Genomic DNA, 93995 nt, shown 5'->3' with positions numbered 1-93995 from the left:
CCGGCGGCCACCGCCGCCGCGCCGTGCAGCGCGCCGCCGAGGCCGCCGGCGGCGGCGCCCGCGGCCGCCGCGGCGGCGAGCACGACGGCCGTGGCGGCGAACGCGGCGCGCGCCGGCACCGTGCCCGCCACCAGCGCCCCGAGGCCGCCGGGCCGCGCGGACGGCACGCCGGTGCGGCAGGCCCAGGGCAGCGCCAGGCGGCCGGTGACCGCCGCGACGAGCGCGGCGACGGCCGGGTCCGGCGCCGAGGCCAGCGCGGCCGCCTGGACGAGCAGCGCCAGCAGCAGGGTGACGACGCCGAACGGGCCGATGTCGGACCGCTTCATGACCGCCAGCGCCTCGGCCGCGGGGCGCCCGCTGCCGAGCCCGTCCGCGAGGTCGGCGAGGCCGTCCAGGTGCAGCGCCCGGGTGGCCGCCGCCGTCGCGGCGACCGCGAGCGCCGCCGCGAGCAGGCGGGACAGGCCGAGCGCCTCGCCGGCCAGCAGGACCAGCGCGGCGGCGCCGCCGGGGACCAGCCCGGCGGCGGGGGCGAGCAGCATGGCCGAGCGCGCCGCGTCCCGGTCGACCCGGCCGGTGCGCAGCGGGACGACGGTGAGCAGCGTGACCGCCAGCCGCAGGCCCGCGGTCATCGGGGTCCCCTGCCGGTCATCCGAGTTCCATGACGCGGCCCGCGACGACCAGCGCCGCCTCCTCGGACTCGGCCGCGAGCCGCTGGTTGACCAGGCCGAGGGCGTCGCGGAACGCGCGCCCGGACGGAGTCGTGGGCACCAGCGACAGCCCGACCTCGTCGCTCACCGCGACGACCCGCGCCGCCGTGCCCCGCCAGGCCGCGACGAGGCCGTCCACCAGCGGCCGCACCCGCGACGGCTCCTCCCAGGCGTCCGTCTCGGCCATCGCGGCCGCGAGCCAGGTGCCGATGCCGTCCACCAGCACCGGGCCGGTCGCGGACGCGAGCGCCTCCGCGAGATCGGTCGTCTCCGCCGTGCGCCACCATGCCGGGCGGCGGAGCCGGTGCGCGGCGACGCGCTCGGCCCACCCGGGGTCGTCGTCCCGGACCGGGCCGGTCGCGATGTAGAGGACGTCCGGGCACGCGGCCAGGCGCCGCTCCGCCTCGGCCGACTTGCCCGACCGGCCGCCCCCGAGGAGCAGCGTCCGGAACGGGCCGTGCTCCGAGCGGTTCCAGAAGGCCATGCGCCGCTCCAGCTCGGACGGCGAGGGCAGGCGGTGGTCGACGTGCACGGCCTCGACCCGCGTCGCCGGCGTCACGGCCCCGACGCGGCGCAGGTACCCCAGGTGCTCCGGAGAACCCGCAAGGTCCAGCAGCACGGCCTCGTACTCGGCGCCCGCCGGCGGCTCCGGCCGGGTCCCCGGACCCGCCGCCACCAGCGCCCGCCCTCCGCCGGGCGCGATGACCTCGTACCCGCCGGGCACGTCCGTGCGCGGCAGGTCCTCCAGCGCGACGCCGTCGACCACGGCGGAGAACGGCGCGTGCCGGACGCCGGCCGAGCGCAGCCGGCCGCACGACGCGCACCGGCACCCCGGGGCCGGCCAGCCCTGTGCGGCGGCGACGCCGCGAAGCTCGATGTTCATCCCGTGCGGAACTCTACGGTTACGCTCGGCTCGAAGGATCACGACGTCCCCCCTGGAGGAGTCCGGTGGGCAACCCCCCGAACGCGCCCTGGCCCCCGCAACCGGGCCAGGGCGGGCAGCAGCCGCCCTACGGCCCGCCTCACGTCCCGCCGGGCGGACCCGCGCCGGGACCGCCCCCGGGCCAGGGCTGGCCCGCCGGGCCGTCCTATCCGCCCGGCACGCCCCCGATGCCGCCGCCCGGAACGCCGCCGCCCGGACGCCGGGGCGGCGGCGGCCTGGTGATCGCGCTGGTCGGCGCCGGGCTGGCGCTGGTGCTGGTCGCGGGCGTCGTGTTCGCCCTCCTCGTCCGGGGGGACGACGGCGGGGGAGACGGCGGCGGGGACCGGCAGCTGCGGGTCGGCAAGATCGCCGGCGGCGCGGAGGCCACGCCCCTCGCGGACGGCAGCCTCGTCATGGCGCGTCCGGGCGTCACGTCCCCGGTCGTCGACATCTACGAGGACTTCGCCTGCCCGCCGTGCGGCGCCTTCGACCGCAAGCACGACCCGATGCTCAAGCGGCTGGCCGTCGAGGGCCGCGCCAAGGTCGTCTTCCACCCCATGCTGATCTTCGGCGAGGGGACCCAGCCGGCCCACGACAACTCGCTGCGGGCCGCGGCGGCGCTGCGCTGCGTCACCGACGGCGCGCACTGGCTGTCCTACCAGGACGCCCTCTACGCCCATCAGCCCGCGACCGAGAGCACCCCGGGCTACAAGGCGGAGGAGCTGCTGGCCTACGCGGCGCCGCTCGGGCTGACGAGCAGCGAGTTCACCTCGTGCGTGAAGAGCCAGCGCTACGCGGCCGGCGTGCGGACCGTCAGCCAGGGTTACATCTCGTCCGGGATCCAGGGCACGCCCAGCGTGCGGGTCAACGGGCGGACGCTCGCCCAGTCCGACATCGAAAGCCCGGACGCGCTGCGTCGCGCCGTAGAGGCCGCGTCCTGACCGGCTAGTCTCACCGCGACGAGGGAGGTCGAGGGCGATGGCGTGGAGCTGGCGGCTGGAGAAGGCCGACGGGCACATGATCGGCATGTCGGAGGAGACCTTCTCCACCCAGGCGGACGCGGAGAGCTGGCTGGGGGAGAACTGGCGGGGGCTGCGCGCCGGCGAGGTCGACAAGGTCGCCCTGCTGGACGGCGACACCGTCGTCTACGGGATGAGCCTGCACGACCCCGAGTGACCCGCCCCGGCGACCCGGGGCGGCGGGGCCGCGAACGGCGAGGGCCGCGGAGCGTCGCGCTCCGCGGCCCTCCGGCACCTGCCCGGCTCAGGGGCGCCGGCGCGGGCTGACGGTCTTGGCCGGGTCGCGGATGACGACCCCGCCGAGGATCTCGTCGATCCGCTTCATCACGTCGGCGTCCAGCTTCACCCCGGCCGCCTTCACGTTGTCGGCGACCTGCTCGGGGCGGGACGCGCCGACGATCGCGGCCGAGACGTTCGGGTTCTGCAGCGTCCAGGCGATCGCGAGCTGCGCCATCGACAGGCCGAGGTCGTCCGCGACCGGCCGCAGGTTCTGCACGCGGGTCAGCAGGTCGTCGTCGAGGTAGCGCTTGATCATGTCGGCGCCGCCCTTGTCGTCGGTGGCGCGCGACCCCTCCGGCAGCGGCTGCCCCGGCTTGTACTTGCCGGTCAGGACGCCCTGCGCGATCGGCGACCAGACGATCTGCCCGACGCCCTCGCGCTCGCAGAGCGGGACGACCTCCTCCTCGATGACCCGCCACAGCATCGAGTACTGCGGCTGGCTGGAGACGATCCGGTCGAAGCCCATCTCGTCGGCGATCTTGAGGGCGCGCTCGATCTCCTCGGCCCGCCACTCCGACACGCCGACGTAGAGGACCTTGCCCTGCCGGACGAGGTCGTCGAAGGCCCGCAGGGTCTCCTCGAGCGGGGTCTCGTAGTCGAACCGGTGGGCCTGGTAGAGGTCCACGTAGTCGGTGCCGAGGCGGCGCAGCGACCCGTGGATCGACTCGAAGACGTGCTTGCGCGAAAGCCCCCGGTCGTTCACCCCGGGGCCGGTGGGCCAGTAGACCTTGGTGAAGATCTCCAGCCCCTCGCGCCGCTGCCCCTTCAGCGCGCGCCCGAGGACCTCCTCGGCGCGCGTGCCGGCGTAGACGTCGGCGGTGTCGAACGTGGTGACGCCCTCGTCGAGGGCGGCGCGCACGCAGGCGCGCGCCGCGTCCTCCTCGACCTGCGAGCCGTGGGTGAGCCAGTTGCCGTACGCGATCTCGCTGATCTTCAGACCGCTCCGGCCCAGGTTTCGGAACTCCATGGCCCCGACCCTAGCCCCGGGTTGATCGTGCGATGCGCGGAGAACGCCCCCGCCTGCGCAGCGCAGGACACCGGCCGGGCCCCGTCACCGGAGCCCTCTCCGGGGCCCGTCCTCAGACCTTGTCCTTCTCGCCGATCCGCACCTGGGGGTTCGGGATCCGCAGCCGGCGGATCTGCATCGCGCGCATCGCGGCGTACATGCCGACGCCCTTGGAGTCCTCGCCGGGGTAGCGCTCGGCGGCCAGCCGCTTGATGCCGCGGCTCAGCATCAGGCCCTCCGCGAACACCACGAGGAGCAGCAGCGGCGGCACGAACAGCACCAGCAGCTTGGCCGCCGGGATCGGCAGCATGCTCAGCAGCACCAGCGCGAACATGAGGTACATCAGGTAGGAGCCGAACGTGCGGCGGGCGTCGACGTAGTTGCGCGCCAGCCGGCGGACGGGGCCCCTGTCCCGCTTGAGCATGTGCTTCTCGTCGCCCTTGGCCATGCCCTCGCGCGCCTTGGCGCGCTCGACGGCCTGCCGCTCCCGCACCTTGCGGTAGGCCTCCTTGCGGCTGGCCGGCGCCGTGATCGGCTGGCGGCGGCGCTTCTCGGCCTCGCTCCGCTTGGGCGTGGGGCGGCCCTTGCCGCCGGGCTTTACTACCTGAGGAGGATCCGGCGGGGCCTCCGGGGTACGACGCTTGAACACAGGTATCAGCCTACCGGCTGCGAACATCGTGGCTGCCTCGCGCGTTAACGCGTAGGGTGATAAGAACCCCAGCAGTGGTCATTGAGCCCAGTTCACGACTGAGGCGACAGCACGAAGGGACCGGCGCCGCGCGATGAGCGTGATGAAGCGAATGTCGATGATCTTCAAGTCCAAGGCGAACAAGGCCCTGGACCGGATGGAAGACCCTCGGGAGACCCTCGATTACTCCTACCAGCGCCAGCTGGAGATGCTGCAGAAGGTCCGTCGCGGGGTCGCCGACGTCGCCACCTCGCGCAAGCGTCTCGAGCTGCAGATCAACCAGCTCGAACAGCAGCAGAGCAAGCTGACCGACCAGGGCAAGAAGGCGCTGCAGGTGGGCCGCGAGGACCTCGCCCGCGAGGCGCTGACCCGCCGCGCCGGCCTGGAGGGCCAGCTGAACGACCTGCGCGGGCAGTACCAGCAGCTGCAGGGCGAGGAGGAGAAGCTCACGCTCGCCTCCCAGCGGCTGCAGGCCAAGGTCGACTCCTTCCGCACCCGCAAGGAGACGATCAAGGCGACCTACACGGCCGCCGAGGCGCAGACCAAGATCAACGAGGCGTTCTCCGGCATCTCCGAGGAGATGGGCGACGTCGGCCTGGCGATCCAGCGCGCCGAGGAGAAGACCGACACGATGAAGGCCCGCGCCGGCGCGATCGACGAGCTGCTGGCCTCCGGCGCCCTGGAGGACTTCTCCGGGCCGAAGGACGACATCCAGGCCGAGCTCGACCGGATGGGCTCCGGCCCCGGCGTCGACATGGAGCTGGAGCGCCTCAAGGCCGAACTCGGCCAGGGCCCCGCGCCCAAGGAGCTGAACCAGGGCTCGCCGACCGCGCAGCCGCACCAGCAGCAGCAGGACACCCCCCAGCAGGCCCCGTGGCCGCAGAACCCCGGGGGTGCCCAGTGATCGTCCGCCTGATGGGGGAGGGCCAGCTGGACGTGGCCGAGGACGAGCTGTCCTCCCTCAACACCCTCGACGCCGAGCTCGAGGCGGCGATCGAGTCGGGTGACGAGACCGCGTTCCGCACCGCGCTGCACGCCCTGCTGGAAAACGTCCGCAAGGTGGGCAAGCCGCTGCCGCCGGACAGCCTGGAGCCGTCCGAGCTGATCCTGCCCCCGGCCGACGCGCACATCGACGAGGTGCGCTCCATGCTGGGGGACGAGGGCCTCATCCCGGACTGACCCGGCAGGGGCCCAGGGCCGTCCTCCGGGACGGTCCGCGCGGGGGCAAGCGGGGGTGATGTTATGGACATCCGGGCACAAAACCCGTGCTCCGGGCGTTCGTACAAGTGAATAGGAGCAAGGACTGGGGGTGGCCGAATGGCCAGGACGCGTTACGCCTCCGACCGGGGGCTGACATCGCGCATGCTCGTGACGATGTTCCTGCTGGGGCTGGTGTACGTCGTCTTTGTGGGGGCTTTTTTCGTCTTCGTACCGAATTGGGCCGGCGTCGCGCTGGTCTTCGCGGTGCTGTTCCTCCTCGCCCAGTACTTCTTCTCCGACCGCATGACGCTGTTCGCCATGCACGGCCGGGTCGTCTCCCCTGAGGAGGCGCCCGAGCTGCACGGCGTCATCGACCGCATCTGCGCGATGTCGGACGCCCCCAAGCCGCGGGTCGCGATCGCCGACACCGACGTGCCGAACGCGTTCGCCACCGGCCGCAACCAGAAGAAGGCGGTCGTCTGCGTGACGACCGGCCTCCTGCGCCGGCTCGACCCGGTCGAGCTGGAGGGCGTGCTCGCGCACGAGATGGCGCACGTCGCGCACAAGGACGTCGCGGTCATGACGGTCGCCTCGTTCCTCGGCATCCTCGCCGGCCTGATCACCCGGTTCGGGCTCCAGTGGGGCCTGTGGGGCGGGTTCGGCCGCCGCAGCAACGACCAGAACACCGGGCTGATCCTGCTCGCCGTCGTCGCGGCCAGCGCGCTCGCCTACGCGGTCAGCTTCCTGCTCACCCGCGCCCTGTCGCGCTACCGCGAGCTGTCGGCCGACCGCGCCGCCGCGCTGCTGACCGGCCGCCCCTCCGCCCTCGCCAGCGCGCTGACGAAGGTCAGCGGCGAGATCGCGCGGATCCCGACCAGCGACCTGCGCTCCTCGCAGGCGTTCAACGCGTTCTTCTTCACCCCGGCGCTCGGCAGGGGCGTCAGCGTCTCGGCGCTGTTCTCCACCCACCCGTCGCTGGACCGGCGCCTCGCACAGCTGTCGAAGATCTCCGAGCAGCTCAGCAGGGGAGTGTGATCCGTGGGGTTCCTGGACACCCTGCTCGGCCGGTCCAAGCCGGCCAAGCCCGACCTCGACCAGATCTTCGGGCTGTCGACGGCGGCCGTCACCCTCGAGGCGGCGACGGGGTTCACCCCGACCGGGCTCGGCTCGGTGTGCTTCCGCGCGGCCGAGGGCGGCGCGTTCGCACGGCTCCAGGCCGACGTCCAGGAGCTGCTGGACGCCGACGAGGGCCCCAAGGTCCAGATCAGCACCGACGGCTACGGCTACACCTGGCTGCTCGCCGAGCACCGGCCCGAGGAGCTGCCCGACCTCGTCACCGACCTGCACGCGGTGAACGCGACGCTGGAGGGGGGCGGGTTCGGCCCGCACCTGCTGTGCTCCCTCGTCGGGTTCAAGGGGCCGGAGGGGCAGCGCCTCGCGCTCGTCTACCTCTACAAGCGCGGCACGTTCTACCCGTTCGCGCCGCTCCCCGGAGCTGTGTCTCACCCCCATGGCTACGCCCCGCCGTCCCCCCAGCGCGACAACGCGCTCGAACTCCAGGTGCGCGGCGCGATCGGCGCGGACCTGCGGTTCGAACAGGACCTGGGCCGGTGGTTCCCCGTCTGGGGCGCCCCCGGCCTCTGATCCCTCCGGCCCCTGCTCCCTCCGGCCTCCGGATGCCCGGCGCCCGGTCAGGGCAGGGCGAGCATCTGGTCCAGGGCCACGCGGGCGTAGTGCGCGGTCTCCTCGTCCACCTCGATGACGTTCTCGACCTCGCCGGCGGCCAGCGACTCCAGCGACAGCACCAGGTGCGGCAGGTCGATCCGGTTCATCGTCGAGCAGTAGCAGACGGTCTTGTCGAGGAACATGACGTTCTTGTCCGGGTGGGCGTTCGCCAGCCGCCGGACGAGGTTCAGCTCCGTGCCGATGGCCCAGGACGATCCGGGCTCGGCGGCCTCGATCGTCTTGATGATGTACTCCGTCGAGCCGATCCGGTCGGCGGCCGTGACGACCTCGTGGCGGCACTCGGGGTGCACGAGGACGTTCACGCCGGGCACCCGCGCGCGGACGTCGTCGACCGACTCCTTGCTGAACCGGCCGTGCACCGAGCAGTGGCCGCGCCACAGGATCATCTTGGCGTCCCGCAGTCGCCCGTGCGTGAGGCCGCCCTCGCGGCGGTGCGGGCTGTAGACGACGCAGTCGTCCAGCGAGAAGCCCATCTCCAGGACCGCGGTGTTGCGCCCGAGGTGCTGGTCGGGCAGGAACAGGACCTTCTTGCCCTTGCCGTAGGCCCAGTCGAGGGCGCGCTTGGCGTTGGACGAGGTGCACACCACGCCGCCGTGCCGCCCGACGAAGCCCTTGATGTCGGCCGAGGAGTTCATGTAGGTGACGGGCACGACGTCGTCGGCGACGCCGGCGTCCTCCAGGACCTCCCAGCACTCCTCGACCTGGTCGAAGGTCGCCATGTCGGCCATCGAGCAGCCGGCGCCGAGGTCCGGCAGGATCACCCGCTGGTGGGCGGCGGTCAGGATGTCGGCCGACTCCGCCATGAAGTGGACGCCGCAGAAGACGATGTAGGGCGCCTCGGGGCGGGCCGCGGCCCGCTGGGCCAGCTTGAACGAGTCGCCGGTGACGTCGGCGAACTGGATGACCTCGTCGCGCTGGTAGTGGTGGCCGAGTACGAACACCCGGTCGCCGAGCGCCGCCTTGGCGGCGCGGGCCCGCTCGACGAGGGCGGGGTCGGACGCCTGCGGCAGCTCGCCGGGGCAGTCCACGCCGCGTTCGCTCGCGGGGTCGGCACCGCTGCCGAGCAGCAGCAGCGGAAGGTCGCGCACTGGGGTGGTCACGGCGGTCTCCCTTCGCGACGGGACTTATCGTCGCTTTGACGACTAATGATGGCACACACACCGGGGTGGTGGCGGTGTGACGTAGAACGCACCCGCCCATGGCGTTAAACATCGCCGAGAAGCGGAATGGCCATGTAGCGAGGTACGTTGTCCTACGGGAAGAGGCGTGAGACGTCTTCGAGGACAAGCGACAGTCCGCCGCGACCGCGGCGCAGCGAGACCCGGGAGCTGAACACATGACGGTTTCAGGCGAGACCACGCAGGAGACCACGCAGCAGGGCGTCATCCTCACCGACGCCGCCGCCGAGAAGGCCAGGGGCCTGCTCGAGCAGGAGGGCCGCGACGACCTTGCGCTGCGTGTCGCCGTGCAGCCGGGCGGCTGCTCCGGTCTGATCTACCAGCTCTTCTTCGACGAGCGGGAGATGGACGGGGACCAGATCCAGGACTTCGGCGGCCTGTCGGTGCGCGTCGACCGGATGAGCGCGCCCTACCTGACCGGCGCCACCATCGACTTCGTCGACACGATCGAGAAGCAGGGCTTCACGATCGACAACCCGAACGCGTCGGGTTCCTGCGCCTGCGGCGACTCCTTCAACTGACGCCCGCCGAGCGCGCTGACACGCGCCGAGCGTGACGGCCCCCGAGGGGCCGCGAGGGGCGGCCCGGGCCACTGGGTCCGGGCCGCCCCTTTCATGCTGCCCTCCGGCGGTGGACGCGGCGAAGTGTCGCAGGGCGGCCATCTGTGGTGCGATGGTGAGTAGCCTGACGGGTTCGTACAGCCGGTGAAACAGCCGGACGACCACGACGAGGAGAGCGACGCCGTGCGCATCGCCGTGACCGGGTCCATCGCGACCGACCATCTGATGACCTTCCCCGGGAAGTTCACCGACCAGCTCCTGCCCGACCAGCTCGACCGGGTGTCGCTGTCCTTCCTGGTGGACGAGCTGGAGATCCGCCGCGGCGGCATCGCCGCCAACATCTGCTTCGGCATGGGCAGCCTCGGCAAGGAGTCCATCCTCGTCGGCTCCGTCGGCGACGACTTCGCCGACTACCGCTCCTGGCTCGAACGGCACACGGTCGACACCGCCTCGGTGCACGTGTCCGAGATCCACCACACGGCGCGCTTCCTGTGCACCACCGACCAGGACCAGAACCAGATCGCCACGTTCTACGCCGGCGCGATGAGCGAGGCCCGCTCCATCGAGCTCCAGCCGGTGGCCGACCGCGTCGGCGGCCTCGACCTCGTCGTCGTCAGCCCGAACGACCCCGACGCGATGCTGCGGCACACCGACGAGTGCCGCGGCCGCGGCATCCCGTTCGCCGCCGACCCGTCCCAGCAGCTCGCCCGGATGGGCGGCGCCGACGTCCGCCGCCTCATCGACGGCGCCGCCTACCTGTTCAGCAACGAGTACGAGAAGGCGCTCGCCGAGGAGAAGACGGGCTGGTCGGGGGAGGAGATCCTGTCCCGGGTCGGCGTCCGCGTCACCACCCTCGGCGCCAAGGGCGTCGTCATCGACCGCGAGGGCGAGGAGGGCGTGCACGTCCCGTGCGTCCCGGTCGACTCGGTCGTCGACCCGACCGGCGTCGGCGACGCGTTCCGCGCCGGCTTCCTGTCCGCGACCGCCTGGGGCCTGCCGCTCGAACGCGCCGCCCAGGTCGGCAACGCCATCGCCGCGCACGCCCTCGAGGCCGCCGGCCCGCAGGAGTACACGCTCGGCCGCCGGGCGTTCCTCGACCGCTTCGCGGCCGTCTACGGCGCCGACGCCGCGGCCGACATCGAGCCGCACGTCGCCTGCCCGACCCCGTAGGCCCGCCCGATCCGGGCATGCACGGAGGGCCGCGCCGAACCGGCGCGGCCCTCTGTGTTCTCGGCTTCCGTGTCTCCGGGCGCCAGCGCGCCCGGACCCGCCGCGGCGCCTCGGCCCTCCGCGGCCCTGGGCTTCGCGGACCCCTAGTACGTGCGGCGGATGTGGAAGCCCCAGCCGCCCTGCTGGAGCGTCTCCTCGCGGACGAAGTCCTGGGACTTCATCCGGCACCAGGCGGGGACGTCGGTGCGGGCGGCGGCGTCGTCGGCGAGGACCGCGACGATCTGCCCCACCGGGACCTCCCTGATCCGCTCGGCCAGCATGATGATCGGGATGGGGCACTTGCGGCCCAGCGCGTCGATGACGAGCACGGGCGGCGGGCCCTCCGGCTCCGCGGGGGGCGGCGCCGCGTCGCCGGGCGGGGGACCGGTCCTGGCGCGGCCTCGGAACCTCATGGGCGCGACCGCCTCCCTGTCTCGAGGGTGTTCATCGTCGTCCGGCGGAGGCGGGCGACGGCATCGGGGAGCGCGGTGAGGAACCGGTCCACGTCCTCCGAACCGACGCCACGCGGCAGCGATACCCGCACGTTCCCATGGGTAATCACTCCCATCGCCTCCAGCACATGGCTCGGACGCAGCGTATCCGCCGTGCAGGAGCTGCCGGAGGAAACCGCGAAACCCAGCCGGTCCAGTTCGGTCAGCAGCGCCTCGCCCTCCACATAAAGGCACGAGAACGTGACCAGGTGGGGGAGCCGCCGGACCGGGTCGCCGACCACCTCGACGTCGGGGACGCTCCGCGGTACCTCCGTCCGGATGCGGTCCACCAGAGCGGAGATGCGCGGCGCGTCCGCCGCCATGTCGGCGCGGTAGGCCACCAGCGCGGCCGCGGCCGCCGCGATGGCGGGGACGTTCTCGAACCCGGGGACGCGCCGCCCCTCGCGCTCGTCGTCCGGCAGCGGCGAGCGCCACCGGGCGCCCTTGCGGACGGCCAGCACGCCGACGCCGGCGGGACCGCCCCACTTGTGGGCGCTGCCCGCCAGGTACGACCACCCGCCGGGGACGTCGGCCCGGCCGATGGACTGCGCCGCGTCGACGAACAGCGGCACGCCCGCGGCGCGGCAGGCCTCCGCGACCTCGGCGACGGGCTGGAGGGTGCCGACCTCGTGGTTGGCCGACTGGAGGCAGGCCAGCGCGGTGTCGGGGCGCAGCGCCGCTGCGAACTCGGCGGCGTCGACGCGCCCGGTGCGGTCGACGCCGACGAGGGTCACCTCGCCGCCGTCGCGCTCGTGCAGCTCGGCGGCGTGCAGGACGCTGGAGTGCTCGACGGCGCCCGCGACCAGGTGCCGCCCGGCGCGCCGGCGCGCCTGGAGCCCCCCGAGGACCGCCAGGTGCACCGCCTGGGTGCCCGACGAGGTGAACGACACCTCGTCGGCACGGGCCCCCAGGACGCCGGCGACACGCGCGCGGGCGCGGTCGAGCAGCAGCCGGGCGCCGCGGGCCGTCCCGTACAGCCGGGCGGGATCGGCCCAGGCCGCGTCCAGCGCCTCGAGCAGGGCGGCGCGAGCCGCCGGGTGCGGCGGCTCGGTGGACGCGGCGTCGAAATAGCCGCCCGGAGTGCTCGGTCGTGCCACGTGAGAACACTAACCGGGCACCCGATCGGGGGTTCGCGCGACCCTCGCGCTAGGGTGTCCACCACACGTGTAAACACCGATCTCTCCGCCCGGCCGACCGGGCTTTCATCCGTGGGGAAGGCATTCCGTGAGTCCGACCCGCTCTAGGGAGCGGCGTACGCCTGTGCGCAGTCGCCGCGCATTGAAAAGCGCCGGCGCGCTAGGACTGCTGGCGCTGTCCGCCACCGCGTGCAGCGGTAGCCGCTTGGGCCTGCCCGAGCCGATCAGCGTCCAGGGCGAGCGCATGCTGAAGCTCTGGCAGGGCTCCTGGATCGCGGCGTTCGCGGTCGGGGCCGTGGTCTGGGGCCTGATCATCTGGGCGGTGCTGTTCCACCGCAAGCGCTCCGACGACCTGCCGCCGCAGGTCCGCTACAACATGCCGATCGAGATCCTCTACACGGCGGTCCCGTTCGTCATCATCGCGGTCCTGTTCTACTTCACCGCGAGGGACGAGAACTTCGTCGAGAAGACCACCAAGAATCCTCAGGTGGTCGTCGACGTGACCGGGTTCCAGTGGAGCTGGCAGTTCGACTACAAGGAGAAGGACGCCGCGGGCAAGGAGAAGACGGTCGCCTCCGTCGTCGGCCAGCCCGTCGCCCCGAACGGGCCCGCCGCCGCCAAGCCGGTGATGACGATCCCCTCGGGCCAGACGGTGCGGGTGCGGCTGCACGCCAACGACGTCATCCACTCGTTCTGGGTGCCGGCACTGATCTACAAGAAGGACGTCATGCCGGGCTACACCAACGAGTTCGAGTTCACGGCGAACAAGCTCGGCACCTATGAGGGCCGCTGCGCCGAGCTCTGCGGCGTCGACCACAGCCGGATGCTGTTCCAGCTGCGGGTCGTGACGCCGGAGCAGTACCAGAAGTTCATCGCCGATTCGAAGCAAGCACTGGCCGCGGGAGGTGCCAAGTGACCACGACGAGTCACGCACCGAGCGCGCCGATCGCCGCGCCGCGGACGAGCAAGGGGCGCATCATCGCCTCCTGGCTGTCGTCCACCGACCACAAGGTGATCGGCTACCTCTACCTGATCACCTCGTTCTTCATGTTCCTGTTCGGCGGTGTGCTCGCGCTCATCATCCGCACGGAGCTGTTCAAGCCGGGGCTGCAGGTCGTCAGCAACGAGCAGTTCAACCAGCTGTTCACCATGCACGGCACGATCATGCTGCTGATGTTCGCGACGCCGCTGTTCGCGGGCTTCACCAACGTCATCATGCCGCTGCAGATCGGCGCGCCCGACGTGGCGTTCCCCCGGCTGAACATGCTGGCGTACTGGCTGTTCCTGTTCGGCAGCCTGATCGTCATCGCGGGCTTCCTGACCCCGGGCGGCGCGGCCAGCTTCGGCTGGTTCGCCTACGCCCCGCTGTCGGACGCGGTCCGCTCGCCGGGCGTCGGCGGCGACATGTGGGTGATGGGCCTCGCGATGTCGGGCTTCGGCACCATCATGGGCGCGGTCAACTTCATCACCACGATCCTGTGCATGCGGGCGCCGGGGATGACGATGTTCCGGCTGCCGATCTTCACGTGGAACGTCCTGCTGACCTCGATCCTGGTCCTGATCGCCTTCCCGCCGCTGGCCGCGGCGCTGCTGGCGCTCGAGGCCGACCGCAAGCTCGGCGCGCACATCTTCGACGCCGCGCACGGGGGCGCGCTGCTCTGGCAGCACCTGTTCTGGTTCTTCGGGCACCCGGAGGTCTACATCATCGCGTTGCCCTTCTTCGGCATCGTGACGGAGATCCTCCCGGTCTTCAGCCGCAAGCCGGTGTTCGGCTACATCGGCCTGGTCTTCGCGACCATCAGCATCGCGGGCCTGTCCATCACCGTGTGGGCGCACCACATGTTCGTCACCGGCCAGGTGCTGCTGCCGTTCTTCTCCTTCATGACGTTCCTCATCGCCGTGCCCACGGGGGTGAAGTTCTTCAACTGGGTCGGGACCATCTGGCGAGGACAACTGACGTTCGAATCGCCGATGCTGTGGTCGCTGGGCTTCCTCGTGACCTTCCTGTTCGGCGGTCTCACCGGCGTCATCCTGGCGTCGCCGCCGATGGACTTCCAGCTGTCGGACTCCTACTTCGTGGTGGCGCACTTCCACTACGTCGTGTTCGGCACCGTGGTGTTCGCGATGTTCGCGGGCTTCTACTTCTGGTGGCCGAAGTTCACCGGCAAGATGCTGAACGACACCCTGGGCAAGATCCACTTCTGGCTGCTGTTCATCGGCTTCCACGGCACCTTCCTCATCCAGCACTGGCTGGGCGCCGCGGGCATGCCGCGCCGGTACGCCGACTACGCGAACGAGTTCCACGGGCTGAACGAGATCTCCAGCATCTTCTCGTTCGTGCTCGGCGCGTCGATGCTGCCGTTCTTCTACAACGTCTACATCACGTGGAAGCGCGGCAAGCGCGTCGACGTCGACGACCCGTGGGGCTACGCCAACTCGCTGGAGTGGGCGACGTCCTGCCCGCCGCCGCGGCACAACTTCAACTCGATTCCGAAGATCCGTTCCGAGCGGCCGGCGTTCGACCTGCACCACCCGCACGTGGGTGCCAAGGGCGAACTGGCCGGGGCGAAGGGGGAGTAGCCGATGCGCGTCCAGGCGTTCATGTTCTACGGTTGCGCGGTCTTCTTCCTCGCCACCGACATCGTGTACTGGCTCTGGTCCAAGGACTGGACGGGCACGACGGCGCTCGCGCTCGCGGTCGGCCTCGCCGGGCTCATCGGGTTCTACGTCCACTTCACGATCCGGCGCCTCGAGCGCGCCAACGCCGGGCCGCTGTACGAGGACGACCCGGAGGGCGAGATCGCGGACGCGGCCGGCGAGCTGGGCTTCTTCAGCCCGCACAGCTGGTGGCCGCTGTTCGTGGGGCTGTCGGCCACGGCCGTGGCGCTCGGCGTCGTGTTCGGCTGGTGGCTGGTCATCCTCGGCGCCGCCGCCGCGGTTCTCACATCGATCGGAATGGTGTTCGAGTACTATCGGGGTCATTTCGCCCACTGATCAGTAAAAGATCCCCATCGGGGGCCGGTGTCCGCTTTGTAGCGGGTACCGGCCCTTTCACACATACTGGGCGCCGCTCCAGCGACCGGGCTGGGCAGCGGACCGATCGCCCAGGTGAACGACCGGGGGGTCCACATGCGGGTGAGTGGCTCGAGACCGGGAGGCCGGGGGCGGTACACCGCCGTGCTCGTCGGCGCGGGCGTGGTGGCGGGTGCCGCGGCGTGTTCGGGAGGCGTCGCACCGGACGGTAGGGACGAGGTGAAGCTCGCGGTGTCCCCGGGCGGGGGCGGCGGCAAGCTCAGGCCGGACAGCCCCATCGCCGTCGAGGCGCGGCACGGCACGATCGAGAACGTGACGGTGGCGACGAAGGACGGCGTGGTCGACGGCGACCTGAGCGCCGACCGGACCCGGTGGCGGTCCCGGTGGACGCTGAAGCCGGGCACGGCCTACACGGTCGACGCCACCGCCCTCGGCAGGGACGGGCGGACGCGTACGGTCCGCAGCGGCTTCACGACGGCCGAGGTGAAGAAGACCAACGACGTCTCGATCGAGGCGCCGTTCAACCGGGAGACCGTCGGCGTCGGCATACCGATCATCGTGCACTTCGCCCGCCCGGTGCAGGACCGGGCGGCCGTGGAGCGGGCCCTGGAGGTCACCGCCGACCGGACCGTCGAGGGCGGCTGGAACTGGTTCGGCGCCCAGGAGGTCGTCTTCCGGACGAAGCAGTACTGGCCCGCCCACACCAAGGTGTCGTTCAAGGCGCACCTGAGCGGCGTTCGCACCGGCCAGGGCGTCTACGGCGGGAAGGACTACGGCGTCGACTTCAAGATCGGCGACTCGCACGTGTCCACGGCCGGCGAGGACAGCCACAAGATGGTCGTGAGGATCAACGGGAAGAAGGCCCGTACGATCCCGACGAGCATGGGGCGCGGCGGGGTCCGCAAGTACACCACGACCAACGGCGTCCACCTCGCGATGGGCAAGGAGGACCCGACCGTCATGACGTCGGAGTGGGACGGCTGCGGTCCCGGCTGCGCCGGGTACTACAGCCTGACCGTCTACAAGTCGGTGCGGATCTCCGACAGCGGCGAGTACGTCCACAGCGCGCCGTGGTCGGTCGGCGCCCAGGGCAGCGAGAACGTCAGCCACGGCTGCATCAACGTCAGCCCGTCCAACGCCAAGTGGTTCTACAACCTCTCCCAGCGGGGCGACCCGATCAGGGTGACCGGGAGCAGCCGGGAGCTGGAGCCGGAGAACGGCTGGGGCTACTGGCAGGTCAAGTGGCAGGACTGGACGAAGGGCAGCGCCCTGAAGCGGTCGGTCACGACGGCCCCGCACGTGGACGCGGCGACCCTGTCGGCGCAGCGGGGGGCCAAGGTCCCCGGCACGCAGCGGGCCGAGGGCAACTGAGCGCCGGCTAGCGCTGCGGCGGCGGGACCCGGACGCGGTGCAGGCGCGCCCAGTCGCGGGCCATGGCGATCCGGTCGGGGCCCGAGGGGTGCGTGAGCCACAGCAGGTACTCCGCCGCGTCGGGGGCCAGGTCCGAGACGTTGCGCACGGACAGCGCGTGCTGCATCGACACGAACGTCGACGGGTCGCGGGTGAGGTCCAGCGCGTGGACGTCGGCGCGGGCCTCGATACGGCGGCTCACGAGGTTCTGGACGGGGGCGGCGAGCGTCGTCCCGGCCGTCACGAGCGCGAGGAGGAGCGCGATGGACCTCGGGTCGGCCGCCCCGCCGCCGCGGCGCGCGTCCGGGCCGGCCCCGCCGGGACCGGCCTCGCCGGGACCTGGCGCGCCGGGGTCGAGCCCGGCGCGCCGCAGGAGGCGCGGGGATGTCATCAGCGGGTACAGCAGGCAGAGTGCCCCGGCCACGCCGAGCGCGCCCACGAGCGTGCCCCACAGCACGTCGTCGCGCTTGGCGTGGCCGAGCTCATGCCCGACGATCGACTCGACCTGGGCGGGGGGCGACTTCAGCAGCGTGTCGTAGAGGACGATGCGGCGCGTGGAGCCGAACCCGGACACGTAGGCGTTGAGCGACGTCGTCCGGCGGGAGGCGTCCGCGACGAGGACGTCGTTGACGGGCACGCCGTCCCGGCGGGCCATCGCCAGCAGGTCGCTGCGCAACCGGCCCGCGGGCAGCGAGTGGAACTTGTTGAACACCGGCTCGACGGCGAGCGGGTAGACGAACGAGACGAAGACGACGAGGACGAACCCGCCCGCGGCGGCGCCCGTCCACCAGTAGCGCGGGAAGCGGCGGGTGAGGGCGTAGAGCAGCAGGAGGGCGATCGTGTAGATGACCCACGTGACGGCGAGGGACTTCACCTGGTCGACGAGCCACGCGGGCCAGCTCTGCGTGGAGAGCCCGTAGCGGCGCAGCACCGACTCGCCCCAGACGTCGAACGGCAGCCCGGCGACGCGCAGCAGCGTGGTCAGGGCGAGCGTCGCGGTGATGATGCGCAGCCACCTGCGGCGTGTCTTGGCGGTGACCCAGCCGATGAACCGTGCGCCCAGCGGGGTGAAGCCCAGCACCAGGACCAGGACGAGGCCGACGGCGAGCCCGGAGTAGGCGGGCGGGTTGACGGCCGAGTCGAACGCCCTGGAGCGGGCGATCTCGGCGGGGGTGAAGTCAAGCGCGGGGTCGGGTCTCACGCGCCCGCCGGGGACGTGCCCGGGCAGCGGGCTCCACGGGGTGGTCAGGGCGAGGACGGCCGCGACCCCGGCGAAGAGGACGGCGGCCGTGACGGCGGCGGCGATCCGGGGCCGCCGTGCCGGGCCGCCGGAGGCGCCGCCCGGCGCCCCGCCGGCGGTGCCCTCGGCGCTGCCCTCGTCCGTCTCCGCCTCGCTCATGCGAGCTCCTCTTTCACGTAGTCGCGCCAAAGTGCGGTGAAGCGCTCCCGCGTGAGGCCCAGCACGTCGCGCAGCGCCGCGGCCTCCGGGGCGCGCCCGGCGGCCCGGTAGAGCCGGACGAGCGCCGCCTCACCGTACCGGTCGGCGACCATCCGGCAGGCGAGCCAGGCCTCCTGGTAGGCCTGGGAGAGGCGGGGGGATCCGCCGGCGAACGCGTCGGCCGCGGGGAGCGCGGACGGCGCCCGCCCGGCGGAGACCTCGCGGCGCAGCTCGCCCGCCGCCGACCGGGTACTGATCTTGACGCGCCGGTAGCCGACGTAGTCCGCGAAGCCCTCGATCAGCCACAGCGGGGTGCGCCGGTCGCGGGCGCCGCCGGTGGCGACGTGGGTCAGCTCGTGCGTGAGGACGACGTTGCGGCCGAGCTCGTTGAGGCGGCCGAAGGTGCCGGGGGAGATGATGACGCGGTCCTCGCCGCGGCCGTCCCCGGGGGCGATGGTGGCGAGCGCGGCGATCTGGCCGAGGCTCTGCCCGGGGCCGGCGAGCGCGGAGGCGAGGGAGGCGTCGGCGGGGACGAGCGCGACGACCCGCTGCGCCCACCCCTTGCCGACCACGGAGGTGACGACCGGGACGGCCGCGTCCAGCCGCGCCGCGATGCGGTCGAGGCCGGTGCCGTCGCCGATGACGAGTCCGGCGCGCCCCCTGACCACCGTCAGGGGGCCGCTGTCCCAGATGTCGACGTCGTCGGTGAGGCCGCGGGACGTCCCGTCCCCGACGACCGTCCACGTCCCGCCGCGCGGGGCCAGCGTGAGGTAGCGGGTGCGGGCCACGTCGCTCCTGTCGAAGCCGCGCAGCCTGTAGCGCACCTCGATCCGGACGACGGCGTTGCCGCCGTCCATGGCCTCGGTGTTGACGATGCGCTCCCGCCAGCCCTCCAGGGGGAGTTTCCGGAGGTTGCCGTACATGAGGGCCTGGGCGTCCCGGAAGGCGGCGGGGGCGTCGCCCACGCTGGCGAGGAACGCCATGCGGTCGCCGTCGCGGACGGCGCGCGCGCGGTTGGCGAGGACCGCGGCGGCCGTCTCCGGGCTGAACGTCTCGGCGACCCGCGAGGTGGCGGCGCCGGCCCCGCCGGCGCCGGGCGCCCCGCCGCCGGAGCGCGAGCCGACCAGGCCGGCGCCTCCGGCGAGCAGGGCGGCGGCCCCGCCCGCGCCCAGGGCGAGGACCCTGCGCCGCGTGACGGTGGCGTCCTGCCCGGGGCCTTCCTCCATGGGCGCGATCCTATGCAGGACGCGGGGCCAGGGGCGGCATCACGACCGGTAGTCCGGGTAGCCGTAGCCGACGACGTCGTCTGTGGAACGTTCCTTTACGCGGACGGCGTTGTCGGTGTTGCCCTCGACGGCCTCGATCGTGCCGTCGTCGATCTCCTTGACGACCAGGCCGACGTGCCGGATGTCGTCGAAGGACTTGCCGCCGTCCCACGCGTAGAAGACGATCGCGCCGGGCCTCGGCTCGGTGCCCCAGCGCCCGTGCTCCTGGAACCAGCGGGCGTGCGCGACCGTCCAGGCGTCGCTGCCGACCTGGTCGCCGAAGCCGATCTGCTCGCCGACCCAGGAGACGAACATGTCGCACCAGTTCGCGTCGCTGTAGCCGTCGAGGGAGCCGCCGTCGCGCGCGAGCGTCTCGCGCGCGCGGGACGTGGACATGTACCACTCCTGGAACTTGGTCTCGCCGCCGCCGTCCTCCTCGACGCCCACCTGCGAGCGGGCGAGCCTGATGGCCTGCGCGGCGGTGGGCCGCGACTTGCCGGCCGCCCTGGCGGAGGGCCTGCCGGACGACTCGGCCGACGGCCGCTCGGGCCGGGTCTTCTTCGGGGTCTTCGAGGCGCGGGTCCTGGGCTCGCCCTCGGACTTGCGCCTGGACGGGTCGCCGTGCGCCGCCAGGCCGGGGGCCAGGTCGGCCGCGGCGGCGGACCTCACCGGGGCGGAGCCGAACGGCAGGACCGACGCCTGCGCCGTGGCGGCGGCGGTGCCGAGCACGGCGGCGCCGACGACGACGCCGCCGGTCGTCCGCCACGTGATGGAAAGGGGGTGCGGCTTCCGGTGCTTGCCCGGGGCCTTCTTGCGGTGCGCGCGTGGCACGGGGGGTCTCCTCGGCTTCCATGGCGCCTACCGGGTTAGCTGACGGGTTCGGGCGTGGAAGCCGCCCTACGGCCGCGAAGGCAGGCCGATTCACCCCGAAAAGGACACAGTGGGTCCCCGGTTCCGCGTCGGACGCGCGTGCGGGGCACGGCGGTCCGCGGATTCGGCGGTGGCGTGCCCGGGGGCGGGCACACCGGTTCGGATTGGGGGGAGCTCCGGCGGCGGGGGGCGCCTGCGGAGCGAAAGGGGGGTCCGGGGCGTGGTCGCGTGGCGGCCACGCCCCAGGTACCGCTGCGGGATTCTCTCCTTCTCTTCCAGACGCCTACCGGGTTAGCTGACGGGTTCGGGCGTGGAAGTGGCCCTACGGCGGCTCTCGCCGGTGCCCCGGGAGAGACGCGCCGATTCACCCCGGGTGCCGGAATGCCCGTCCGGAAAGACTCTCCGGACTCCGGCGGATATGGGTCCCCGGTTCCGCTCTTCGGCGGATTCGGCGCTGCCGCTGCGATCCTGGGGGCGATATGGGGCCCTGCGCGGAACCTGTCTCCCGCGTGCGAAAGAGCGGCGCCTGATGTTGTGTGCGGACGGCGCCCCGTCTCCGGGGCCGTCCGGGGCCCGCCCCGTGTAGGCCACTGCGGCAGCACGCTCGGCGCCATGCACGCGGCAAGCGTGCGCACGGTGGGGCGGGGGTAGGCCTGGTCTGCGTCGAGACCGTGCGGCGCCTACGGGCGCCGCGGGACGGCACGTGGGGCGTGCCGCCCGGGAGGTGCGGCGCGTGGCTCGCGCCGCCGTCACGCGGGTGCTGGATGCTCCGCGTGGGACCGGGGCGCCTGGGGGGCGCCGCGGGTCCACGGCGTCTGGAGGGCGCCGTGAGTGGTGACAAGGTACCAAAGCCCCAAGAGAAGGCAAACCCCCCCAAAATCAACAACGGACCAGGTCAAGCCCGGTCCGTTGTCGATGAGGGCCCCGTCACACCCGCGCCGCGGGGGTGTCAGGGCGGTGCGTCAGGGGCGCCCGGCGCCGTAGTAGTTGTTCAGGTAGTAGCCGGAGCTGATGTCGCTGATCTTGACGACGTCTCCGGTGTGCGGGGCGTGGATCATCTTGCCGCCGCCCACGTACATGCCCATGTGGCCGAGGTTGCTGAAGAAGACCAGGTCGCCCGGCTGCAGGTCGCTCCTGGCCACCCGCTTCGTCGCGGCGTACTGGGTGTTGGTGGTGCGGGTGACGTTGACCCCCGCGGCGCCCCAGGCCCTCATGGTCAGGCCGGAGCAGTCGTAGGAGTTCGGGCCTGTGGCGCCATAGGAGTAGGGCTTGCCGAGCTGGGCGTAGGCGAAGTCGAGCGCCTTGCGGGCCGAGCCGCTGGCCGGGCCGTTGTAGGTGCCGCCGGTGCCGCCGCCCGGGCGCGACGACGTGCCGCCGCCGAGCCGGCGCAAGAGCGCCTTCTGCTTCTCGACCTGCTTGTCGAGCTCCTGCTTCTGCTTCTTCAGCTCGTCCTGCTTGGACTTCACCTCGTCGTAGGCGGACTTCGCCTGGGCCTGCTCGCGGCGGAGCCGCTGGGCCGTCGCGAGGAACTGGGTGAGCTGGGAGCTGCGCTCGTGCGACAGGTGCGAGAAGACGGCCGCCTGGTCGAGGATCGACTGCGGGTCCTTGCTGCCGACGAAGCCGGTGACGTCGGCCGAGTCACCGTTCTTGTAGGCGGTGGCCGCCATCTGAGCGATCTTGGACCGCTGCTCCTCGAAGCTGGCCTGCTCCTGCTTGCTCGCCTTGGTCGCGGAGTCGAACTTCTTCTTGGCGACCTTGAGCTTCTCGCGGTTCTGGTTGAACTGCTCGACCTTCTGGTCCATCTGCTCGTTGAGCTTGTCGAGCTTCTTCTGGGCCTGCGCCCGGGTCGGCTTGGGCTCGGCGTGCGCCACCACCGGGGAGCAGGTCAGGGAGACCGCCACGGTCAGGCCGGCGACGGCCGCCAGGCGACGGGAGACGCCTCTGCCCGCGGAACCCGCCCTGCGGGCAGGCCGCTGCGCCGGTGCCCCGATGTGATCATTGGCCACGGTCGGTTTCGCCCCTCTCGTCCAACGACGTCAGCGGACGACATTAGCGAGGGGCAACAGCCGTCACAACCGATTCATCACTCTTTGATTGACATCTGCGGACATCATCCACTTTTCGTGACGTGATGATCACGCACCGCGAGGCTTGCCTTATGAGAGCCTTATGACCGCCTTATGGGCGGGCCCGCCTTACGAGCGGCCCAGCCTGCGCAGCAGCAGGGAGGAGGGGCAGGGGCGCGCGCTGGCGCGCCGCGCGGCGTCGGCGACCTCCCGGTCGGACGACACCACGACCACCGACCGGCCCGGCGGCTCCGCCCGCACGAGCTCGCCGATCAGCTCGTCCGCCGTCTGCCCCGGGCGGCTGAACAGCACCCGCACCCCGCGCCGCGCCGCGATGGCGACCGGCGCCTCCAGCTCCGCGCCGTCGAACACGCACGTCACCTCGGCGCGCGTCTGCGCGGCCAGCCCGCCGAGCCCCGACAGCAGCCGGCTGCGCTGGTCGGCCAGCGGCAGCTCCCCGTACCCGGTCTTGGTGACGTTGTAGCCGTCCACCACCAGGTGCACCTGCGGGAGCGTGAGCAGCCGGTCCAGCAGCTGCGGGTCGCTGTCGGACAGGGCCCGGCCGGGCAGCGCGCGGTGCGCCAGCCGGTCCGGCTCCAGCCCGCCGACCGCGTCGGCGGGACGGCCGATGGTGGAGGGCAGGGCCAGCTCCCGGCGGACGCCCTGCGCGGCGTCCACGAGCGCGTCGAGCAGCATCCGCAGCCGGACGTCGTCGACGTTGCGCCCCTCCCGCGCGGCCCGCTTGGCGGCCTCCGCCGCCTCCTCCGCCCGCGCGGCGCGGGCGCGCAGCCTGCGCAGCTCCTTGTCCGCGGCGGCGGTGGACTCGCGCGCGGCGGCGAGCTCGCGGTCGGCGTCGGCGGCGACCGCGAGGGCGCGCTCCTCCGCCGCCCGGTACCGGGTGCGCGCGTCGTGCAGCTTGCGGCGCAGCTCCGCGACCTCGGCCTTGGTCTCGCGCAGCTCGGCGCGCAGCTTGGCCAGCTCGGCGCCGCGGGCGTCGCGGGTCGCGGCCAGCTCGGCCTTCAGCGCGGCGATGCGGCGCTCGGCCTCCTCCTCCTCGGACGCGGTCGCCGAGCGCGCCAGCTCCTCGCGCGCCGATTCGACGAGCGCGGTCCAGCCCGCCGGGCGCAGCAGGTAGGCCAGCACCGCGACGCGCACCGGATCGGCCGCGGGCGGCACGTCTCCGCCCTCGACCACCTCCGCCAGGTCGGCCTGCGCCTCCCGGAGCGGCACGGCGACCCGCCGCCGGAACTCCTCGTCCTTCTCCAGCGCCGCCGCGATGTGCTGGCCCGCGAGCTTGGCGCGCTTGCGGCGCTCGAACCGCGCGAACCGGCGCAGCGGCGGCGGGACCTCGTCGGCGGGCAGCGTCCCGATCAGGTCGGCGGCGACCTCCACCACGCCCTGCCGCACCGCCTCGGGCAGCGGGCGGGCCAGCTTCTCCGCGGGATCCCCGCGGCCGGGGGTCGCTTCGGGGCCGCTGTCGATGATCCCGCTCCTTCCGGGCTGCGCCGCCGGTGGGCTGTGTGTTCCCGAGCGCACCCGCCCTAACCAGGGCGAACGCGTGATCGGACGGATCGCGCCGAACCCTCGGCGGGATGCCTCCCGCCCGTCCCCGCGGCCCCCGACCGGCGGGACGTCCCGGCACCCCCCAACCCTAGCGGCACGAAGTTCTGTCGGTGGGGTCCTCTACGGTCGCGCACATGACGGCTGCGCACGGTGTCCAGGGCCGCGGGGCCCAGGCGCACGGCGTCCAGGGCACCCTGGACGACCTCGGCACCCCGCTCCGCGACGTCACCTTCGTGGTGGTCGACCTCGAGACCACCGGCGGCTCGGCGGCCGACTCGGCCATCACCGAGATCGGCGCGGTGAAGGTGCGCGGGGGAGAGGAGCTCGGCGAGCTCGGCACGCTGGTCGACCCGGGCGGGCCCGTCCCGCCGTTCATCACCGCGCTGACCGGCATCACCACGGCGATGGTGACGGCCGCGCCGCGCATCGAGTCGGTGCTGCCGGCGTTCCTGGAGTTCGCGCGGGGCTGCGTCCTCGTCGCGCACAACGCCTCGTTCGACATCGGGTTCCTCAAGGCCGCGTGCGCCGCGAGCGGCTACGCGTGGCCCGCCTTCCCGGTCGTCGACACCGTCGACCTCGCGCGGCGCGTCCTGTCCCGCGACGAGGTGCCCAACTGCAAGCTCGGCACGCTGGCCCGCTACTTCCGGACGTCCAACGAGCCGACGCACCGGGCCCTCGCCGACGCCCGCGCCACCGTCGAGGTCCTGCACGGCCTGATCGAGCGGCTCGGCTCGTTCGGCGTCACCTCGCTGGAGGAGATGCGCGGCTTCGCCAAGGCGCCCACCCCCGAGCAGCGCCGCAAGCGCCACCTCGCCGACGACGTCCCGTCCACCCCGGGCGTCTACCTGTTCGAGGACCACGCCGGCGAGGTGCTCTACGTGGGCAAGAGCGGCGACCTGCGCTCGCGCGTGCGCAGCTACTTCACCGGCTCGGAGACGCGGTGGCGCGTCCGCGAGATGGTCGGCCTCGCCGAGAACGTCCGCACGATCGTGTGCGCCACCGGGCTGGAGGCCGAGGTCCGCGAGCTGCGGCTGATCGCCGAGCACAAGCCGCGCTACAACCGCCGGTCCAAGTTCCCCGAGCGGGCGATCTGGCTGAAGCTGACCGTGGAGCCGTTCCCGCGGCTGTCCATCGTGCGGGAGTGCCGCGCCGACGGCGCCCGCTACCTCGGGCCGATCTCGTCGCGGCGGCAGGCGGAGGAGGCGCGCGCCGCGCTGCACGAGGCCGTGCCGCTGCGCCAGTGCACCCAGCGGCTGACGCTCCGGCTCATCGAGCGCGGCAAGGCGCGCTCGTGCGCGCTCGCCGAGCTCGGCCGCTGCGGCGCCCCCTGCGACGGCCGCGAGTCCGCCGACGCCTACGCCGTGCACACCGGGACGGCCCGCGCCGTCATGGAGGGCGACGTGCGGCCCGTCGTGGCCGCCGCCCAGGTGCGCATCGACCGGCTCGCCGCCGAGCTGCGCTACGAGGAGGCCGCCGCCCAGCGCGACCGGCTCGCCGCGTTCGTGCGGGCCGCCGCGCGCGGGCAGCGGCTCGCCGCGCTGGCCCGGCTGCCCCAGCTCGTGGCGGCGCGCCCCGCCTTCGACGGCGGCTGGGAGCTGTCGGTCGTGCGGTACGGCCGGCTCGCCGCGGCCGGCACCGTCCCGCCGAACGCCCGGCCCCGCCCCTACGTCGACGCGCTCATCGCGACGGCCGAGACGGTGTTCCCGCCCTCCGGTGAGGCGCCCGGCGGCGTCGCCCTCGGCGCGCCCCCCTCGCAGGGCGCGACCGCCGAGGAGATGGAGTGCGTCCTGCGCTGGCTCGACCTGCCCGGCGTCCGCCTGGTCGAGGTCGACGGCCCGTGGACGTGTCCGGTGCACGGCGCCGAGGGGCTGCGCGAGTGGATCGACAAGGCCTACGACCGGTCGTACGCCCGGCCTGAGGCGGCCCCTCGCGGGCCGCGCCGCCACTAAGGTGACGATGTACACCCGGCAACCGGAGGACGACCCCGCATGGCACTGCCTCTCTACGACAGTCAGCCTGCGCGGCGCATCCCCTGGGTGACGTACCTGCTGATCGCGGTCAACGTGGTCGTCTTCCTGCTCACCCCGATGTCGAACTTCGCCGCCTGGTACGGCAAGGGCGCGGTCCGCGAGTGCAAGGCGACGCACTTCACGTTCGAGTACGGCGCCGTGCCCAAGGAGCTGACCACCGGAGACCAGCAGCCGCTCCCGTCGCAGGTCGTGCACGACTGCGGTCCCTCGAACTTCCGCAAGGCGCCCTGGACGACGGCGTTCACCTCGATGTTCCTGCACTCCAGCGCCCTGCACCTGCTGGGCAACCTGGTCTTCCTGTTCGTCGTCGGCATGGGCGTGGAGGACCGGCTCGGCCGGTGGCGCTACCTGCTCGCCTACCTGGCGTTCGGGCTCGTCGCCGTCTACGGGTTCGCCTGGACGTCGCCCGACGCCACCGTCCCGCTCATCGGCGCGTCCGGCGCGATCGCCGGGGTGATGGGCGCCTACGTGATCCTCAACCCCCGGGGCCGCGTCGTCAGCTGGGTGCCGCCGGTCATCGTGATCCGGCTGCCGGTGTGGGTGGTCCTCGGCTACTGGTTCGTCCTGCAATGGCTGTCCCTCGGGGACGCCAAGAGCAACGTTGCCTACACCGCGCACATCTACGGCTTCGTGGCGGGCGTGGTGTTCGCGCTGCTGGCCCGCCGCGCCGGTCCGGCCCGCCGCCTGGCCGCGCTCAGCCGCGGCTGACCACGGACCCGTCCCGTACGCGCCGGCCCGGCGCGGGCGTCCCCTCGCGGTCGCGCGCCCGGCTTCCCCGGTAGGGTCGGAGCGTCCGATTCTGCGGGGAGGGTGCAGTGGTCACTGCGATCGTGTTCGTCAAGGCCGACGTCGCGCGCATCCACGAGGTGGCCGAGACGATCGCCGCGCTGGACGGCGTCAGCGAGGTGTACTCCATCACCGGCGACCACGACCTCATGGTGATGGTCCGGGTCCGCCGCCACGAGGAGCTCAACGACGTGATCCCGGGCCGCCTCAACAAGGTCCCCGGCATAGTCGGCACCGAGACCCACATCGCGTTCCGCACCTACTCCCAGCACGACCTGGAGCAGGCCTTCGCCCTCGGCCTCCCCGACGCCGACTGACACCGACTGACGGGGCCGGGCGCGGCTAGGGGCCGACCACGAGGGCGATGCGGTCGACGCCGGTTCCGCAGCGGCGGGCGGCGTGGCCGGGCTCCTCGCGGTAGACGGCGCCCGGGGGCCAGCTCGCGGTGTTGGACGCCATGACGCGGCCGGGGGCGTTGACGACGAACGCGGGCGCGGGGATCTCCCGCAGCGCCGGGACGACCTCGTTCTCGAACGTCCGGGCGAACACGTCGGCGGCCGCGACGCCGGCGAACTCCCCGGCGACGCGCACCGGCGCCGACAGGGTGAGGACGTACTCGTCGCTGCACAGGTAGTCGACGTAGGGGCCGCAGACGGTCCTCTCGGCGCCGCCCTCGGGCCCCGTGAACCACTCCCAGGCGGTGTAGTCGTACAGGGCGCTGCTCTCGGGGTTCAGGTCGCGCAGCAGCTGGGACGGCCGCCCGGCCGGGCCGGTCTGCCACCACTCCATGTACCAGGCGGCGTCGGCGAGCAGGCGGGGCGCGGCGATGAAGCCGAGGCCGCAGACCAGCGGGCCGAGCCGCGCGAGCAGCAGCGGGCGCAGCCCGGCGAGGTCGGCGCGGGCGGGGGTGCGGCCGGCGCGGTGGACGTCCTCCAGGCACCGCTCCGTCGCGTCGCGCACCTGCGCCACGGTCGTGAAGACGCCGTCCAGGGTCGCGCGGACGTGTGCCGCCGCCGCGCCGACGGCCGGTGGCTCGGCGGGCATGGGTCCCCCTCGGGGTCTCAGAGTGCGAGCCGTCGTTCAATCAGACGTTCTACCGCATTCGAGACGTGACTTTCAGCGACATCGCGGGCCCGGGCGCCGTCGGCGGCCTCGATCGCGCCGACGAGCGCGGCGTGCTCGGCGCCGACGCCCTCGCGCCGGTCGGGCAGGTCGTGGACGGCCCAGACGAGCGGTCCGATCTCGGCCTGGAGCCGGATCTCCTCCCGGGTGAGCCGGCCGGACTGGGACGCGGCGGCGATCTCCAGGTGGAGCCGGCCGTCCAGCCGGCACATCCCGGCGCCGGAGCCCGCCTCGCCCATCTCCTCCAGCGTCCGGCGCAGCCGCCGGACGTCGCCGGGCAGCGACCGCGCGGCGGCGAGGCGGGCGGCGGCCCCGGCGATGGCGGCGTAGTGGTCGCCGAGATCGCGGAGCTCTTCCGCGCTGAGCGAACGCAGCCGCTCGTCGAGATCGAACGCCCTGGCAGGCGCCCGGACGAAGCTGCCGCCGCCGCGCCCCCGGCGGGTGTCGATGAGCCCCTGCTGACGCAAGGCCATCAGAGCTTCGCGTAGTGTGACCGTTGAAACACCGAGATATGCCGACAGATCGGTCTCACTGGGCAGCTGCTCGCCGTCGCCGAGGAGGCCGAGCGCGATCGCGTCGCTGAGGCGCCGTACCACCGCGTGCACCCGCGCGGTGTTGTCGACGGGAGCGAACACGACGAGGTGCGCGCTGTCCAATGGGCCCCCTCCCGGTGTTGACACAGTGATACCGGAACATCACTTGAACTTAAACCTATGAATCCATATGTTTTCGGTCATGCCGGCTTCAGCGGTGAGGATCCGCGATCTGCGCAAGACCTTCGGCCCCGTCGAGGCGGTGGCGGGAGTCGACCTCGACATCGGGGACGGCGAGTTCTTCTCGATGCTCGGCCCGTCCGGGTCGGGCAAGACGACCGTGCTGCGGCTCATCGCGGGCTTCGAGCGGCCGACGGCCGGCACGATCGAACTCGGCGGCAGGGACGTGACGTCGCTCGCCCCGTTCGACCGTGACGTGAACACCGTCTTCCAGGACTACGCGCTCTTCCCGCACCTGGACGTGCTCCGCAACGTCGAGTACGGCCTCAAGGTGCGGCGGGTGCCGAAGGCGAAGCGCCGCGAGCGGGCGCTGGAGGCGCTGCGCAGCGTCCGGCTCGACGGGATGGAGGCGCGCCGCCCCGCCGAGCTGTCGGGCGGCCAGCGCCAGCGGGTCGCGCTCGCCCGCGCGCTGGTGAACGAGCCGAAGGTGCTGCTGCTCGACGAGCCGCTCGGCGCGCTCGACCTGAAGCTGCGCGAGGAGATGCAGGTCGAGCTGAAGAGCATCCAGCGCAGGGCCGGCATCACCTTCGTCTTCGTCACCCACGACCAGGAGGAGGCGCTGACCCTCAGCGACCGGATCGCGGTGCTCGACCGCGGCCGCGTCCAGCAGGTCGGCACGCCCGCCGAGGTGTACGAGCGTCCCGCCACCGAGTTCGTCGCGGGCTTCGTCGGCACGACCAACCGCATCGGCGAGGTCTGCGTGCGGCCGGAGAAGCTCCACGTCCACGACGGCGGCGCGGACGGCGCGGGCGGGCCGGACGCGGGGGACCGGCAGGCGCTCGGCACGGTCGCCGAGGTCGTCTACGCGGGCGCGGTCACCCGGTTCGTCATCGACCTGGAGTCGGGGGAGCGGGTCGTCGCGCTGGAGCAGAACCTGCGGACCTCCTCCATGGACGTGCTGGGCCGGCGCGGCGCGCGCGTGCGGATCAGCTGGCACGAGGCGCACGAGTTCCGCGTGTCGGGTGCCGGCGCCGCGCCGGCGCGCACCCCTTGAACCACCCCGAAAACCCCCGAAAAAACCCCCACCATAAGGAGTTCCCCATGTGGTCCACGCGCATGGCGCTCGCCACCGCGGCGACGCTGGCGATCGGACTGGCGGCCGCCGCCTGCGGCGGCGACTCGGGCGACAAGGCGACCGGAGCCGGGCAGGGCGGCTTCTCGGTCCCCAAGGTGCCGATGCAGCAGTCGCTCGGCAAGAGCGAGGGCCAGGTCAACCTGGTCGCCTGGGCCGGGTACGCCGAGGACGGCTCCAACGACCCCAAGGTCGACTGGGTCACCCCGTTCGAGAAGCAGACCGGATGCAAGGTCAACACCAAGGTCGCCGGCACGTCCGACGAGATGGTGACCCTCATGAAGACCGGCGAGTACGACGCGGTCTCCGCCTCCGGCGACGCCTCGCTCCGGCTGATCGCCTCCGGGACGGTCGCGCCGGTCAACACCAAGCTCGTGCCCAACTACGCCGACGTGTTCGCCGGGCTGAAGAACAAGCCCTGGAACTCGGTGAACGGCACCTCCTACGGCATCCCGCACGGGCGCGGCGCCAACCTGCTCATGTGGCGCACCGACAAGGTCAAGACCGCCCCCGACTCGTGGGGCGCGGTGTTCGACGCGAACTCCCCGTACAAGGGGAAGATCACCGCCTACGACTCGCCGATCTACATCGCCGACGCCGCGCTCTACCTGATGTCGACCAAGCCCGAGCTCGGCATCAAGAACCCGTACGCGCTCGACCAGAAGCAGTTCGACGCGGCCGTGGAGCTGCTGAAGACCCAGCGCGGGCTCATCGGCGAGTACTGGTCCGACTACACCAAGGAGGTCCAGGCGTTCAAGAGCGGCGACTCGGTCCTCGGCACGACGTGGCAGGTCATCGCGAACCTCGCGCAGGGCGAGAAGGCGCCGGTGAAGGTCACCCTGCCCAAGGAGGGCTCCACCGGCTGGTCGGACACCTGGATGGTCGGCGCGAAGTCCAAGAACCCGAACTGCGCCTACAAGTGGCTGGACTGGATCGTCTCGCCCAAGACGAACGCGCAGGTCGCCGAGTGGTTCGGTGAGGCCCCGGCCAACGCCAAGGCATGCGCGGAGACCGCGGACAAGACGTTCTGCGACACCTTCCACGCCACCGACGAGAGCTACTTCTCCAAGGTGCACTTCTGGACGACGCCGATCGCCCAGTGCCTCGACGGGCGCAAGGACGTCAAGTGCGTCGACTACTCCAAGTGGACCCAGGCGTGGACCACGATCAAGGGATGACCGCTCCCGCCACCGCCGGCGGGAAGGACGGCCGCCCGGCGCCGGGGACCCGGCGCCGGGCGGCGGCCCTGCTGTACCGCCGCCCCCGGCTGCGCCTGTCGCTGCTGCTGTCGGCGCCGCTCGCCTGGCTGGTCGTCGTCTACCTCGGCGCGCTCGCCGCGATCTTCCTGACCGCGTTCTGGACGACCGACGTCTTCACCGGCGAGGTCGTCCGGCAGTTCACGCTCTCCAACTTCCAGACCCTGGTCGACGAGCCGGTGTACCGGACGGTCGCGCTGCGCAGCGTCGCCGTCGCCGTCGCCGTCACCCTCATCGACACCGCCATCGGCTTCCCGATGGCGCTGTACATGGCCAAGGTCGCCAGGCCGCGGTACCGGCCGTACCTGGTGATCGCGATCCTGGCGCCGCTGTGGGCCGCCTACCTCGTCAAGGCGTACGCGTGGCGGGTGATGCTGGCGCAGGGCGGCCTGGTCGACCAGGCGCTCGGGCCGTTCGGGCTGTCCAGCCCCGGCTACGGCCTCACGGCGACCGTGCTGGTGCTGGCCTACCTGTGGCTGCCGTACATGATCCTGCCGGTCTACGCGGGCCTGGAGCGGCTCCCGGACTCGCTGCTGGACGCCTCCGGCGACCTCGGCGCCCGCCCGCTGCGCACGTTCCGCTCCGTCGTGCTGCCGCTGGTGTTCCCCTCGCTGGTGGCCGGGTCGATCTTCACGTTCTCGCTGTCGCTCGGCGACTACATCACCGTGAAGATCGTCGGCGGCCGGAGCCAGCTGCTCGGCAACGTCGTCTACGACAACATCGGCGCCGCCAACAACCTGCCGTTCGCGGCGGCGGTCGCCACGATCCCGGTGGTGGTGATGCTCGGCTACCTCGCCGCGGCCCGCCGCACCGGCGCGCTCAGGGAGCTGTGATGACCCTCTCGCCGGCCGCGCGGATCGCGCTGCGCGTCCTGATGTTCCTCGGCCTCGCCGTCATCTACGTGCCGCTGCTGGTCGTGCTGGTCAACTCCGTCAACGCCGACACCACGTTCGGCTGGCCGCCGTCCGGGTTCACCGGGCGCTGGTGGTCGCAGGCGCTGGACAACGAGGGCGCCCGGCAGGCCGTCCTCACCAGCCTCAAGGCGGGCCTCGGCGCGACGGCCGCCGCGCTCGTGCTCGGCACCATGGCGGCCTTCGCGGTGGCGCGCCACCGGTTCTTCGGGCGCGAGACGGTGTCGCTGGTCGTCGTGCTGCCGATCGCGCTGCCCGGCATCGTCACCGGCATCGCGCTCAGCAACGCCTTCCAGGTCGTGCTGAAGCCGCTCGGGATCGGGCTCGGCCTGTTCACCGTGATCGTCGGGCACGCCACGTTCTGCGTCGTCACGATCTTCAACAACGTGCTCGCCCGGCTGCGGCGCACCGGCACCAGCCTGGAGGAGGCGTCCGCGGACCTCGGCGCCGACACGTTCCAGACGTTCTGGCACGTCACGTTCCCGGCGCTGCGCTCCGCACTGCTCGCCGGGGGCCTGCTGTCGTTCGCGCTGTCCTTCGACGAGATCATCGTGACCACGTTCACCGCGGGGCCGGGCGCCCAGACCCTGCCGATCTGGATCTTCAACAACCTGTTCCGCCCCAACCAGGCCCCGGTCGTCAACGTGCTCGCCGCGGCCCTGATCGTGCTGTCGGTGATCCCGATCTACATCGCGCAGCGGCTGTCGAGCGGCGCGCGCGGCGTCGCGTGAGCGCGGTGCCGCCCGCGTGAGCGCCGTGGGGACGGGGCGAACGCCCGGGTGAAGGCCTGCGCGGGCGTCAGCCGCGCAGGCTCCGGGAGGCGTCGACCCAGCGGTCGAGGAGGGTGGTCGCGGCCCCCGAGTCGACCGCGGCGGCGGCGCGCCCGTAGGCCTCCCGCAGCGTCGCGGTGAGGTCCGCGGCGGGCGGCGCCCCCTCGTAGGCGGTGATGAGCGCGGCGGCGTTCAGCAGCACCATGTCGCGGACGGGCCCCGGCCGCCCCGCGAACGTCTCGCGCGCCACCCGCCCGTTGAAGGCCGCGTCGGCGCCGCGCAGGTCCTCCGGCTTCGCCGGCGGGATCCCGAGGTCGGCCGGGTCGAAGGTCGTCTCCGTCGCCGTCCCGTCGCGGACGACCCACACCGTGGAGGTGCCCGTGGTGGTCAGCTCGTCGAGGCCGTCGTCGCCCCGGAACACCAGCGAGGAGCAGCCGCGCGCGGCGAACACGCCCGCCATCACGCCCGCCATCCGCGGGTGGAACACCCCGACCGCCTGGGCCCGGGGGCGCGCCGGGTTCGTCAGCGGGCCGAGGAAGTTGAAGACCGTGGGCGTGCCCAGCTCGCTGCGGGTGCGCGAGGCGTACTTCAGCGCCGGGTGGTAGAGCGGCGCGAAGCAGAAGGTGATGCCGACCTCGTCGGCGAGCCGCGCGGTGGCCTCGGGGGGCAGGTCGATCGCGACCCCGAGGTGCTCCAGCAGGTCGGCCGCGCCGCAGGACGACGACGCGGCGCGGTTGCCGTGCTTGACGACCCGCACGCCCGACGCGGCCGCGACCACGGCGGCCATCGTGGAGACGTTGACGGTGTGGGCGCGGTCGCCGCCCGTCCCGACGAGGTCGGCGATGTCGCCGGGCACGTCGATGGGGGTGGCGTTGTCCATCATGCCCTCGGCGAGGCCGGTGACCTCCTCGACCGTCTCGCCCTTGGCGCGCAGCGCCACGGCGAACCCCGCGATCTGCACGTCGGTGGCCTCGCCGGACATGATGCTGTTCATGGCCCACGACGTCTCCTCGCTGGACAGCGAGGAGCCCGACACGAGGGCGTTGAGCAGTGCGGGCCAGGTGGTGCGCGCGTCCATGTCGCCTACAGGGTCGTGGTGGCCGGCGTCGTCAGAGGCGATGCCGGAGAAGGGCGGTCGTGGAGGGGCTACGGCGTAGCGGAAGGGCTGCGGCGCAGGGTCACAGGGCCGGGAGGCGGCTCTGGAGCCGCTGCCGCATCAGCCCGGCGAGCGCGTTCGCGAGGGCCATCGGGTCGATCGGCAGCCCCACCACGGCGTCGGCGCGCGACCAGGTGGCGAGCCAGCCGTCGTCGCGGCGGCCGATGATCGCGAGGACGGGCGGGCAGTCGTACACCTCGTCCTTGGCCTGCCGGCACACGCCGAGGCCGCCCGCGGGCTGCGCCTCGCCGTCGACGATCAGGACGTCGACGCCGCCCCGGTCGAGCCGGGCCACGACGGCCGGCTGGGTGGCGCACTCCTCGAACTCGACCTTCGGGAGGTCGGCGGCCGGACGGCGCCCGATCGCCATCCGGATCTCGGCGCGGGTGTTCGCGTCGTCGCTGTAGACGAGGACCTTCATCGGGCTGTCCGGGGCGGTGCTCATGCACGTGAGGGTACCGGGTGCGCGGCGCCCGTGACACGCTCGGGGAACCCTAGATGGGGGGTCATGCGTCACTCACTGGATAGGGGCGCAATAATGCTGGCGTGACAGCATCCGCGATAGAGACAACACCTCACGCACGGGCGAACCGTCCCAATCTGGTCAGCGTGGGGACGATCGTTTGGCTGTCGTCCGAGCTGATGTTCTTCGCGGCCCTGTTCGCGATGTTCTTCACGATCCGCTCTGTGACGATCGGCCAGTCCGGCCCCGACGCGTGGCCGGGCGCCCCGCTGGACCTGCCGCTGTCGGCGGTCAACACGACCATCCTGGTGCTCTCCTCGGTGACCTGCCAGATGGGCGTGTTCAAGGCCGAGGCGGGCAAGGTCGGGCGTGACGGGAGCCTGCTGAACCCGGCCCGCTGGGGCCTGCGCGAGTGGTACGTGCTCTCGTTCCTCATGGGCGCCTACTTCGTCGCCGGCCAGGCCTACGAGTACTCCCAGCTGGTCACCAAGGACGGCCTCACCTTCTCGTCCTCGGCCTACGGCTCGGTCTTCTACCTGGCCACCGGCTTCCACGGCCTGCACGTGATCGGCGGCCTCGTCGCGTTCCTGTTCCTCCTCGGACGCACCTACGCCGCCAAGCGGTGGACGCACGAGCAGGCCACGAGCGCGATCGTCGTCTCGTACTACTGGCACTTCGTCGACGTGGTGTGGATCGGCCTGTTCTCGGTCGTCTACCTGCTCGACGTCTGACCGACCCGACCCACCCGACATGACCCGAACGGGGACTTCCGTGAAAAGGATCACCGCATGGCGACGGCGCCCGTGGGCGGGCTACGCCGTCGTGCTGGCGGCCCTGGCGGCGATCGGCGCGATCTACGCCGGCTTCTCGCCGCGGACTGACCGAGCCGAGGCGCAGACCACCGCCCAGGCGGCGCAGGACCTGAAGAACGGCCAGCAGCTCTTCAACAAGAACTGCGCGAGCTGCCACGGTCTGAACGCCGAGGGCACCAAGGACGCCAAGGGCAACCCGATCGCCCCGAGCCTCATCGGCGTCGGCGCCGCGGCCGTCGACTTCCAGGTCGGCTCGGGCCGCATGCCCGCGGCCAACCCCGGCGCGCAGATACCGCGCAAGACGCCGATCCCCGAGTTCAACATCTCCCTCAAGACCGACTACGAGGAGAAGGAGAAGCGGGAGGCGGCCGAGAAGCAGAAGGCGCAGGCCGAGAAGAACCTGCACGACCTCAGCGCCTACGTCGCCTCGCTCGGCGGCGGTCCGGCGGTCCCCCCGGCGTCGGCCGTGGACCCGAAGACCGGCGACGTCGCGCTCGGCGGGAAGCTGTTCCGCACCAACTGCGCGCAGTGCCACAACTTCACCGGCCAGGGCGGCGCCCTCACCGGTGGCAAGTACGCGCCGTCGCTGTCGAACCCCGACGTCACGCCCACCCAGATGTACGAGGCCATGCTGACCGGGCCGCAGGCGATGCCGGTGTTCAACGACACCACGCTCACGCCGAAGGACAAGCAGGCGATCATCGCCTACCTCGTCCAGACGCGCGAGGAGCCGAACCCCGGCGGTAACGGCCTCGGCCGCATCGGCCCGGTGACCGAGGGGCTGGCCGGCTGGCTGGTCGGCATCGGCCTGCTGGTCCTGGCCGCCATGTGGATCACCGCGAAGAAGCCGAAGAAGCTGAAGAAGTCATGAGCGACGACAACAAGGACACGGCGGGCCGGCCCGGCCCGCGCGAACGTGTGATCGGCACGCCGTCCCCGGCGCGCGAGAAGGCCCTGCTGGCCGAGGACGACATCTCGGCGCCCGCGGGCGTGGGAGAGCAGCTCGACGAGGCGTCGGCCAAGCGCGCCGAGCGGATCGTCGCGACGCTCTTCCTGGTCGCGTTCGCCGCCAGCGTGGCGTTCATCGCCTACTTCATCGGCTGGAGCGGCCGCGACGGCGGCATGCACGGCGTCACCCGGGCCCGCGAGTCCAACCTGTGGCTCGGCGGCCTGATGGCGCTGTCGTTCCTCGCGCTGGCCGTCGGCATCACCATCTGGGTGCGCCGGCTGATGACCAGCAAGCCGATCGTCCAGGAGCGGCACGAGCTGGCCGCCGACGAGGAGACCCGGGCGGCCTTCACCGAGGACTTCCTCGAAGGCGCCGACGACAGCGGCATCACCAAGCGGCCCCTGCTGCGCCGCACGCTGCTGCTGGCCGCCGCGCCGCTCGGCCTGGCCCCGCTGGTGCTGCTGCGCGACCTCGGCCCGCTGCCGGAGAAGCGGCTCCGCCACACCTACTGGGGCGAGGCCGTCAAGAAGGCGCAGGCGGAGGGCAAGAAGGGCGTCCGCCTGGTCGTGGACGGCACCAACAAGCCGCTGCTGGTCAGCGACTTCTCCGCCCCGGGCTCGATGATCACGGTCCTGCCCGAGGGCATCGAGGAGGAGGTCCCCGAGGACCAGGTGCTCACGCAGAACGCCAAGGCGGTCACCATCCTCATCAACGTCCCCGCCGACCAGTTCAAGCCCGCCAAGGGACGCGAGAACTGGCACGTCAACGGGATCGTCGCCTACTCCAAGGTGTGCACGCACGTCGGCTGCCCCGCGGCCCTGTACGAGCAGACCACGCACCACATCCTCTGCCCGTGCCACCAGTCGACCTTCGACGCCACCGACGCGGCGAAGGTCGTCTTCGGGCCGGCGGCCCGGCCGCTGCCCCAGCTGCCGCTGTCGGTGGAGGACGGGTACCTCGTCGCCACGAGCGACTACCACGAACCCGTCGGACCGAGCTTCTGGGAGCGCGGATGAGCGAGGCGACAGCCCCGAAGGCGGTCGAGGCGCCGCTGACGTTCCTCGACGACCGCCTCGGCTCCACCACCTTCTTCAAGCGGAACATGAAGAAGGTCTTTCCGGACCACTGGTCCTTCATGCTGGGCGAGATCGCCCTGTACTCCTTCATCATCCTGCTGCTGACCGGGACGTTCCTGACGCTCTGGTTCCAGCCGAGCATGACGGAGACCGTGTACGAGGGCTCGTACACGAAGCTGCAGGGCGTGAAGATGTCCGAGGCCTACGCCTCGACGCTGCACATCAGCTTCGACGTGCGCGGCGGCCTGCTCATGCGGCAGATCCACCACTGGGCCGCGATCCTGTTCATGGCGTCGATCCTCGCGCACATGCTGCGCGTGTTCTTCACGGGCGCCTACCGCAAGCCGCGCGAGCTGAACTGGCTGATCGGCATCGGCATGTTCACGCTGGGCATGCTGGAGGGCCTGTTCGGTTACTCGCTGCCCGACGACCTGCTGTCCGGCACCGGCCTGCGCATCACGCAGGGCGTCGCGGAGTCGATCCCGGTGGTCGGCACCTACATCTACATGTTCCTGTTCGGCGGCGAGTTCCCCGGCACGGACATCGTCCCGCGCCTGTACATGCTGCACATCCTGCTGATCCCGGGCCTCCTGCTCGGCATGGTCACCGCGCACATGATGATCATGTGGGTGCAGAAGCACACGGCGATGCCGGTCAAGAACCAGAGCGAGCACCAGGTGTACGGCTACCCCTTCTACCCGGTCTTCATGGCCAAGACGGGCGCCTACTTCCTGTTCACCTTCGGCGTCCTCGCGCTGCTCGGGGCGTTCGCCCAGATCAACCCGATCTGGTTGTTCGGGCCGTACGACCCCGGCGCGATCTCCTCGGGGTCCCAGCCCGACTGGTACATGGGCGTCCTCGAAGGCGCGCTGCGCATCATGCCGAACTGGGAGGTCTCCGCCTGGGGCCACACGGTCAGCTTCAACGTGCTGATCCCGGCCCTGGTGCCGCTCGGCATCGTGTTCGGCGGCGCGGCGGCCTGGCCGTTCGTCGAGCAGTGGGTGACCGGCGACAAGCGCCACCACCACGTGAACGACCGGCCGCGCAACGCCCCGGTCCGCACGGCGACGGGCATCGCGGCGGTCACCTTCTACGGGCTGCTGTGGGTCGCCGGCGCCAACGACGTCATCGCGGACAAGTTCCACGTGTCGCTGTTCGCGACGACGTGGTTCTTCCGGGTCGCGTTCTTCCTCGGGCCGATCATCGCGTTCATCGTCACCAAGCGGATCTGCCTGGGCCTGCAGCGCCGGGACGCCGACGTCGTCGGGCACGGCGTGGAGAGCGGCGTGATCCTGATGTCGCCGGACGGGAAGTTCTCCGAGCGGCACGAGGCGCCGCGCGACGAGGAGCGGCACGTCCTGCTCTCCAAGGAGAACGCCCGGCCCGAGGCCCCGGCCCGCGACGCCCGGGGCATCCCGGCGCCCGGCACCAAGGGCCCGATCGGGCACCTGCGCTCGCGCCTCAACCGGGCGTGGACGTTCGACGACATCCCCGTCGAGGAGCACGAGCACCCGCACGGCGAGCAGGCGGAGATCGAGGGCGGCGCCACGTCGCACGAGGTCCGGCACTGATCGTCCGCGCATCCGGGGCCCGCCACCGCATCGCCGGTGGCGGGCCCCTGCGCGTGCCGGACGGCCGGGAGGCCGCCCGGCGATGACCAGGACCCTGTTCGTCACCAACGACTTCCCGCCGCGACCGGGCGGCATCCAGGCGTTCGTGCACGGCCTGGCCGTGCGCCGCCCGCCCGGCTCGGTCGTCGTCTACGCCCCGGCCTGGAAGGGCGCCGCGGAGTTCGACGCGCGGCAGCCGTTCCCGGTCGTCCGGCATCCGGGCTCCCTCATGCTGCCGGAGCCGGGGGTGCTGCGCCGCGCCGCGGACGTGCTGCGCGCGGAGGACTGCGACTCGGTGGTGTTCGGGGCGGCGGCGCCGCTCGGCCTGCTGGCCCCGGCGCTGCGCCGCCGCGGGGCGGAGCGGCTGGTCGGGATCACCCACGGGCACGAGGCGGGCTGGGCGGCGCTGCCGGTGGCGCGGAACCTCCTGGGCCGCATCGGGGACGGCGTCGACGTCCTGACCTACCTCGGCGAGTACACCCGCTCCCGGATGGCGCGCGCGCTGTCGCCCGAGGCGGCGGCGCGGATGGCCCGGCTCGCGCCCGGTGTCGACGAGGCGCTCTTCCACCGGGGCGCGGGCGGCGAGCAGATCCGCGCGCGGCACGGGCTGGCCGGCCGCCCGGTGGCGGTGTGCGTGTCCCGCCTCGTCCCGCGCAAGGGGCAGGACGCCCTCATCCGCGCCTGGCCCCGCGTCCTCAGATGCCTGCCGGACGCCGCCCTGCTCCTCGTCGGCGGCGGGCCTTACCGGGGCGACCTTGAACGCCTCGCCGCGTCCCTCGACGTCGAGCGCTCGGTCGTCTTCACCGGCGGCGTCCCCTGGGAGGAGCTGCCCGCGCACTTCGACGCGGGCGACGTCTTCGCGATGCCCTGCCGCACCCGCCGCCGCGGCCTGGACGTGGAGGGCCTCGGCATCGTGTACCTGGAGGCGTCCGCCACCGGCCTCCCGGTCGTGGCGGGCGACTCGGGCGGCGCCCCCGACGCCGTCCTGGACGGCGAGACGGGCCTCGTGGTGCCGGGCCGCTCCGTCCCCGCCATCGCCGAGGCCGTGACGGGCCTTCTCGAAGACCCGGAGCGGGCCCGCGCCATGGGTGAGAAGGGCCGGGCCTGGATCGAACGGGAGTGGCGGTGGGACGTCCAGGCGAGCCGCCTGGGGAAGCTGCTCACTCCTTGAACGTGACCGCCCCCAGGGCGAGGACCCGCCCCCGCGCCGTAGGCGGGTCCTCGCCCTGGGGGCGGCGGCTCAGCGGCGCCTGAACGCGCCGGATCCGGGAGCGCGTCGTTCCGGGCCCGGGCACCAGAGGGCGCCCGAGCCCGGAACGACGCCGTGGGCTCGCGCCCCGCCCCCGGAGACCTGTTCCACGCGGACCGCCCCTGCCGAGGTGGGGTGGGTGTGATCCGCCGCCGCCCGACCCGGTGCCCTTGCGGGAGAGAACCTGGAGTCGGGCACACCGCGCGGGACGGCCGGCGGGTACGGATCGGGTCCGCGTGGACGGGAGCGCGGGGCACGGCCCCGGCATCCGGCACCGTGGGGCCCGGCCCCGCGACGGTGCCCGACCGCGGACGCGCAGGAGGCGTGGACGGCCCCCGGGGAGATCCCGTGTCGCGGTGATCGTGCCATCGGGGCCCACCTCCTGCCGCTGCTCTGCGTCCGCGGTCGCTGACGTTTCCGAAGCTAGAGCCGTTCGCGGCCCGCCGCCGCGCCATTAATGCGCACTTAATGAGCGGATCAGTCATCGCTAAGCCGCCGCCTGCCGGCGGCCCGATCGGCCGGGGCCGGGGAGTGCGCAGCGGGGCCTCGTCCGGTGCCCGAAACCCTCGGGGAGAGCCCGCCGGGCCCCGTCCGCGCCGGGGCTCCGCTCCCGGGAGGGCGTGAACGCGCGGTGGCCTCCGCGCGTATTCCAGGAGAGCGGAAGCGCCGTGGAAGAAGGGTCATTGGCCTTTTTCGGCACCGGTTGACATATAGGCGGCTCCGGGGGCGTATGCTCCCGGAGTGATCGGGCGGGTTCGCGAGAATCCGTCCGGGGATCGCGGTGGGAGCGAGCGGGCTCCGACACCGCGGTCCCGGTATGTCTCAGCGGGACGGCCGCCGGGCGACAGCCCGGCGGCGCGGAACCCTCTCGGCGTTCGCCGTGCGCTCCGTCTCCTCCACAGGAGACGACATGGCGCGACGCGATTACGGGCATGCGTCCCGGAGCCAAACGCATGCTTCACCGTGGGCGGAGACGTCCGCGCGCCCGTCCTCGGGACCCGAGCCCAAGCGAGGACTCTGGTCCGAGGACCCCCAGTGGCCCGAAGGGTCCTGGTGGTCCGAGCAGCCGGACTGGTCGGAGCGGGGACGCGGGTCGTCCCGGCGCGAGCCGAAGCCGACGCGGCGGGAGGCGAAACGGCGCGAGGCCAAGGCCCGCGCCCGCCGCTCCGGCGAGGGCGCCGAGCGGCGGCGGCCGCGTGCCCAGTGGCCGGAGCCGCCCGAACGGCGCGGCGACGCGGGGGCCGAGCGCTTCGACGCGCGCGGCGGCTACGACCCCGCGGGCTACGAGGCCCGCACGAGGCGGGACGCCCCGACCGAGCGGTTCGACGCCCGCAACGGCGGCAGCGATGCCCGCAGGAGGCGGGACGACCGCACCCCGCAGTTCGACGCCCGCACCGACCTGTTCGACGCGCGCAACGGCGGACAGGACGCCCGCAGGAGGCGGGGTCCCCGCACCGAGCGGCGGGACGCCCCCACTGAGCAGTTCGACGCCCGGACGGACTGCTTCGACGCGCGAAGCGGCGGGCGGGATGCCCGCACCGAGCGGTTCGACGCGCGAAGCGGCGGGCGGGATGCCCGCACCGAGCGGTTCGACGCGCGCACTGAGCAGTTCGACGCGCGCACCGAACGGCGGGATGCCCGGACACGGCGGTTCGACGCGAGGGCCGAGGGGCTCGGCGGGGCCGCCGGGCGGTCCGGGCGGGACCGGTCGCGCGAGTTCCCGCCGCGCGGCGGGCGCGCGCGGCGCGCGGAGCGCCCGCGGCCCGGACCCCGCGCGGAGCGGCGTCCCGAGCGGCGGCCGCCGCGCCAGGAGCCGCGGCGCCGCCAGTCGCCGCCGCGCCCCGGCCCCAAGGCGGTGCCGCGCCGCGGCCGGCGGCCCGCCGACCGGCTCAGCATCGGCGCGATCGTCCTGTCCACCGCGGTCGGCCTGTCCCTGCTGGGCATCGCCGAGCGGGCGCTGCTCGACGGCGGTCCCATCGGCGGGTCCTCCGGTCCGGTCGGCTCGCAGCGCGCGATCAAGCCGCCGAAGCCCGGCACCGGGACGCCCGCGCGCCCGCAGCAGCAGCCGCAGCAGCCGCAAGGCGGCGGCGGTGCGGCCGCGCCTCCGGCCGGTCCCGACCTCGGGGTCCTCGCCACCCAGGTCCGGAAGCTGACGCTGGCGCAGCGGGGCGCCGCCGCGCGGCAGGCCTACGGGGCGGCGCTGACCCGGCAGCCGTTCGTCGGCGCCACCCGCCAGAGCGCCGACAAGACCTGGGTCTTCGGCACGAGCGCGATCCCCGTCCCGGAGACCAGCGCGGCCGGCCCCGAGCTCGCCTTCTACACCGCCCACTGGACGGGCGGGAAGTGGCAGGTCGGGCTCTCCGGCGGGACGGAGTTCGCCGCGCTCCTCGGAGCCGCCCCCGCGAACCTCATGTCGGCGTCGGAGTCGCGCCTCCTGCGCAAGTACGGCGCGCTGAGCTCCGCGCAGGCCACCACCCTCGTCAACGGGACGCGGGCGGGCGACCGGCTGATGCTGCCCTGGAAGATCGGCCAGGTCTGGTCGATGACGACCTCCGACGACGCCGCCTCCCGCCCGCTGGCCTCGCTGGCGTTCTCCGGGGGCGACGGCCGCGTCCTGTCCTCCGGCGCCGGCCGCCTGTACCGGTTCTGCTCCAGCCAGGCCGGCGCGGTGGTGATGGTGATCCACCCGAGCGGCCTCGCGTCCACGTACTACGGGCTGCGGAGCGTGACCGAGCTGCGCGACGGCAGCGTCGTCGAGCAGGGCGACGCGCTCGGCCGCACCGGCACGGCCCGGCCCTGCGGCGGGGCGGCCGCGCCCCGCGCCGAGGTGGGTTTCGGGCTGCGCCGCGGCGGCGGCGCGGTCCCGCTCGACGGCGCCGCGATCGGCGGCTGGACGTTCCGCGAGCGCGCCAAGCCGCTCCTCGGCTTCGCCGAGCGCGGCGTCCTGCAGGTGCTTCCCGGGGGCCTGCTGGCCAACCTCGGCCCGGTCCCCGCTGCGGACGACTCCCCGTCGTCATCGCCGTCCCCCGGCAAGAAGCCGAAGAAGGACGGCGCCGGACCTGCCGGCGTCCCGACGCCGGCCGCAACCAAGTAGAGGAGTCCGAGCGGTGCGAATTCGCAACAGTGATGATCCCGCGGTGCCCGCCTGGGTGCTGCGCGCGGTGCTCGCCGGCGCGGTGCTGGTGCTGGTCGGCGCGGCGACCCCGCAGGGCGCCGTCGCGGTCGCGAACGTGCAGTACTTCCTCAACTTCTACGCCGGCGTCTTCGCGCTGGTCTCGCTGACCACCGCGGTGATGAGCGGAGTGCTGGCCACCGAGCGCCTCATCCTGAAGATCCGGCACCGGGTGCTCGCCCAGGCGGTGCACCGCGCGTCCGCCGTCATCGCGACGGCGATGCTGGTCGCGCACATCACGGTGAAGGTGATGAGCGGCCTCGCGCTGCCGATCCAGGCCGTGGTCCCGGACGGCGGCGCGATCGGCCTCGGCACCATCGCGTTCGACCTGATGGTCCTCATCGTGATCACCGGGGTGCTGCGGGCGCGGTTCGCGGTCCGCGGCAAGGCCTGGGTGTGGCGGTCGATGCACGTGATCGCCTACGTGTCCTGGCCGATCGCGATCGTGCACGGCCTGATCACCGGGCGGGCCGCGGCGCCGTGGGTCGTGCTCAGCTACGTGATGAGCGTGGTGTTCGTCGCGCTCGCGCTGGTCACCCGCATGGTCGTGGTGATCAAGCCCCGGGACGTGCACCTGGCCGGCGAGGAGGTCGAGGCGTACTCGCTGCCGGACGGCGCGGGCCGCCGCCGCGACCGGCGCGCCATGGCCGCCCGCGAGCACGAGGAGGGCCGCGCCGCCGCCCTGGCCCGCGCCCGGGCGCGCGAGACCGGCTTCGACGACCCCCGCGACCTCGACGACGCACGCGACTACGGCGGCCGCCGCGACTTCGGAAGCTCCCGCCAGACCGTGGCGGACCCCCGCGGCATGCCCGTCACCGGCTCCGGCCGCGACACCGAGGTCATCCGTTGACTTCCTCTCCCACTCACCGGCGGGGGCCCCAGCGGTCGCCCGGTGGGTTTCCTGCTTCGCCGACGAGTGCCCCGTTCCGGGAGGTGTCCCGTTGAGGTCTTACACCGTCTCCACAGGCGGTCACCGCCAGCCCGGCGGTCAGGATGTTGCGCGCGGCGTTGACGTCGCGGTCATGCGCCGCGCCGCATGCGCACGTCCATTCGCGCTAGGCCAGTTCCTGGGTCTTCTTCCATCGTGTCAGCGCGGCCGACGACTGCGCGTAGGAGATTTGGCGCCGCTCGTCGTTCCAGGCCTGGGTGCGCTCCTCCAGCGCCCTGTTGTACACCAGCCGGACACAACCGAACGTGCGCGACAGCTCGGCCGCCTGCTCGCCGGTGGGGTAGAAGCGGTACTTGAACGCCCGCCTGACCTGCCGCGCCATGACCCACGTTCTAGCAGCCTCGCTGCGCGCCGACCCGGCGGACGCCGAAACGTCCCGGCTTCCCCGACCTGCTCCGCAAAGGATCGTTTGCTCCCCAGCCTGAGGGCCGGGGCGTCCACCAGGGAGAACCGATGACCTCGACCGTCACCGTCTCCAACATCGGGGGGCCCCGGTTGACGCTGGGGTTCGACCGGTTCGATCGGCTGGACCTCGACCGGCATCTGGCGGTGCACGGCAGGCTCCGGGCGCCGGCGCTGGACGACCTGGTGCGGATGGCCGAGCAGGTCGACCTGAGGGGGCGCGGCGGTGCGGGCTTCCCGTTCGCCCGCAAGCTGATGGCGGTCGCGGCGCGGGTCAACTACCCGACCGCCGACCAGACCGCGCTGCTGCCCGGCGAGCGCGGCGACGAGCGCGGGTCCAGCGAGGACGTCGTCGTGGTGGTCAACGGCGCCGAGGGCGAGCCCGGCAGCGCCAAGGACAAGGTCCTGCTCGGCCGGGCCCCGCACCTGGTGCTCGACGGCGCGCAGATCGCGGCGAACGCGCTCGGCACCCAGCGGATCGTGCTGGCCGTCGAGAGCGACGAGGCCGCCCGGTCGGTCCGCGCCGCGATCAGCGAGCGGCGGATGCCGGCCCGGGTGGTCCGGCTGACCGAGCGGTTCATCTCGGGGGAGAGCGGCGCGGTGATCCGCGCGATCAACGGGGAGACGCCGATCCCGCCGGGCGTCAAGGTCCGCGCGTCCGACTCCGGGGTGGACGGCTTCCCGACGCTGCTGTCCAACACCGAGACGTTCGCGCAGCTCGCCGTGCTCGTCTCCCTCGGCCCCGACCTGTACGCCTCGGCCGGGACGGACGAGGAGCCGGGCACCACCCTGCTGACGATCGGCGGGACCCAGGTCGTCGAGGCGCCCCTCGGCACCCCGCTGCAGGCCGTCCTCGACCACTGCGACGTTCCGGCCTCGCCCGGGGTGCTCGTCGGCGGCTACCACGGGATGTGGCTGGACCCGGCCGCGGCGTCGCGGGCGGTGCTGTCGCGGGCCGGGATGCGGCGCGTCGGCGGGACGGTCGGGGCCGGGATCATCCTGCCGCTCACCCAGGGCACCTGCCCGCTCGGCGAGGTCACGCGGATCGCGTCCTACCTCGCCGCGCAGTCCGCCGGGCAGTGCGGGCCGTGCCGGCTCGGGCTGCCCGACGTCGTCCGGTCCCTGATGGCGCTCACCGAAGGGGCCGGGACGGTGGAGGACGTCCGCCGCGCCGCCGGCGTCGGCCGGGGCCGGGGCGCCTGCACCCACCCCGACGGGACGGCCAAGTTCGTCCTGTCGGCGATGGAGGCCTTCACCGCCGACATCGACGCGCACCGGTGGGGCGCCGGGTGCGGCCAGTCGACCTACGGGGTCCTGCCGCTCCCGGTGCCGGACGGCACGGAGGGCCGGGTCGCGATCGACTGGAGCCGGTGCGACGGGCACGGCCTGTGCGCCTACCTCGTGCCCGAGCTGATCCAGCTCGACCGGTACGGCTTTCCCGTCGTGCTCGGCACCGACATTCCGTCGTGGATGGAGAAGGACGTCCAGAAGGCGGTCGCGATGTGCCCCGCATTGGCGCTCCGCGTCGTCGGCGGCGTTCCCGGAGCTCCCTCGCGGCGCTGAATTCGCCGCGAATAAAATGACAACAGGTGGACATCGTTGAACCCGCGTGCGGGGCGGTGCGTATCCCAAGGCAGAACCCGCGCCGGGTCCGTCGAGAGATCCTTGAAAGGAGGGACGAGAGCCCTTGAGGAAATCCTACGGAATCGCCGGAAAGCGCACGCTCCCGCGCCTCGGCAAGGGACGCCTGCTCCTGGTTCTGGCGGCCGTCGCCGCCGTTGTCGCGGCCTTCGCGGTCGTCATGAACCCGGTCGGCGTGCCCGCGAGCGGCGCGGCGAACCTCGGTGGCACCGTGAACACCCGCTGGGGCCGGCTCAGCACCCTGGACCGGCAGCTTCTGGTCAAGGTCCGGCAGGCCGGCCTGTGGGAGATGCCCGCGGGCCAGCAGGCCGCGCAGCGCGCGTCCAGCCCCCGGGTGAAGCAGGTCGGCGAGATCATCATGCGCCAGCACATGCAGTTGGACGCCGACACCCGCGCCGAGGCCCAGAAACTCGGCGTGCTCCTTCCCAACGAGCCCAACGGGAGCCAGAAGAGCTGGCTGAGGGAGATGTCGGGTAAATACGGCGCCGACTATGACAAGACGTTCGTGCTGCGGTTGCGTGCCGCGCACGGGCAGGTCTTCACCGTCATCGCCAAGGTGCGCGCGCAGACCGAGAACACCGAGATCCGCGCCTTCGCCGAACGGTGCCTGAAATTCGTCAACACGCACATGTCGCTGCTGGAGAGCACGGGCCTGGTCCCCAGGCGCGCCCTGCACTGACGTAGACCCCGCAAAGGGAGCACTTTTTCCATGGGACGAAAGAAGAAAGCCTTCGCCGCGGTGATCCCGGCGCTCGCCCTGGTCGCGACGGCCTGCCAGGAGACCCCCGGCGCGGCGGCGCAGCCGTACACCCCCGCGACCACCAGGGCGGCGAACCCGGCCGCCTATCCGGCCCGGCCCGCGGGCGGCTCCGGCATTCCGAAGCTCCAGGGCGGCGGCCAGACGACCCCGCCCGCCGATCCGCAGGGCGGCCAGCAGCCCGGCGGCGGCCAGCAGCCCGGCGGTCAGATGGGTGACGGCGGCCAGATGGGTGACGGCGGCCAGATGGGTGACGGCGGCCAGATGGGTGACGGCGGCCAGATGGGCGATGGCGGTCAGATGGGTGACGGCGGTCAGATGGGCGATGGCGGCCCGATCGACGGCGGCCAGACGACCCCGCCGGCCGATCCGCAGGGCGGCCAGCAGCCCGGCGGCGGGCAGGACAACGGCCAGAACGGCGGCCAGAACGGCGGGCAGAACGGCGGCCAGAACGGCGGGCAGAACGGCGGGCAGAACGGTCAGAACGGCGGGCAGGCCCCGGCGAATCCGGAGCTGCGCGCGGACCAGTTCGTCGACATCCGCAAGGCGCCGCGCGTGCGGCAGCCGCGCCGCAGCCGCCAGGCCTCGACCGGCGTGTTCGCGTCCAGCTGCGGGGTGAACGCGGGGCAGGCCCACAGCAACCCCGACAACGTGCTCGCGGCCCCCGGCGTCGTGAACGGCGCACACCACATCCACGACTACGTCGGCAACCTGGACACGAACGCGTTCTCCACCGACGAGACCTTCGCCGCCGCCGGGACGACCTGCACCAACGGCGACAAGTCGGCCTACTTCTGGCCGGTGATCCGGCTCCGCAACGGTCAGGACAACTCCGACCGGGCGCAGCAGAGCACGGCGGACGGCAACGTCGGCAGCATCGTCACCCCGTCGAGCGTGAAGCTCCAGTTCCTCGGCAACCCGCGCAGCAAGGTGACCGCGATGCCGCGGTTCATCCGGGTCGCCACCGGTGACGCCAAGGCGGTGACGAACGGCCTGAAGAACGCGCACGCCAGCTGGACGTGCACCGGCTTCGAGAACCGGGCCTTCACCGACAAGTACCCGCTGTGCCCGCAGGGCAGCAAGGTGCTGCGCGTGCTGAACTTCCCGAGCTGCTGGGACGGCCAGAACACCGACAGCGCCAACCACCGGGACCACATCCAGTTCCCGGACCAGCGGACGGGGCAGTGCCCGCAGGGGACGAAGGCCGTGCCGCAGCTGCGGATGACGCTGGCCTACAAGCTGCCGGCCAAGCCGCTGGCGTTCGCGCTGGACAGCTTCCCCGAGTCGGGCCACGACCCGGTGACCGACCACGGCGACCTCATCAACGTGATGGACGACCAGCTGATGGCGAAGGCGGTGAACGCGATCAACGGCAGGGCCGGGACGCGGATCAAGCGCCGCCGCTGAGCGGAGACCGGTTCCGAGGGTCCCGGGCGCGCGTCCGCGCGCCCGGGACCCTCGCGTCCTACGATCGCGGCATGAACATCGTGATCGCGGGCGGGCACGGGCAGATCGCGCTGCGGCTGTCCCGGCTGCTGGCCGCACGGGGGGACACCGTGCTGAGCATCATCCGCAACCCCGGCCACGCCGGGGACATCCGGGACGCCGGAGCCGAACCGGTCGTGTGCGACCTGGAGTCGGCGACCGCCGACGAGGTCGCCGGCCACCTGGCCGGGGCGGACGCGGTCGTCTTCGCCGCCGGGGCGGGGCCCGGCAGCGGCGTGGCGCGCAAGGACAGCGTCGACCGGGCCGCCTCGGTGCTGACGGCGGACGCGGCCGAGCGCGCGGGGGTGCGCGGCTTCGTGCAGATCTCGGCGATGGGCGCCGGCGAGCCGCCCGCGCCCGGGCGCGGCGAGGTCTGGGAGGCCTACATCAGGGCCAAGGGCGAGGCCGAGGACGACCTGAGGCGCCGCGACGCCCTGGACTGGCTGATCCTGCGGCCGGGCCGCCTCACCGACGACCCGCCCACCGGGCTCGTGGCGCTGGCCGAGCCGCCGATCGGGCACGGCGCGGTCACCCGCGACGACGTCGCGGGGGTCATCGCCGCCCTGCTCGACGCGGGCGACGTCCGCCGCCACACGCTCGACCTGCTCAACGGCTCCACCCCGATCGAGGACGCCGTGGCCGCCCTGCGCCCGGCCCCCGGCGGGCCGGGCGCCTGAGCGCGGGCGGCGCCCCGGATCAGCCGGTGTAGAGGGCGTCGATCTCGTCGGCGAAGTCCTTCATCACCACGTTGCGCTTCACCTTGAGGCTCGGCGTCATGTGGCCGGCCTCCTCGGTGAAGTCGACGCCGAGGATGACGTGCTTCTTGATCGCCTCAGCGCGGCTGACCGACTTGTTGGCGTCGGCGACCGCGGCCTCGACCTCGGCGATGAGGTCGGGGTCGCGCCGCAGCTCGTCCACCGTCATCGCCTCGGGCTTGCCGTGCTGGGCCTTCCACGGGCCGAGCGCCTCCTCGTCGAGGGTGACGAGCGCGCTGATGAACTTGCGGCCGTCCCCGACGACGAGGCACTGGCTGATCAGCGGGTGCGCGCGGAGCCGGTCCTCCAGCGGGGCGGGCGCCACGTTCTTGCCCGCCGCGGTGACCAGGATCTCCTTCTTCCGGCCGGTGATCTTCAGGAAGCCCTCGTCGTCGAGGGAGCCGAGGTCGCCGGTGTGGAACCAGCCGTCGTCCAGGGCCTCCTTGGTGGCGGCCTCGTTGTTCCAGTAGCCGCGCATGATGTTGATGCCGCGGACGAGGATCTCGCCGTCCTCGGCGATGCGCACGTCGACGCCGGGGATGGGCCGGCCCACCGTACCGATCTTGAGGGCGGAGGGCCGGTTGACGGCGGCGGGCGCCGTCGTCTCGGTGAGGCCGTAGCCCTCCAGGATCGTGATGCCGACGCCGCGGAAGAAGTGCCCGAGGCGCTCGCCGAGCGCGGCGCCGCCCGACACCGCGTACTCCACCCTGCCGCCGACCGCGGCGCGCAGCTTGCGGTACACGAGCGCGTCGAAGACCCTGTGCCTGGCCTTCAGCCCGAGGCCGGGGCGGCCGTCGTCCAGCGCCCGGCTGTAGGCGACCGCGGTCTCGGCCGCCGCCTTGAAGATCTTGCCCTTGCCGTCGGCCGCGGCCTTCTGCTCGGCGCCGTTGTAGACCTTCTCGAACACGCGCGGGACGGCCAGCAGGAACGTCGGCCGGTACGAGGCGAGGTCCGGCAGCAGGTTCGGGACGTCGCTGTGGCCGAGCACGATGCCGCCCTCGATGGTGGCGACCTCGATCAGCCGGGCGAACACGTGCGCGAGCGGCAGGAACAGCAGCGTGGAGCTGCCCTCGACGGCGATCTCGGCGATCGCCCCCTGCACGGCGTTGCGGGCGGTCGACACCAGGTTCCCGTGCGTGATCTCGCAGCCCTTGGGGCGCCCGGTGGTGCCGGAGGTGTAGACGAGCGTGGCGATGTCGGCGGCGGTGCGGGACCGGCGGCGCTCCTCGACCACGTCGTCGCCGACGTCGGCGCCGAGCCGGGTGACCTCCTCGACCCCGCCCGCGTCGATGCCCCACACGTGCGCCAGCTCCGGGAGCCGGTCCCGGACCTCCGCGACGGCCGCGAGGTGCGCGTCGGTCTCGGCGAACACGGCCTTCGCCCCTGAGTCGCCGACGATCCACTCGATCTGCTCGGCGGAGGACGTCTCGTAGATCGGGACGGAGATCGCGCCCGCCGCCCAGATCGCGTAGTCCAGGACGGTCCACTCGTAGCGGGTCCGCGACAGCAGGCACACCCGGTCGCCGGGCTCGACGCCGGCGGCGACCAGGCCCTTGGCGACCCCCGCCGTCTCGGCCGCGAACTCCGCGGCGGTGACGGCGCTCCACGCGTCGCCGCTCTTGCGGCGCAGCACGATCCGGCCGGGCTCGTCGGCGGCCCTGGTGAAGGGCGCGTCGGTCAGAGTGGCGGAGTCAGGTACCTCCACCATCGCGGGGACGCTGAACTCGCGCACGGCCCACTCCTGTAGTCGATCTTCGAGGTCGGCGGGGGCCCGCGCGGACCGGCCGTTGCGGCGGCGATGTGCGGACTCCCTCGATGCCGCATGATACCCACGAGTAGGAATAACGCCGCGAACCCCGGCGGTTAACGGCACGGCAAAGACCGTCCACCGGCCCCGAGGCGCGCCGCCGGTTCGCCTACGCTTGAGCCGGTCGCACAACGCAAGCGGGTTCCCGGGGGTCGCCATGTCGCTGCTGGAAGTGATCGCGCTGACCGCGGCGGACGCGCGCGCGGCGCAGGAGGGCGGCGCCGACCGCCTCGAGGTCGTCGCCGACATGGCCGCGGACGGGCTCACCCCCGACCCCGACCTGGTCGCGGCCATCCGGGAGGCCACCTCGCTGCCGATGCGGGTGATGCTGCGCGCCAACGCGGGCTTCCGCACCACCGGCGCCGAGCTGGACCGGCTGCGGCGCGCCGCCGCCGGCCTGGCCGACGCGGGCGCCGACGGGTTCGTGCTCGGCTTCCTCGACTCCTCGGGCCACGTCGACGCGGGCGCCACCGGCAAGCTCGCCGCCGACACCGACCCGCTGCCCTGGACCTTCCACCGGGCGGTCGACCACGCCGCCGACCCCGCTCAGGCGTGGGGCGCGGTCCGCGCGTTCGGCGGCCGGCTCGACACGGTGCTGACGGCGGGCTCCGCCCGCGGCGTGGACGCGGGCGTCGACGTCCTCGTCCGGCGCGCCGCCGAGGACCCCGCCGCGGCGAAGATGATCATGGCTGGGGGCGGGCTGCGCCGCAAGCACGTCGCCGTCCTGTCCGCCGCGGGCATCACCGCGTTCCACGTGGGCACGGCCGTGCGGCCGGACGGCGACTGGGAGGCCCCCGTCGACCCCGCCCTGGTCCGGGAGTGGCGCACCCTCGTGGCGGCGGCCGCAGGCTGACCCGCCCTCTCCGCGCCCCCGCCTTCCCCTTGACCCGCCCGTTCACCGGAGCCGTGGGCGGCATTACATTCGGTTTCATGCGGATCCATGTGGTGAGCGACGTCCACGGCCGTGCGGACGCGCTGGCGGGCGCGGCGGACGGCGCGGACGCCCTCATCTGCCTGGGCGACCTGATCCTGTTCATCGACTACCACGACCACGGGCAGGGGATCTTCGCCGACCTCTTCGGCCAGGAGAACGCCGACCGCTTCATCGCGCTGCGCACCGAGAAGCGCTTCGCCGAGGCCCGGGAGTTCTCCAGGGGCCTGTGGGCGTCGCTGGACGGGGACGCCCGGCCGCACATCGAGCGCGCCGTGAACCGGCAGTACGCCGAGCTGTTCGCGGCCATGCCCGCCCCGGCGTACCTGACCTACGGCAACGTCGACGTCCCCCGGCTGTGGGACGCGCACCTGCGCGACGGCCACCGCGTCCTGGACGGCGAGACCACCGAGATCGGCGGGCTGCGGTTCGGGTTCGTCGGGGGAGGCCTGCGCACCGAGTACCGCACCCCCTACGAGCTGGACGACGAGGCGTTCGCCGCCAAGGTCGAGGCCGTCGGCGAGGTGGACGTGCTGTGCTGCCACATCCCGCCCGCCGTCCCCGAGCTGCTGTACGACACCGTGGCGCGCAGGTTCGAGCGCGGCAGCGAGGCGGTCCTGGACGTGATCCGCCGCACGCAGCCGAAGTACGTGCTGTTCGGGCACGTCCACCAGCCGCTCGCGAGCCGGATCCGCATCGGCCGCACCGAATGCGTGAACGTCGGGCACTTCCGCGCGCGCGGTGTGCCCTACGTCCTGAACGTGTGACCCATACTCTCCTAGGGACAGCGGGCCCGCAGGGGCCCGGGGCGAGCCGGAGGGAGACGCAGATGGCGGACCGCACGAGTTCCTCCATCACGGTCAAGGCCGGGAAGTCCGAGATCATGGCGGTGATCGCCGATCTCGAGGCGTACCCGGGGTGGGCGAGCGGGATCCGCGAGTTCACCGTGCAGGAGAGGGGCGAGGACGGGCGGGCCTCGCGCGCCCGGCTCACGTTCGACGGCGGCCCGTTCAGCGACACCGTCGGGCTCGCCTACACCTGGGAGGGCGACGACCGGGTCTCGTGGGAGCTGGTCGAGCCGGGCACGGTCGTCACCGGCCTGCACGGCACCTACGGCCTGGCGGAGCGGGACGGCGTCACCGAGGTGACCTACGAGCTCGCCGTGGACGTGCGCATCCCCATGATCGGCATGGTGAAGCGCAAGGGCGAGAAGCGGATCATCGACTCGGCCCTCAAGGGCCTCAAGCGCCACGTGGAGGGCTGAGGCCCCCGCGGGTGGCGGTCCGATCACGCCCCGGAGGCGACAACAGGCGCGGAGGCGATACCGTTCACGCCGACGACGGATGGAAGATGGAGTCATGAGCGACCAACCGGGCGACGTCCTGGACGAGGCGGCCAAGCTCTTCGACGCGCTGATGAAGCGGGTGGGCGGCGGCGGCCGGGGCGAGCCCGCGGGCCGGGAGGAGCCGGCCGGGGACGTGTGGGACCGTGCCATCGCCGAGGAGTCGGCCGAGGGCGCGGCCGGAGGGCCGGCCGCGGGCGGGCACGGGCCGCGCATCGCCACCGGCGCCCCGGAGTGCCGCGACTGCCCGGTCTGCCGGGCCATCGCGATCAAGCGGGAGTCCGGCGGCGACGTGGGACGGCACCTGCGCGAGGCCGGGCGGTCGCTGTTCGCCGCCGCGCTGGACGTCGTGGCGGCGTTCGAGCGGACCGGCGCCTCCGGCGGTGCGGGCTCCGACCGTGCGGGCTCCGACCGTGCGGGCTCCGACCGTGCGGGCTCCGCCGGTGCGGGCTCCGGCCGGACACGGCCGCCGGAGGGGTCGGAGGGCGCGAGGGCGGGTACGTCCGATCGGTCGGAACGTCCCGATCCGGGCGATCCGTGGTCGGCCGCCACCGGCGGCGGCCCCATCGACATCGGGTAGAGCGGGAGTGGCTCCAGCCAGGGGCGACGCGAGGAGGAGGAAGGGTTACATGGCCCTGACCATCGGCGTGGATGTGGGCGGCACGAAAGTGGCCGCGGGGGTCGTCGACGACCGGGGGACGATCCTGGAGAAGGTCCGCCGGCCGACTCCTTCGACGAACCCCAAGGAGACCGCCGAGACCATCGCCGAGGTCGTCGACCTGCTCAAGGGCAAGTACGAGGAGGTCGCGGCGGTCGGGCTCGGCACCGCGGGCTTCGTCGACGAGACCCGCTCCACCGTGCTGTTCGCGCCGAACCTCGCCTGGCGCGACGAGCCGATCAAGGAGAAGGTGGAGAGCCTCGTCGGGCTGCCGGTCGTCGTGGAGAACGACGGCAACGCCACCGCGTGGGGCGAGGCCCGGTTCGGCGCCGGGCGCGGCGAGAACTTCCTCGTCCTGGTGACCCTCGGCACCGGCATCGGCGGCGGCATCATCATCAACGGCGAGCTCTACCGGGGCCGCTTCGGCATCGGCGCGGAGATGGGGCACTTCCGGGTCGTCCCGGACGGGCGACGCTGCGGCTGCGGCAACCGCGGCTGCTGGGAGCAGTACGCCAGCGGCAACGCCCTCGTGCACGAGGCGCGCGACCTGGCCCGGGTGGCGCCCGCGATGGCGGGCCGCCTCCTGGAGCTCGGCGGCGGGCGGCCCGAGGGCATCAGCGGCCCCGAGGTGTCGCAGGCCGCCCGGGAGGGCGACAAGGCGGCGCTGGAGTGCTTCCGGACGATCGCGCACTGGGCCGGCCAGGGCCTGGCCGACCTCAGCGCGATCCTCGACCCGGGCGCCTTCATCATCGGCGGCGGCCTGTCGGACGCCGGCGACCTGCTGCTCGACCCGACCCGCGCCGCGTTCGAGGACGCCCTGACCGGCCGCGGCCACCGCCCGCTGCCCGACATCCGGATCGCCGAGCTGGGCTCCGCGGCGGGCATCGTCGGCGCCGCCGACCTGGCCCGCGTCCGCCCGTTCCAGGACGTGATCGTCTAGGCGTGCCCGCCGTCCGGCTGCTCTCCTACAACGTCCGGTCGCTGCGCGACGACCCCGCCGCCGTGGCCCGAGTCGTCCGGGCGAACGCCCCCGACGTGGTGTGCGTGCAGGAGGTCCCGCGCTTCTGGGGCTGGCGGCTGCGGCGCCGCCGCCTCGCGCTCGCCTGCGGCCTGCGGATCGCGGCGGGGCGGCGGGCCTGCGGGCTCGCCGTCCTGGCCGCGCCGCACGTGCGCCGCGTGGCCCGCGAGTTCCACCTGCTCACTCCGGACCCGGGCCTGCACCGCCGCGCCCTCGCGATCGCCGTCCTGGAGACCGGCGGCGCCCGCCTGATCGCCGCGAGCACCCATCTGGACCTGGCGGACGGGCCGCGCCTGCGGCACGTCCACGAGATCCTCGCCCACCTGGACCGCGCCCGCCGCCGCCACGGCGCCCCGGTGGTCCTCGCGGGCGACGTCAACGAGGAGCCGGGCGGCCGGTCCTGGTCGCTGCTCGCCGAGCACTTCCAGGACGGCTACGCGGCCGCCCCGGCGGGCGGGGAAGCGACCTTCACCGCGCGCGCCCCGAGACGCCGCATCGACGGGGTCTTCGCCGACCCGGCCGTGCGGGTCGCCGCGTGCGGGGTCCCGCCGGACGACGCCGGCGACCACCCCCTGGCCACCGACCACCGGCCCGTCCTGGCCGAACTGGCGGTGCCCCAGGCGATGCCGCCCCTGGACGACGGCCCCTAGACGACGGCTCCGTCGTCGGGGTCGCGCGGCTCGTCGCCCATGCGCAGGACGAGGGTGACGAAGCCGCCGATGAACGCGGCGACGGCGAGGAAGGCGGCCCAGCCGGGGACCTCCCAGTCGAGGATGACGGTGACCAGCAGGTAGACGGGGCCGCCGATCAGTGCGATCCAGGCGCCCTTGGTGAGCGGGTCGGCGCTCGGCAGCGGCGGGGGAGGGGGCGGGACGTAGTGGCCCTCGTCGTCATCGTCGTCGGCGGGGAACTCCGGCGCCTCGGCCGGCCGGATCACGCGGGCCCTGGGCAGCCGCCCGGTGCGGTCCTCGCCCTCGCCCGGGGGGTCGGCGGGCTCGCGGATGTTCTCCTCGTCGGGCCACGGGACCTCGTCGCCCTCGGGCACGGTGTCGAACCCGGCGACGATCTCGGCCCAGATGGCGTCCTCGTCGCGCTCGGCGGCGCCGCCCGGCTCGGCGGCGCCCGCGTCGGCGAGGCCGGTGCGCTCCGCGGCGCCCGGGCGCCCGGCGTCCAGGCGGTCGGCGTCCAGCCGGTCGGCGTCGCCGGCGCCCTCGCGCTCGCCGTCGGCGCCGCGGGCGGAGGCCTCGCGCAGCCGGGCGAGGTGGACGCGCAGGATGCCCTCGGCGGCCGGCTTCATCTCGACGTCCACGTACAGCCGGTCGAGGACGTCGCCGGCGACGGGCTCCACGACCGTCTCGGCGACGTCGGGCAGGCCGGACTGCGACGCCGCGTAGGCCGCGACCCCGGCCTCGCCGAGGGCCGCCAGCATCGCGTCCGCGAGATGCGGCGCGAGGTCGACCAGTGGGGCGTAGGTGTCCGCTGACAGTCCATTGCCACGGCGATTCACGGGGCCGGCTCCTTCGACGACTCCGGCGTGACCGACAGCACCGGCATGGCGGCCTCCGCTCCCCCCATTGACATGTGGTGCCCGGTCGCGCCCCGACGGGCAGGCGCTCCCGGACACCCCGAAACGTGTGTCCCACGGTATTCGCTGCGCCGCCCGGGACAAGCCCTCCGGCGCACCCTATTGAGATTTACCGCTCAGAGCCTACGTTCATTCCCGGTCCGCCGCCGGAGCGCGGCCGGGTTCCGCTGAGAGGTACCGGCCGGTAGATCGATGGGACGGAGAGTGGGAAGATGTCCCATCATCCCCCCGTCGGCCAGGACCGGGCAGGCCCGCCCGGAGGCGTCCGTCCGGTCCGAGGAAAGGTACCCGCGAACGATGCTCTGGTTCTGGATCCTGCTGAGGATCGTCCTCTCCCCGGTCATGTACCTGCTGTGGTGGCCGCGGAACCGGGGGGTGCGCAACGTCCCGAAGCGCGGGCCGGCGCTGATGGTGAGCAACCACCTGTCGTTCGCCGACCACTTCTTCGGCCCGCTGCCGCTGATGCGCCCGATCTTCTTCATCGGCAAGGAGGAGTACTTCACCGGCCGCGGGATCAAGGGGCTGATCAGCAAGGGGTTCTTCACCGGCGTCGGGGTGGTGCCGGTCGACCGGACCGGCGGCTCGGCGGCCGAGGCGGCGCTGCAGACGGGGCTGCGCATCCTCGGCGAGGGCAAGCTGCTCGGCATCTACCCCGAGGGCACCCGGGCGCCCGACAACCGGCTGTACCGCGGCAAGACGGGGGTCGCGCGGCTGGCGCTGAAGTCGCGGGTGCCGGTGATCCCGATGGCGATGATCAACACGTTCGAGCTGATGCCGCCCGGCAGGCCGTACCCGCGGCTCGGGATCCGGCCGGGCGTGCGGTTCGGCGAGCCGATGGACTTCTCCCGCTACTACGGGCGCGAGGACGACCACGAGGTGCTCCGCGAGATCACCGACGAGATCATGACGGCGATCCAGAGGCTGTCCGGGCAGGAGTACGTCGACCGGTACTCCGCCGAGGTGAAGGCGGAGCTGGCCGGCAAGGAGGTGCGTCCCGTCGAGGACGACGACGGAGGGCTGAGTGACCGCGGCTGAGCCGCGCGGGACGGGCCTGGAGACCGCCCTGTGGCGGGCCGTCGCGGTCTACCGCGGCCTCGCGCTCTGCTACGCCGCGATCCTGATCGCCATGAACTCCGGCGGCTACGCCCACCCGCTCGGCGGATGGGCCGTCCTCGCCGCCATGGCCGCGTGGACGGGGTACGCGTCGTTCGCCTTCGGCCCCGCCTCGTTCCCCCCGGACGGCCTGGGACGCCGCGCGCGGACGCTGCTGGCCGCCGACCTCGCCGTCGCGGCGGCCTGCGTCCTGGCGACGGCGTGGGTGGAGACGACCCGGCACATCACCGCCGGGCGCCCGACGCTGCCCGTGTCGTGGGTGGCGGCCGCGGTGCTGTCGTGGGCGGTCGCGGGCGGGCGGCGGGCCGGCCTCGCCGCCGCGGCCGTCCTCGCCGCCGCGAACCTGGCGGTGCACGCGGTCGCCGGGACGGCCGGCGGCATCGGCGGGACGACGATCAACGGAATCGTGCTGCTGTTCCTCGCCGGACTCGTCGTCGGGCACGTCGTCCGGCTGGCGCGGGAGGCGGAGGCGCGCCTCGCGCGGGCCGTCGAGCTGGAGGCGGCGACCCGGGAGCGGGAACGGCTCGCGCGCCGCATCCACGACTCGGTGCTGCAGGTCCTCGCGATGGTGCAGCGGCGCGGCGGCGAGCTCGGCGGCGAGGCGGCCGAGCTCGGCCGCCTGGCGGGCGAGCAGGAGGCGGCGCTGCGCTCCCTCATCGGCGCGGGTTCGGCGCCGCCGCCCGAGCCTCCCGGCACGGGCGCCGGGACCGACCTGCGCCCGCTGCTGACCGGGCACGCGTCCACCTCGGTGACGGTCTCGACGCCCGCCACGGAGGTGCGGCTGCCCCCGCACGCCGCCAGGGAGGTCGAGGCCGCGGTGGCGGCGGCGCTCGACAACGTCCGGCGGCACTGCGGCGACGGCGCCCGCGCGTGGGTCCTGCTGGAGGACGGCGCGGGCGAGGTCACCGTCAGCGTCCGCGACGACGGGCCGGGCATGCCCTCCGGACGGCTCGACCGCGCCGCCGCGGAGGGGCGGCTCGGCGTCGCCCAGTCCATCCGCGGCCGCATCGCCGACCTCGGCGGAACCGTCACGATCTTCTCCGCGGAGGGCGACGGGACCGAGATCGAGATGACCGTGCCGCGGGCTAGGGTGTGACCGTGAGCGAGGTTCCCCTCCGGGTCATGGTCGTGGACGACCATCCGATGTGGCGCGAGGCCGTCGCCCGCGACCTGGCCGAGGCCGGCCACGACGTGGTCGCGACCGCGGGGGAGGGCCGCGCCGCCGTGCGCATCGCCGCCGCCGCGCGCCCGCAGGTCGCCGTGGTCGACCTCCAGCTGCCCGATCTCAGCGGGGTCGAGGTGACCCGCCGCCTGGCCGCCGCCGACCCGCCCGTGCGCGTGCTGGTGCTGTCGGCGAGCGGCGAGCAGCAGGACGTCCTCGAGGCGGTCAAGGCCGGGGCGACCGGCTACCTGCTCAAGTCCGCCGCCCGCGACGAGTTCCTGGACGCCGTCCGGCGGACCGGCGAGGGCGACGCCGTCTTCACCCCCGGGCTCGCCGGGCTCGTCCTCGGCGAGTACCGCCGCCTCGCCGCCGCCCCGGCCCGCGAGGACGACGGCGCCCCCAGGCTCACCGAACGCGAGACCGAGGTGCTGCGCCTCGTCGCGAAGGGGCTGACGTACAAGCAGATCGCGCAGCGCCTCGTCCTGTCCCACCGGACGGTGCAGAACCACGTGCAGAACACCCTCGGCAAGCTCCAGCTCCACAACCGCGTCGAGCTCGTCCGCTACGCCATCGAGAAGGGCCTCGACGAGGAGGAGTAGCGCGGGGGCGAACCGCCGTGGCGCCCCCTGCGTCAAATCGCGCAAAAGTGCATCGCGACGGGAGCGCGCCATGGCGGACGAGATCCTGGGCCCCCAGTTGGGGTTCCTCGCGGCCCACATCCTGGTCGGACTCGTGCTTCTGAAGATCCTTCGGAGCCGCCGCGCGGCGGTGAAGCGCGGCACGCCCCCCTTGCGCAGGCTGCACCCGTACGAGGTCGCCTACCTGCACGGCGGCGGGCGGCACGCGATCGCGGCCTCCATCACGGCGCTGCGGCTGGACGGCGCCGTCGACGCCTACGCCGACGGCCGGCTGATGGCCACCGGGCCGTCGGCCTCCGGCCCGCACGCGGCCGGCAAGCCGCTGGACGCGGCCGTGTACGGGGCGATCGCGGTCGGCCGGGCCGGGACGCTCGCCGAGCTGACCGCCGAGCCGGGCGTGCGGGCGGCGCTCGACCAGCTCCGCGACGGCCTCGTCGCGCTGGGCATGCTGCTCGCGCCGAGCGCGCGCCGCCGGTTGCGGACCCTCCAGCTGGTCATGTTCGGCTGGGTGCTGGTCGGCGGGGTCGCCTTCGTCATGACCGACGCCTTCAGCGGGTTCCCGGCCAAGGCCGTGCCGGTGATCGCGCTGATGGGCCTCACCGCCGGTGCTCTCGGCCTCGACACGTCCGGCGAGCGGACGGATGAGGGCAAGCAGGCCGTGGAGCGGCTCAAGGAGTCCGAGACCGGCCTCGATCCGGAGCACACGCCGTCCTACGCCGGGCTGCCGCCCCAGGCCGCGCTCATGGGCGTGGCGCTGTTCGGCACGCCCGCGCTCATGGCGCTCGACCCGACGTTCGCCCAGACCGTGGGGCTCGGCCGCTACCTGGAGATGACCCGGGTCGCGGCCGTCTCCGGGGCCTCGTCGGGGTCGTCCTCCTCGTCGGACGGCCACGTGTGCTCGTCTACCGCCTCGGTGTGCTCGTCGTCCTCCTGCGGTGGCGGCGGCTCGTGCGGCGGCGGAAGCGGCTGCGGCGGCGGGGGCGGCTGCGGGGGAGGCGGAGGCTGCGGCGGTGGCGGAGGCTGCGGCGGTGGGAGCTGACGTGCGGCTGGGCGTGGGGATCGGCTGGCGCCCCGAGATCGCCGGGTTCGTGGGCGCCCTGCCGGGGCTGCGGTTCGCCGAGGTGATCGCCGAGTCGGTGCATCCGGCGGGGCCCGCGCCCGAGCTGCTCGCGCTGCGCGACCGCGGCGCGATGATCGTCCCGCACGGGGTGCGGCTGTCGCTCGGCGGCGCCGAGCCCGTGGCCGCCGAGCGCGTCGCGCACCTGGCCGCCTGCGCCGAGGCGCTAAGCGCGCCGCTGGTGAGCGAGCACGTCGCGTTCGTCCGCGCGGGCGGCGTCGAGGCAGGGCACCTGCTGCCCGTGCCGCGCACCCGGGCCGCCCTGGACGCGCTGACCGCCAACATCCGCCGCACGCAGGCGGAGCTGCCCGTCCCGCTCGCCGTGGAGCCCATCGCCACGCTCTTCGACTGGCCGGACGCCGAGTACACCGAGGCCGACTTCCTGACCGAGCTGCTGGAGCGCACCGGCGCCCTCCTGCTGCTGGACGTCGCCAACGTGTACGCCAACGCCCGCAACCGGGGCGAGGACCCCGTCCGCCTCCTCGACCGCCTGCCGCTCGACCGCGTCGCCTACTGCCACGTCGCCGGCGGCTCGGAAGAGGGCGGGCGGTACCACGACACGCACGCCGCCGCCGTCCCCGCCGAGGTCCTGGACCTGGTCGGGGAGCTGTGCGCGCGGCACCGGCCGCCCGGCCTGCTGCTGGAGCGCGACGGCCGCTACCCGCCCGCCGCGGAGCTGCGGGCCGAGCTGGACGCCATCGCCGCCGCCTCCGGACTGGCGCCCGTCACATGAGCGGGTTCGACGCCGGGCTGGCGGCGGCGCAGGAGGCGCTCGTCCGGGCCATGACGGCGGGCGGGCCGCTCCCGGACGGGTTCGACGCCGGGGCGGTGCGGGCGGCCGCGCACGGGATCCTGCTCAAGCGCGCCGGCGAGGTCGCCCGCGCCTGGCCCGCGCTGGCCGCCTCCTACGGGACGTCCTGGAAGGGGGTCTTCGCGGCGTGGGCGGCCGAGCGCCCGACGCGCGGCTCCTTCCGGGACGGCTGGGACTTCGCGCGCGAGCACCGGGACCGGCTCGCCGGCGACGCGGCGCGGGAACTGGCGCTGGCGGAGGTCCGGTGGTCCTATGACGGGCGGGAGCCGCCGCGCCCGCGCCGGGCGGCGGTGCGGCGCGTGCCCGGGGGAGCGGCGGTGCTGTTCCGGGGGCGGGTCCGCGTCCTGCGCCGGGGCCCGTCCGGCTGAGGCGGCGGTCCGGGCGAACGGTGTGCCGACGGTACCCGCGACGGGCTATGGTCTAGACCAATGTCGGCGCGCCGGGACCTTCGGAGGGCCCGTGCCGCCGCGTGCGGCGACTAGTCTGGAAACCTCGATCGAGGGAGGAGTCCGGTGGCGGGAGAAGGTGACGGCATGCGCGTCGGAGTGCTGACCGGGGGCGGCGACTGCCCCGGCCTGAACGCGGTGATCCGCGCGGTCGTCCGCAAGGGCGTCCAGGTCTACGGCTACGAGTTCGTCGGGTTCCGGGCCGGCTGGCGCGGGCCCCTCGAAGGCGACACCGTGGCCCTCGACGTCCAGGCCGTGCGCGGGATCCTGCCGCGCGGCGGGACGATCCTCGGCTCCTCGCGGACCAACCCGGTCAAGGTCGAGGGCGGCGTCGAGCGGATCAAGGACAACCTCGCCGGCCTCGGCGTGGACGCGCTGATCGCCATCGGCGGCGAGGACACCCTCGGCGTCGCGCGCGAGCTGTACGCCAACGGCGTCAACGTCGTCGGCGTCCCGAAGACGATCGACAACGACCTGAACGCGACCGACTACACCTTCGGCTTCGACACCGCGGTGAACATCGGCATGGAGGCCGTCGACCGGCTGCACACCACCGCCGAGAGCCACCACCGGGCGCTGATCTGCGAGGTCATGGGCCGGCACGCGGGCTGGATCGCGCTGCACGTCGGCATGGCCGCCGGCGCCAACGTCATCCTCATCCCCGAGCGGCCCTTCGACATCGAGAAGGTCTGCGAGTACGTGGAGAGCCGGTTCAAGACCCGCTACGCGCCGATCATCGTGGTGTCGGAGGGCGCGCACCCGATCGACGGCCAGATGCAGCTGCAGACCGGGGAGCGGGACGCGTTCGGCCACGTCCGGCTCGGCGGCATCGGGCAGGCCCTCGCCGACGAGATCGAGAAGCGCACCGGCAAGGAGGCCCGCGCCACCGTGCTCGGGCACATCCAGCGCGGCGGCACCCCCACCGCGTTCGACCGGGTCCTCGCCACCCGCTTCGGCCTCCAGGCCATCGACGCCGTCAAGGACGGCGACTACGGCAAGATGGTGGCCCTCCAGGGCACGAGCATCATCCGGGTCGGGCTCGACGAGGCGACCAAGGAGCTCAAGACCGTCCCGCTGGAGCGCTACTCCGAGGCCGAGGTCTTCTTCGGCTGATCCGCCCCGCGCGGGAACAGGGATTCCGGGTCGCGGTGTTGCCTTCTCTGGGCCACACTGGAAGTTCCCCGCTTCCACCCTGTTCGTCCATCTTGTTCGTTCGACCCTGTTCCCGCCAGGAGGATCCCGCATGACCACGCTCGACACCGCGCCGGCGGACGTCCGGGAGCAGTCGCCGGTCGACGGCGAGCCGTGCGTCCTGCTCAAACTGGGCGAGGTCGTCCTCAAGGGCAAGAACCGCGAGCAGTTCGAGCGCCGCCTCGCCGACAACGTGCGCACCGCCGTCCGGCCGATCGCCCGGGTGGACGTCGTCCGGCGCCACGGCGTCTTCATCGTCCGCAAGCACGACGCTGATCTCGCCACCATGGAGCGGATCGCGCAGCGGATCACCGACGTCATGGGCATCGTCTGGGCGCACCGCGCCTGGCGGGTCGGCAAGGACCTCGCCAGCGTCGAGCGCGCCGCCCTGGAGCTCATGGACGGCCGGACCGGCACGTTCGCCGTCCGCTCGCGGCGCCGCGACAAGCGGTTCCCGATGACCTCCACCGAGCTCGACCGGCACGTCGGCGCGCTCGTCGCCGCCCGCTACGGCCAGCCCGTCCGGCTCAAGGACCCCGAGCACACCCTGTCGATCGAGGTCGACCGCGACGAGGTGTTCGTCTACTCCGGCGGCCTGCCCGGGCAGGGCGGCCTGCCCGTCGGGATGAGCGGCCGCGGCCTCGTGCTGATGTCGGGCGGCATCGACTCGCCCGTCGCCGCGTACCGGATGATGCGCCGCGGCCTGCGGGTCGACTACCTGCACTTCTCCGGCATGCCGTTCACCGGCCCCGAGTCGATCTACAAGGCGTACGCGCTGGTCCGCGAGCTGGACAAGTTCCAGGGCGGGTCCCGGCTGTTCGTCGTGCCGTTCGGCAAGGCGCAGCAGCAGATCAAGTCGTCCGGCGCCGACCGGCTCGCGGTGATCGCGCAGCGCCGGCTGATGCTGCGCACCGGCGAGGTCCTCGCCCGCCGGCTGCGCGGCTCCGCGCTGATCACCGGTGACGCGCTCGGGCAGGTGTCCAGCCAGACCCTCGCCAACATCACCGCGCTGGACGACGCCGTCGAGCTGCCGATCCTGCGGCCCCTCGTCGGCATGGACAAGGTCGAGATCATGGACCAGGCGCGCCGCATCCGGACCCTGACGATCTCCGAGCTGCCCGACGAGGACTGCTGCACCCTGCTCGCGCCCCGCCGGGCCGAGACCCGGGCCAAGATCGGCGACCTGCGCCAGATCGAGAAGCGCCTCGACGTCGGCGAGCTCGCCGACCAGCTCGCCGCGTCCGTCCAGGAGCACCGCCCCGCCTACGGCGCTGTGTAAATTACAGTCTCGGCCCACTACGCTCGCCTAGCGGCTCGCTACGTGACCGTTCCTGGGCGAACGCGGCATCGCTTCGCGATCTGCCCGGTGCCGCTCGCCTCCGGCTTCGCGGCACCGGCCAGGTCACGCGTTCGCGCGCGTGGTGAGGCCATTTCGAGACATGCCCAGGTCGTCCGCGCGGGGCCACTTTGATCCCGCGGTCCGGCGCGCGGCTTCGACCCGGGGTTGTTCGATCTCGCCCCGCCTCGGGCCCGGGGCGTTCCACCCGGCTCGCCTGGCCCGGTGGGCCTGGCAGCCCCGGCCCGGCGGGCCGCATGGTCTGGCGGGTGCTTGGTGGGCGGTGGGTCAGCGGGCGTCGAAGTCCGTGTGGCGTGGGGGCTCGGGGCCGTCCGGGCCCAGCAGGGTGATCCGCTCGATGCGGACGATCCGGAAGCGGCGCCCCGCGACGGCGATGCCGTTGCGGCGCGTGCGGTCCTCCATCAGCTCCGCCGCCTCGGCGAACCGGGCGACGTCCACCGCGGCCGGGCTCTCCACCGCGGGCACCACGTGCCTGAAATAGGTGGCCAGCGAGTCGCGGGCCTGCTGCGGCGCGTCGTACAGCCGGCCCACGGGCCGCCAGCGCCGTTCGCCGCGCTCGGCGACGGTGAACGCGGGCGCCAGCGCGACCGGGGTGAGGAACGCGCCGGACGGCTCGCTCCCCGTGGCCGCCGCCGCGTCCAGCACCTGGCAGAGCAGCTCGGCGGTCGCGAGGTCGGACGCCGGGCCGTCCTCCGGCAGCAGCTCGTACGCGCGGGCGGGCGGGACGCGCCCGGCCGCGGGCAGCGGGTCCAGGTCGGTCGGGCGGGGCGGCTCGGGCCCGTCCGGGCCGGTGCGGACCAGCTGCTCGATCCGCACGATCCGGAACCGCCGCCCGCCCGCGGCCACCTCGTCGGCCGGCTCGTGCCGCAGCGTCCGGGCCGCGGCCGCCAGCCCGCGCGCCGCGCCGGAGCCGGGCGCCGCCCGGTCCTCCAGATGGTCGGCGAGGATCTCGCGCGCGCCCTGCGGCAGCGGGTCGAACGGGGTCACGACCTGCCAGCCGCCCGGAACCTGCTCGGCGGCCGCGAACACGGCCCCCAGGGCCACCAGTTCCGGGTAGGCGGACAGGGCGCGGCGGGCATCCGCCAGCAGCACCGCGGCGACCGGGTCGACCCCGTCCAGGTCCTCCGGGAAGAGCCGCCCCCCGGCGTCACCATCTCCCGTCGTCATGCCGGTCATCATCCTCGCCGCGCCGCGCCCGGCCAATGGTTCAGACCAATTCGTTACCGCCCTGTGCGCCCGGGCGGCGGCCGCCCAGCCGCGCGGGCGCCACGAGGACCACGAGGCTCGCCGCGAGCAGCACGAGGCCGCCCAGCGCCGCGCCGCCCAGCCGCTCGCCCAGCAGGGCCGTGCCGAGCACCGCGGCCACCGCGGGCTCCGCGAGCGTCAGGGTCGTCGCCGTCGTGGCGGGCGTCGTGCGCAGGCCCCGGGCGAACAGCAGGTAGCCGCCGCCCGTGGTGACCACGCCGAGGTAGAGCGCGATGAGCGCGCCGCTCCCGGTGAGCAGCCAGCCCGTCGGCCCGGCGAGCAGGACGGGGAGCAGCGGGACGGCCGCCGCCCCGAACAGCGCCGCGGCGACGGCCCGGTCCTCCTCGCCGCGGGTGATGAGGACGGACGCCACCGTCGCGTACACCGCGTACGACAGCCCGGACAGCAGCGCCAGCCCGATGCCGAGCGGCTCGGCGCCCGCGTCCCGGCCGCCGCCGACGAGCAGCGCGCAGCCCGCGACGGCGCCCGCCGTGGCGAGCGTCCACCGCCCGGTCAGGACGGCCCGGCGCGCGAGCAGCCCGAGCACGCCGCTGAACACGGGCGCGCTCCCGATCGTGACGACGGTGCCGACCGCGACGCCGGTACGGCCCGCGGCGACGAAGAACGCCGTCTGGTAGACGGCGATGGCGACCGCGCCGACGCCGACGAGCGGCAGGTTGCGGCGGTCGCCCAGCAGGCGGCGCAACCCGGCGCCGCCGCGCGTGGACGCGGCGAGGGCCAGCAGCACCAGCCCGCCGATGACGATGCGGACCGCGGCGACCGAGTAGGGGGACGCGCCGTCCGCGAACGTGCGGACGGTGCCGGTCGTCCCCCAGAGGGCGGCCGCCAGCAGGACGTCGGCGCCGCCGCGCCGGGCGCGGGCGGGCGAAGGCTTTTCGGACGCGCGCCGAAGAGAGGTGTTGTGCGACACGGAGAAGGGCTCCTGGGCTCGAATCGGAGAAGAGGGTCCGGATTCGGGGCGCAGGACGGCGCGGCCGGGCGCACGCTCGCGCCGGGCCGTGTCGTGGTCAGCAGGGAATGCGGTCGCCGCGCCCCGTCAGGAGCGCGGCGGTCCGCAATCAGGTGCCCAGTAAGCCATGGTTCAGGACGATACCCGCTCCCGGGTCAGGCGGGTACGGCGGGGACGCGCGGTCACGCGGGGACGGCGTCGGGGTCCTCGCTCCTGGTGAGGGAGCGGCCGACGATCGGGGGCAGGTCGCGGACGAGCTTGGCGAGCTCGCGCAGGTCGCCGTCCACCAGGGCCTGCGGGCCGTCGCACAGCGCGGTCTCCGGGTGCGGGTGCACGTCGATGATCACGCCGTCGGCGCCGACCGCGATCGCCGCGCGGGTCAGCGGCAGGACGAGGTCGCGGCTGCCGCCCGAGTGCGACGGGTCCACGATCACCGGCAGGTGGGAGAGGCGCTGCGCCACCGGAACCGCGGAGATGTCGAGGGTGTTGCGGGTCGCGCGCTCGAAGGTGCGGATGCCCCGCTCGCACAGCACGATGTCGAGGTTGCCGCGCTGCGCGACGTACTCGGCGGCCATCAGCCACTCCTCGATCGTCCCGTTCATGCCGCGCTTCAGCATGACCGGCTTGCCGGACTCGCCGGCCGCCTGCAGGAGGGCGAAGTTCTGCGCGTTGCGGGTGCCGATCTGCAGCATGTCGGCGTAGGAGGCGACGAGGTCGACGTCGGCGGCGTCCACGACCTCGGTGACGATCGGCATGCCGGTCTCCTCGCGGACGTCGGCGAGGATCCGGAGCCCCGCCTCCCCGAGGCCCTGGAACGCGTACGGGGACGTCCGCGGCTTGAACGCGCCCCCGCGCAGCAGCGTCGCGCCCGCGGCCTGCGCCATCTGCGCCGCGCCGAGGGTCTGCTCGGGGGTCTCCACCGCGCACGGGCCGGCGATCAGTGTCATGGTGCCGGGGCCGATCGGCACCCCGCCGACCCGGACGACCGAGCGTTCGCCGTGGTTCTCGCGGCTCACCAGCTTGTAGGGCGCCGAAATGCGGACGACGTCGCTGACGCCGCGCATGCCGCGCAGGTTCAGCGTGCCGAACTGCTGGACGTCGCCCACCAGCCCGACGATGGTCCGCTCCACGCCGCGGCTGATGAAGGCGTCGCCTCCCGCCGTCTCGACCAGTGAGACGACGGCTCTGACATCCGCTTCGCTGGCCTCCGGGGCCATGACGACGACCATGGGTGTGCTGCCTCTCCTTCAGGCCCCGGGAAGCCGGTCCGTCCCCGGAACGGCGAAAGCCCCGGGCCGGCCGGCCCGGGGCTTTCGCCTTCGTGGTCTGTCAGCGCAGCGTCTGGCAGACCAGCCGTCCGGGCTGGTCGAGCCAAAAGAAATACACGACGTTGCGCACGGGCCCAAGCGTAGCCGATGTCCGGACGCGCGGCCCGCACGCACCCCGGATATGGCTCAGGTCACGCCGGATGGCAGGATGGCCGCGTCATGACGCACCCCGAACAGTCCGCGCCGCAGCCGGGCGAACTGCCCCCCGGGCAGTACGTCCCCCGGGGCTGGCCCGTCCTGCACTACGGTCCCGTGCCGAAGTTCCGTCCCAAGGACTGGGACTTCCGCGTCTTCGGCGCCACCGAGTCGGGGGAGCAGCACCGCTGGACCTGGGACGAGTTCGACGCGCTGCCGAAGGCCCGGTCGGTCGCCGACTTCCACTGCGTCACCAAGTTCACGATCCCGGGCAACGAGTGGGAGGGCGTCCCCGGCGCTGCGATCACGGAGCTGGCGCCGCCCGCGCCCGACGTCACGCACGTCATGGTCTGGGCCGAGTACGGCTACAGCGCCAACATCAGGATGAGCGACTTCCTCGCCGAGGGGACGATGTTCGCCACCCACCACGACGGCGAGCGCCTCACGCCCGACCACGGCTTCCCCCTCCGCATCGTCATCCCGCACCTGTACGCGTGGAAGAGCGTGAAGTGGGTCAGGGGCGTCGAGTACCTGGTGAAGGACCGCCGGGGCTTCTGGGAGGAGCGCGGCTACCACAACGTCGCCGACCCGTGGCGCGAGCAGCGCTACTCCTACCAGGAGGACGAGGGCGAATCGCCCCCGCTGTGATTGGTCCGCCGGGCGGGCCGGCCGCGCGGGCCGAGCGTGTCCCATTCGAGACCTCGGTATATCGGCAACAGCCGCACCCGCGGCGATGATAGCCATTACCGTACGTTTCCATGGACCTACCGTCCGTCACAGATGTCGTGGTGTGCGCCGCGGCGGCCGGGGTCAGCGGGGTCTGGGCGCCGCGCAGGTGGTGCCTCCTGCCGCGGCGCGGGCCCGCCGAGCCCGCGGAGTCGGCGGCGTTCGCCGCCCTGCACCTGATCGCGCACGCCGCGCCCCCGCTGCGGGCCGGGCTCACCGGCGACGCGGCGCGCAGGTCGACCCGGCTGCTGCGGGCGCTGCTCGGCGCCGAGGCGGTCGCGATCGTGGCGGTGCGCCCGCCGGACGACCCGGACGGCCCCGACGATCCAGGCGATCCCGCCGAGCCGGACGGTCCGGCCGAGGCGGGGGCGGGCGGGCGCGACGCCCCGCGCTTACTGGCCTGGGACGGCGCCGGCCGCGGCGCCCACGCCGACGAGGCGGTCGCGCACGCGCTGCCGGTCCTGGCCTCCGGCCGGCCCCGGGTCATCGCGCCCGAGCCGCTCGCGTGCGGCGACCCGCGCTGCGGCGTCCAGGTGGCGATGATCGCCCCGCTCACCGTCGAGGGCCGCGTCGAGGGGGCGCTGACCGCGTACTGGCCGAGCCCGTCCACCGCGCGGGTCCGCGCGGTCGGGGAGGCGGCCCGGCTCGTCACCGGCCAGCTCGAACTGGCCGAGCTCGACTCCGCCCGCGTCCGCCTCGCCGAGGCCGAGCTGCGGGCGCTGCGCGCGCAGATCTCCCCGCACTTCGTCTACAACTCGCTGACCACGATCGCCTCGTTCGTCCGCACCGATCCCGAGCGCGCCCGCGGCCTGCTGCTCGACTTCGCCGACTTCGCCCGCTACTCGTTCCGCAACCCGCGCGACTTCACCACGCTCGCCGACGAGCTGCGCTCGATCGACCGCTACCTGCTGTTGGAGCGCGCCAGGTTCGGCGACCGGCTGCGGTGCGACGTCGAGGTCGCGCCGGAGGTCCTGCCGGTCGCCGTTCCGTTCCTGGCGCTCCAGCCGCTCGTGGAGAACGCCGTCCGGCACGGCATGGCGGGCGGGCGCGAGGCGTTCCACATCTCGATCACGGCCCGCGACTCGGGCGCCGAGGCCGCGATCAGCGTCGAGGACGACGGGATCGGCATGGACCCCGAACGGCTCGAGGAGATCCTCTCGGCGCCGCTCGGACGCCCCGGGCCCACCGGCTGGGGGAGCGTGGCGACCCACGACCGGCCGGAGGGCGGCCCCGGCATCGGCCTCGCGAACGTCGACGCGCGCATGCGCCAGGTCTACGGCGAGGAGTACGGGCTCACCGTCGAGACAGCGCTCGGCGCCGGAACCAAGGTCAATCTGCGCGTTCCGAAGTACCGTCCCGGCGTCTTTCCCGACTGAGGGGCGATCCGGGCGACACGCCACTCACTTTTTGGAACCGATTGCGGACAGACGGTAATCGCGGCAAAGTCGCCCTCATGCTGCACGTCCTCGCCGTCGACGATGAACGCCCCGCCCTGGAGGAGCTGACCTACCTGCTCCGCAAGGACCCGCGGATCGGGCGGGTCACCGGGGCGGCGGACGCCTCGTCCGCGCTGCGCGACCTGAGCCGCATGCTCGTCGACGGCGAGCGCCTCGACGCCGTGTTCCTCGACATCCGCATGCCGGGGCTCGACGGGCTCGACTTCACCCGGCTGCTCACCGGGTTCGCCGCGCCGCCGCCCGTGGTGTTCGTGACCGCGCACGACGACTGCGCCGTCGCCGCCTACGAGCTCGGCGCCCTCGACTACCTGCTGAAGCCCGTCCGCCCGGAGCGGCTCGCCGTGGCGGTCGGGCGGGTGGCGTCGGCCGCGCGCCGGACGTCCGGGACCGCGGGGGAGGCCGCCCCCGACCCCGACGACGAGATGATCCCCGTCGAGCTCGGCGGGCGGACGCGCCTGGTGTCCCGCCGCGCGGTGACCCACGTCGAGGCGAAGGGCGACTACGTCCGGCTGCACACCGCCGACGGCGGCTACCTGGTCCGCATGCCGCTGTCGGCGCTCTCCAAGCGGTGGGAGGGGGCGGGCTTCATCCGGATCCACCGCAGCACCCTCGTCGCGGCGGCGCACATCACCGAGCTGCGCTTCGACGGCGGCCGGGCGGCCGTCCAGATCGGCGACGAGCTGCTGCAGGTCAGCCGCCGCCACACCCGCGAGGTCCGCGACCTGTTCGTCCGCAGGTTCCACCAGCCGGACGGGGACCCAGGAGGCCCCGGAGACGCCGGGGAGGGCACCGATGACCGATGAACGCCGCGAGACCGCCGCCGGAGGGGCGGCCGTCCGCCCCCGCGCGCTGCCGCCGGGCACGGCGGAGACCGCCGGGACCGGCGCCGCCGGCGCCGAGGCGCCCGCGGCCGACCAGGCGGACCCCGATCCGCCCGATACCGCCCTGGCCGATCCCGCGCTGCTCGATACGGACCCGGCCGATTCCGACCTGACCGATATCGATGCGGCCCGCGCCGTCCCGCCCCTTCCCGGTCCGCCCATCGGCGCCGCCGAGACCCGCGCCCTCATCCGCACCCAGCTGCGCACCGCCCTCGGCACCGGCGCGTTCGTCATGGCCGTGGTGACGGCGCTCCCGGTGCTGATGGCGCTCGTCCCGGCGGTGGCCCGGGCCCGCGTCCACGGCCTCCCGCTGCCCTGGCTCGTCCTCGCGTTCGGAATCCAGCCGGTCTGGGTCGCGGTGTCGTTCCGCCAGCTCGCCCGGGCCGAGCGCGCCGAGCGCGAACTGGCGAGACCGGCGGGCCGGCGATGACCGCCGTGGCGGTCGCGGCGCTCCTCGCACTGCTGGTGACGACCGCCGCCGTGGGCGCCTACGACCGCCGCTCCGCCTGCGCCGCGGGCGACCTCCTGACCGCCTCCCGGGGCGTCACCCCCTGGCGGAACGCCTCGGCGATCAGCGGCGACTACCTGTCCGCCGCCGCGTTCCTCGGCACCGCCGGGCTGGTGCTCGCCTACGGCGCCGACATGCTGTGGCTGCCGGTCGCGGCGACCGCCGGATACGTCCTGCTCCTGGCGTTCGTGACCGCGCCCCTGCGGCGGTCCGGCGCCTACACCGTCTCCGACTTCGCCGAGTGGCGGCTCGGCTCACCGGCCGTGCGGCGCATCGTCACCTGCTGCGTCTGCTTCATCGGCTGGTTCTACCTGCTGCCCCAGTTCCAGGGCGCGGGCGTGACGCTGCGCGTGATGACCGGCGCCCCCGTGTGGGCGGGCTGGGCCGTCGTCGTCGCGGTCACGCTGCTGCTGGTCACCTCCGGCCGGATGTACAGCATCACCGCCGTCCAGAGCTTCCAGTTCTGGGTGAAGGTGGTCGCCCTCGCCGTGCCCGCCGCGGCGCTGCTGCTCATGTGGAACATGGACGGCCGTCCCGACCCCGCGGGCGAGGGGCCCGCGCGGTTCGAGCACACCACCCGGGTCCACGTGCGCACCGAGGTCGAGGTGGTCGCCCCCGCCGCCGTCCTCGTCACCGCCCGCGGGCGCGTGGACGGCGTCCGCCGCGACGGCGGGGCGATGACCCTCACCGCGGGCCGGCACGCCATCGGCCAGGCCACCGAGGTGGTATTCCCGGCCGGTGCGCCGGTGCCCCATGCCGAACGCCTGCCCGTCCAGGACGGCGAGACCTGGGCCGCCCCGTTCGGCCGCGGCCAGGAGCACGGCCTCTACCGCACCTACTCGGCGCTCCTGGGCATCCTGCTCGGCACCATGGGGCTGCCCCACATCCTCATGCGCTTCTACACGAACCCGAGCGGAAGCACCGCCCGCCGCACGGCGGCGCTGGTGCCGGTCCTCCTCGCGCTCTTCTGGGTCTTCCCCGCCATCTACGCGGCCATGGGACGCCTCTACGCGCCCGAACTGCTGATGACCGGCGACACCGACGCGACCGTCCTGCTGCTGCCCCAGCGCGTCCCCGGACCGGCCGGAGCGCTGCTCACCGCGCTCATCACCCTCGGCGCCTTCGCCGCGTTCATCTCCACCTCCTGCGGCCTCGTCGTCGCCATCGCCGGGACGGTCACCCAGTGCGCCCGCCGCAGAGGCACCGCGTCCTTCCGCACCGCCACGGTGCTCGCGCTCGCCGTCCCGCTCGTCCTGCTCCCCAGGATCGGCGCGCAGAGCGCCGCGGGCCTCGTCGCCCTCGCCCTGTGCGTGTCGGCGTGCTCCCTGTGCCCGCTCCTCGTCCTCGCCATCTGGTGGCGCGGCCTGACCGCCGCAGGCGCCGCAGCCGGCCTGCTCGTCGGCGGCGGCCTCGCCGTCGCGGCCGGTGTCCTGCACCTCTACGAGGTCCCCCTGACCGGCTGGCCCGCCGCCGCCGTGGCCGAGCCCGCCGCGCTGGTCGCCCCCGCCGCGTTCGCCGTCATGGTCGCCGTGTCCCTCCTGACCCGCCGCCGCGTCCCCCGCCGCGCCGACCGCGCCCTGACGAGACTGCACCTCCCCGAGGACGTGTACGCGCGTTGAGTCCCGCCTTGCGGCTTTTGCGACGCCCCCACCTGCCGCGACCCGGCAGCGGGAACCGCTCGTCCCGCCCCACGGACCGCTCATCGAATGACTACGCTCCGTATATCTCTGACTACACACCGTTCATCGAGTGCCGGGTCGTCTTGGGGCCCACAGGCGGCGCCGCCCCTCTAGTGTTCTCAGTGGCACCACACGCCACACCGCCCAAGGAGGGGCGGGCGGTCCCCGGCCGCGAACCCTCCCACAAGAGCAAATCCGGAGATCCGGCGCCACATGCCGGATCGTGAGTCGCAGGATCCCGTACCGGGGGGGTGGGATCCCGCGACCTGTGGCTCGGGCGTCGCTGAACAGTCGGGGGGTTGTCCAGCGGCGCCCGAGCTCTTATTTATTGCTTTTTCTCCTCCTTCGGGCGCTGGGCGCCCTCCATCGTCGATAAAAGCGGGCGATCGCTGGCATCGCTCCGTCTCGCCTTGCGGCTCGCTTCGCGATCAGATTCTTGCTTCGCTCGAAACTGCCTTCGGACGCGATCGCACCACTCCGGTTGTCGCGGGGTGCTGTAGCGGCTGAGGTAGTTGCAGTAGTTGGTTGCTGTGGGCGGCCACTGCCGCCTCCCACATGAGTGCGTCCCTCGGTCATCGAGGTACTACGGGCGCTCGCGGCAGTCACGCCCAGCGGCGATGGACGGGATCTGTTGGCGGGCGGGTGTCCAGCCCCAGAGGCGCCGTCCGTCTGGCGACTGGGCCAGCGGGGCGGCGACGGCGGCAGCGACAGCCCTCAGGATTCGCGGCGCCCGGGCAGCAAACCCACTACTGCAACGACCTCAGCCGCCAGAGCAACCACGCAACGACCTGGGGCCTGCGATCGCGTCCGAAGGCAGATTCGAGCGAAGCAAGAATCTGATCGCGCAGCGAGCCGCAAGGCGAGCCGGAGCGATGCCAGCGATCGCCCGCTTTTTCCGACGATGGAGGGCCGCCAGGCCCGAAGGAGGAGAAAAAGCAATCAGGAACGGAGCCGCTTCAGGGTTTCTATGTCTTTGGCGTGGGGGGCGGGGGCTCGGCCTGGGGTTTCGATTATGAAGGGGACGCCTGTGGTCGCGGGGTGGTTGAAGAGGTCGGCGAAGGGGGGCTCGCCTATTTGGCCGGCGCCTATGTTCTCGTGGCGGTCCTTGGCGGAGGCGCAGGCGTCCTTGGAGTCGTTGGCGTGGACCAGTTTCAGGCGGCCCTCGCCTACCGCGGCGACCAGGGCGTCGAGGGTGTCCTTGGCGCCGCCGGGGGCGGTGAGGTCGTGGCCGGCGGCCCAGGCGTGGCAGGTGTCGAAGCAGACGCCGAGCTTCGGGTGGTGGTCCAGGCGCTCGAAGAAGGGGCCCAGGTCCTGGACCTTGGCGCAGAGCATGTTGTTCTGGCCGGCCATGGGTTCCAGGAGCATGTCGGGGCCGTCCTCGGGGATCTCGTCGAGGAGGGGGAGGACGTGGTCGCGGATCTGGGCCATGGCCTCGTCGTAGGTCCGGGTCACGGCGGAGCCGGTGTGGACGACGACGCCGCGGGCGCCGATGGCGCGGCCCCGGGTCAGGGAGTGGCGGACGGCCGCCAGCGACTTCTCCAGCGTCTCCGGAGTGGGGGAGCCGAGGTTGACCAGGTACGGGGCGTGCACGTAGACGGGGAGGCCGCCGTCCCGGAGCTTGGCGTCCTCGGCGGGCTTGCCCTCCGGCAGGGCCCAGCCGCGCGGGTTGGAGACGAACACCTGGACCGCCTCGGCGCCGATCTCCGCGGCGTACTTCAGGCCGCCGGTGGCGAGGCCGCCGGCAACGGGCACGTGTGCCCCGACGGGGCTGATGGGTGAGGTCATGGCGCGTTCAGACTAGCCGCTCAGGGACCCCGGACGATCGTGATGGTGGAGCCGCGCGGGGCCTCGCCGCTGTTCGGGGACTGGAAGCGCACGGTGTTGCCGCCGAAGCCCGTCACGTTCACCCGGAAGCCGGAGTCCTCCAGGGCGCGCTTGGCCTCGCCCACGCGGCGGCCGGTCAGGTCCGGGACGGGGACGTTCTGGTTGCCGTCGCCGTCCTTGCAGCCGAGATGGACGTCGCCCACGTCGAGGATGCAGTCGCGCTTGTTGACGACGATGGTGACCTCGTCGCCGCGGGAGACGCCGGTGCCCTCGGACGGGTCCTGGCTGATCACCGTGTCGGGCTGCTTGCCGTCCACCTGCTTCTTCTGGACGGTGACGTTCAGGCCCATCGAGCGCAGCTGGTTGGCGGCGGAGTCGCCGTTCTGGCCGAGGAGGCCGGGCATCGACATGCCGCTGGAGACGACGACGGCGACCGGCTCGTCGGGGGACTGCTTCTCGCCCGCGCCCGGGTCGGTGCTGATGACGTCGCCCCTGGCGACGGTCTGCGAGGGGGTGCTGCTCGTCCGGCCGACGGTGAAGCCCTTGTCCTCCAGGGTCTTCTTGGCGTCGGCGACGGACTTGCCCTCGACGTCGGGCACCTCGCGCGGCGTGATGCCCTTCGACGGCGTGAGCGTGACCGTCTGGCCCTTGGCGACGCGTGCCCCGGCGGGCGGGTCGGACTTGGCGACGCCGCCCTTGTGGACGCGGTCGCTGTAGACCGCCTTGGCGGTGCGCACGTCCAGCCCGTCGGACTCCAGCTGGTCGCGGGCGTCGGCGACCTTCATCCCGATGATCGAGGACGGGACGTGCTCGTACTGGCCGGACGTCTGGTACCAGACGGCCCAGCCGAGGATGACGGCCGCGACCAGCCCGATGGCGACCATGACGTAGCGGCCGGTCAGGGCGCCGATCGCGCGGTCGGTGCGGGTGGGGCGCGGGACGTACTCGGGCGCCATGGTGTCGGCGTCCAGGAGGGCGGTGCGGCCGTGGGCGGGCGGCGGCGCCTCCAGCACGCTCGTGGCGTTGCGGGACGACTCCTCGACGCGCCGGTCGAAGTCGCGCGGCAGGCCGCCGAACACCTCGGCGACCTCGGCCAGGTACTGGTTCGCGTCCTGCGGGCGGCGGGCCGGGTCGTGGCTCGTGGCGTCGGTGACCAGGGCGTCCACCCGCGCGGGGATGCCGGGGACGACGCTCGACGGCGGCGGCACCGTCTCGTTCACGTGCTTGTAGGCGACGGCGAGGGGCGTGTCGCCCTGGTGCGGCAGCCGCCCGGTCATCAGCTCGAACAGCATGGTCCCGGCGGCGTACACGTCGGAGCGGACGTCGGCGTTGCCGGACAGCACCTGCTCGGGCGCCAGGTAGCCGACCGTTCCGATGATCATGCCGGTCTTGGTCATCTTGCTCGCGGTCTCGGCCCGCGCGAGGCCGAAGTCGGCGACCTTGACCTGGCCGTCCTCGGTGATCAGCACGTTCTCGGGCTTGACGTCGCGGTGCACCAGGCCGGCCCGGTGCGCGGCGCCGAGCGCGGCCAGCACCGGCTGCATGATCTCCAGGGCGGCGCGCGGGCCGAGCCTGCCGAGCGAGTTCAGCGCGTCGCGCAGGGTGCGGCCGGCGACGTACTCCATCACCAGGTAGACGTGCTCGCCGTCGGTGCGCTGGTCGTAGACGGCGACGACGTTCGGGTGGGACAGCGCCGCGGCCGCCTTGGCCTCGCCGATGAAGCGGGCGACGAAGTCCTCGTCGGAGGCGAGCCCCGCGTGCATCACCTTCAGCGCGATGACGCGGTCGAGCCGGAGGTCGCGCGCGAGGTAGACCGTGGCCATGCCGCCGCGGGCGATGCGGGACTCAATGCGGTAGCGCCCGTCGAGCACCCGCCCGACGAGTGGATCAGCAACCGTCGTGTCCATCGATGCGAGTTTACGGGTGAATCCCCGCGGATCTCATCACTCGCGAGTATGAGCATCGACGAGTCCCGAGGGCGACTCGTCCGGGGCGGCGGGTGCGGGAGCGACGGGCGGGACGCGGCGGCGGAGCGTCCGCGTGCTGCGGGAGACGGCCACGCCGGTGAGGCACAGCAGCCCGCCGCCGAGGGTGACCAGGCCGGGGACCTCGTCCAGGAACAGCCACGACATCAGCACCACGAGGGCGGGCGCGGCGTAGGTGGTGGCGCCCATCTTCCCGGCGGACGTGCGTGCCAGCGCGTACCCCCAGGTCGTGAAGGCGAGCGCGGTCGGGAAGACGCCCAGGTAGACCATGTTGAGGGTGGCGCCCGCGGGGGCGTCCGCGGCCTGCGAGACGAGCTGCCCGGAGAAGGGCAGGCAGGCCACCGTGCCGATCGCGCAGGCGAACGTGGTGAACTGGAGCGACGACGCGTGCCTCAGCGCGGGCTTCTGGGCGACGACGCCCGCGGCGTAGGTGACCGCGGCGGCCAGGCAGAGCAGGACCCCGCCGACGGACGAGCGGCCGTCGCCCGACATCGACAGCCCCACGACGGCGGCGCCGGTGAACGAGACGGCCATGCCGAGCACCAGCCGGGACGACAGGCCCTCCTTCAGCAGCCAGCCGCCGAGCAGCGCGATGAGGATCGGCCCGATGTTGACGACGAGGGCGGCGGTGCCCGCGTCCACGAGCTGCTCGCCCCAGTTCAGCACGACCATGTAGCAGCCGAACCACAGGAGGCCCGCGGTGACGATGCCGGGCCAGGCCGCCTTGGGCGGCAGGCCCTCGCGCCGGACGAGCCAGAGCGCCCCCAGCACGACCGTCCCGGAAAGGAGGCGGCCGAGGGCGAGCGCGCCGGGGCTGTACTCGGAGCCCGCGCTGCGGATCGCGACGAAGGCCGAGGCCCAGAACACCACTGTGACCGTTGCCGCCGCCACCGCGAGTTTGTCGACGCGCGCGCCGCTGTTCTGCTGCATGTCACGCACCTTAGGTAGGGGACGTTTCCACCGACACCGAAGTGATTCGCGCGGTTGCGGGCCAGTGGACGGATTCAGTCTGTGGTGCCCGACATTTCAGGTCTAGCGAATATTTCTACACGTGGGTCTTTAGCAGCGCTACGACGTCGCCAGGCCCTCGAACGGGGAGGACGCCTGGGCGTAGCGGCGCTTGGGGATGCGTCCGGCGAGCCGCGCGAGCCGCCCCGCCTCGACCGCGTGCCGCATCGCGGCGGCCATCCGCGCCGGGGACTGCGCGCGGGTGACGGCGGTCGCGAGGAGCACCGCGTCGCAGCCGAGCTCCATGGCGAGGGCCGCGTCCGACGCCGTGCCGAGCCCCGCGTCGAGGATCACCGGGACGTTCGCGCGCTCCACGATCAGCTCGATGTTGTGCGGGTTGCGGATGCCGAGCCCCGATCCGATCGGGGAGCCGAGCGGCATCACGGCGGCGCAGCCGAGCTGCTCCAGGCGGTGCGCCAGCACCGGGTCGTCGCTGGTGTAGGGCAGGACGGTGAAGCCGTCGTCGACGAGCTGCTCGGCGGCCTCGACCAGCTCGATCGGGTCGGGCAGCAGCGTGCGCTCGTCGGCGATCACCTCCAGCTTGACCCAGTCGGTGCCGAGCGCCTCCCGGGCGAGCTTGGCGGTCAGGACGGCCTCGCCCGCGGTGAAGCAGCCGGCGGTGTTCGGCAGCACCCGGATGCCGCACTCGGCCAGCACGTCCAGCACCGAGCCGCGCGCGGCCGGGTCCACGCGGCGCATCGCGACCGTGGTGAGCGCGGTCCCCGACGCGGTGAGCGCCTCGCGCAGCACCGCCATGCTGGGCGCCCCGCCCGTGCCCATGATCAGCCGCGAGCCCAGCTCCTCGCCCGCGATGACCAGCCCGTCGGCGCCGGTTCCGTTCCTCGTGTCCATCCTCACCCTCCCTGGACCGCGGTCAGCACCTCGACGCGGTCGGCGTCCTTCAGGGGCGTGGCCTCCCAGGCCGAGCGCCGGACGACCTCGTCGTTCAGGGCCGCCGCCACGCCCGTCGCCGCGGCCGTGACGGACGCGACGACCTCGGCCACGCTCGCGCCCTCGGGCAGCTCGCGCGGCTCACCGTTGACGATCACCTTCATGCGCTCACCTCGGGGGAGAAGCGGTCGGGGGCGAACGGCCCGGCGACCTCGGGGACGGGCCCGTCCAGCAGCATCGCGGACAGGATGTCGGCGCTCACCGGCGTGAGCAGGATGCCGTTGCGGAAGTGCCCGGTGCCGACGAACAGCCCGGCCAGCGCGGTCGGCCCCATCACGGGCGCGTTGTCGGGGGAGCCGGGCCGCAGCCCGGCGGTGACCTCCGCGAACTCCAGCTCGGTGATGCCGGGCAGCAGCTCGCGGGCGTCACGAAGCAGCTCCCACAGCCCGCCGGCGGTGACGCGCGTGTCGAAGCCCAGCTCCTCCTGCGTGGCGCCGAGGACGATCTCGCCGTCCGGGCGCGGCACCAGGTAGACCGAGGACCCCCTGACGAGGCCGCGGGTCGGCCGCCGCAGGAACGGCGTCCGGGTGCGCAGCCGGATCACCTGCCCCTTCACCGGGCGGACGGGTGGAACGGTCCCGGGGGGCAGCCCGCCGACGTCGCCCGACCACGGGCCCGCGGCCAGCAGCACCCGGTCCGCGCGGATCACGGTGCCGTCGTCCAGGCCGACGCCGGTGGCGGCGTCGTTCTCCACGACGACGCGCGCGGCCCGCCGCCGGACGAGCCGGACGCCCAGCCGCTCGCACGCGGCCAGCAGCGCGGGGGCGAGCCTGCGGGGGTCGACCGATCCGTCCCGCGGGGCGAGCAGGCCGCCGCGCACGCCGGGCGCGAGCATCGGCTCCAGCCGCCGGCACTCCCGGCCGGTGAGCGCCTCCGCCGGGATGCCGAGGTGCTCCTGGAAGCGGCGCAGGTCGTCCAGGTACCGCAGGTCGTCGGAGTCGAACGCGACCTCGATGATCCCGTCGGCGCGGTAGCCGGTCTCCAGGCCGGTCAGCTCCTCCAGTTCCGCGACGAACGCGCCGTAGCGGTCGCGGGAGGCGAGGCCGAGCCGCAGCAGCGGCTCCTCGCCGTAGTTCAGCTCGCTGACGGGGGTCAGCATGCCCGCCGCGACGGAGGAGGCGCCCGACGCGGGCGCGGGGTCGACGAGGGTGACGGCGGCGCCGCCGGCGGCGGTGCGCCAGGCGGTGGCCAGGCCGACCACCCCGGCGCCGATGATCGCTATCTCCATGCGCGCTCCCTTCGCCGGCATGATCCGGATCAGGTCCTGGCGGTCGGCGGCCCGGTCAGCCGCCCTCTCAGCCCGGTCGCACCGGACTCCCGCGCTTTGTTCTGTTCTGTGCAGGTTTCTGCTCGTCACCACCTTACGACCTCGGGGGAGCGGGCGGCTGATTGGACACCTGTCCACCCACCTGTCCGTCCGCGGAACGCGGGCCGTTAATGTGGCCTTCCATGGACAGGGTCATCGTCGTGGGTGGTGGGCTGGCCGGCGTGCGCGCCGTGGAGGCCCTGAGGAGCAAGGGGTACGAGGGCGCGCTGACCCTCCTGTCGGCGGAACGGCACCGGCCCTACGACCGGCCGCCGCTGTCGAAGGCCGTCCTCGCGGGAGAGTCCGACGACACGACCGTCGACGCCGACTGGGACGCGCTGCGCTGCGAGCTGCTGCTCGGCGAGCGCGCCACCGGGCTGCGGCTGGACGAGCCCGGACGCGGCGGGACGGTGGCCTCCACGGCGGGCGACCTCCCCTTCGACGGCCTGGTGATCGCGACCGGCGCCGCCCCGATCACCCTGCCCGGGGACGGGCGCCAGCACGTGCTGCGCACCATCGACGAGGCCCGCGACCTGCGCGCCCGGCTCGTCCCTGGCGCCCGCATCGTGATCGTCGGGGCGGGCTGGATCGGCGCCGAGGTCGCCACCACCGCGGCCCGCAAGGGCTGCGCGGTCACCGTCGTGGAGGCGGCCGACACGCCCCTCGCGGGCGCCGTCGGGCCCGAGGTCGGCGCGCTCACCGCCCCCTGGTACGCGGAGGCCGGCGTCGAGCTGCGGACCGGGGTCAAGGTCGCCGAGGTGCGCGAGGGCGGCCTCGCCCTCGCCGGGGGCGGGCGCATCGACGCCGACGAGGTGGTCGTGGGCATCGGGGTCAGGCCCGTCCTGTCGTGGCTGGAGGGCTCGGGGCTGCTGCTGGAGCGCGGCGTCGTGACCGACGGCTCGTTCCGGACCTACGCGGGCGAGGAGTCCCCCGGCGCGCTGCGCCCGGACGTCGTCGCGGTCGGCGACTGCGCCGCCTGGTGGTCGCAACGGTACGGGCGGCGGCTCCTCGTCGAGCACTGGGACACCGCCCTGAACGCCCCCGAGACCGCCGCCCTCGCCCTCCTCGGCCAGGAGGCCGTCTACGACGCCGCGCCGTACTTCTGGTCGGAGCAGTTCGGCCGCATGGTCCAGTACGCGGGCGACCACTCGGCGTCCGAGCGGCTCGTGCGCCGGGGCGACCCGTCCGGCCGCAAGTGGGCGCTGGTGTGGCTGACCGGCGACCGCCTCGACGCGGTCCTCACCGTCGACCGGCCCCGCGACCTGGTGCAGGCGCGGCGGGTGATCGCGGCGGGGACGCCCGTGGATCCGGAGGCGATCGCCGACCCGGACGTGCCCGTCCGGCAGGCCGTTCGCGGATAGCGATCGGCGATGGAGGGTAACGGCTGCGCACCGGGTTTGAGTCTTCCGAAGGCGTGGTAGCAAGGGGGCGTGACGCAGATGCACGCAACCGTTGACAGCGCACTGGACCCCCGCACCGACGCCCTGGCCGGCGAGTGGCTCACCCTCAAGGAGACCGCCGACAGGCTCGGGATCAAGCCCAACCGGATCAAGCAGCTCATCCACGAGCACCGCATCCTCGCGGTGCGCCGGGGCGGGGAGCCGATGGTCCCCGCGGCCTTCATCAAGGACGGCCAGGTCATCAAGGGTCTGCCCGGCACGCTGACCCTCCTGTCGGACGCCGGCTTCGACGACGCCGAGACGATCCGGTGGCTGTTCACGGCCGACGACACGCTGCCGGGGACGCCGGTGGACGCGCTCACCGAGAACCGGGGGACCGAGGTCCGCCGGCGCGCCCAGGCGCTCGCCTTCTAGGCCGCCTCCGGCGCCGTACGACGCACGTGACACGATCGCGGGGTCGCGCGCGGCAGGTCAGCACGCGCGCGATCCCTTGATCATCTGTGGAAAGGACGTTCCCCGGCCGTGTCCAGGCATCTCCCGACCGAGCGCGCGGTCGCGCTGCGCGCCCGGCTCAGCCGCGCCCGCCTCTACCTCTGCACGGACGCGCGGGAGCGCCAGGGGGACCTGCCGGCCTTCCTCGACGCCGTGCTCGCGAACGGCGTCGACATCGTCCAGCTCCGCCAGAAGGGCCTGGAGGCCCGGCAGGAGACGGCGCACCTGGAGGTGTTCCGCGCGGCGTGCGAGCGGCACGGGGCGCTCCTGGCCGTCAACGACCGGGCCGACATCGCGCACGCCGTCGGCGCGGACGTGCTGCACCTCGGCCAGGACGACCTGCCCGTGCCCGCCGCCCGCGAGATCGTCGGCGGCGACATGCTGATCGGCCGGTCGACGCACTCCGGGGAGCAGGCGTCGGCGGCGGCGACCGAGCCCGGCGCCGACTACTTCTGCGCGGGCCCGGTGTGGCCCACGCCGACCAAGCCCGGCCGTCCCGCGCCCGGCCCCAAGCTGCTGGAGTACGTCGCGGCGCAGCGCGTCGCGCGGCCGTGGTTCGCGATCGGCGGCATCGACCTCGGCAACCTGGACGAGGTCCTCGCCGCGGGCGCGGAGCGCGTCGTGGTGGTCCGGGCGATCACCGAGGCCGACGACCCGGGCGCCGCCGCGGCGGAGTTCGCGCGCCGGCTGGCCGCCCGGCCGCTCGGCACGGTCTGACCGGAACGATCGGAACAGCACGGGCGGATCCGCGCGAATTGACGCGGATCACGGTGCGGGCTCCGGCCGGATCGCCGACAATGGGGATCATGAGCGTGGGACCCGACGACGACCGCACGGTCGAGCTTGACGACGACCTGGAGATCCTGCCGGACCAGACGTCCGACGACACCGACACCGGGTGGGGCGAGTGGCGCGCCGGCGGCGACGACGACTCGCGCCTGCTGGAGGACCGCCCGCCGCACTGGTGACGGGGCCTTCTGCCCGGACCAGGACGCCGCTCGGACCAGGACGCCGCTCGGACCAGGACGCCGCTCAGACCAGGACGCCGAGCAGGAACCCGGCCGCCACGACGGCGCCGAGCGCGACCATCATCCGCCACCGGTAGCGCGGGATCCGCGTCGGGCGCGGCTTCGGCGCCGGGGCCTGCCCCTCGCGCAGCGCCCGGACGATCTGCGGCGCCGTCGGGCGCGCGGCGGGGTTCTTGTCCAGGCAGCGGGCCGCGAGCTCGCGCAGCGGGCCCTCCATGTCGCCGAGGTCGGGCCGGCGCGACGTCACGCGCCGCATCACGGCCGCGCTCGGCCCGGTCCCGAACGGCGGGCGCCCCGTCGCGGCGAACACCATCGTGGCGCCCCACGCGAACACGTCGGCGGGCGGCCCGACCGGCTCGTCCTCGATCTGCTCGGGCGCCATGTAGGCGGGCGTCCCGACCGGGCCGGTGGTCAGCGGGGTCGCGTCGGCGGTGCGGGCGATGCCGAAGTCGATGACCTTGGCGCCGTCCGGGCCGAGCAGCACGTTCCCGGGCTTGAAGTCGCGGTGCACGATCCCGGCGCGGTGGATCGCGGCGAGCGCGGCGGCGGTGCGCAGCGCGAGCTTGCGGAGCCGCGGCGGGGCGAGCGGGCCGCGGTCGGCGACGACGTCCTGGAGCGAGGGCCCCTCGACGAACTCGCTGACGATGTAGGGGCGGTCGCCGGTCATGTCGGCGTCGAGGACGCGGGCCGTGTGCCGCCCGGACACCCGCAGGGCCGCGTCCGCCTCCTTGACGAAGCGGCTGCGCGCCCGCTGCCCGGCCGCCACGCCGCCGCGCAGCAGCTTGACGGTGACGAGCTCGCCGTCGCCGTCCCGGCCGAGGTAGACGACGCCCTGGCCGCCCTCGCCGAGGCGTCCGAGCAGCGTGTACTCGCCGAGGCCGCGCGGGTCGTCGGGACCGAGCGGGGCGTCGGGCCGGTGGTCGCAGCCGTGCGCGGGCCGGGACGCGCCGCGTCCGGGCCCGGGGCGCGCCGCGGCGGGCCGGCCGGCGTGGCCCCGGTCGGTGCGCGCGGCGCGGCCGGGGCGGTTGGAAGAGGAACGCGGGGGATGGGGGTCCGTCCTCCCGCGGGAGGTGTCGTGCGGCACTGGGGGACTCCGACTCGGCGGGGGCGGACGAAGATCTCCCCATTTGTACCCTGTAACCGGGGAGCGGGACAGCGGAACGGCGATCTTCGCCGTCAGCGGCACGTCCCGAGCGTCCCGGTCCGCGCGATGCGCCGGGACGAGTCGCCCACCATGATCTTGTAGCAGCCGGGGGCGACCTTCCACGCCTTCGCCGCCTGGTTCCAGTAGGCGAGCGAGCGCGGCGACAGCGGGAACGTCACCTTCGCGCTCTGCCCGGGCCCGAGGGCGACCTTGGCGTACCCCTTGAGCTGCTTGGGCGGCTGCGGGACCTCCACTCCCGGCGACGGCATGCCGATGTAGAGCTGCGGCACGGCCACGCCGGCGCGCCGGCCGGTGTTGGTGACCGTCACCCGCACGGCCTTGGAGGACACGGACAGCCCGCCGTAGGCGAACGTCGTGTAGGACAAGCCGTGCCCGAACGGGAACCGGGGCGCGATGCCCTTCGCGTCGTAGTGCCGGTAGCCGACCATGACGCCCTCGGAGAACGTGGCGCTCTTGCCGAGACCGGGGTACTGCGCCGGGTTCCCGGACGCGGGCGCGTCGTTCTCGCTGACGGGGAACGTCACGGGGAGCCGCCCGCCGGGGTCCACGTCCCCGTAGAGGACGCGCGCCAGGGCGTCCCCTGCCTCCTGGCCCGGGTACCAGGCTTCGACGATGCCCTTCACCTGCCCGGCCCAGGGAGTCAGCACGGGCCCGCCCGTGTTCAGCACGACGATCGTGTTGGGATTGGCCTTGGCGACCTCGGAGATCAGTCCGTCCTGGTCGCCTCTGAGCGGGTCGCCGCACTGCAGCGTCAGGCACGACTTGTCGAAGAACTCGCCCTGGCTGTCGGTCGCGAACACGATGGCGAGGTCCGCGCCGCGGGCCGCCTCGGCGGCGCCCCCGCGGTCGTCGCCGTCATGGTAGGTGACCTTGGTTCCGGTCCCGGCGCGGCGGGCGATGCCGTCCTGCGCGCTCACGGCCCCGAACGGGACGACCTTCGCCGAGCCGAAGCCGCTCGGGCTCTGCCGGGCGGCCCGGCCGATCAGCGCGATCGACCTCGGGGCCGAGAGCGGCAGGACGCCGTCGTTCTTCAGCAGCGTGATCCCGCCCTCCTCGATGGCCCGCGCCGCGTTCCGGCTGCCCGTCCGGTCGATGCGGGTGAGGTCGTTGGGGTACGCCTGCCGGTCGAACACGCCGAACCGGAACATCGTCCGCAGGATGTTGCGCACGTGCGCGTCGATCGTCGCCTGCGCGACCTTCTTCTGTGCGACGGCCGACTTCAGCAGGAGCGCGTTGTACCTCCTGCCCATCGGCAGTTCCATGTCGAGGCCGCCGTTCGCGGCGCCGGCGGCGTCCTGCGCGGCGGTGTGGTCGGACGGCACGAACCCCGTGAACCCCCACTCCGACCGCAGGATCCCGTTGAGGACGGCGCCGTCCTGGCAGGCCCACCGGCCGTTCAGCCGGCCGAACCCGCACATCACCGTCGCGGCGCCCGCGTCCTTCACCGCGGCCTCGAACGGCGGCAGGTAGATCTCGCGGAGCGTGCGCGGGTCGACGTTCATGCCGAGCGACAGCCGGTCGGTCTCCTGCGTGTAGACGGCCATGTGCTTGACCGAGGTCATCACGCCCTGCGCCTGCGCGCCCTGGATCCACGGCACGCCGAGGGTCGCCGACAGGTAGGGGTCCTCGCCGAAGCCCTCGAACGTCCGGCCGTTGCGGGGCGTGCGCAGGACGTCCACGGTCGGGCCGAAGACCAGGTCGTTGCCCCGGTGCCGCGCCTCCCACGCGACCGTCCCGCCGTACAGCCGGGCGGCCTTCGGGTCGAAGGCCGCGGCGAGCGCGATCGGCGCGGGCAGCGCCGTCGCCTTGCCCTGCCGGACGCCCGCCGGCCCGTCGGCCATGAGGACCGGCGGGACGCCGAGCCGGGGGATCCCGCCGGCGGTGTCGGCGTGGGCGTCCTCGGAGAACCCGCCGAGCGGTCCGCCGAACGGGTCGTCCGCCGCCAGCAGCGCGATCTTCTCGTCGGCGGTCAGCCGCGGCAGCAGCAGCGCCGCCCGCCGGTCGGGCGCCAGCGCGGCGTCGCACCACGGCCGCGAGGCCGGGTCGCCGCAGCGCCCGGCCGCCGCCCGCGCCTCGCCGGGCGCGGAGGCCGCGGTCAGCACCGCCGTCAGCGCCAGCGCGGAGGCGACCGCGAGCGCCCCCGCCGGCCCGCGCCCGGGCCTCGTCCCCCTCATCCGCCCGCCCCGTCCTCGTGCTGGACCCGCAGGGCGTTCAGCGCGAAGGCGACCATGTGGTAGTGGCCGATCAGCATCACCAGCTCGATCAGCTCGCGCTCCCCGAAGCGCGTCGACAGCTCCGTCCACGTCGCGTCGCCGACCGTGCCGTGCTCGTGCAGTTCGTCCGCGGCGGCCAGCACCATGCGGTCGCCGCCGCTCCAGCCGTGCTCGTCCGGATCCTTCCGGAGCGCGGCGATCTCGTCCTCGGTGAGCCCCGCGTCCAGCGCGACCCGCCGGTGGTGGTCCCACTCGTACTCGCAGGAGCGGTGGTGCGCCGTCCGCAGGATCGCGAGCTCGCGGTCGCGGGCGCCCAGCGTCCCGTTCATCAGCAGCATCGAGCCGAGCCCGATCCACGACCGGAACAGCTCCGGGTGCCGGGCGAGCGTGGTGATGACGTTCAGCGGGCCGATCGTGTCGGTGACGGCCTTGACCACGTCGTCCCACTCCTGCTCGGGGAGCGGGTCGACGCGCGGGACGCGTTCTCCTGGGGTGGCGGCGCACATGGCGACATTTCTGCCACCAATTGGTGGGAAAGTTCTAGTGCGCCGCGAAAACTTGGCCGGATCGTGTCACGGGGGACTTCGGCGCCCTACCGGGACCGCCGCGCCGGAAGCGGCTCAGGTGCTGCGCGTGGTGGCCGCCACCGCGAGGTCCGCCAGCGCCTCCCGGGCGTCCTCGGTGATGGGGGCCGCCTCCAGGGCCTGCTCCGCCTCACTGAGGTAGCGCTTGATCATGGCCTCGCACGCGGCCAGGCCCCCGGTCTCCTCGATGATCGCGCGCAGCTCGTCCACGCCGGGGCGGTCCAGCGCGGGGTCGCCGAGCCGGCGCTCCAGCGCCGCGGCCTGGGCCGCGCTCGCGCGCTCCAGGGTGAGCGCGACCAGGACGGTGCGCTTGCCCTCGCGCAGGTCGTCGCCGGCGGGCTTGCCGGTCTCGGCCGGGTCGCCGAACACCCCGAGCACGTCGTCGCGGAGCTGGAAGGCGATGCCGAGCGGCAGGCCGTAGCCGGTGAGCGAGACCGCCACGTCCGGGCGGGCGCCGGCCAGCGCCGCGCCGAGGTGCAGCGGGCGCTCGATCGTGTACTTGGCGCTCTTGTACTCCACCACGCGCAGCGCCGTGGCGACGTTCGCCTGGCGGCGCGCCCCCTCCAGCATGTCGAGGTACTGGCCGCACATGACCTCGGTGCGCATCAGGTCGTACACCGCGCGGCCGCGCAGCCGGCTAGCACCGTCCAGGCCGGAGGTCTCGAACATCTCGCTCGACCAGGCCAGGCACAGGTCGCCCAGCAGGATGGCGGCGCCGCCGCCGAACGACTCGGCGTCGCCGGGCCACCCCTGCGCGCGGTGCAGCGCCTCGAACCGCCGGTGGGCGGACGGCTGGCCGCGCCGGGTGTCGCTGGAGTCCATCACGTCGTCGTGGACCAGCGCGCTCGCCTGGAGCAGCTCCAGGGACGCGGCGGCGGCCACGATACCGGGCCCGTCCTCGCCGCCCGCCGCGCGCCACCCCCAGTAGCAGAAGGCGGGCCGCAGCCGCTTCCCGCCGCCGAGAAGGGCGTCCAGGGCGGACAGCAGCGGCTCGAGGTCGTCGCTGATGGCGCGCAGAGCGGGGCGCCGGCGGTCGACGAAGGCCAGCAGCGCCTCGTCGACCTCCTTGCGGATCTGGCTGGTCGACATGCCGAGATCGTATCCAGCTGGGTGCTTTCCACCCTCCATCAAGAACGTGAGATGTCACTAGATCTTCGGGAATACGGACATAACGCCCGTCCGGTGTGGCGAGCATCACGCGGATCGGCTGTCGGGGCGCCGCCGGCCGCTCCCTCCGCACGCACACTGCTTCCGCAGGGCGCTTCTGTAGGCTTGGGGGATGCGACGCGTACGCCCTGACCGGCCCCCCACCGTCCGAGAACTGCTCGCCTCGGGCGAGCGCTCGTTCTCGTTCGAGTTCTTCCCGCCCAAGACCGACAAGGGCGCGCGGAACCTGTGGCGTGCGATCCGCGAGCTCGAGTCGCTGCACCCGACGTTCGTGTCGGTGACCTACGGCGCGGGCGGCGGCACCCGCGACACGACCGTCGACATCGTCGAGCGCATCGCCACCGACACCACCCTCACCCCGGTCGCGCACTTCACCGCCGTGAACCACTCCCAGGCCGAGCTGCGCAACCTCGTCGGCCGGTTCGCCGCCGCCGGCGTCCGCAACGTCCTCGCGCTGCGCGGCGACCCGCCCGGCGACCCGATGGGGGAGTGGGTCAAGCACCCCGACGGCGTCGAGTACGCCGCGGAGCTGGTCCAGATGATCCGCTCCTACGGCGACTTCTGCGTCGGGGTGGCCGCGTTCCCCTACAAGCACCCGCGCTCGCCCGACATCGAGAGCGACACCCGCTACTTCGTGGACAAGTGCCGGGCCGGCGCCGACTACGCGATCACCCAGATGTTCTTCCGCGCCGAGGACTACTTCCGGCTGCGCGACCGCGTCGACGCCGCCGGCTGCGACGTGCCGATCCTGCCCGGCATCATGCCGGTCACCCAGCTCAGCACGATCGAGCGGTCCGAGCAGCTGTCGGGCGCGCCGTTCCCGCCCGAGGTGCGGGCCCGGTTCGAGGCCGTCGCGGACGACCCGGAGGCCGTCCGCCGGCTCGGCATCGAGCACGCCGCCGAACTGTGCGGGGAGCTCCTCGACCAGGACGCGCCGGGGATCCACTTCATCACGTTCAACAAGTCCACGGCGACGCGCGAGGTCTACTCGCTGCTGGACGGCGCCGGGTACGGCGCCAGCGGCAGGGTCCCGCCCATGACCGCGTAGCGGGGCCCGCCGCCCGGGAACTCGAAGTCGGTCAGCAGGTCGACCATGCCGACCGAGCGGTAGAGGTGGCGGGCCGGCGTCTCCGGCCGCCTGTCGAGCGTCGACAGCACGACCGTGCGCTCCGTCCGCCCGCCGCACAGCGCGTTGAGCAGCGCCCGGCCGAGGCCCTTGCCCTGCGCCTGCGGGTGGACGTGCAGCTCGGCGACCTCGAAGGCGTCCTCCAGCCACGCGTCGGCGTGCTCGGGCCCCTCCCGGTCGGCCAGCGCCTGGTAGACGACGTCGTGCCACCACTGGCCGCGCGCCCCGTGGAACCCGTAGGCGAACCCCTGGACGGGCGCCGGCATGACGGGCAGCGCGCCCCGCCGCTCGACCACGAACGCGCGGAACCCCGGATACGAGGCGTGCCGTTCCATGATGGTGTGCCGGCCCGGGAGCTGCTCGTTCGGCGGCTCCATCGCGGCCGCGTACACGTCCAGCATGGGGCTCAGCCTGCGTAGGAAGGCGCGTTCGTCGATCTCGCGCAGCTTCGGGTCCCTCACCCGACAGAGACTAGACCCGCGTGACGGTCCGCTGGGTGGCGGAGAGCCGATCGTAGAGGTCCCAGAGGATCCGGTCGGCGGCCTTGCGCAGCGTCCCGCGGTTCGCGTCGAGCTGCCCGCCCCACTCCCGCGCCTCCGGGCCGAGCCACGCGTCCGTCCCGCCGAGCGTCCGCGCGGGCGCGTCCAGCGCCTGCCGGAGCCGGTCGATGCTGCCGTAGGCGTCCGCGTACGCCTGGTAGAGCTGCTGGTACTCCGGATTGGGCTGCTCGGCGGGCGACAACCGGGCCGCCGCGGCGCCGCTGATCGGCGGGGGCAGGCTGCCGGGGGGCGGTGGAGCGGCCATGGCGACCTCTCAGGCGGTGTCGGTCCTTCAGGCGGTGGTGGTCTTTCAGGCGGTGGCGGCGGACGGGTGCAGGTCGAGCCTGGCGACGGCCTCGCGCGTGCGGGCGCTCATGTCGGCGCCCAGAAGCACCTGGACGGCGACGGGACGGATCCCGGCGCGGTCGGCCTCGGCCAGGAAGGCGCGCAGCCACTTCACGTCCATCGGCAGGTGGTGGCTGGCCATGCCGAGGGACTGCTGGACGGCCGTCAGCCTCGCGCGGTCCCCCTGGGCGGCCTTCAGCAGCTCGGCGGCGGCCGCCGGGCCGAGCCGCTCGTACAGCTTCTCGGTGTAGTCGGGGTCGCCGGCGCCGGCCTTCAGGTGCTTCCACACCGGGTCCGGGACGGGCCGGCCCTCCTGGACGGCCGTCGTCACGGCCACCGCGTCGGCCCTGGCCGCGCGGGCGGCGGCGGGCCGGTCGGGGAAGTCGCCGATGTCACCGGCGCCGTGCGGGGTCGGCTGCGGCACCGCCTTGGCGGGCGGGGTCCGGTGCGGCGGCGCCGTCACGGGACGCGGCGTCCCGACCGGGCCGCCTCCCGTCTTCCGCGGCGAGGGGGCCGGGGCGGGCGCCGGCGGTACGTCGACGCCCCCGCCGGGGGAGGGATGGGTGACCGCGAAGTTGTACCGCCGCGTCAGCATCCCGAGCTGCTCGGCGGCCCACCGCGCCACCTCGTCGGCCTGCCGGTACCCGGCCGCGGACACCCCGGGCGGCGGGCGGTGGCCGTTCAGCCAGCCCTGGATCGCGTTCTGCGCGTCCTGGAGCTGCCTGATCACCTGGTTGAGCGCGGGCGGGTCGATCCCCCGGAACTCCGGGTCGCGCGCCGCCGGACCCGTCCGCATCTGCGCCGCCATCACCCCTCCGGAGGCCGTCCTTCGCCGTATCCCGACTCCCCAGAATCACACCGGTGTCACTGGCTGTCGAGGGCCTTGCGCACCGATTCGGCATCGCGCGCCACGACGGCGCTCTCGCCCGTCAGGACGATCGGACGCTGGATCAGCACCGGGTTCGCCACCATGACCTCGATCCAGCGGGCCCGGTCGCGCTCCATGTCCTTGAGCCCGAGCTCCTTGGCGACCGGCTCGTTCAGCCGCGCCACGTCCCAGGGCTCGGCGCCGATCCGGGTGAGGACCTCGTCCAGCTCCTCCGCCGTGGGCGGCCGGTCGAGGTAGCGGCGCTCGGTGTACTCCACGCCCGCCTCGTCCAGCGCGGCCTTGGCGGCGCGGCTCTTCGAGCAGCGCGGGTTGTGCCACAGTTCCATCACTCCGCCTCTCCGTATCTTCACCTGCGCGTCACATCGCCTGCGTCACGCAGGCCGTGTCACATCAGTCGTGTCACTTCAGTCGGGTCACTCCAGTCGGGTCACTCCACCTCCGCGGGAGTCCCGCCGGTGATCCGCAGCAGTTCGCCGTACGAGGTGGGGAAGACGGTGTGCGGGTGCCCGCCCGCCGCCCACACCTCGTCGTACCGGTCCAGCCAGACGTCCACCAGCGTGCGGATCGGCGCCGGGTGGCCGACCGGCGCGACGCCCCCGATGGGCTGGCCCGTCGACTCCCGGACGAACTCCGGCGTCGCCCGCCGCACCTTCGCCGCGCCGACGAGCGCCGCGACCTTCACCGTGTCGACGCGGTGCGCGCCGCTGGTCAGCACCAGCAGCGGCGACCCGTCGGCGTCGAACACCAGGCTGTTGGCGATCGCGCCGACCTCGCAGCCCAGCTGCTCCGCGGCGGCCGGCGCCGTCGGCGCGGACTCGGGAAGCTCGACGACGGCCCCCGCCGCGCCCAGGTCGAGCAGAGCCTTCGCGACGATTTCGGCATTCGGATGCATGGGTAGAACTTTAAGGTCAGCGCATGCGAGGGAGACCGATCGACGTGCGGAAAAGCGCGGTTCTGCTGATAGCGGCCGTCGTCCTGACGGGCTGCAACGACATCGACGCGGCGGCCCCCGCCCCGTCGAAGGGGTCGCAGGAGGGGACGCCGTCCAAAGCGCCGGGGACGCCCCGCCCCAGCCCCACGCACCGGAAGCTGAAACCGGGTGCCAAGGGGGCGGACGTGAAGGCGCTCCAGCGCCGCCTCAAGGAACTGCACTACGACCCGGGCAAGGCGGACGGGAAGTACGGGCCGTCCACGGAGACGGCCGTGTGGGCGTTCCAGGCGGTGAACCGGCTCAAGCAGAAGAGCACGCTCACCGCGTCGTTCTGGAAGGCCCTAAACGCTCCCAAGGAGCCCCGTCCGGTGGCCAAGAAGCGCGAGAAGAACCGCGTCGACGTGGATCTGAAGCGCCAGTACCTCGTCCTCTACAAGAACGGCGCGCCGCGGCTCATCACGCACGTCTCGTCGGGCTCGGGGGAGTACTACTGCGCCAAGGACCGGGGCGCGACCGTGGCGCGCTGCCGCTACGCCACGACCAGCACGGGCGACTTCCGGACGGGACGCCGCGCCTCCGGGTGGGAGACCTCGCCCCTGGGGCAGCTCTACAACCCCATCTACTTCAACGGCGGCATCGCCTTCCACGGTGCGCTGGACGTGCCCAAGTACCCGGCGTCGCACGGCTGCGTCCGCATGCCGATGCACATCGCCGAGTACTTCCCCGACCTGGTCGGTACGGGCATTCCCGTGCACGTCAGGAGGCCTGGCTAGCCGCCTGCGGGGCCTGCCGGCGGGCCCGCCGAGCCGGGGGACGCGACGTGCATTCGAACACGTTGACGAATCGCCGTCAGGACGGTTTACTGTGAAGCGCGTCGAACTTATGTTCGATGTGGTGCGGGACTCGCGGCCCGCACCAGGGCGACGTCCCCGCCGATCGCGGTGTTTCGGCGGGACGGACGGCCGGGCGGAGTGAGGGGAAGCTCTCCGCCCGGCCGGCCCGAGCCCCGGAAGGAGGCAGACATGTCCGGAACGATGACCGCACGCGGGATCCACTCCGCAGCCCAGTCCGTCCCGTCCCCGAGTCCTCGCCCACGCCACCGCCCGATGCCCGCGCCGCGCCCGGCGCACACGGCCGTCGGGCAGTTGCACGCCGCCCGCATGGGCCTCGCCGAGGCGGCCGAGGCCACCTCGCCCGCCGTCCGCTACGTGTGCGCCCACCTGGCGGCGCTGCGCGCGGCCGCCGCCGTCCTGGCGTCCAAGGAGCCCCTGGAGACCCACCGCCGCGGCCGTCCGCGCAGCGTCTGGGTCCTGCTGCCCGAGGCCGAGCCCGCGCTGCGCGAGTGGGCCGCCTTCTTCGCCGCCGGCGCCGACAAGCGCGCCGCCGCCGAGGCGGGCCTGCCGCGCGCCGTCACCCCGCGCGAGGCCGAGGAGCTCCTGCACGACGCGGAGGTCTTCGTCACCCTCGTCGAGGACACCCTCGGCGTCGACGGGCAGCCCACCCTGCCCGTCCCCGAAGCCGGCTGAGCCACCTCGGAGGCCGTCCCACTCCCTCCCCTCGGGACGGCCCCCTGCCGGAGGCCCGGGACGCCGCCGCGCCATGGGGAGCGGCGTCCCCGGCCTCCGGCGGCCCCTCCGGCCTCCGGACCGATCGCGCCGGCGGGACCGCCACCCCCCGAGCCGGCCCCGCCGGCGCGATCCCACCCCGTCCCGCCCCGGTGCGGTCTCCCCGCGCTCCTGAGGTGGTCTCGTTCGCCCTGCGGGGGTGGGCTCACCCCGGTACCCGGCGCGGGGGCGGGCGGTTGGTAGACATGGCCGGATGACCGACCTGCCACCGCCGTCCGAGCCGCCCGCGCCGGCGGATCCGCCAACGCCGACCGGCCTTCCGCTGGACGGGATGCGCGTCATCGAGCTGTCCAGCTTCGTCGCCACGCCGCTGGGCGGGATGACCCTGGC

93 protein-coding genes, 2 pseudogenes and 3 riboswitches (1 of these 98 cut by a window edge) are annotated in these 93995 nt (G+C 73.6%); of the genes and pseudogenes, 57 read left to right on the top strand and 38 right to left on the bottom strand.

Annotated features, from left to right (window positions below):
- Both AB0C21_RS16430 and AB0C21_RS16425 read right to left on the bottom strand, forming a co-directional pair.
- Positions 1-629, bottom strand: a 629-nt coding sequence (locus AB0C21_RS16430; protein ID WP_500204952.1) for an adenosylcobinamide-GDP ribazoletransferase, incomplete at its 3' end; no start/stop codon positions are given.
- Between the two features lie 16 nt (positions 630-645).
- Entirely contained in the window at positions 646-1590 is a 945-nt protein-coding gene (locus tag AB0C21_RS16425) for a bifunctional adenosylcobinamide kinase/adenosylcobinamide-phosphate guanylyltransferase (protein ID WP_500204951.1), read from the bottom strand.
- Between the two features lie 65 nt (positions 1591-1655).
- Between AB0C21_RS16425 and AB0C21_RS16420 the strand changes: the two genes are divergently transcribed.
- Positions 1656-2570, top strand: a complete 915-nt coding sequence (locus AB0C21_RS16420; protein WP_500204950.1) for a DsbA family protein — start codon at positions 1656-1658, stop codon at positions 2568-2570.
- A gap of 37 nt (positions 2571-2607) precedes the next feature.
- Positions 2608-2805 (top strand): hypothetical protein, encoded by a 198-nt coding sequence (locus AB0C21_RS16415; protein WP_500204949.1) that lies wholly within the window; start codon positions 2608-2610, stop codon positions 2803-2805.
- A gap of 87 nt (positions 2806-2892) precedes the next feature.
- Here AB0C21_RS16415 and AB0C21_RS16410 read toward each other — a convergent pair whose 3' ends face one another.
- Together AB0C21_RS16410 and AB0C21_RS16405 are read right to left on the bottom strand one after the other, a co-directional pair.
- Positions 2893-3894 carry an aldo/keto reductase family protein gene (locus AB0C21_RS16410; protein WP_500204948.1) on the bottom strand — a complete coding sequence of 334 codons (1002 nt, stop codon included), beginning with the start codon at positions 3892-3894 and terminating at the stop codon, positions 2893-2895.
- Between the two features lie 112 nt (positions 3895-4006).
- On the bottom strand, positions 4007-4582 hold the full coding sequence (locus AB0C21_RS16405) for a DUF3043 domain-containing protein (protein WP_235036557.1): 576 nt from the start codon (positions 4580-4582) through the stop codon (positions 4007-4009).
- Between the two features lie 133 nt (positions 4583-4715).
- Here AB0C21_RS16405 and AB0C21_RS16400 point away from each other — a divergent pair, with 133 nt between their 5' ends.
- The 4 genes from AB0C21_RS16400 (at position 4716) to pspAB (ending at position 7465) form a co-directional block, all read left to right on the top strand.
- A complete protein-coding gene (locus AB0C21_RS16400; RefSeq protein ID WP_500204947.1) occupies positions 4716-5525 on the top strand; it encodes a PspA/IM30 family protein in 810 nt (269 codons plus the stop codon).
- Positions 5522-5800, top strand: a complete 279-nt coding sequence (gene pspAA / locus AB0C21_RS16395; protein WP_149257453.1) for a PspA-associated protein PspAA — start codon at positions 5522-5524, stop codon at positions 5798-5800. The genes AB0C21_RS16400 and pspAA overlap by 4 nt, the downstream gene beginning before the upstream one ends.
- Before the next feature lie 138 nt (positions 5801-5938).
- Positions 5939-6856 (top strand): zinc metalloprotease HtpX, encoded by a 918-nt coding sequence (gene htpX / locus AB0C21_RS16390; protein WP_500204946.1) that lies wholly within the window; start codon positions 5939-5941, stop codon positions 6854-6856.
- Positions 6857-6859: 3 nt separating this feature from the next.
- Complete coding sequence (gene pspAB, locus AB0C21_RS16385; protein WP_500204945.1) at positions 6860-7465, top strand: PspA-associated protein PspAB; 606 nt, start codon at positions 6860-6862, stop codon at positions 7463-7465.
- Positions 7466-7512: 47 nt separating this feature from the next.
- On the opposite strand, the gene nadA is transcribed toward pspAB, so the two are convergent.
- A complete protein-coding gene (nadA, locus tag AB0C21_RS16380; RefSeq protein WP_500204944.1) occupies positions 7513-8667 on the bottom strand; it encodes a quinolinate synthase NadA in 1155 nt (384 codons plus the stop codon).
- A 236-nt stretch (positions 8668-8903) separates the two neighbouring features.
- On the opposite strand from nadA, the gene AB0C21_RS16375 reads away from it, so the two are divergent.
- Together AB0C21_RS16375 and AB0C21_RS16370 are read left to right on the top strand one after the other, a co-directional pair.
- Complete coding sequence (locus tag AB0C21_RS16375) at positions 8904-9266, top strand: HesB/IscA family protein (protein WP_149257449.1); 363 nt, start codon at positions 8904-8906, stop codon at positions 9264-9266.
- Positions 9267-9488: 222 nt separating this feature from the next.
- On the top strand, positions 9489-10475 hold the full coding sequence (locus tag AB0C21_RS16370; protein ID WP_149258024.1) for a carbohydrate kinase family protein: 987 nt from the start codon (positions 9489-9491) through the stop codon (positions 10473-10475).
- Between the two features lie 143 nt (positions 10476-10618).
- Here the strand turns inward: AB0C21_RS16370 and AB0C21_RS16365 are convergent, their stop codons facing one another.
- Together AB0C21_RS16365 and AB0C21_RS16360 are read right to left on the bottom strand one after the other, a co-directional pair.
- Positions 10619-10927, bottom strand: coding sequence for a sulfurtransferase TusA family protein (locus AB0C21_RS16365; protein ID WP_149257448.1), 309 nt, complete (start codon positions 10925-10927; stop codon positions 10619-10621).
- Positions 10924-12102, bottom strand: coding sequence for a cysteine desulfurase family protein (locus tag AB0C21_RS16360; protein ID WP_149257447.1), 1179 nt, complete (start codon positions 12100-12102; stop codon positions 10924-10926). The genes AB0C21_RS16365 and AB0C21_RS16360 overlap by 4 nt, the downstream gene beginning before the upstream one ends.
- Positions 12103-12265: 163 nt before the next feature.
- Here AB0C21_RS16360 and ctaC point away from each other — a divergent pair, with 163 nt between their 5' ends.
- The 4 genes from ctaC to AB0C21_RS16340 all read left to right on the top strand — a co-directional run bounded on the left by ctaC (position 12266) and on the right by AB0C21_RS16340 (position 16545).
- Positions 12266-13057 carry an aa3-type cytochrome oxidase subunit II gene (gene ctaC, locus AB0C21_RS16355; RefSeq protein ID WP_149257446.1) on the top strand — a complete coding sequence of 264 codons (792 nt, stop codon included), beginning with the start codon at positions 12266-12268 and terminating at the stop codon, positions 13055-13057.
- A complete protein-coding gene (gene ctaD, locus AB0C21_RS16350) occupies positions 13054-14721 on the top strand; it encodes an aa3-type cytochrome oxidase subunit I (protein WP_500204943.1) in 1668 nt (555 codons plus the stop codon). The genes ctaC and ctaD overlap by 4 nt, the downstream gene beginning before the upstream one ends.
- A 3-nt stretch (positions 14722-14724) precedes the next feature.
- Positions 14725-15135: a cytochrome c oxidase subunit 4 gene (locus AB0C21_RS16345; RefSeq protein ID WP_500204942.1), complete on the top strand. Its 411-nt coding sequence runs from the start codon at positions 14725-14727 to the stop codon at positions 15133-15135.
- Between the two features lie 141 nt (positions 15136-15276).
- Entirely contained in the window at positions 15277-16545 is a 1269-nt protein-coding gene (locus AB0C21_RS16340) for a L,D-transpeptidase (protein ID WP_500204941.1), read from the top strand.
- Between the two features lie 7 nt (positions 16546-16552).
- Here AB0C21_RS16340 and AB0C21_RS16335 read toward each other — a convergent pair whose 3' ends face one another.
- From AB0C21_RS16335 to AB0C21_RS16315, 5 genes are all read right to left on the bottom strand, one after another.
- On the bottom strand, positions 16553-17983 hold the full coding sequence (locus tag AB0C21_RS16335; RefSeq protein ID WP_500204940.1) for a M48 family metallopeptidase: 1431 nt from the start codon (positions 17981-17983) through the stop codon (positions 16553-16555).
- On the bottom strand, positions 17980-19248 hold the full coding sequence (locus AB0C21_RS16330; RefSeq protein WP_500204939.1) for a hypothetical protein: 1269 nt from the start codon (positions 19246-19248) through the stop codon (positions 17980-17982). The genes AB0C21_RS16335 and AB0C21_RS16330 overlap by 4 nt, the downstream gene beginning before the upstream one ends.
- 39 nt (positions 19249-19287) lie before the next feature.
- Positions 19288-20118: a CHAP domain-containing protein gene (locus AB0C21_RS16325; RefSeq protein ID WP_500204938.1), complete on the bottom strand. Its 831-nt coding sequence runs from the start codon at positions 20116-20118 to the stop codon at positions 19288-19290.
- Between the two features lie 8 nt (positions 20119-20126).
- Positions 20127-20297, bottom strand: a riboswitch (cyclic di-AMP (ydaO/yuaA leader).
- A 125-nt stretch (positions 20298-20422) separates the two neighbouring features.
- Positions 20423-20621: riboswitch (cyclic di-AMP (ydaO/yuaA leader) on the bottom strand.
- 498 nt (positions 20622-21119) lie between these two features.
- The gene (locus AB0C21_RS16320) at positions 21120-22163 is read right to left on the bottom strand and encodes a C40 family peptidase (protein ID WP_500204937.1); all 1044 of its coding nucleotides are present in this window, start codon (positions 22161-22163) and stop codon (positions 21120-21122) included.
- Positions 22164-22352: 189 nt separating this feature from the next.
- Positions 22353-23759 (bottom strand): NYN domain-containing protein, encoded by a 1407-nt coding sequence (locus tag AB0C21_RS16315; RefSeq protein ID WP_500204936.1) that lies wholly within the window; start codon positions 23757-23759, stop codon positions 22353-22355.
- A 161-nt stretch (positions 23760-23920) separates the two neighbouring features.
- Between AB0C21_RS16315 and AB0C21_RS16310 the strand changes: the two genes are divergently transcribed.
- The 3 genes from AB0C21_RS16310 to AB0C21_RS16300 all read left to right on the top strand — a co-directional run bounded on the left by AB0C21_RS16310 (position 23921) and on the right by AB0C21_RS16300 (position 26919).
- Positions 23921-25735, top strand: coding sequence for a DEDD exonuclease domain-containing protein (locus AB0C21_RS16310; protein WP_500204935.1), 1815 nt, complete (start codon positions 23921-23923; stop codon positions 25733-25735).
- Positions 25736-25774: 39 nt separating this feature from the next.
- Positions 25775-26524 carry a rhomboid family intramembrane serine protease gene (locus tag AB0C21_RS16305; protein WP_500204934.1) on the top strand — a complete coding sequence of 250 codons (750 nt, stop codon included), beginning with the start codon at positions 25775-25777 and terminating at the stop codon, positions 26522-26524.
- Positions 26525-26631: 107 nt separating this feature from the next.
- Positions 26632-26919 (top strand): Lrp/AsnC family transcriptional regulator, encoded by a 288-nt coding sequence (locus tag AB0C21_RS16300; RefSeq protein ID WP_141577170.1) that lies wholly within the window; start codon positions 26632-26634, stop codon positions 26917-26919.
- Between the two features lie 25 nt (positions 26920-26944).
- Here AB0C21_RS16300 and AB0C21_RS16295 read toward each other — a convergent pair whose 3' ends face one another.
- Positions 26945-27646: a cache domain-containing protein gene (locus AB0C21_RS16295; protein ID WP_500204933.1), complete on the bottom strand. Its 702-nt coding sequence runs from the start codon at positions 27644-27646 to the stop codon at positions 26945-26947.
- Positions 27647-27663: 17 nt separating this feature from the next.
- On the bottom strand, positions 27664-28380 hold the full coding sequence (locus AB0C21_RS16290) for a FadR/GntR family transcriptional regulator (protein WP_500204932.1): 717 nt from the start codon (positions 28378-28380) through the stop codon (positions 27664-27666).
- 79 nt (positions 28381-28459) lie between these two features.
- Here AB0C21_RS16290 and AB0C21_RS16285 point away from each other — a divergent pair, with 79 nt between their 5' ends.
- Genes AB0C21_RS16285 through AB0C21_RS16270 form a run of 4 tightly spaced genes read left to right on the top strand, consistent with a single transcriptional unit; the run spans position 28460 to position 32467 of the window.
- Positions 28460-29491, top strand: a complete 1032-nt coding sequence (locus AB0C21_RS16285) for an ABC transporter ATP-binding protein (RefSeq protein WP_500204931.1) — start codon at positions 28460-28462, stop codon at positions 29489-29491.
- Positions 29492-29538: 47 nt separating this feature from the next.
- Positions 29539-30747, top strand: coding sequence for an ABC transporter substrate-binding protein (locus AB0C21_RS16280; RefSeq protein ID WP_500204930.1), 1209 nt, complete (start codon positions 29539-29541; stop codon positions 30745-30747).
- The gene (locus tag AB0C21_RS16275) at positions 30744-31658 is read left to right on the top strand and encodes an ABC transporter permease (RefSeq protein WP_500204929.1); all 915 of its coding nucleotides are present in this window, start codon (positions 30744-30746) and stop codon (positions 31656-31658) included. Before AB0C21_RS16280 ends, AB0C21_RS16275 begins: the two co-directional genes overlap by 4 nt.
- Complete coding sequence (locus AB0C21_RS16270; protein ID WP_500204928.1) at positions 31658-32467, top strand: ABC transporter permease; 810 nt, start codon at positions 31658-31660, stop codon at positions 32465-32467. The genes AB0C21_RS16275 and AB0C21_RS16270 overlap by 1 nt, the downstream gene beginning before the upstream one ends.
- A gap of 67 nt (positions 32468-32534) precedes the next feature.
- Here AB0C21_RS16270 and trpD read toward each other — a convergent pair whose 3' ends face one another.
- Entirely contained in the window at positions 32535-33584 is a 1050-nt protein-coding gene (gene trpD, locus AB0C21_RS16265; protein ID WP_149257430.1) for an anthranilate phosphoribosyltransferase, read from the bottom strand.
- 100 nt (positions 33585-33684) lie between these two features.
- On the bottom strand, positions 33685-34107 hold the full coding sequence (locus AB0C21_RS16260; protein ID WP_149257429.1) for a response regulator transcription factor: 423 nt from the start codon (positions 34105-34107) through the stop codon (positions 33685-33687).
- 101 nt (positions 34108-34208) lie between these two features.
- Between AB0C21_RS16260 and ctaE the strand changes: the two genes are divergently transcribed.
- From ctaE to AB0C21_RS16225, 7 genes are all read left to right on the top strand, one after another.
- Positions 34209-34856 (top strand): aa3-type cytochrome oxidase subunit III, encoded by a 648-nt coding sequence (gene ctaE / locus AB0C21_RS16255; protein WP_149257428.1) that lies wholly within the window; start codon positions 34209-34211, stop codon positions 34854-34856.
- Between the two features lie 40 nt (positions 34857-34896).
- Positions 34897-35808: a cytochrome bc1 complex diheme cytochrome c subunit gene (gene qcrC, locus AB0C21_RS16250; protein ID WP_149257427.1), complete on the top strand. Its 912-nt coding sequence runs from the start codon at positions 34897-34899 to the stop codon at positions 35806-35808.
- The gene (gene qcrA, locus AB0C21_RS16245) at positions 35805-36902 is read left to right on the top strand and encodes a cytochrome bc1 complex Rieske iron-sulfur subunit (RefSeq protein WP_500204927.1); all 1098 of its coding nucleotides are present in this window, start codon (positions 35805-35807) and stop codon (positions 36900-36902) included. The genes qcrC and qcrA overlap by 4 nt, the downstream gene beginning before the upstream one ends.
- Positions 36899-38533 carry a cytochrome bc1 complex cytochrome b subunit gene (qcrB, locus tag AB0C21_RS16240; RefSeq protein WP_500204926.1) on the top strand — a complete coding sequence of 545 codons (1635 nt, stop codon included), beginning with the start codon at positions 36899-36901 and terminating at the stop codon, positions 38531-38533. Before qcrA ends, qcrB begins: the two co-directional genes overlap by 4 nt.
- A gap of 82 nt (positions 38534-38615) precedes the next feature.
- Positions 38616-39743 carry a glycosyltransferase family 4 protein gene (locus AB0C21_RS16235; protein WP_500204925.1) on the top strand — a complete coding sequence of 376 codons (1128 nt, stop codon included), beginning with the start codon at positions 38616-38618 and terminating at the stop codon, positions 39741-39743.
- Between the two features lie 988 nt (positions 39744-40731).
- Positions 40732-42915 (top strand): hypothetical protein, encoded by a 2184-nt coding sequence (locus AB0C21_RS16230; protein WP_500204924.1) that lies wholly within the window; start codon positions 40732-40734, stop codon positions 42913-42915.
- Positions 42916-42928: 13 nt separating this feature from the next.
- Entirely contained in the window at positions 42929-43843 is a 915-nt protein-coding gene (locus tag AB0C21_RS16225; protein WP_500204923.1) for a ferric reductase-like transmembrane domain-containing protein, read from the top strand.
- Between the two features lie 13 nt (positions 43844-43856).
- Here AB0C21_RS16225 and AB0C21_RS16220 read toward each other — a convergent pair.
- A pseudogene (locus AB0C21_RS16220) lies at positions 43857-44045 on the bottom strand (zinc ribbon domain-containing protein); the annotation flags it as partial.
- 6 nt (positions 44046-44051) lie between these two features.
- A pseudogene (locus AB0C21_RS16215) lies at positions 44052-44264 on the bottom strand (helix-turn-helix domain-containing protein); the annotation flags it as partial.
- Between the two features lie 131 nt (positions 44265-44395).
- Between AB0C21_RS16215 and AB0C21_RS16210 the strand changes: the two are divergent.
- The 4 genes from AB0C21_RS16210 (at position 44396) to AB0C21_RS16195 (ending at position 48904) form a co-directional block, all read left to right on the top strand.
- A complete protein-coding gene (locus AB0C21_RS16210) occupies positions 44396-45907 on the top strand; it encodes an NADH-quinone oxidoreductase subunit NuoF family protein (protein ID WP_500204922.1) in 1512 nt (503 codons plus the stop codon).
- 124 nt (positions 45908-46031) lie between these two features.
- Positions 46032-46664 (top strand): DUF4142 domain-containing protein, encoded by a 633-nt coding sequence (locus AB0C21_RS16205; RefSeq protein ID WP_500204921.1) that lies wholly within the window; start codon positions 46032-46034, stop codon positions 46662-46664.
- A gap of 30 nt (positions 46665-46694) precedes the next feature.
- On the top strand, positions 46695-48149 hold the full coding sequence (locus AB0C21_RS16200; protein WP_500204920.1) for a DUF1996 domain-containing protein: 1455 nt from the start codon (positions 46695-46697) through the stop codon (positions 48147-48149).
- Between the two features lie 71 nt (positions 48150-48220).
- Positions 48221-48904 carry an SDR family oxidoreductase gene (locus tag AB0C21_RS16195; RefSeq protein WP_500204919.1) on the top strand — a complete coding sequence of 228 codons (684 nt, stop codon included), beginning with the start codon at positions 48221-48223 and terminating at the stop codon, positions 48902-48904.
- A gap of 19 nt (positions 48905-48923) precedes the next feature.
- On the opposite strand, the gene AB0C21_RS16190 is transcribed toward AB0C21_RS16195, so the two are convergent.
- Positions 48924-50714, bottom strand: a complete 1791-nt coding sequence (locus tag AB0C21_RS16190; RefSeq protein WP_500204918.1) for an AMP-dependent synthetase/ligase — start codon at positions 50712-50714, stop codon at positions 48924-48926.
- Between the two features lie 232 nt (positions 50715-50946).
- Between AB0C21_RS16190 and AB0C21_RS16185 the strand changes: the two genes are divergently transcribed.
- From AB0C21_RS16185 to AB0C21_RS16160, 6 genes are all read left to right on the top strand, one after another.
- Positions 50947-51642 carry a copper homeostasis protein CutC gene (locus AB0C21_RS16185; RefSeq protein ID WP_149257416.1) on the top strand — a complete coding sequence of 232 codons (696 nt, stop codon included), beginning with the start codon at positions 50947-50949 and terminating at the stop codon, positions 51640-51642.
- Between the two features lie 77 nt (positions 51643-51719).
- On the top strand, positions 51720-52487 hold the full coding sequence (locus tag AB0C21_RS16180) for a metallophosphoesterase family protein (RefSeq protein ID WP_500204917.1): 768 nt from the start codon (positions 51720-51722) through the stop codon (positions 52485-52487).
- 62 nt (positions 52488-52549) lie between these two features.
- Complete coding sequence (locus tag AB0C21_RS16175; RefSeq protein ID WP_149257414.1) at positions 52550-52984, top strand: SRPBCC family protein; 435 nt, start codon at positions 52550-52552, stop codon at positions 52982-52984.
- A gap of 94 nt (positions 52985-53078) precedes the next feature.
- Positions 53079-53642, top strand: coding sequence for a hypothetical protein (locus AB0C21_RS16170; protein WP_500204916.1), 564 nt, complete (start codon positions 53079-53081; stop codon positions 53640-53642).
- 49 nt (positions 53643-53691) lie between these two features.
- A complete protein-coding gene (locus tag AB0C21_RS16165) occupies positions 53692-54660 on the top strand; it encodes an ROK family glucokinase (RefSeq protein WP_500204915.1) in 969 nt (322 codons plus the stop codon).
- A 2-nt stretch (positions 54661-54662) separates the two neighbouring features.
- Complete coding sequence (locus AB0C21_RS16160) at positions 54663-55388, top strand: endonuclease/exonuclease/phosphatase family protein (protein ID WP_500204914.1); 726 nt, start codon at positions 54663-54665, stop codon at positions 55386-55388.
- On the opposite strand, the gene AB0C21_RS16155 is transcribed toward AB0C21_RS16160, so the two are convergent.
- Positions 55385-56245, bottom strand: a complete 861-nt coding sequence (locus AB0C21_RS16155) for a hypothetical protein (RefSeq protein WP_500204913.1) — start codon at positions 56243-56245, stop codon at positions 55385-55387. The two genes, AB0C21_RS16160 and AB0C21_RS16155, sit on opposite strands and share 4 nt — an antisense overlap.
- A gap of 375 nt (positions 56246-56620) precedes the next feature.
- On the opposite strand from AB0C21_RS16155, the gene AB0C21_RS16150 reads away from it, so the two are divergent.
- From AB0C21_RS16150 to thiI, 8 genes are all read left to right on the top strand, one after another.
- Positions 56621-57358: a lysophospholipid acyltransferase family protein gene (locus AB0C21_RS16150; RefSeq protein WP_500204912.1), complete on the top strand. Its 738-nt coding sequence runs from the start codon at positions 56621-56623 to the stop codon at positions 57356-57358.
- Positions 57345-58532 carry a MacS family sensor histidine kinase gene (macS, locus tag AB0C21_RS16145; protein WP_500204911.1) on the top strand — a complete coding sequence of 396 codons (1188 nt, stop codon included), beginning with the start codon at positions 57345-57347 and terminating at the stop codon, positions 58530-58532. Before AB0C21_RS16150 ends, macS begins: the two co-directional genes overlap by 14 nt.
- A gap of 26 nt (positions 58533-58558) precedes the next feature.
- On the top strand, positions 58559-59197 hold the full coding sequence (locus AB0C21_RS16140) for a response regulator (RefSeq protein WP_149258019.1): 639 nt from the start codon (positions 58559-58561) through the stop codon (positions 59195-59197).
- 70 nt (positions 59198-59267) lie between these two features.
- Positions 59268-60275: a TIGR04222 domain-containing membrane protein gene (locus AB0C21_RS16135; protein ID WP_500204910.1), complete on the top strand. Its 1008-nt coding sequence runs from the start codon at positions 59268-59270 to the stop codon at positions 60273-60275.
- The gene (locus AB0C21_RS16130; protein WP_500204909.1) at positions 60265-61086 is read left to right on the top strand and encodes an MbnB/TglH/ChrH family RiPP precursor modification enzyme; all 822 of its coding nucleotides are present in this window, start codon (positions 60265-60267) and stop codon (positions 61084-61086) included. The genes AB0C21_RS16135 and AB0C21_RS16130 overlap by 11 nt, the downstream gene beginning before the upstream one ends.
- Positions 61083-61532, top strand: a complete 450-nt coding sequence (locus AB0C21_RS16125) for an SCO6045 C-terminal-like domain-containing protein (protein ID WP_500204908.1) — start codon at positions 61083-61085, stop codon at positions 61530-61532. The genes AB0C21_RS16130 and AB0C21_RS16125 overlap by 4 nt, the downstream gene beginning before the upstream one ends.
- Positions 61533-61697: 165 nt before the next feature.
- A complete protein-coding gene (locus AB0C21_RS16120) occupies positions 61698-62723 on the top strand; it encodes a 6-phosphofructokinase (protein ID WP_149257407.1) in 1026 nt (341 codons plus the stop codon).
- 130 nt (positions 62724-62853) lie between these two features.
- A complete protein-coding gene (gene thiI, locus AB0C21_RS16115) occupies positions 62854-64080 on the top strand; it encodes a tRNA uracil 4-sulfurtransferase ThiI (RefSeq protein ID WP_500204907.1) in 1227 nt (408 codons plus the stop codon).
- A gap of 345 nt (positions 64081-64425) precedes the next feature.
- Here the strand turns inward: thiI and AB0C21_RS16110 are convergent, their stop codons facing one another.
- The 3 genes from AB0C21_RS16110 to aroF all read right to left on the bottom strand — a co-directional run bounded on the left by AB0C21_RS16110 (position 64426) and on the right by aroF (position 67602).
- The gene (locus AB0C21_RS16110; RefSeq protein ID WP_500204906.1) at positions 64426-65325 is read right to left on the bottom strand and encodes a DUF5954 family protein; all 900 of its coding nucleotides are present in this window, start codon (positions 65323-65325) and stop codon (positions 64426-64428) included.
- Positions 65326-65365: 40 nt separating this feature from the next.
- Entirely contained in the window at positions 65366-66334 is a 969-nt protein-coding gene (locus AB0C21_RS16105; protein ID WP_500204905.1) for a DMT family transporter, read from the bottom strand.
- 221 nt (positions 66335-66555) lie between these two features.
- Complete coding sequence (gene aroF, locus AB0C21_RS16100; protein WP_500204904.1) at positions 66556-67602, bottom strand: 3-deoxy-7-phosphoheptulonate synthase; 1047 nt, start codon at positions 67600-67602, stop codon at positions 66556-66558.
- Between the two features lie 258 nt (positions 67603-67860).
- Between aroF and AB0C21_RS16095 the strand changes: the two genes are divergently transcribed.
- From AB0C21_RS16095 to AB0C21_RS16075, 5 genes are all read left to right on the top strand, one after another.
- Complete coding sequence (locus tag AB0C21_RS16095; RefSeq protein ID WP_500204903.1) at positions 67861-68484, top strand: sulfite oxidase-like oxidoreductase; 624 nt, start codon at positions 67861-67863, stop codon at positions 68482-68484.
- Positions 68485-68594: 110 nt separating this feature from the next.
- Entirely contained in the window at positions 68595-69938 is a 1344-nt protein-coding gene (locus tag AB0C21_RS16090) for a histidine kinase (protein WP_500204902.1), read from the top strand.
- A gap of 77 nt (positions 69939-70015) precedes the next feature.
- Positions 70016-70822 carry a LytR/AlgR family response regulator transcription factor gene (locus AB0C21_RS16085; RefSeq protein ID WP_149257400.1) on the top strand — a complete coding sequence of 269 codons (807 nt, stop codon included), beginning with the start codon at positions 70016-70018 and terminating at the stop codon, positions 70820-70822.
- Positions 70812-71330, top strand: coding sequence for a hypothetical protein (locus AB0C21_RS16080; RefSeq protein ID WP_500204901.1), 519 nt, complete (start codon positions 70812-70814; stop codon positions 71328-71330). Before AB0C21_RS16085 ends, AB0C21_RS16080 begins: the two co-directional genes overlap by 11 nt.
- Positions 71327-73027, top strand: coding sequence for a sodium:solute symporter family transporter (locus AB0C21_RS16075; protein WP_500204900.1), 1701 nt, complete (start codon positions 71327-71329; stop codon positions 73025-73027). The genes AB0C21_RS16080 and AB0C21_RS16075 overlap by 4 nt, the downstream gene beginning before the upstream one ends.
- A 999-nt stretch (positions 73028-74026) precedes the next feature.
- On the opposite strand, the gene AB0C21_RS16070 is transcribed toward AB0C21_RS16075, so the two are convergent.
- From AB0C21_RS16070 to thiO, 6 genes are all read right to left on the bottom strand, one after another.
- Positions 74027-74872: a deoxyribonuclease IV gene (locus AB0C21_RS16070; RefSeq protein WP_500204899.1), complete on the bottom strand. Its 846-nt coding sequence runs from the start codon at positions 74870-74872 to the stop codon at positions 74027-74029.
- Positions 74873-74892: 20 nt separating this feature from the next.
- Positions 74893-76818 (bottom strand): Stk1 family PASTA domain-containing Ser/Thr kinase, encoded by a 1926-nt coding sequence (gene pknB, locus AB0C21_RS16065; protein ID WP_500204898.1) that lies wholly within the window; start codon positions 76816-76818, stop codon positions 74893-74895.
- 36 nt (positions 76819-76854) lie between these two features.
- Positions 76855-77826: a DMT family transporter gene (locus tag AB0C21_RS16060; protein ID WP_500204897.1), complete on the bottom strand. Its 972-nt coding sequence runs from the start codon at positions 77824-77826 to the stop codon at positions 76855-76857.
- Positions 77827-77964: 138 nt separating this feature from the next.
- A complete protein-coding gene (locus AB0C21_RS16055; protein ID WP_500204896.1) occupies positions 77965-78756 on the bottom strand; it encodes a thiazole synthase in 792 nt (263 codons plus the stop codon).
- A gap of 2 nt (positions 78757-78758) precedes the next feature.
- Positions 78759-78959, bottom strand: coding sequence for a sulfur carrier protein ThiS (gene thiS, locus AB0C21_RS16050; RefSeq protein ID WP_149257393.1), 201 nt, complete (start codon positions 78957-78959; stop codon positions 78759-78761).
- A complete protein-coding gene (gene thiO, locus AB0C21_RS16045; protein WP_500204895.1) occupies positions 78956-80083 on the bottom strand; it encodes a glycine oxidase ThiO in 1128 nt (375 codons plus the stop codon). The genes thiS and thiO overlap by 4 nt, the downstream gene beginning before the upstream one ends.
- A riboswitch (TPP riboswitch) is annotated at positions 80073-80186 on the bottom strand. It overlaps the preceding gene by 11 nt.
- A 118-nt stretch (positions 80187-80304) precedes the next feature.
- Between thiO and AB0C21_RS16040 the strand changes: the two genes are divergently transcribed.
- From AB0C21_RS16040 to AB0C21_RS16025, 4 genes are all read left to right on the top strand, one after another.
- Positions 80305-81522, top strand: coding sequence for an NAD(P)/FAD-dependent oxidoreductase (locus AB0C21_RS16040; protein WP_500204894.1), 1218 nt, complete (start codon positions 80305-80307; stop codon positions 81520-81522).
- Positions 81523-81600: 78 nt separating this feature from the next.
- Positions 81601-81975 carry an Rv2175c family DNA-binding protein gene (locus AB0C21_RS16035; RefSeq protein WP_149257390.1) on the top strand — a complete coding sequence of 125 codons (375 nt, stop codon included), beginning with the start codon at positions 81601-81603 and terminating at the stop codon, positions 81973-81975.
- A gap of 108 nt (positions 81976-82083) precedes the next feature.
- Complete coding sequence (thiE, locus tag AB0C21_RS16030) at positions 82084-82770, top strand: thiamine phosphate synthase (RefSeq protein ID WP_500204893.1); 687 nt, start codon at positions 82084-82086, stop codon at positions 82768-82770.
- Between the two features lie 89 nt (positions 82771-82859).
- A complete protein-coding gene (locus AB0C21_RS16025) occupies positions 82860-83021 on the top strand; it encodes a hypothetical protein (RefSeq protein WP_200841674.1) in 162 nt (53 codons plus the stop codon).
- 64 nt (positions 83022-83085) lie between these two features.
- Here AB0C21_RS16025 and AB0C21_RS16020 read toward each other — a convergent pair whose 3' ends face one another.
- From AB0C21_RS16020 to AB0C21_RS16005, 4 genes are all read right to left on the bottom strand, one after another.
- Positions 83086-84165, bottom strand: coding sequence for a serine/threonine-protein kinase (locus AB0C21_RS16020; protein ID WP_500204892.1), 1080 nt, complete (start codon positions 84163-84165; stop codon positions 83086-83088).
- Positions 84166-84257: 92 nt separating this feature from the next.
- The gene (locus AB0C21_RS16015) at positions 84258-86420 is read right to left on the bottom strand and encodes a beta-glucosidase family protein (RefSeq protein WP_500204891.1); all 2163 of its coding nucleotides are present in this window, start codon (positions 86418-86420) and stop codon (positions 84258-84260) included.
- The gene (locus AB0C21_RS16010; RefSeq protein ID WP_500204890.1) at positions 86417-86965 is read right to left on the bottom strand and encodes a carboxymuconolactone decarboxylase family protein; all 549 of its coding nucleotides are present in this window, start codon (positions 86963-86965) and stop codon (positions 86417-86419) included. The genes AB0C21_RS16015 and AB0C21_RS16010 overlap by 4 nt, the downstream gene beginning before the upstream one ends.
- Positions 86966-87079: 114 nt before the next feature.
- Positions 87080-88132, bottom strand: a complete 1053-nt coding sequence (locus tag AB0C21_RS16005; protein ID WP_500204889.1) for a polyprenyl synthetase family protein — start codon at positions 88130-88132, stop codon at positions 87080-87082.
- A 190-nt stretch (positions 88133-88322) separates the two neighbouring features.
- Here AB0C21_RS16005 and metF point away from each other — a divergent pair, with 190 nt between their 5' ends.
- The gene (metF, locus tag AB0C21_RS16000; RefSeq protein WP_500204888.1) at positions 88323-89258 is read left to right on the top strand and encodes a methylenetetrahydrofolate reductase [NAD(P)H]; all 936 of its coding nucleotides are present in this window, start codon (positions 88323-88325) and stop codon (positions 89256-89258) included.
- On the opposite strand, the gene AB0C21_RS15995 is transcribed toward metF, so the two are convergent.
- From AB0C21_RS15995 to AB0C21_RS15975, 5 genes are all read right to left on the bottom strand, one after another.
- Positions 89195-89797 carry a GNAT family N-acetyltransferase gene (locus AB0C21_RS15995; RefSeq protein WP_500204887.1) on the bottom strand — a complete coding sequence of 201 codons (603 nt, stop codon included), beginning with the start codon at positions 89795-89797 and terminating at the stop codon, positions 89195-89197. The genes metF and AB0C21_RS15995 overlap by 64 nt on opposite strands.
- A 10-nt stretch (positions 89798-89807) precedes the next feature.
- Positions 89808-90140 (bottom strand): hypothetical protein, encoded by a 333-nt coding sequence (locus AB0C21_RS15990; RefSeq protein ID WP_149257383.1) that lies wholly within the window; start codon positions 90138-90140, stop codon positions 89808-89810.
- Positions 90141-90185: 45 nt separating this feature from the next.
- Complete coding sequence (locus AB0C21_RS15985) at positions 90186-91028, bottom strand: hypothetical protein (protein WP_500204886.1); 843 nt, start codon at positions 91026-91028, stop codon at positions 90186-90188.
- A 56-nt stretch (positions 91029-91084) separates the two neighbouring features.
- Positions 91085-91435 carry an arsenate reductase family protein gene (locus AB0C21_RS15980; RefSeq protein ID WP_500204885.1) on the bottom strand — a complete coding sequence of 117 codons (351 nt, stop codon included), beginning with the start codon at positions 91433-91435 and terminating at the stop codon, positions 91085-91087.
- Positions 91436-91536: 101 nt separating this feature from the next.
- The gene (locus AB0C21_RS15975; protein ID WP_500204884.1) at positions 91537-92001 is read right to left on the bottom strand and encodes a YbaK/EbsC family protein; all 465 of its coding nucleotides are present in this window, start codon (positions 91999-92001) and stop codon (positions 91537-91539) included.
- A 23-nt stretch (positions 92002-92024) separates the two neighbouring features.
- Here AB0C21_RS15975 and AB0C21_RS15970 point away from each other — a divergent pair, with 23 nt between their 5' ends.
- From AB0C21_RS15970 to AB0C21_RS15960, 3 genes are all read left to right on the top strand, one after another.
- Entirely contained in the window at positions 92025-92813 is a 789-nt protein-coding gene (locus tag AB0C21_RS15970; RefSeq protein ID WP_500204883.1) for a L,D-transpeptidase family protein, read from the top strand.
- Positions 92814-93062: 249 nt separating this feature from the next.
- On the top strand, positions 93063-93566 hold the full coding sequence (locus tag AB0C21_RS15965; protein ID WP_149257378.1) for an SAV_6107 family HEPN domain-containing protein: 504 nt from the start codon (positions 93063-93065) through the stop codon (positions 93564-93566).
- 292 nt (positions 93567-93858) lie between these two features.
- On the top strand, positions 93859-93995 hold the start of the coding sequence (locus AB0C21_RS15960) for a CoA transferase (RefSeq protein WP_500204882.1). The gene runs 1102 nt beyond the window's last position; the window shows 137 of its 1239 coding nt (coding positions 1-137); the start codon lies at positions 93859-93861; its stop codon lies beyond the right edge, outside the window.

Source organism: Spirillospora sp. NPDC049024, assembly GCF_040649235.1.
Lineage (GTDB): Bacteria > Actinomycetota > Actinomycetes > Streptosporangiales > Streptosporangiaceae > Spirillospora.
Note: the sequence above shows the minus strand (reverse complement) of the source record. Positions and strands in the feature narration are given on the sequence as shown.

What these genes read in the sequence shown, in the direction of transcription:
- AB0C21_RS16425 (WP_500204951.1), bottom strand. Translation starts at nt 1,590, where the DNA reads ATGAACATCGAGCTTCGCGGCGTCGCCGCCGCACAGGGCTGGCCGGCC.
- AB0C21_RS16415 (WP_500204949.1), top strand. Translation starts at nt 2,608, where the DNA reads ATGGCGTGGAGCTGGCGGCTGGAGAAGGCCGACGGGCACATGATCGGC.
- AB0C21_RS16410 (WP_500204948.1), bottom strand. Translation starts at nt 3,894, where the DNA reads ATGGAGTTCCGAAACCTGGGCCGGAGCGGTCTGAAGATCAGCGAGATC.
- AB0C21_RS16400 (WP_500204947.1), top strand. Translation starts at nt 4,716, where the DNA reads ATGAGCGTGATGAAGCGAATGTCGATGATCTTCAAGTCCAAGGCGAAC.
- htpX (WP_500204946.1), top strand. Translation starts at nt 5,939, where the DNA reads ATGGCCAGGACGCGTTACGCCTCCGACCGGGGGCTGACATCGCGCATG.
- AB0C21_RS16375 (WP_149257449.1), top strand. Translation starts at nt 8,904, where the DNA reads ATGACGGTTTCAGGCGAGACCACGCAGGAGACCACGCAGCAGGGCGTC.
- AB0C21_RS16365 (WP_149257448.1), bottom strand. Translation starts at nt 10,927, where the DNA reads ATGAGGTTCCGAGGCCGCGCCAGGACCGGTCCCCCGCCCGGCGACGCG.
- AB0C21_RS16345 (WP_500204942.1), top strand. Translation starts at nt 14,725, where the DNA reads ATGCGCGTCCAGGCGTTCATGTTCTACGGTTGCGCGGTCTTCTTCCTC.
- AB0C21_RS16335 (WP_500204940.1), bottom strand. Translation starts at nt 17,983, where the DNA reads ATGAGCGAGGCGGAGACGGACGAGGGCAGCGCCGAGGGCACCGCCGGC.
- AB0C21_RS16330 (WP_500204939.1), bottom strand. Translation starts at nt 19,248, where the DNA reads ATGGAGGAAGGCCCCGGGCAGGACGCCACCGTCACGCGGCGCAGGGTC.
- AB0C21_RS16310 (WP_500204935.1), top strand. Translation starts at nt 23,921, where the DNA reads ATGACGGCTGCGCACGGTGTCCAGGGCCGCGGGGCCCAGGCGCACGGC.
- AB0C21_RS16305 (WP_500204934.1), top strand. Translation starts at nt 25,775, where the DNA reads ATGGCACTGCCTCTCTACGACAGTCAGCCTGCGCGGCGCATCCCCTGG.
- AB0C21_RS16295 (WP_500204933.1), bottom strand. Translation starts at nt 27,646, where the DNA reads ATGCCCGCCGAGCCACCGGCCGTCGGCGCGGCGGCGGCACACGTCCGC.
- AB0C21_RS16285 (WP_500204931.1), top strand. Translation starts at nt 28,460, where the DNA reads ATGCCGGCTTCAGCGGTGAGGATCCGCGATCTGCGCAAGACCTTCGGC.
- AB0C21_RS16280 (WP_500204930.1), top strand. Translation starts at nt 29,539, where the DNA reads ATGTGGTCCACGCGCATGGCGCTCGCCACCGCGGCGACGCTGGCGATC.
- AB0C21_RS16275 (WP_500204929.1), top strand. Translation starts at nt 30,744, where the DNA reads ATGACCGCTCCCGCCACCGCCGGCGGGAAGGACGGCCGCCCGGCGCCG.
- AB0C21_RS16270 (WP_500204928.1), top strand. Translation starts at nt 31,658, where the DNA reads ATGACCCTCTCGCCGGCCGCGCGGATCGCGCTGCGCGTCCTGATGTTC.
- trpD (WP_149257430.1), bottom strand. Translation starts at nt 33,584, where the DNA reads ATGGACGCGCGCACCACCTGGCCCGCACTGCTCAACGCCCTCGTGTCG.
- AB0C21_RS16260 (WP_149257429.1), bottom strand. Translation starts at nt 34,107, where the DNA reads ATGAGCACCGCCCCGGACAGCCCGATGAAGGTCCTCGTCTACAGCGAC.
- qcrA (WP_500204927.1), top strand. Translation starts at nt 35,805, where the DNA reads ATGAGCGACGACAACAAGGACACGGCGGGCCGGCCCGGCCCGCGCGAA.
- qcrB (WP_500204926.1), top strand. Translation starts at nt 36,899, where the DNA reads ATGAGCGAGGCGACAGCCCCGAAGGCGGTCGAGGCGCCGCTGACGTTC.
- AB0C21_RS16235 (WP_500204925.1), top strand. Translation starts at nt 38,616, where the DNA reads ATGACCAGGACCCTGTTCGTCACCAACGACTTCCCGCCGCGACCGGGC.
- AB0C21_RS16230 (WP_500204924.1), top strand. Translation starts at nt 40,732, where the DNA reads ATGGCGCGACGCGATTACGGGCATGCGTCCCGGAGCCAAACGCATGCT.
- AB0C21_RS16210 (WP_500204922.1), top strand. Translation starts at nt 44,396, where the DNA reads ATGACCTCGACCGTCACCGTCTCCAACATCGGGGGGCCCCGGTTGACG.
- AB0C21_RS16200 (WP_500204920.1), top strand. Translation starts at nt 46,695, where the DNA reads ATGGGACGAAAGAAGAAAGCCTTCGCCGCGGTGATCCCGGCGCTCGCC.
- AB0C21_RS16195 (WP_500204919.1), top strand. Translation starts at nt 48,221, where the DNA reads ATGAACATCGTGATCGCGGGCGGGCACGGGCAGATCGCGCTGCGGCTG.
- AB0C21_RS16185 (WP_149257416.1), top strand. Translation starts at nt 50,947, where the DNA reads ATGTCGCTGCTGGAAGTGATCGCGCTGACCGCGGCGGACGCGCGCGCG.
- AB0C21_RS16180 (WP_500204917.1), top strand. Translation starts at nt 51,720, where the DNA reads ATGCGGATCCATGTGGTGAGCGACGTCCACGGCCGTGCGGACGCGCTG.
- AB0C21_RS16175 (WP_149257414.1), top strand. Translation starts at nt 52,550, where the DNA reads ATGGCGGACCGCACGAGTTCCTCCATCACGGTCAAGGCCGGGAAGTCC.
- AB0C21_RS16170 (WP_500204916.1), top strand. Translation starts at nt 53,079, where the DNA reads ATGAGCGACCAACCGGGCGACGTCCTGGACGAGGCGGCCAAGCTCTTC.
- AB0C21_RS16165 (WP_500204915.1), top strand. Translation starts at nt 53,692, where the DNA reads ATGGCCCTGACCATCGGCGTGGATGTGGGCGGCACGAAAGTGGCCGCG.
- AB0C21_RS16150 (WP_500204912.1), top strand. Translation starts at nt 56,621, where the DNA reads ATGCTCTGGTTCTGGATCCTGCTGAGGATCGTCCTCTCCCCGGTCATG.
- AB0C21_RS16140 (WP_149258019.1), top strand. Translation starts at nt 58,559, where the DNA reads ATGGTCGTGGACGACCATCCGATGTGGCGCGAGGCCGTCGCCCGCGAC.
- AB0C21_RS16135 (WP_500204910.1), top strand. Translation starts at nt 59,268, where the DNA reads ATGGCGGACGAGATCCTGGGCCCCCAGTTGGGGTTCCTCGCGGCCCAC.
- AB0C21_RS16125 (WP_500204908.1), top strand. Translation starts at nt 61,083, where the DNA reads ATGAGCGGGTTCGACGCCGGGCTGGCGGCGGCGCAGGAGGCGCTCGTC.
- AB0C21_RS16120 (WP_149257407.1), top strand. Translation starts at nt 61,698, where the DNA reads ATGCGCGTCGGAGTGCTGACCGGGGGCGGCGACTGCCCCGGCCTGAAC.
- thiI (WP_500204907.1), top strand. Translation starts at nt 62,854, where the DNA reads ATGACCACGCTCGACACCGCGCCGGCGGACGTCCGGGAGCAGTCGCCG.
- AB0C21_RS16110 (WP_500204906.1), bottom strand. Translation starts at nt 65,325, where the DNA reads ATGACGACGGGAGATGGTGACGCCGGGGGGCGGCTCTTCCCGGAGGAC.
- aroF (WP_500204904.1), bottom strand. Translation starts at nt 67,602, where the DNA reads ATGGTCGTCGTCATGGCCCCGGAGGCCAGCGAAGCGGATGTCAGAGCC.
- AB0C21_RS16095 (WP_500204903.1), top strand. Translation starts at nt 67,861, where the DNA reads ATGACGCACCCCGAACAGTCCGCGCCGCAGCCGGGCGAACTGCCCCCC.
- AB0C21_RS16090 (WP_500204902.1), top strand. Translation starts at nt 68,595, where the DNA reads ATGGACCTACCGTCCGTCACAGATGTCGTGGTGTGCGCCGCGGCGGCC.
- AB0C21_RS16085 (WP_149257400.1), top strand. Translation starts at nt 70,016, where the DNA reads ATGCTGCACGTCCTCGCCGTCGACGATGAACGCCCCGCCCTGGAGGAG.
- AB0C21_RS16080 (WP_500204901.1), top strand. Translation starts at nt 70,812, where the DNA reads ATGACCGATGAACGCCGCGAGACCGCCGCCGGAGGGGCGGCCGTCCGC.
- AB0C21_RS16075 (WP_500204900.1), top strand. Translation starts at nt 71,327, where the DNA reads ATGACCGCCGTGGCGGTCGCGGCGCTCCTCGCACTGCTGGTGACGACC.
- AB0C21_RS16070 (WP_500204899.1), bottom strand. Translation starts at nt 74,872, where the DNA reads ATGACCTCACCCATCAGCCCCGTCGGGGCACACGTGCCCGTTGCCGGC.
- pknB (WP_500204898.1), bottom strand. Translation starts at nt 76,818, where the DNA reads ATGGACACGACGGTTGCTGATCCACTCGTCGGGCGGGTGCTCGACGGG.
- AB0C21_RS16060 (WP_500204897.1), bottom strand. Translation starts at nt 77,826, where the DNA reads ATGCAGCAGAACAGCGGCGCGCGCGTCGACAAACTCGCGGTGGCGGCG.
- AB0C21_RS16055 (WP_500204896.1), bottom strand. Translation starts at nt 78,756, where the DNA reads ATGGACACGAGGAACGGAACCGGCGCCGACGGGCTGGTCATCGCGGGC.
- thiS (WP_149257393.1), bottom strand. Translation starts at nt 78,959, where the DNA reads ATGAAGGTGATCGTCAACGGTGAGCCGCGCGAGCTGCCCGAGGGCGCG.
- thiO (WP_500204895.1), bottom strand. Translation starts at nt 80,083, where the DNA reads ATGGAGATAGCGATCATCGGCGCCGGGGTGGTCGGCCTGGCCACCGCC.
- AB0C21_RS16040 (WP_500204894.1), top strand. Translation starts at nt 80,305, where the DNA reads ATGGACAGGGTCATCGTCGTGGGTGGTGGGCTGGCCGGCGTGCGCGCC.
- AB0C21_RS16035 (WP_149257390.1), top strand. Translation starts at nt 81,601, where the DNA reads ATGCACGCAACCGTTGACAGCGCACTGGACCCCCGCACCGACGCCCTG.
- AB0C21_RS16025 (WP_200841674.1), top strand. Translation starts at nt 82,860, where the DNA reads ATGAGCGTGGGACCCGACGACGACCGCACGGTCGAGCTTGACGACGAC.
- AB0C21_RS16015 (WP_500204891.1), bottom strand. Translation starts at nt 86,420, where the DNA reads ATGAGGGGGACGAGGCCCGGGCGCGGGCCGGCGGGGGCGCTCGCGGTC.
- AB0C21_RS16010 (WP_500204890.1), bottom strand. Translation starts at nt 86,965, where the DNA reads ATGTGCGCCGCCACCCCAGGAGAACGCGTCCCGCGCGTCGACCCGCTC.
- AB0C21_RS16005 (WP_500204889.1), bottom strand. Translation starts at nt 88,132, where the DNA reads ATGTCGACCAGCCAGATCCGCAAGGAGGTCGACGAGGCGCTGCTGGCC.
- metF (WP_500204888.1), top strand. Translation starts at nt 88,323, where the DNA reads ATGCGACGCGTACGCCCTGACCGGCCCCCCACCGTCCGAGAACTGCTC.
- AB0C21_RS15990 (WP_149257383.1), bottom strand. Translation starts at nt 90,140, where the DNA reads ATGGCCGCTCCACCGCCCCCCGGCAGCCTGCCCCCGCCGATCAGCGGC.
- AB0C21_RS15985 (WP_500204886.1), bottom strand. Translation starts at nt 91,028, where the DNA reads ATGGCGGCGCAGATGCGGACGGGTCCGGCGGCGCGCGACCCGGAGTTC.
- AB0C21_RS15980 (WP_500204885.1), bottom strand. Translation starts at nt 91,435, where the DNA reads ATGGAACTGTGGCACAACCCGCGCTGCTCGAAGAGCCGCGCCGCCAAG.
- AB0C21_RS15975 (WP_500204884.1), bottom strand. Translation starts at nt 92,001, where the DNA reads ATGCATCCGAATGCCGAAATCGTCGCGAAGGCTCTGCTCGACCTGGGC.
- AB0C21_RS15970 (WP_500204883.1), top strand. Translation starts at nt 92,025, where the DNA reads ATGCGAGGGAGACCGATCGACGTGCGGAAAAGCGCGGTTCTGCTGATA.
- AB0C21_RS15965 (WP_149257378.1), top strand. Translation starts at nt 93,063, where the DNA reads ATGTCCGGAACGATGACCGCACGCGGGATCCACTCCGCAGCCCAGTCC.